This window comes from Microthrixaceae bacterium, assembly GCA_023957975.1.
GTDB lineage: Bacteria > Actinomycetota > Acidimicrobiia > Acidimicrobiales > Microtrichaceae > JAMLGM01.
The window spans coordinates 57672-173014 of sequence record JAMLGM010000005.1; the positions used below are offsets into that span (position 1 = coordinate 57672).

The 115343-nt window shown below is 67.2% G+C and carries 100 protein-coding genes, 3 tRNA genes and 1 pseudogene (2 of these 104 cut by a window edge); 45 read left to right on the top strand and 59 right to left on the bottom strand.

Annotated elements, in window-relative coordinates; all coding sequences use genetic code 11:
- Both M9952_08995 and M9952_09000 read right to left on the bottom strand, forming a co-directional pair.
- Window positions 1–278 carry the 5' portion of a hypothetical protein gene (locus M9952_08995; protein MCO5313053.1) on the bottom strand. Its footprint begins 136 nt before the window's first position, so the window shows 278 of its 414 coding nt (coding positions 1–278); its start codon is at window positions 276–278; the stop codon falls past the left edge of the window.
- 49 nt (window positions 279–327) lie between these two features.
- Window positions 328–401: transfer RNA gene (locus tag M9952_09000), tRNA-Ile, on the bottom strand.
- Window positions 402–455: 54 nt separating this feature from the next.
- Between M9952_09000 and M9952_09005 the strand changes: the two genes are divergently transcribed.
- Together M9952_09005 and M9952_09010 are read left to right on the top strand one after the other, a co-directional pair.
- Window positions 456–713: a DUF3039 domain-containing protein gene (locus M9952_09005; protein ID MCO5313054.1), complete on the top strand. Its 258-nt coding sequence runs from the start codon at window positions 456–458 to the stop codon at window positions 711–713.
- Between the two features lie 5 nt (window positions 714–718).
- On the top strand, window positions 719–1342 hold the full coding sequence (locus M9952_09010; protein MCO5313055.1) for an SGNH/GDSL hydrolase family protein: 624 nt from the start codon (window positions 719–721) through the stop codon (window positions 1340–1342).
- A 32-nt stretch (window positions 1343–1374) separates the two neighbouring features.
- Here the strand turns inward: M9952_09010 and M9952_09015 are convergent, their stop codons facing one another.
- The 5 genes from M9952_09015 to M9952_09035 all read right to left on the bottom strand — a co-directional run bounded on the left by M9952_09015 (window position 1375) and on the right by M9952_09035 (window position 8210).
- Window positions 1375–2832: a DUF2510 domain-containing protein gene (locus M9952_09015; protein MCO5313056.1), complete on the bottom strand. Its 1458-nt coding sequence runs from the start codon at window positions 2830–2832 to the stop codon at window positions 1375–1377.
- A 325-nt stretch (window positions 2833–3157) separates the two neighbouring features.
- Window positions 3158–3233, bottom strand: a tRNA-Asn gene (locus M9952_09020).
- 95 nt (window positions 3234–3328) lie between these two features.
- The gene (gene rpoD, locus M9952_09025; protein ID MCO5313057.1) at window positions 3329–4234 is read right to left on the bottom strand and encodes an RNA polymerase sigma factor RpoD; all 906 of its coding nucleotides are present in this window, start codon (window positions 4232–4234) and stop codon (window positions 3329–3331) included.
- Window positions 4235–4713: 479 nt separating this feature from the next.
- Entirely contained in the window at window positions 4714–6672 is a 1959-nt protein-coding gene (dnaG, locus tag M9952_09030; protein ID MCO5313058.1) for a DNA primase, read from the bottom strand.
- On the bottom strand, window positions 6672–8210 hold the full coding sequence (locus M9952_09035; protein ID MCO5313059.1) for a PEP-utilizing enzyme: 1539 nt from the start codon (window positions 8208–8210) through the stop codon (window positions 6672–6674). The genes dnaG and M9952_09035 overlap by 1 nt, the downstream gene beginning before the upstream one ends.
- A gap of 433 nt (window positions 8211–8643) precedes the next feature.
- On the opposite strand from M9952_09035, the gene M9952_09040 reads away from it, so the two are divergent.
- Genes M9952_09040 through M9952_09050 form a run of 3 tightly spaced genes read left to right on the top strand, consistent with a single transcriptional unit; the run spans window position 8644 to window position 20197 of the window.
- Entirely contained in the window at window positions 8644–17829 is a 9186-nt protein-coding gene (locus tag M9952_09040; GenBank protein MCO5313060.1) for a DUF1729 domain-containing protein, read from the top strand.
- Complete coding sequence (locus M9952_09045; GenBank protein MCO5313061.1) at window positions 17826–18230, top strand: holo-ACP synthase; 405 nt, start codon at window positions 17826–17828, stop codon at window positions 18228–18230. Before M9952_09040 ends, M9952_09045 begins: the two co-directional genes overlap by 4 nt.
- Window positions 18227–20197: a hypothetical protein gene (locus tag M9952_09050; GenBank protein MCO5313062.1), complete on the top strand. Its 1971-nt coding sequence runs from the start codon at window positions 18227–18229 to the stop codon at window positions 20195–20197. Before M9952_09045 ends, M9952_09050 begins: the two co-directional genes overlap by 4 nt.
- Here the strand turns inward: M9952_09050 and M9952_09055 are convergent.
- Both M9952_09055 and M9952_09060 read right to left on the bottom strand, forming a co-directional pair.
- A complete protein-coding gene (locus M9952_09055; GenBank protein ID MCO5313063.1) occupies window positions 20163–20885 on the bottom strand; it encodes a TetR family transcriptional regulator in 723 nt (240 codons plus the stop codon). The genes M9952_09050 and M9952_09055 overlap by 35 nt on opposite strands.
- A 118-nt stretch (window positions 20886–21003) precedes the next feature.
- Window positions 21004–22350 carry a glycine--tRNA ligase gene (locus M9952_09060; protein MCO5313064.1) on the bottom strand — a complete coding sequence of 449 codons (1347 nt, stop codon included), beginning with the start codon at window positions 22348–22350 and terminating at the stop codon, window positions 21004–21006.
- Window positions 22351–22508: 158 nt separating this feature from the next.
- Between M9952_09060 and M9952_09065 the strand changes: the two genes are divergently transcribed.
- Window positions 22509–23447 carry a hypothetical protein gene (locus M9952_09065; protein MCO5313065.1) on the top strand — a complete coding sequence of 313 codons (939 nt, stop codon included), beginning with the start codon at window positions 22509–22511 and terminating at the stop codon, window positions 23445–23447.
- A gap of 206 nt (window positions 23448–23653) precedes the next feature.
- Here the strand turns inward: M9952_09065 and recO are convergent, their stop codons facing one another.
- Both recO and uppS read right to left on the bottom strand, forming a co-directional pair.
- Window positions 23654–24373, bottom strand: a complete 720-nt coding sequence (gene recO / locus M9952_09070) for a DNA repair protein RecO (GenBank protein ID MCO5313066.1) — start codon at window positions 24371–24373, stop codon at window positions 23654–23656.
- 2 nt (window positions 24374–24375) lie between these two features.
- Window positions 24376–25101, bottom strand: coding sequence for a polyprenyl diphosphate synthase (gene uppS, locus M9952_09075; protein ID MCO5313067.1), 726 nt, complete (start codon window positions 25099–25101; stop codon window positions 24376–24378).
- 202 nt (window positions 25102–25303) lie between these two features.
- On the opposite strand from uppS, the gene M9952_09080 reads away from it, so the two are divergent.
- The 9 genes and pseudogenes from M9952_09080 (at window position 25304) to M9952_09120 (ending at window position 31931) form a co-directional block, all read left to right on the top strand.
- A complete protein-coding gene (locus tag M9952_09080) occupies window positions 25304–25981 on the top strand; it encodes an SCO family protein (protein MCO5313068.1) in 678 nt (225 codons plus the stop codon).
- A gap of 80 nt (window positions 25982–26061) precedes the next feature.
- Window positions 26062–26691 (top strand): copper chaperone PCu(A)C, encoded by a 630-nt coding sequence (locus M9952_09085; GenBank protein ID MCO5313069.1) that lies wholly within the window; start codon window positions 26062–26064, stop codon window positions 26689–26691.
- A gap of 68 nt (window positions 26692–26759) precedes the next feature.
- The gene (locus M9952_09090; GenBank protein ID MCO5313070.1) at window positions 26760–27077 is read left to right on the top strand and encodes a hypothetical protein; all 318 of its coding nucleotides are present in this window, start codon (window positions 26760–26762) and stop codon (window positions 27075–27077) included.
- Entirely contained in the window at window positions 27074–27625 is a 552-nt protein-coding gene (locus M9952_09095; protein MCO5313071.1) for a TlpA family protein disulfide reductase, read from the top strand. Before M9952_09090 ends, M9952_09095 begins: the two co-directional genes overlap by 4 nt.
- A gap of 8 nt (window positions 27626–27633) precedes the next feature.
- Window positions 27634–27771: pseudogene (locus tag M9952_09100) on the top strand (cytochrome c biogenesis protein CcdA).
- Entirely contained in the window at window positions 27751–28512 is a 762-nt protein-coding gene (locus tag M9952_09105; protein ID MCO5313072.1) for a cytochrome c biogenesis CcdA family protein, read from the top strand. The pseudogene M9952_09100 and the gene M9952_09105 overlap by 21 nt, the downstream one beginning before the upstream one ends.
- Before the next feature lie 445 nt (window positions 28513–28957).
- Window positions 28958–29248 (top strand): hypothetical protein, encoded by a 291-nt coding sequence (locus M9952_09110; GenBank protein MCO5313073.1) that lies wholly within the window; start codon window positions 28958–28960, stop codon window positions 29246–29248.
- A 143-nt stretch (window positions 29249–29391) separates the two neighbouring features.
- Complete coding sequence (locus M9952_09115; protein MCO5313074.1) at window positions 29392–29721, top strand: GNAT family N-acetyltransferase; 330 nt, start codon at window positions 29392–29394, stop codon at window positions 29719–29721.
- A gap of 173 nt (window positions 29722–29894) precedes the next feature.
- Window positions 29895–31931 carry an ATP-dependent DNA helicase gene (locus M9952_09120; GenBank protein MCO5313075.1) on the top strand — a complete coding sequence of 679 codons (2037 nt, stop codon included), beginning with the start codon at window positions 29895–29897 and terminating at the stop codon, window positions 31929–31931.
- 48 nt (window positions 31932–31979) lie between these two features.
- Here the strand turns inward: M9952_09120 and thpR are convergent, their stop codons facing one another.
- The gene (gene thpR, locus M9952_09125) at window positions 31980–32573 is read right to left on the bottom strand and encodes an RNA 2',3'-cyclic phosphodiesterase (protein ID MCO5313076.1); all 594 of its coding nucleotides are present in this window, start codon (window positions 32571–32573) and stop codon (window positions 31980–31982) included.
- 177 nt (window positions 32574–32750) lie between these two features.
- Between thpR and M9952_09130 the strand changes: the two genes are divergently transcribed.
- Together M9952_09130 and M9952_09135 are read left to right on the top strand one after the other, a co-directional pair.
- On the top strand, window positions 32751–34292 hold the full coding sequence (locus M9952_09130; GenBank protein MCO5313077.1) for an amidase: 1542 nt from the start codon (window positions 32751–32753) through the stop codon (window positions 34290–34292).
- Window positions 34293–34361: 69 nt separating this feature from the next.
- Window positions 34362–34931, top strand: coding sequence for a hypothetical protein (locus M9952_09135; GenBank protein MCO5313078.1), 570 nt, complete (start codon window positions 34362–34364; stop codon window positions 34929–34931).
- Between the two features lie 53 nt (window positions 34932–34984).
- Here M9952_09135 and era read toward each other — a convergent pair whose 3' ends face one another.
- From era to M9952_09155, 4 genes are read right to left on the bottom strand one after another with little or no spacing between them, the layout of a single operon-like run.
- On the bottom strand, window positions 34985–36052 hold the full coding sequence (gene era, locus M9952_09140; GenBank protein MCO5313079.1) for a GTPase Era: 1068 nt from the start codon (window positions 36050–36052) through the stop codon (window positions 34985–34987).
- Window positions 36049–37338: a hemolysin family protein gene (locus M9952_09145; GenBank protein MCO5313080.1), complete on the bottom strand. Its 1290-nt coding sequence runs from the start codon at window positions 37336–37338 to the stop codon at window positions 36049–36051. The genes era and M9952_09145 overlap by 4 nt, the downstream gene beginning before the upstream one ends.
- Entirely contained in the window at window positions 37335–37829 is a 495-nt protein-coding gene (gene ybeY, locus M9952_09150; protein ID MCO5313081.1) for an rRNA maturation RNase YbeY, read from the bottom strand. Before ybeY ends, M9952_09145 begins: the two co-directional genes overlap by 4 nt.
- The gene (locus tag M9952_09155; protein MCO5313082.1) at window positions 37829–38881 is read right to left on the bottom strand and encodes a PhoH family protein; all 1053 of its coding nucleotides are present in this window, start codon (window positions 38879–38881) and stop codon (window positions 37829–37831) included. Before M9952_09155 ends, ybeY begins: the two co-directional genes overlap by 1 nt.
- Window positions 38882–38917: 36 nt before the next feature.
- Here M9952_09155 and M9952_09160 point away from each other — a divergent pair, with 36 nt between their 5' ends.
- A complete protein-coding gene (locus tag M9952_09160; protein ID MCO5313083.1) occupies window positions 38918–39454 on the top strand; it encodes a hypothetical protein in 537 nt (178 codons plus the stop codon).
- Here M9952_09160 and M9952_09165 read toward each other — a convergent pair.
- On the bottom strand, window positions 39400–39684 hold the full coding sequence (locus M9952_09165) for a helix-turn-helix domain-containing protein (protein MCO5313084.1): 285 nt from the start codon (window positions 39682–39684) through the stop codon (window positions 39400–39402). The two genes, M9952_09160 and M9952_09165, sit on opposite strands and share 55 nt — an antisense overlap.
- Before the next feature lie 290 nt (window positions 39685–39974).
- On the opposite strand from M9952_09165, the gene M9952_09170 reads away from it, so the two are divergent.
- Entirely contained in the window at window positions 39975–40730 is a 756-nt protein-coding gene (locus tag M9952_09170; protein ID MCO5313085.1) for an SAF domain-containing protein, read from the top strand.
- Complete coding sequence (locus M9952_09175; GenBank protein MCO5313086.1) at window positions 40727–42100, top strand: hypothetical protein; 1374 nt, start codon at window positions 40727–40729, stop codon at window positions 42098–42100. Before M9952_09170 ends, M9952_09175 begins: the two co-directional genes overlap by 4 nt.
- On the opposite strand, the gene M9952_09180 is transcribed toward M9952_09175, so the two are convergent.
- Together M9952_09180 and M9952_09185 are read right to left on the bottom strand one after the other, a co-directional pair.
- Window positions 42031–42492 carry a DUF1634 domain-containing protein gene (locus M9952_09180; GenBank protein MCO5313087.1) on the bottom strand — a complete coding sequence of 154 codons (462 nt, stop codon included), beginning with the start codon at window positions 42490–42492 and terminating at the stop codon, window positions 42031–42033. The two genes, M9952_09175 and M9952_09180, sit on opposite strands and share 70 nt — an antisense overlap.
- Window positions 42489–43313: a sulfite exporter TauE/SafE family protein gene (locus M9952_09185; protein ID MCO5313088.1), complete on the bottom strand. Its 825-nt coding sequence runs from the start codon at window positions 43311–43313 to the stop codon at window positions 42489–42491. The genes M9952_09180 and M9952_09185 overlap by 4 nt, the downstream gene beginning before the upstream one ends.
- Before the next feature lie 118 nt (window positions 43314–43431).
- Between M9952_09185 and M9952_09190 the strand changes: the two genes are divergently transcribed.
- From M9952_09190 to M9952_09235, 10 genes are all read left to right on the top strand, one after another.
- A complete protein-coding gene (locus M9952_09190) occupies window positions 43432–44451 on the top strand; it encodes a CAP domain-containing protein (protein MCO5313089.1) in 1020 nt (339 codons plus the stop codon).
- 207 nt (window positions 44452–44658) lie between these two features.
- Complete coding sequence (tadA, locus tag M9952_09195; GenBank protein ID MCO5313090.1) at window positions 44659–45951, top strand: Flp pilus assembly complex ATPase component TadA; 1293 nt, start codon at window positions 44659–44661, stop codon at window positions 45949–45951.
- Window positions 45948–46829, top strand: coding sequence for a hypothetical protein (locus M9952_09200; GenBank protein ID MCO5313091.1), 882 nt, complete (start codon window positions 45948–45950; stop codon window positions 46827–46829). The genes tadA and M9952_09200 overlap by 4 nt, the downstream gene beginning before the upstream one ends.
- Window positions 46829–47737, top strand: a complete 909-nt coding sequence (locus M9952_09205; protein ID MCO5313092.1) for a type II secretion system F family protein — start codon at window positions 46829–46831, stop codon at window positions 47735–47737. The genes M9952_09200 and M9952_09205 overlap by 1 nt, the downstream gene beginning before the upstream one ends.
- A gap of 48 nt (window positions 47738–47785) precedes the next feature.
- Entirely contained in the window at window positions 47786–47974 is a 189-nt protein-coding gene (locus M9952_09210) for a DUF1461 domain-containing protein (GenBank protein ID MCO5313093.1), read from the top strand.
- Between the two features lie 32 nt (window positions 47975–48006).
- Window positions 48007–48381 carry a hypothetical protein gene (locus tag M9952_09215; protein MCO5313094.1) on the top strand — a complete coding sequence of 125 codons (375 nt, stop codon included), beginning with the start codon at window positions 48007–48009 and terminating at the stop codon, window positions 48379–48381.
- Window positions 48378–48899, top strand: a complete 522-nt coding sequence (locus M9952_09220) for a hypothetical protein (protein ID MCO5313095.1) — start codon at window positions 48378–48380, stop codon at window positions 48897–48899. The genes M9952_09215 and M9952_09220 overlap by 4 nt, the downstream gene beginning before the upstream one ends.
- The gene (locus tag M9952_09225; protein MCO5313096.1) at window positions 48896–49342 is read left to right on the top strand and encodes a hypothetical protein; all 447 of its coding nucleotides are present in this window, start codon (window positions 48896–48898) and stop codon (window positions 49340–49342) included. Before M9952_09220 ends, M9952_09225 begins: the two co-directional genes overlap by 4 nt.
- Window positions 49339–51060, top strand: coding sequence for a LysM peptidoglycan-binding domain-containing protein (locus tag M9952_09230; protein MCO5313097.1), 1722 nt, complete (start codon window positions 49339–49341; stop codon window positions 51058–51060). Before M9952_09225 ends, M9952_09230 begins: the two co-directional genes overlap by 4 nt.
- A gap of 85 nt (window positions 51061–51145) precedes the next feature.
- A complete protein-coding gene (locus M9952_09235; protein ID MCO5313098.1) occupies window positions 51146–52435 on the top strand; it encodes an acyltransferase in 1290 nt (429 codons plus the stop codon).
- Here the strand turns inward: M9952_09235 and M9952_09240 are convergent.
- The 5 genes from M9952_09240 to lepA all read right to left on the bottom strand — a co-directional run bounded on the left by M9952_09240 (window position 52349) and on the right by lepA (window position 57774).
- A complete protein-coding gene (locus M9952_09240; protein ID MCO5313099.1) occupies window positions 52349–52906 on the bottom strand; it encodes a transcriptional regulator in 558 nt (185 codons plus the stop codon). The two genes, M9952_09235 and M9952_09240, sit on opposite strands and share 87 nt — an antisense overlap.
- Window positions 52907–53044: 138 nt before the next feature.
- Window positions 53045–53809: a 16S rRNA (uracil(1498)-N(3))-methyltransferase gene (locus tag M9952_09245; protein ID MCO5313100.1), complete on the bottom strand. Its 765-nt coding sequence runs from the start codon at window positions 53807–53809 to the stop codon at window positions 53045–53047.
- Between the two features lie 6 nt (window positions 53810–53815).
- A complete protein-coding gene (dnaJ, locus tag M9952_09250; protein MCO5313101.1) occupies window positions 53816–54937 on the bottom strand; it encodes a molecular chaperone DnaJ in 1122 nt (373 codons plus the stop codon).
- A gap of 10 nt (window positions 54938–54947) precedes the next feature.
- Window positions 54948–55949 (bottom strand): heat-inducible transcriptional repressor HrcA, encoded by a 1002-nt coding sequence (gene hrcA / locus M9952_09255; protein MCO5313102.1) that lies wholly within the window; start codon window positions 55947–55949, stop codon window positions 54948–54950.
- A 37-nt stretch (window positions 55950–55986) separates the two neighbouring features.
- Entirely contained in the window at window positions 55987–57774 is a 1788-nt protein-coding gene (lepA, locus tag M9952_09260; protein MCO5313103.1) for a translation elongation factor 4, read from the bottom strand.
- 181 nt (window positions 57775–57955) lie between these two features.
- Between lepA and rpsT the strand changes: the two genes are divergently transcribed.
- Window positions 57956–58228 (top strand): 30S ribosomal protein S20, encoded by a 273-nt coding sequence (rpsT, locus tag M9952_09265; GenBank protein MCO5313104.1) that lies wholly within the window; start codon window positions 57956–57958, stop codon window positions 58226–58228.
- Window positions 58229–58321: 93 nt separating this feature from the next.
- On the opposite strand, the gene holA is transcribed toward rpsT, so the two are convergent.
- The 4 genes from holA to M9952_09285 are packed head-to-tail and all read right to left on the bottom strand — an operon-like array spanning window position 58322 to window position 62184.
- On the bottom strand, window positions 58322–59341 hold the full coding sequence (gene holA, locus M9952_09270; GenBank protein ID MCO5313105.1) for a DNA polymerase III subunit delta: 1020 nt from the start codon (window positions 59339–59341) through the stop codon (window positions 58322–58324).
- Window positions 59338–59553 (bottom strand): hypothetical protein, encoded by a 216-nt coding sequence (locus M9952_09275; protein MCO5313106.1) that lies wholly within the window; start codon window positions 59551–59553, stop codon window positions 59338–59340. Before M9952_09275 ends, holA begins: the two co-directional genes overlap by 4 nt.
- A 10-nt stretch (window positions 59554–59563) precedes the next feature.
- A complete protein-coding gene (locus tag M9952_09280; protein ID MCO5313107.1) occupies window positions 59564–61372 on the bottom strand; it encodes a ComEC/Rec2 family competence protein in 1809 nt (602 codons plus the stop codon).
- Window positions 61369–62184, bottom strand: coding sequence for a helix-hairpin-helix domain-containing protein (locus M9952_09285; GenBank protein ID MCO5313108.1), 816 nt, complete (start codon window positions 62182–62184; stop codon window positions 61369–61371). Before M9952_09285 ends, M9952_09280 begins: the two co-directional genes overlap by 4 nt.
- 226 nt (window positions 62185–62410) lie before the next feature.
- Between M9952_09285 and M9952_09290 the strand changes: the two genes are divergently transcribed.
- Window positions 62411–63592 carry an acyltransferase gene (locus tag M9952_09290; GenBank protein MCO5313109.1) on the top strand — a complete coding sequence of 394 codons (1182 nt, stop codon included), beginning with the start codon at window positions 62411–62413 and terminating at the stop codon, window positions 63590–63592.
- Between the two features lie 21 nt (window positions 63593–63613).
- Here M9952_09290 and M9952_09295 read toward each other — a convergent pair whose 3' ends face one another.
- From M9952_09295 to M9952_09305, 3 genes are all read right to left on the bottom strand, one after another.
- A complete protein-coding gene (locus tag M9952_09295) occupies window positions 63614–66466 on the bottom strand; it encodes an O-antigen ligase family protein (protein ID MCO5313110.1) in 2853 nt (950 codons plus the stop codon).
- An 81-nt stretch (window positions 66467–66547) separates the two neighbouring features.
- On the bottom strand, window positions 66548–66868 hold the full coding sequence (locus tag M9952_09300) for a DUF4157 domain-containing protein (GenBank protein MCO5313111.1): 321 nt from the start codon (window positions 66866–66868) through the stop codon (window positions 66548–66550).
- Window positions 66869–66908: 40 nt separating this feature from the next.
- Window positions 66909–67613, bottom strand: coding sequence for a tetratricopeptide repeat protein (locus tag M9952_09305; GenBank protein MCO5313112.1), 705 nt, complete (start codon window positions 67611–67613; stop codon window positions 66909–66911).
- A 99-nt stretch (window positions 67614–67712) separates the two neighbouring features.
- On the opposite strand from M9952_09305, the gene M9952_09310 reads away from it, so the two are divergent.
- Window positions 67713–68762: a phosphotransferase family protein gene (locus tag M9952_09310; GenBank protein ID MCO5313113.1), complete on the top strand. Its 1050-nt coding sequence runs from the start codon at window positions 67713–67715 to the stop codon at window positions 68760–68762.
- Between the two features lie 7 nt (window positions 68763–68769).
- Complete coding sequence (locus M9952_09315; GenBank protein ID MCO5313114.1) at window positions 68770–69633, top strand: PAC2 family protein; 864 nt, start codon at window positions 68770–68772, stop codon at window positions 69631–69633.
- Window positions 69634–69710: 77 nt separating this feature from the next.
- Here the strand turns inward: M9952_09315 and M9952_09320 are convergent, their stop codons facing one another.
- The 5 genes from M9952_09320 to leuS form a co-directional block, all read right to left on the bottom strand.
- Window positions 69711–71504, bottom strand: coding sequence for a hypothetical protein (locus tag M9952_09320; protein ID MCO5313115.1), 1794 nt, complete (start codon window positions 71502–71504; stop codon window positions 69711–69713).
- A complete protein-coding gene (locus M9952_09325) occupies window positions 71501–74551 on the bottom strand; it encodes an MFS transporter (protein ID MCO5313116.1) in 3051 nt (1016 codons plus the stop codon). The genes M9952_09320 and M9952_09325 overlap by 4 nt, the downstream gene beginning before the upstream one ends.
- Complete coding sequence (locus M9952_09330; GenBank protein ID MCO5313117.1) at window positions 74548–76644, bottom strand: ABC transporter permease; 2097 nt, start codon at window positions 76642–76644, stop codon at window positions 74548–74550. The genes M9952_09325 and M9952_09330 overlap by 4 nt, the downstream gene beginning before the upstream one ends.
- 95 nt (window positions 76645–76739) lie before the next feature.
- The gene (locus M9952_09335) at window positions 76740–78461 is read right to left on the bottom strand and encodes a fatty acyl-AMP ligase (GenBank protein MCO5313118.1); all 1722 of its coding nucleotides are present in this window, start codon (window positions 78459–78461) and stop codon (window positions 76740–76742) included.
- Between the two features lie 92 nt (window positions 78462–78553).
- Window positions 78554–81067: a leucine--tRNA ligase gene (leuS, locus tag M9952_09340; GenBank protein MCO5313119.1), complete on the bottom strand. Its 2514-nt coding sequence runs from the start codon at window positions 81065–81067 to the stop codon at window positions 78554–78556.
- 98 nt (window positions 81068–81165) lie between these two features.
- On the opposite strand from leuS, the gene M9952_09345 reads away from it, so the two are divergent.
- A tRNA-Ala gene (locus M9952_09345) sits at window positions 81166–81238 on the top strand.
- Between the two features lie 118 nt (window positions 81239–81356).
- On the opposite strand, the gene M9952_09350 is transcribed toward M9952_09345, so the two are convergent.
- The 3 genes from M9952_09350 to M9952_09360 form a co-directional block, all read right to left on the bottom strand.
- Window positions 81357–81620, bottom strand: a complete 264-nt coding sequence (locus M9952_09350) for a WXG100 family type VII secretion target (GenBank protein ID MCO5313120.1) — start codon at window positions 81618–81620, stop codon at window positions 81357–81359.
- A 124-nt stretch (window positions 81621–81744) separates the two neighbouring features.
- On the bottom strand, window positions 81745–86241 hold the full coding sequence (locus M9952_09355) for an FtsK/SpoIIIE domain-containing protein (GenBank protein MCO5313121.1): 4497 nt from the start codon (window positions 86239–86241) through the stop codon (window positions 81745–81747).
- A 3-nt stretch (window positions 86242–86244) separates the two neighbouring features.
- Window positions 86245–86982, bottom strand: coding sequence for a hypothetical protein (locus M9952_09360; protein MCO5313122.1), 738 nt, complete (start codon window positions 86980–86982; stop codon window positions 86245–86247).
- Between the two features lie 152 nt (window positions 86983–87134).
- On the opposite strand from M9952_09360, the gene M9952_09365 reads away from it, so the two are divergent.
- Window positions 87135–87857 carry an MBL fold metallo-hydrolase gene (locus M9952_09365; protein MCO5313123.1) on the top strand — a complete coding sequence of 241 codons (723 nt, stop codon included), beginning with the start codon at window positions 87135–87137 and terminating at the stop codon, window positions 87855–87857.
- 21 nt (window positions 87858–87878) lie between these two features.
- On the opposite strand, the gene M9952_09370 is transcribed toward M9952_09365, so the two are convergent.
- The 4 genes from M9952_09370 to nadD are packed head-to-tail and all read right to left on the bottom strand — an operon-like array spanning window position 87879 to window position 91089.
- A complete protein-coding gene (locus M9952_09370) occupies window positions 87879–88835 on the bottom strand; it encodes a serine/threonine protein kinase (protein MCO5313124.1) in 957 nt (318 codons plus the stop codon).
- A gap of 17 nt (window positions 88836–88852) precedes the next feature.
- Window positions 88853–89251 (bottom strand): ribosome silencing factor, encoded by a 399-nt coding sequence (gene rsfS, locus M9952_09375; GenBank protein ID MCO5313125.1) that lies wholly within the window; start codon window positions 89249–89251, stop codon window positions 88853–88855.
- Between the two features lie 12 nt (window positions 89252–89263).
- Window positions 89264–90472, bottom strand: coding sequence for a LytR C-terminal domain-containing protein (locus M9952_09380; GenBank protein ID MCO5313126.1), 1209 nt, complete (start codon window positions 90470–90472; stop codon window positions 89264–89266).
- Window positions 90469–91089 (bottom strand): nicotinate-nucleotide adenylyltransferase, encoded by a 621-nt coding sequence (nadD, locus tag M9952_09385; protein ID MCO5313127.1) that lies wholly within the window; start codon window positions 91087–91089, stop codon window positions 90469–90471. Before nadD ends, M9952_09380 begins: the two co-directional genes overlap by 4 nt.
- A 246-nt stretch (window positions 91090–91335) precedes the next feature.
- On the opposite strand from nadD, the gene M9952_09390 reads away from it, so the two are divergent.
- The 3 genes from M9952_09390 (at window position 91336) to M9952_09400 (ending at window position 94031) form a co-directional block, all read left to right on the top strand.
- Complete coding sequence (locus tag M9952_09390) at window positions 91336–92166, top strand: sigma-70 family RNA polymerase sigma factor (protein MCO5313128.1); 831 nt, start codon at window positions 91336–91338, stop codon at window positions 92164–92166.
- 76 nt (window positions 92167–92242) lie between these two features.
- Window positions 92243–93589: a 3-deoxy-7-phosphoheptulonate synthase class II gene (locus tag M9952_09395; GenBank protein ID MCO5313129.1), complete on the top strand. Its 1347-nt coding sequence runs from the start codon at window positions 92243–92245 to the stop codon at window positions 93587–93589.
- 73 nt (window positions 93590–93662) lie between these two features.
- Window positions 93663–94031: a CD225/dispanin family protein gene (locus tag M9952_09400; protein ID MCO5313130.1), complete on the top strand. Its 369-nt coding sequence runs from the start codon at window positions 93663–93665 to the stop codon at window positions 94029–94031.
- On the opposite strand, the gene M9952_09405 is transcribed toward M9952_09400, so the two are convergent.
- The gene (locus tag M9952_09405) at window positions 94015–94881 is read right to left on the bottom strand and encodes an RNA methyltransferase (protein ID MCO5313131.1); all 867 of its coding nucleotides are present in this window, start codon (window positions 94879–94881) and stop codon (window positions 94015–94017) included. The two genes, M9952_09400 and M9952_09405, sit on opposite strands and share 17 nt — an antisense overlap.
- Before the next feature lie 24 nt (window positions 94882–94905).
- Between M9952_09405 and M9952_09410 the strand changes: the two genes are divergently transcribed.
- A complete protein-coding gene (locus M9952_09410; protein MCO5313132.1) occupies window positions 94906–95358 on the top strand; it encodes a hypothetical protein in 453 nt (150 codons plus the stop codon).
- Window positions 95359–95377: 19 nt separating this feature from the next.
- Here the strand turns inward: M9952_09410 and M9952_09415 are convergent, their stop codons facing one another.
- Window positions 95378–96160, bottom strand: coding sequence for an enoyl-CoA hydratase-related protein (locus M9952_09415; GenBank protein MCO5313133.1), 783 nt, complete (start codon window positions 96158–96160; stop codon window positions 95378–95380).
- A 50-nt stretch (window positions 96161–96210) separates the two neighbouring features.
- Between M9952_09415 and menC the strand changes: the two genes are divergently transcribed.
- On the top strand, window positions 96211–97305 hold the full coding sequence (menC, locus tag M9952_09420) for an o-succinylbenzoate synthase (GenBank protein ID MCO5313134.1): 1095 nt from the start codon (window positions 96211–96213) through the stop codon (window positions 97303–97305).
- On the opposite strand, the gene M9952_09425 is transcribed toward menC, so the two are convergent.
- The 4 genes from M9952_09425 to M9952_09440 all read right to left on the bottom strand — a co-directional run bounded on the left by M9952_09425 (window position 97277) and on the right by M9952_09440 (window position 102979).
- Window positions 97277–97825, bottom strand: coding sequence for a hypothetical protein (locus M9952_09425; GenBank protein MCO5313135.1), 549 nt, complete (start codon window positions 97823–97825; stop codon window positions 97277–97279). The two genes, menC and M9952_09425, sit on opposite strands and share 29 nt — an antisense overlap.
- Before the next feature lie 155 nt (window positions 97826–97980).
- The gene (locus M9952_09430; GenBank protein ID MCO5313136.1) at window positions 97981–99978 is read right to left on the bottom strand and encodes a neutral/alkaline non-lysosomal ceramidase N-terminal domain-containing protein; all 1998 of its coding nucleotides are present in this window, start codon (window positions 99976–99978) and stop codon (window positions 97981–97983) included.
- A complete protein-coding gene (locus M9952_09435; protein MCO5313137.1) occupies window positions 99975–101576 on the bottom strand; it encodes an FGGY-family carbohydrate kinase in 1602 nt (533 codons plus the stop codon). The genes M9952_09430 and M9952_09435 overlap by 4 nt, the downstream gene beginning before the upstream one ends.
- A gap of 5 nt (window positions 101577–101581) precedes the next feature.
- Window positions 101582–102979: an aspartate aminotransferase family protein gene (locus M9952_09440; protein MCO5313138.1), complete on the bottom strand. Its 1398-nt coding sequence runs from the start codon at window positions 102977–102979 to the stop codon at window positions 101582–101584.
- 52 nt (window positions 102980–103031) lie between these two features.
- Between M9952_09440 and M9952_09445 the strand changes: the two genes are divergently transcribed.
- Window positions 103032–103616 (top strand): TetR/AcrR family transcriptional regulator, encoded by a 585-nt coding sequence (locus M9952_09445; GenBank protein ID MCO5313139.1) that lies wholly within the window; start codon window positions 103032–103034, stop codon window positions 103614–103616.
- Window positions 103613–105175, top strand: a complete 1563-nt coding sequence (locus M9952_09450) for a sulfatase-like hydrolase/transferase (GenBank protein ID MCO5313140.1) — start codon at window positions 103613–103615, stop codon at window positions 105173–105175. The genes M9952_09445 and M9952_09450 overlap by 4 nt, the downstream gene beginning before the upstream one ends.
- 39 nt (window positions 105176–105214) lie before the next feature.
- Here the strand turns inward: M9952_09450 and M9952_09455 are convergent, their stop codons facing one another.
- The 5 genes from M9952_09455 to M9952_09475 all read right to left on the bottom strand — a co-directional run bounded on the left by M9952_09455 (window position 105215) and on the right by M9952_09475 (window position 109947).
- Window positions 105215–106900 (bottom strand): HNH endonuclease, encoded by a 1686-nt coding sequence (locus M9952_09455; GenBank protein MCO5313141.1) that lies wholly within the window; start codon window positions 106898–106900, stop codon window positions 105215–105217.
- 152 nt (window positions 106901–107052) lie between these two features.
- Window positions 107053–108066: an alpha/beta hydrolase gene (locus M9952_09460; protein ID MCO5313142.1), complete on the bottom strand. Its 1014-nt coding sequence runs from the start codon at window positions 108064–108066 to the stop codon at window positions 107053–107055.
- Window positions 108067–108080: 14 nt separating this feature from the next.
- Window positions 108081–108359 carry a hypothetical protein gene (locus M9952_09465; GenBank protein MCO5313143.1) on the bottom strand — a complete coding sequence of 93 codons (279 nt, stop codon included), beginning with the start codon at window positions 108357–108359 and terminating at the stop codon, window positions 108081–108083.
- A 104-nt stretch (window positions 108360–108463) separates the two neighbouring features.
- The gene (locus tag M9952_09470; protein MCO5313144.1) at window positions 108464–108664 is read right to left on the bottom strand and encodes a cold-shock protein; all 201 of its coding nucleotides are present in this window, start codon (window positions 108662–108664) and stop codon (window positions 108464–108466) included.
- A gap of 95 nt (window positions 108665–108759) precedes the next feature.
- Window positions 108760–109947: a PLP-dependent aminotransferase family protein gene (locus tag M9952_09475; GenBank protein MCO5313145.1), complete on the bottom strand. Its 1188-nt coding sequence runs from the start codon at window positions 109945–109947 to the stop codon at window positions 108760–108762.
- Between M9952_09475 and M9952_09480 the strand changes: the two genes are divergently transcribed.
- A complete protein-coding gene (locus M9952_09480) occupies window positions 109910–110947 on the top strand; it encodes a helix-turn-helix transcriptional regulator (protein MCO5313146.1) in 1038 nt (345 codons plus the stop codon). The two genes, M9952_09475 and M9952_09480, sit on opposite strands and share 38 nt — an antisense overlap.
- On the opposite strand, the gene M9952_09485 is transcribed toward M9952_09480, so the two are convergent.
- Together M9952_09485 and M9952_09490 are read right to left on the bottom strand one after the other, a co-directional pair.
- Window positions 110925–111743: a hypothetical protein gene (locus M9952_09485; GenBank protein MCO5313147.1), complete on the bottom strand. Its 819-nt coding sequence runs from the start codon at window positions 111741–111743 to the stop codon at window positions 110925–110927. The genes M9952_09480 and M9952_09485 overlap by 23 nt on opposite strands.
- 68 nt (window positions 111744–111811) lie before the next feature.
- Window positions 111812–112507, bottom strand: coding sequence for a hypothetical protein (locus M9952_09490; GenBank protein ID MCO5313148.1), 696 nt, complete (start codon window positions 112505–112507; stop codon window positions 111812–111814).
- Between the two features lie 197 nt (window positions 112508–112704).
- On the opposite strand from M9952_09490, the gene M9952_09495 reads away from it, so the two are divergent.
- Entirely contained in the window at window positions 112705–113400 is a 696-nt protein-coding gene (locus tag M9952_09495) for a hypothetical protein (protein ID MCO5313149.1), read from the top strand.
- An 11-nt stretch (window positions 113401–113411) separates the two neighbouring features.
- On the opposite strand, the gene M9952_09500 is transcribed toward M9952_09495, so the two are convergent.
- The 3 genes in view from M9952_09500 to M9952_09510 are tightly spaced (at most 21 nt apart) and all read right to left on the bottom strand, a layout consistent with a single transcriptional unit that may run on beyond the window.
- The gene (locus M9952_09500) at window positions 113412–114179 is read right to left on the bottom strand and encodes an SDR family oxidoreductase (protein MCO5313150.1); all 768 of its coding nucleotides are present in this window, start codon (window positions 114177–114179) and stop codon (window positions 113412–113414) included.
- 21 nt (window positions 114180–114200) lie between these two features.
- Window positions 114201–114587, bottom strand: a complete 387-nt coding sequence (locus M9952_09505; GenBank protein ID MCO5313151.1) for a carboxymuconolactone decarboxylase family protein — start codon at window positions 114585–114587, stop codon at window positions 114201–114203.
- Window positions 114584–115343: the 3' portion of an NAD(P)-dependent oxidoreductase gene (locus M9952_09510; protein ID MCO5313152.1), read on the bottom strand. It continues 104 nt past the right edge of the window; only the last 760 of its 864 coding nucleotides appear in the window; its start codon lies beyond the right edge, outside the window — the gene reads right to left on this strand; it ends in the stop codon at window positions 114584–114586. The genes M9952_09505 and M9952_09510 overlap by 4 nt, the downstream gene beginning before the upstream one ends.

The window sequence follows — 115343 nt, forward strand, 5'->3', positions numbered from 1 at the left end:
AGGGCGACGAACTGCTCGACCCCCTCGTTGGCACCGACCACCCGTTCGTCCACCTCGTCGGCGTCGACGAGCCGTGGGTACCCGTCGAACAGGGGTGAGCCGTTGGGCAACGTGTCGTTCGACGCGGACGCCGCCGTGGTCGCCACCACACCGGAGTTCTCCGCCGCACTATCGCCACCGTCGCCACCGTCGTCGCCGCCGCCGCTCAGCAACAGGGCCGCCACGACGATCACCGCCGCCGCGATGACGAGTGCTACGGCGATTCTGAGTCGGGTCATGATGCGTTGTGGCTCCATTTCGTTCTGCGGTCCCTTACGACACCGTGGGTGGGGCCGGCGGGGCTCGAACCCGCGACCAAGCGATTATGAGTCGCCTGCTCTGACCAACTGAGCTACAGCCCCGCAGCACCGCACATCCTACCGGTGGGGCCTCCGGTTAGTCTGACCATCGTGACCATGCAGCCGTCCGTTCAGATCATCCCCGATGAGATCCTCGAGGAGTTTCTCGAGGAGACCCCACCGGAGGAATGTGCCCACATCGTGAAACGATCGGGATCACTCGGCGCCGGGGCGCTCATCACCGCGGCGGCCGAGTCGGGCATGGAGATCGAGGCGCTGTGTGGCTACCGGTGGGTCCCCAAGGGTCATGCCCCGGACAATCTGCCGGCGTGCAAGCGATGCGTCGAGATCTGGCAATCGCTGACGAGCCAGTAGTCGGCGTGTCGTTTCGACGCACTCTGGGTGCCGCAGTCGTCGGCGCGCTGTTGTTGATGACTCCGGCGTGTTCGTCCGGACCCGAGGGCGGACTGACGCTCCTCGGCGACTCGATCACCATGCTGATCGGCGGCGCCACCGAAGCGAAACTGGCGGGATACACCAGCACCCGCGTGAAGGCCCTCTGGGGTGCCCGGATCGACGAGCAACTCGCCGAGGCCGCCGATATCGCCAAACGCCGACCGGATCAGGTCATCGTCAACCTCGGCACCAACAACATCTTGCAGGACCGTCCCCTCGACGCGTCGATCGCCGAATACCGCCAGATCCTCGACGCGTTCAGCGATCTGCATTGTGTCGGGGTCATCACGATCAACGAGCACATCTCCCAACTCGGCGTCGACCGCTCAGCAGCAGCGATCGAGTTCAACGCAGCGTTACGGGCGTTGGCAGCCGACTACCCCAACACGACCGTCACCGAATGGTCCTCGATATTCGTGTTCCCTCAGGATCAGGTGCTGCTCGACAGCGACACCGTCCACCCGCTGCCAGACGGCGTCGAACGACTCGCAAGCACCTACGAGGCGATCGCTCGAGCATGCGAAGTGCCCGAGCCGTCCTCGGACTGAGCCCTCCGCAGTAACCCTCCGCGGTACGGCCGTCAGCCCCGTTGCTGGTCGTACTGTTCGACGTTGCGCAGCGCTTCCTCGCGTGCAGCGAACGAGCACTCGTTCACCGAGCGCTGCAGTTGTTCGTAATCGAGTCCGATCGCACGCCAGGTCTCGTCGAAGACGATGACCGACTCGGTGTACAGGCCGGGGTTGGCCTGAATGGCCGCACACGCACGGGCGGACTCGGCATCGAACGCAGCTCGCATGGCCATGGCCTCGGGCGAGGACGGATCGATGCCTGCTGGCGTCGACGGTGCTGCGCTCGACGCCGGAATGGTCTCGACCGCGCTGGGAGTGGTCGTGGGCGCCGCCTCGCTGGTCGCCACCGCGGTGGTCGGCACCGCGGTGGTGGGCGACGACTGCGAGGTCACCGTCGTACCGGCGACGTCGGTGTCAGCCCCGTCGTCGCCGCCGGTCAACAACAGGTAGGCGCCGGCACCGATGAGCACGAGTGCCAGGAGTCCGAGCAGGATCGGAAGTTTCGAGTCGCTCTTCGACGGGTCCTTCTGAACCTTCTCTTTCGGGGGCTTGGCCTTCTTGACCTTCTTGGCCTTCGATGCGTCGAGGCTGGCGGCCATGGCGATGGCTTCCGGTGAGATCTCCTCCGGAGGAACCATGTCGTCGGCCGAACGGTCGCCGGGAGTCCGCAGACCGCCGACCCCGGTGAATGTCTGCGACGGCTCCGACTGAACGTAGGTCGGTTCGTCGGTTTCGAACGTCACCGCGGAGGTGGGGCGTTCGAAATACGAAGCGTCGTCGACGAACGCCCCAGGGCCACCTGCGGAGTCCGCGGTCGGCAGCGGTGCCGGTTCGGTTCCCGGCACGGCGCCAGCGAATGCACCTGGAACCGCTCCGATCACCTCGGAACCTTGCGGCGTCTGCTCGGCTCCGAACGGCTGGCTCGCCCCGAACGGCTGCTCGGCTCCGGCCGGCTGGAACGGCTGACCGTATTCGGTCGGCTGGACCGGCTGGTTGGCCCCGAACGGCTGACCGTATTCGGTCGGCTGACCATTGTGGACCGGTTGGTCTGTTTGACGATGCGCTCCGAACAGCGGCTCGTTGCCCGCCGCTGCCGGCTCGGACGGAATCGACGCGTCGGCGGTTCCGAACCCGGCCCCGGCGCCGGCCCCGAACGCTGCCGCTGTGCCGAACGCATCCCCCGCACCCGATGCTTCGGTGTCCTCACCCGAACGCGCCCATGGGGGCGTGCCAGTCGATTCGCCCGCAGCGGCCCCGAGAATCGATGCCGCAACCGTCGCGTCGGCTGTCTCCGGCACCGTGGCTGCGGTCTCAAGGCTTGAGGTCCACGGCGTTTCGACCGCCGCTTCCGAGCCGACGGCCACGACCGACGCCTTATCGCGCACGTTTTCGGTCCAGCGCTCGCCATCCCAGTATCGATACTGGGACGACTCGATCGGGTCGTCGTACCAGCCCGGCTCTGCACTCATCGGTGTGCCTCTCCTCAAACGAATGGTGTCGCGAGGGTAGTCAGGTCCGTATCGAGTGTCACGGTCGCGAAACTGACGTCGATCACAGAACTCCCCCGGTGACGACCGCTGTCGGCCGACATGCGACCGTAGGTCAGATTCGCGACGAAGGTCAATGCCCACGGACCTCGGAACGCGACGGCACTCACGGGCTCCGACACCCGACCCGGGAGGCCACCCCGTAGGTCACCCTGTAGCAACCTCTGCCCGGTTTTCGAGCGTCAGCGCTGATGAAAAAGACGAAACCCCCGGGTGCCCTGACCGGGCCTGCTCGGGGGTTTCGGTATGGCTCCGGGGGAGGGGCTCGAACCCACGACCCACTGATTAACAGTCAGTTGCTCTGCCAGCTGAGCTACCCCGGATTGTGCTGTGCGCCGCAACACACGGATGAACACTCTAGCAGTGGCGCAACGAGTCGACGCACATCGGTTTCGCTCGGCCGGTCACCGGCGAGGACCTACTCGACGTCGAGGTAATCGCGCAGCTTCTGGCTGCGGTGCGGGTTGCGCAGCTTGGCCAGCGTCTTCGACTCGATCTGGCGGATACGTTCCCGGGTCACGCCGAACTCGCGTCCGACCTCCTCGAGCGTCTTGGCCTGACCGTCTTCGAGGCCGAATCGCAATCGCACGACCTGACGCTCACGCGGATTGAGATCGTCGAGCGCCTCGATCAGCGCCTGGCCCAGCATCTGCTTCGCAGCGGCATCGGCCGGAGCGATCGCCGAGGAGTCCTCGATGAAGTCGGCGAGAAGGCTGTCTTCCTCCTCGCCCACCGGAGAATCGAGCGACAGCGGATCCTGGCTGATGAGCAGGATGTCGCGGACCCGGGCCGGGGCGAGGCCGACCTTCGCCGCGAGCTCCTCGATGGTGGGTTCGCGTTCGAGTTCCTGCATCAACTGACGCTGGTGGCGATGCACCTTGTTCATCGATTCGACCATGTGGACCGGAATACGAATGGTGCGGGCCTGATCGGCGATCGCCCGGGTCACCGCCTGGCGGATCCACCACGTGGCATAGGTCGAGAACTTGAACCCCTTCGAGTAGTCGAATTTCTCGACCGCTCGCATCAATCCGAGGTTGCCCTCTTGAATCAGGTCGAGAATCGCGAGCCCTCGGCCGAGGTACCGCTTGGCGATCGACACGACGAGGCGCAGATTCGCCTGGGTCAGCTCCGTCTTGGCCCGCTCCCCGTCGCGAACGACGCGCTGCAACTTGCGCCGCTCGGCGAGGTCGATCTCCTCCCCCGATGCCGCGAGGTCGGCGAGGCGCGACTCGGCGAACACCCCGGCCTCGATCCGCTTGGCGAGCGCGACTTCCTCGGGGCCGGTCAACAGCTCGACCTGGCCGATCTCACGCAGATACATGCGCACCGGATCCGACGAGGTTCCCACCGGCGTCGCCGACGTCGGCAACGTGCGGGTGGCGAAACGACGTACCGGTGGTTCGACCTCGGGGTCCTCGGGCTGCGGTGTGGCGGCGGTCGTGCCGGTCGCGCCGGTCGCTTCATCGGAACCGGAGACGGCGACGTCACCCGCCTCGGGCTGCGTCTGCTTCGGCGCCGCTTCGAACAACCCCTCGAGGTTGACGTCGTGCAGATCGACGGCCTCTTCGATCCGTACGCCCATCGGGGTGAAGTAGGTGCGGATCTCCTCGACCACGTCGACGGTCAGTTCGACGCCGAGCACCGACAACACGTCGTCGATCGGCGCCACGCCCGAGGCTTTCGAGCGCTCGATGAGTGCAGCCAGGTCTGCCTCTGGAACTTCGTCGAAGAGTCCCACGCTCGATCCTTTCTGCACAGTCCATTCATCGGCAGCGACGTCCATCGCATACATCTGCGCTGTCATGACAACTCCGCGGAGTTCTCGTCAAGCCAGGCTAGCAACTCGGGAGCAAATTCCATGCTGGCTTCATCGCCACGCAGAGAGTCCAACCTGAGTTTCAACCAGGAAATCAACGGGGCGTACGCGAGTGGATCCTCCGAGGTGCGTGCCTCGGCTTCGAATCTGGAGCTGGCGCGCATGGCGGCGTCGACCAGCAACAACGACACGACATCGTCCACCGGGGCCTCGGTCTCCTCGACCGAGAGACGCGCCACGAGTCCGCTGAGTTCCGGATCGCCGCGCTCGTCGATCGCGGCGATCGCCGAGGCCAGGTCGGGGTGAACGGCGATCGACTCGTACACGGCGCGGGCGCGAACGTCACCGAACAGGACCGGACGCAGCCACTCCTCGATCTCATAACGGCGGTGGATGATCATCCTCAGCGCCTCGAGTTGTGGGCCGTCGAGCGGAGCGGAGGACCGCCGCTGCGAACCCGCGGTCGGCGCCACATTCGAGGCCGGTGCCCACCCTCCCCCATGTCCGATGCCGGCACCGTCATCGCCATAGCCATCACCACCGAAGCCATCATCGCCGAATCCGTGGTTGCCCGAGGACCCGACCCACGGCGGCGGTTCGTCTGAACCGTTCCCCGTCTCGCCTCGCCGACGCCTCCGTTGCGTTTCGACCTGCGGCTTGGGTCGTGGCCCTGCGGCGAGTTGGGTGCGCAACTGGTGCTCGGCGACCCGCGTGAACCCGGCGACCTCCATGAGGTACTGGTCGCGCAGGAACGGCGACGGGTGCTCGGCGATGACGTCGAGTGCCGCCGAGGCGGCCCGGGCACGCCCCTCGGGGGTGGCGACGTCTGCGGCGTCGAGCACGCGCTGCACGCGGAACGCGAGAAACGGTTTCGCCGTGGACACCGCGTCGGCGAGCGCCTCGGGGTTCTCGCGACTCAACTCGTCGGGATCGGCCCCCTTGGGCAGCGACAGAACATGCACCTCGATGTCGTGGGTCTGTTCCCACGCGTACACCTTCTCCGCCGCGTTCTGCCCGGCCTCATCCGCGTCGTAGGCCAAGATGATGCGTCTCGTGAACCGCTTCAGCGACCGGATGTGATCCTCGGTCAACGCGGTCCCACACGTCGCCACGGCCCTCGGGATACCGGCACGAAAGAACCCGATGACGTCGGTGTAGCCCTCGCAGATGACCGCCTCGTTCGCGTTGACGATGTCGGCCTTTGCCCAGTTGAGTCCGTACAGCGTCGCGCTCTTGTTGTAGAGCTTGGTTTCGCGCGAGTTCTGGTATTTCGGTCCGTCGGTGTCGGGCAGTTTCCGACCACCGAAGGCCACCGGACGCCCTTGGTCGTCGAAGATGGGAAACAGCACCCGGGCCCGAAAGAAGTCCTGTTGACGACTCGCCTTGTTGCGAAACCCGAGCCCGCAATCGACGAGCACGTCGTCGGGCACCTTCAGGAACCGGCACAGTTCGTCCCACGAATCCGGAGCCCACCCGACCTGGAACTGTTCGACCATCTCCCGGTCGAACCCACGGCTGCGCAGGTAGCGCCGCGCCGCTCCCGCGTCGGGGCCGGGGGCGTTGAGCCGGGCCCGGTACCACTCGACGGCGCGTTCCATGACGTCGTGTAACTGCTTTTGGCGCCGCCGTCCGGCGCCCTCGTCACGATCGGTGTAGGTGAGGACGATGCCGACCTTGGCCGCCAACCACTCGACCGCGCCGACGAAGTCGAGGTGTTCGATTTCGCGCACGAAGGTGATCACGTCGCCGGACTTCTGACATCCGAAGCAGTAGAAGAGCCCCTCGTTCTGGTTGACCGAGAACGACGGACTCTTTTCGTTGTGGAACGGACACAGGCCGGTCCAGCGCTGCCCGACGCGCCGCAGGGTCGTGTGCTGGTTGATGATCGCCACGATGTCGGCGGCGTCACGGACCTTGACGATGTCCTCGTCGGCGATACCCATCAGCGTCGACCGTCGCCTTCGATGATGCACCGGGCCGCGGCCAGCCGCGTCGCCGGAACCCGATACGGCGACACCGACAGTGTCGTAATTCCGAGCTGTGCTGCGATGGCGATGCTGGCGGGGTCGGCGGCGTGTTCACCACACATCGATAACGCGATCTCGGGGTTGGCGGCGGTCGCCGTCTGAGCGGCCAACGCCAGCAGGCGGGCGACCCCGAGGTGATCGAGGGTGGCGAATGGGTCGCGTTCCAGGATTCCCCGACGCCGGTACTCCGCAACCAGTTCGGCGGAGTCGTCGCGGCTCAGCCCGTAGGTGAGCTGGGTGAGGTCGTTGGTGCCGAAACAGATCGAGTCGACCTCGGTGGCGAACATCGCGGTGCACAGCGCCGCACGTGGCGTCTCGACCATCGCCGAAGCCGCCATGTCGATGCGTCGACCACGAACCGAACCCACCCGCTCGACCGCGGCATCGATGATCGACCGGGCCGCGGTCACCTCCTCGGGGAAGGCCACGACGCCAAGGCACAGCCTGACCCTCGGCGCCGCCGATCGGCCCGCGCTCGAAGGTTCCGCAACGTCGCACCACGCTTCGGCGGCGGCCACCGCCTGCGCCTCGAGAATCTCAGGGCGCATCAGGCCCAGCCGGATACCACGCACTCCGAGCATGGGGTTGTGCTCGGTGACTCCCCCGAACTCATGGCTGGGGGCATCGAGCAGCCGAACCGTGATCGGGCGATCCTCGACCGCGGAAAAGACGCCCCGCAACGCCGCGCGCTGGTGTTGGGCAAACTCCGCCAGCGCCTCGTGGTCTCCGGCGAGGAGCCGGGCGACGACGCCGGCCGCCTCGCCGAGAAACTGGTGCTCGGTTCGGCACAGTCCAACACCGCTCGCCCCGAGGGAGAGCGCCGTTCGCACCGCGTTCTCGTCGTCGGCGTTCGCCATGACGACAAGGCCTCCGGCGGCGACCTCATCCGCCCAGGCCAACAGCGTCTTCACCGCTGTTGGGAGCTCGCTCAGTGCCGGTCCACCTCGACCGGCTTGGGAGGCCGAGTCGTCGTCGAGGTGTCGGACCTCGCCGGTCGCCCCGTCGACGAGCCACTGCTCGCCGGCGCGGGCCTCGATCTCACCGACGCCGCACACCGCCGGGATGCCGTATTGGCGAGCGATGATGGCCGCGTGGCTTGCGAGTGAGCCTCGCCTGGTCACGATGGCCGAGGCCACGCGCATGGCCGGTTCGTCTGCAGGCGTGGTCTCGTCGACCACGAGCACCACGTCGCGGCCCGCCTCCCACGAGTCGAGCGCGGCGACCGGATCGACCGCGACGCGCCCCACCCCCACCCCGGGCGATGCGGCGACCCCGATGGCCACGACGCGCCCATCCGCCGCCGCGCCGAGGCGAGCGGCGTCGGCCCCGAACACCACGTCGTCGATCATCGCTGGACTGATCGAATTCAGTGCGGCGAGGCGCGCCGCAGGGGTTGGTTCGTCGCCGGCGCCGCCAACCGCTGCCTCGATTGCGCTCAGCGGTGTCGTGTCCACGGCGCAGATGCTACCGCCGACCTCCGACAGCGGGCAGCGGTCCGGTGCCCGGCGGCGCTGTTCTGCGCGCGGTTCTGCGCGCTGTTCCGCTGTGCCGTTCCGAGGTGACTTGCAGCGCATTGAAACATGAGTGAAGAATCACGTCTCAAAGATGACGGAATGGTCATCTTCCCTGGACCGCCCGACCTCGGAACGATCCGAAACCCACCTCATCGTCACCACCAAGGGGATTGCCGCCACATGACCACGATCGACCTTCCCGGCCTTCAACGTTCGACCTCCGTTCTCGATCAGATTCGAGACGGCGTCTCGTTCGGCCTGCTCTTCGGCGGCCAGGGCGGCGACTACCGGCCTCGAGTCGAGGCGTTGATCGGAACTCACCGAACCGAGATCGCCGCGCCCTCGCTGTGGGGTGACGCATTGGATCGCCTCGATGCTCGACTCGACACGATGTTGGCGTGGTATCCCCGCGATCCCCGATCCGCACATCTGCCCGACCCGCCTCGGCCCACCACACCCCACCACACCCCGCCTCCATCCCGAACGCTCCGATCCCGAACGAGCCCACCCCGCGCGATCCCATCCGGCACGATCCCATCCGGCACTGTCGGTGCCGGGAATCGCGTTCGCCCAACTCCTCGAACGGCGCGCCCTACGCCTGCACGGCATCGGAGGGAGCGGCCGGCACGACACCGAACCCGCCCCAAGCGTCGCGATCGGTCACAGCCAGGGACTGCTCGCCGCGGCGGCCGCCACCGGGCGACTCGACGAGGTGGACGCCCTCGCGCTCGCACACCTCATCGGAACCTCCGTCGCCCGCCACGCCGTGCGCACAGGGCTCGTCGCCAACGGTTCAGAACACACGCCGATGCTCGCCGTCAGCGGTATCACCGAGGCGCAGTGTCTCGACCTCCTCGACGAGTTCAACGCCGCCTGCAGCCCCGACTCCCCCGACCGCGTCGTGCTCGGCGTCGTCAACGGACCCGCTCGGCTGGTCCTCGTCGGACGCCCCGAGCGCCTCGCCGCCGTGCAGCGGCGACTCGCGACGCACCCGGCACTCGACGGGCCGGCCGGTCGCGCCGCCCCGCGATTCGAACCGCTCGAGGTCGCGGCGGGATTCCACCATCCCGCACTCGCGATCGCGGTCGACGAAGTCGTCGAGGCAGCCGACTCGATCGGCATCTCGCTCGCCGACTCGTCGTGTGCCGACGCCTCCGGCTGCCCTATGAACGTGCTCGGGCCAGCGTCCACCCTTCGACACCTCGTGGAGGCGATCGTCTCCACCCCGTTCTCATGGATCGACGCGCTCGCGGTTCCGGCCGACGATCAGATCCGGTGGCTGGTCGACCTCGGACCCGACTCCTCGGCGGGGCAGCTCGCACGCGCACACCTCGCAGGCACCGGGGTCGGAGTTTGCGGCGTCGTGGCGACCGGAGGGGTGTCACCGTTGCTCACCCCCGGCGCCGCTCCGAGCACCGACGGTCGATTCGCGGCCTTCGCACCGACGCTGCGGCGCCTGCCCGACGACACCCTCGCGGTCGACACCAAGCTGACCCGGCTCACCGGACAGTCGCCGTTCATCCTCGCCGGGATGACCCCCACCACCGTCGACGCAACCATCGTCGCCGCCGCCGCCAACGCCGGACACTGGGCGGAACTCGCCGGCGGCGGACAGGTCACCACCGCAATCCTCACCGAGCGCCTCCGAGAACTCGATGAACTGCTCGACGAGGGAATCGCCGTGCATTTCAACACCCTGTATCTCGACCCGTACCTGTGGGGGCTGCACTTCGGCGAGACCGGCGCCGTCGTCGAGGCGTTGCGCCGCGGCGCGCCGATTCGGGGCGTCACGGTGTCGGCCGGCATCCCCGACCTCGACGAGGCCGTCGCACTCGTCGAACGGCTCGGCGGCCTCGGGGTCGAGACCGTCACCTTCAAACCGGGCACCGTCGACGGCATCCGCCGGGTCGTCGCGATCGCCGACGCCGTGGCACCGACACCCATCGTGGCCCACGTCGAAGGGGGCCTCGCGGGTGGCCACCACAGCTGGGAACAACTCGACGAACTCCTCCTGGCCACCTACGCCGACCTGCGCCGGGCCGACAACCTCGTGGTGTGCGTCGGTGGCGGAATCGGCGCACCGGACGAGGCCGTCGCCTACCTCGACGGTTCGTGGGCCCACCGCCACGGGCGCCCGACCATGCCGCTCGACGGAATCTTGATCGGAACCGCGGCCATGGCCTGCGCCGAGGCGACGACCTCGCCGCAGGTCAAGCGGCTACTCGTCGACGCCCCGGGCACCGGGTCCTTCATCTCCACCGGTCGGGTCGCCGGAGCCGTCACGTCGGGGCGCAGCCAGCTCGGCGCCGACCTGCACGAGATCGACAACGCAGCGTCGCGCGCCGGGCGTCTGCTCGACGAGGTCGCCGGTGACGGCGAGGCCGCAATCCGTCGACGCGCCGAGATCATCGAGGCCATCGACGCGACGGCGAAGCCGTACTTCGGCGAGTTGGCCGAGATGACCTACGGGCAGGTGCTCGACCGGTTCGTGGAACTGTGCGCCATCGGCCGCGGCGGGCGTTACGAGGACGGAGCCTGGTTGGATCGGTCGTGGCGATCACGATTCCTGGAACTGCTGCATCGGGTCGAGGCCCGCCTGTGTGCCTCCGAGCGCGGCACGATCCCGACGGTGTTCGGCGACGAGCGCGACCTCGACGACCCTGGCGCCGCGCTCACGATCATCCGTGCCCACCATCGCGAGGTCGACTCGACGGTGTTGCACCCCGCAGATGTGTCGTGGTTCGTCGAACTGTGTCGGCGTCCGGGCAAGCCGGTGCCCTTCGTGCCGATCATCGACGCCGAGGTCCGGCGCTGGTGGCGATCCGATTCACTGTGGCAGGCCCACGACGACCGCTACGACGCCGACGGCGTCATCGTCATCCCCGGGCCGGCGGCGCTTCGAGCGGTGAGAGCGGTCGACGAGCCGGTTGCGGCACTGTTCAACCGCTTCGAGGCGGCGACGGTCGCCGCGCTGGTCGAGGCGGGGGTCGAGCCGGTCGACGCCGCCCAACGGCGCGAGACCCACACCGACCACCGCGACCGACGCGGCGATGATCCCATCTCACGGCTGCTCGCAGAACCCAACGTGGAATGGACCACCGCTGGCCCCGACGGACTCCGGCGCCGCCGACGGCCGAACCCGGCGCTGGCGGTCGCCCCGGCCACGGCGTGGCATCTCGACGCGTCGGGCAACGGGCACGGACCCGCTTCGGTCGCGCGCGCCCACCGAAGCGATGCCGTCCTGGTCGCCACCGGCCCGAACTCGGTGCGCCTCGACGTTCCGTTGACGGTTCACCGCGACACGATGTCCACCGCGTCGATCGAGTTCGACCTCAGCAGCGACGGCCGGTCGGCGGCCGTGGTGTCACCCCGGAGCTCAGCCGCATGGTCCGCGGCCCTGCGCTGCGCATCTGTACCTATGCATGGCCCCGATCCGACCCCCGATCAGACGAGCGCGACGGGCACCGAGTTTCTGCTCGCCACCGCGCTCGATCATGCCGCGCTGTTCGGCGCAGCCTCGCCGCTGCCCGATGCCCTCGTCGGTCCCTGCTGGTCCGCGGTCTTCGCTGCGCTCGAGCGCGAGTTCGACGTGTCGTCGGGCGGGTTCGCCGACCTGTTGCACCTCGACCACCACCTCGAGTTGCACGGCGGCTCCACGCCGACCCGCCCTGCGTTGCCCGACACCGACGGCAACCTCGACATCGACGTTCGCGTCGAGTCGAACACCGCCACGTCGGCCGGACGCGCCGTCGCGGTGCGCATCGAACTCGCCAACGCCCACGCAAAGGTCGCAACACTTCACGAGCGTTTCCTGATCCGGAGCGACATCGGTAAGGAACCGCTGGGCGCCCCGAGGGCGTTGAGGCTGGCCGACGACGCCGCCCCGACCCCTCGGCGCACGCTGGCCGACATCGAGGTGAACACCCCGCCGAACGGTATCGCCATGGCGAGCTTCACCGGTGATCACAATCCGCTCCATCTGAGCCGCGAGGTCGCCGCGGTGGCAGGCTTCACCGCGCCGATCGTTCACGGCATGTGGGTGAGCGCGGCGATGCAACAGGCGGCGCGCCGCTCGGCAGCGGGTACGCACGGTGGCACAGGCGTCGAGGTGCGCGAATGGCACGCGAACTTCGTCGCTCCGATCCCGCACGATTCGCCGGTATCGATCTCGGTCGTGCGGGTCGCACGCATCGATGGGGGCGATGTGGTCGAGGTGCAGGCGACCGTCGACGGGGACCTGGTGGCGACCGCCGCCGGGGTCCTCAGCGCGCCGCGCACCGTCTATGCCTTTCCCGGCCAGGGCATTCAGCGCGTCGCCATGGGCCTCGATGCGCTCACGCGGTCCGCAGCGGCGCGCGCCGTGTGGGAACGGGCCGATCATCACACCCGGTCGGCCCTCGGCTTTTCGATTCGGCACGTCGTGCGCGACAACCCCGTCGAACTCGTCGTCGACGGCGAACGATTCCGTCACCCCGACGGCGTGTTGTTCCTCACCCAGTTCACCCAGGTCGCGATGGCGACCCTGGCGAGCGCCCAGATCGCGGAGCTGCGCGAGGCCGGCGGTTTCGTCCCCGATGCGATCGCGTGCGGGCACTCGGTCGGCGAATACAACGCGCTGGCGGCGGTGACCGGGATCCTGGCGGTCGAAGACGTCCTTGAGGTCGTCTACCAACGCGGCCTCGCCATGCACCATCTGGTCCCACGCGATGCGGCCGGCAACTCGCGCTATCGCATGGCGGCGGTGCGCCCGTCCGAAGCCGGCCTCTCCGAATCGGAGCTCCGCGAGTTGGTCGCCGACCTCGCTCGCGACACCGACCCCGAGGAGTTCATCCAGATCGTGAACTTCAACTTGCGCGGCCGCCAGTATGCGGTGGCGGGAACGCAGGCACCGCTACGACGTCTCCACCACGAACTCGAACGCCGCCGGGCCGAACGCAACGGCAAAGGCGTCTACGTCGAGGTGCCCGGCATCGACGTGCCGTTCCACTCGGCGGTGTTGCACCACGGCGTCGCCGGGTTTCGAACCAAACTCGACGCGATCCTGCCCGACCGGATCGACCCGACCCTGCTCGTCGGGCGCTACATTCCGAACCTGGTCCCACGGTTGTTTTCGCTGAGTCGCGACTTCGTCGTCGAGGTCGCCGAGGTCGCGGAGGCCCCGGCGTTGAACTCGGTCATCGAACGCTGGGATGACTGGTCGCAGCGCCCCGAAGCACTGTGCCGGGTGCTGTTGTTGGAACTGTTGGCCTGGCAGTTCGCCAGCCCCGTGCGTTGGATCGAAACCCAGGACCTGGTGTTCGCACTCGACAGCGGCATCGAGCGCTTCGTCGAGGTCGGCCTCGAAAGCCAACCGACGATTTCCTCACTCGCCCGCCAGACCCTGTCGGGTGAGCCCGGACGGTATGCAGCGGTGACGGTGGCGAACCTCGAGGCCGACCGCGCCGAGTTGTTCGGGGAGGACACCGACCCGCCATTCGACGAACTCGCGGAAGCCGCCGACGATGGCCGGGAGCGGGCGGGCGAGGCGGGCGCCGAGGAACCTCCCTCCCCCTCGGCGCCCACCGCTCCCGCTGGTGCCACCAGTGCCGCCAGTGCCGCTGGTGCCGCCGTGGCGCCGGAGGACCTCGCGTGGACGCCGGCCGACGGTCTTCGCTTCATGTTGTCGTGGTGGACCAAGGTCCGCATCGACCAACTCGCCGACGACGACACCATCGAGTCGCTGGTCGACGGCGCGTCTTCGCGCCGAAACCAACTCCTGATGGACATCGGCAAGGAATTCGGCCTCGGCGCGATCGACGGGGCGGCCGACGCCGCGCTGTCGACGCTGATCGATGAGGTCGCCGCCCGGGCGCGCACTTACCGCGCGCCCGGGCCGGTACTGCGCCCCACGATCGACGAACAGCTCCGGCGGGTCACCGGCCCGGCGCGGTCGCGTCCACGAGCGATCGACGAACGAATCGCCAACCACTGGGGGCTGGGTGCCGGCTGGACGACGGTCGTTGCGGCAGCTGTCGCTGCGGGCACCCGTGCAGGCACCAGCGTGCGCGGGGGCGACCTGGCGACGCTGAGCCCCACCGAGCCGGCCTCGGCCGAGGATCTCGACGGCATCCTCGACGCCGCGGTCACCGCGGTGGCCCGGGCCAGCGGTGTCGAGGTCGCGCCGTTGGTCGCTCCCGGGGGTTCCGACGCGCTCGACGCAGCGACGGCGACCGCGTTGCTCGACACGATCATCGGTGCCGACGGAGTGCTCACCGAGATCGGCCGGGTCATCACGCGCCGTACGAGCGACGCACCGACCGGCGATTCGAGCTTCGAGCTTCAACAGACCCAGCGCCTCCACGACATCGCCGCGGCGGTGACCCGGGAACTCGGCGCCGGCTGGCAAGCAGCCGTGGCCCCGGCCTTCGATCCGGCCAGGACCCTGGTCATCGACGACCGCTGGGCCGGCCAACGCGAGGACCTCGCCCGCTTGGCCAACAGCGATCCCGATCCCGATCGGGATCGCACCGACCGCGAGCGGCGGTTCGCCCGCCTCGGCCGCGGCCTCGCGCCATCCGCGATCGGGCACGCCCGCTGGCACGAACGCGAGGCCCGACGCCGTGGAGACGTCGACCTGGCCGATCGCCTCGCCCGCCTCGTCGCCGAGTCGGCCGCGACCGCGGTTCGAACCGATGACCTGAGCGACGACGTGGCGTTGGTGACCGGGGCCAGCCCGGGGTCGATCGCGGCGGGGATCGTCGCCGAGTTGCTCGGCCGCGGCGCCACCGTGATTGCGACGGCATCCTCGCTCACCAGCGAGCGAATCGCGTTCTTCCGCGAGCTGTACCACGACCACGCCCACCACCGGGCCTCGCTGTGGTTGGCGCCGGCCAACCTGGCATCGTTCAGCGATGTGGACCGCCTCGTCGAATGGCTCGGCACCGACGTCGACGAGGCCACCGGAGGCGAGCCGAGAATCGTCAAACCAGCGCTGACGCCGACGTTGGTGTTCCCGTTCGCAGCACCGGCGGTACGCGGCGACCTGAGCGAGGTCGGCCCGTCCGCGGAACTCGAGATGCGGGTGTTGTTGTGGTCGGTCGAACGGCTCATCGCAGCACTGGCCGAGCCCGACTCCGGCCGGGATCCGGCGACGCGTCTGCACGTCGTGCTGCCCGGATCACCCAATCGCGGCACCTTCGGCGGTGACGGCGCCTACGGCGAGGCGAAGGCCGCACTCGATGCGCTGACCACGCGCCAGGCCCATGAACCATGGGGCGAGCGCGTCTCGATCGTGCACGCCATCATCGGCTGGGTTCGCGGCACCGGGTTGATGTCGGGCAACGACGCCCTCGTGCCACTCGTCGAGACCGAAGGGATCGGAACCTGGAGCGCCGAGGAGATCGCACGGGAACTCGTCGACCTCGGTGACCGCGACCACCGCCACGCGTCCGGCGGAGCCCTCACGGTGGATCTGTCACGGGGGCTGTGGAATTCGACGATCGACCTTGCCGACCTTGCCGCACAGGCCCGCGACCTGGCGTCCGCAGCCGATATAGCGGCCGTAGAGCCTGCAGCGCCTGACTCCCCCGTGCTCATCGACGCCCTTCCCCACCCGCCGAGCGCCCCGGCGCCCACCGGAATCGACTGGCCGGCACTGGATCTCACCCCGGCCGACACCGTCGTGATCGTCGGGTTCGGCGAGGTCGGCCCGCTCGGCTCCGCCAGGACCCGTTTCGACGTCGAGGTCACCGACTCGCTGTCCGCCGGCGCCGTCGCAGAGCTCGCCTGGATGTGCGGGCTCATCCGCTGGGAGTCCACCCCGACCCCCGGGTTCTACGACGTCGAGTCGGGCGAACTCGTCGCGGAGCATCTCATCGCCGAGCGCTACGAACAGCGGCTGCTCGACAACAGCGGGGTGCGCTTCCTCGACGACGACGGCGCCCAGGTCGACGGCACGGCTCCCCTGCTGGCCTCGGTGTTTCTCGAACGCGATCTCAGCTTCGTCGTCGAGTCCGAGGCGCAGGCCGAAGCGTTCGTCGCCGCCGATCCGGACCGCACGAGTGCCACACCGAACGCCGACGGCACCTTCACGGTCACCCGCAGCGCCGGCACCGAAATCCGGGTGCCGCGCAGAACCGTGCTTCCTCGACGGGTCGCCGCACAACTCCCCGCGGGGTTCGACCCATCGGTGTACGGAATTCCGTCCGACATGATCGAGGCGCTCGATCGCGTCGCGGTCTGGAGCCTCGTGGCGACGGTCGACGCGTTCGTCGACGCCGGAATCGAACCGGCCGAGCTGTTGAGCTGGGTTCACCCCACCGAAGTCGCCAACACCCAAGGCACCGGCATCGGCGGCATCAGCGCCATCCGACGCATGTACGTCGACTCGCTCCTCGGCGACGAGGCACCCAACGACATCCTCCAGGAGGCGCTCCCCAACGTCGTGGCCGCGCACGTCATGCAGTCCTACGTCGGCGGCTACGGGGCCATGATCCACCCGGTCGCCGCGTGTGCGACCGCCGCGGTGTCGCTCGAGGAGGCGTTCGACAAGATTCGCAGCGGTCGGGCCGCCGTCGTCGTCGCCGGCGGATTCGACGACTTCGGCCACGAGGGGCTCATCGGCTTTGCGGCCATGAACGCAACGGCGTCGAGCGACGCGATGGAGGCCGCCGGGATCGAGGCGCGCCGGATGTCGCGGGCGAATGACCGGCGCCGCGCCGGGTTCGTGGAGGGACAGGGTGGCGGCACCGTCGTGGTGGCCCGCGGCGACATCGCTTACGAACTCGGGCTCCCCGTGCGCGGTGTCATCGCGTGGGCCGGTTCGTTCTCCGACGGCATCAACACCTCGATCCCGGCGCCAGGCCTCGGCCTGATCGGCGCGGTCCGCGGCGGTGGGGCATCCCCCCTCGCCCGTGCGCTGAGGTCGTTGGGCCTCGACGCCGACGACATCGCCGTGGTGTCGAAACACGACACGTCGACCGCCGCCAACGATCCGAACGAGTCGCTGATCCACGAACGGCTGTCGAGCGCTCTGGGCCGACACGAGGACAACCCGCTGTACGTCATCAGCCAAAAGACGGTGACCGGCCACGCCAAGGGCGGCGCCGCGGCCTTCCAGACCAACGGACTCTGCCAGGTGCTGGAATCGGGGGCAATCCCGCCGAACCGCAGCCTCGATTGCGTCGACGGCGACCTCGAACGGTACGCCCGACTCGTGTGGCCGACCGAGCCGCTGCATCACCGTGGCTCTCTGCGGGCCGGCCTTCTCACCAGCCTCGGGTTCGGCCACGTCGCGGCCATCGTCGCCATCGTCCACCCCGAGGCCTTCGTCGCCACCATCGAACCCGACCGACGCGACGACTACCGGCGGCGAGCCGCCCAACGTAGCGAACGCGGCCAGCGGCGGCGGGTGGCCGCCCGGGTCGGCGGAGCGCCGCTGTACGTGCGTCCCGACCACCGTCTCGGCGACCGTCCCGCCGCCCGCCGCGACCTCGAGGCGGCGATGCTGGTCGACCCCGACGCACGCCTCGGCCCCGACGGCACCTACCGGGTCCCCACGATCGACCAGGCGGCGTCATGATCGCCGGGGTCGGGGTGGATGTCGTCGCGGTGAGCGGGTTTCGCGACCAACTCGAACTCGACGCGACGACGTTCACCGAGGTCTTCACCCCCGCCGAGCGCGACCTTCGGGCGACAGGCAGCGGTGATGCCGAGCACCTCGCGGCGCGATGGGCGGCCAAGGAGGCGTTCGTGAAGGCGTGGGCAGGGTCCCGTCATGGGCGTCCGCCGCAACTGCAGTCGGTGGAGATGCGCGACATCGAGGTGGTGTGCGACGCATGGGGTCGGCCGGCGCTCAGGCTGCATGGCGAGGTCGACGAAGAGTTCTCGCGTTCGGTTCCGGACGCCTCGGTTCACCTGTCGATCTCCCACGACGGCGACGTGGCGATCGCGTACGTCGTCATCGATCGGGTGATGCCATGACCCCGACGAACACGGTCGAAACCTCCGACATCAACCTCAAAGCGCCGATGGCCTGTCTCGTGGTGGCCATGCTCGTCGACGTCGGCCAGCGGGTGCATCAGGGCGATCCCCTGTGCATCACCGAGACCATGAAGTGCGAATCGACGCTGCTCGCCCCGGGCACCGGATGGGTGCAGTCGGTGCTCGGCGTCGGCACCACGGTCGACGCCGGCGACGACATCATCGTGATCAACCCGACGGCGCCCGGCCCGAAGCGACGCCTGTGGCATCCAAACGACGTGCAGCACCTGCTCACCGGCCGCTGCGCCCAAGGCAGCGGATCGAACGGCTCCGACCCGGACCACGGCGTCGAACTGCCGGAGGTCTCGACCGGCAAATACACCCCCATGGACCTGATCGATGGGGCCCTGGCCCCGGCCCGCGCCGTTCGCGCCGTTCGCGACGGCCGGACACGGTCAGATCAGCGCGAGGCGAGCCTCACCGTTGGGATCGTGAGCCACCAACTCCGCGGGCACCCCTCCGGACTGCGCCGGGTGTTGATCTGCGGCGACCCGAGCTCCTCGATGGGCGCCGTGGCCGAGGCGGAATGCCGCCTGGTGATCGCTGCGATCGAGTATGCGGCCTGCGAGGGGCTGAGCATCGAATGGGTCGCGATCTCCGCGGGGGCGCGCATCGCCTGGGACTCCGGAACCGAGAACATGGACTGGTGCGCTGAGGTCGCCCGTCACATCGTCGAATTCACCCAAGCGGGCGGCGCCATCAACGTTATCGTGGCGGGGGTCAACGTCGGCGCCCAGTCGTATTGGAATGCGCTGGCCACGATGCTGTGGCACTGCTCCGGCTGCCTCATCATGTTGGAGGACCAGTCGATGGTGCTGACCGGCCGGCGAGCCCTCGCGCTTTCGGGAGGGGCGCACCACGATCACGAGTTGGTGATGGGCGGGTATGCGGACGTCATGGGCCCCAACGGCGAGGCCCACCACGTCGCGTCCGACCTACCCGGCGCGTATCGGATCCTGTTCGACCACCTCGCGCTGTGCGAACCGACCGAGGAGCGCACCCCGCCGCGCAGCGACACGATCGACGACCCGGACCGGTCGATCGCGGATGCCCCCTACAGCGGCCCCGGCGGATTCACCCGACTCAGCGAGGTCCTCGACGCCGTCAACAACCCGACCAGGAAGCGGGCCTTCGCCATCCGACCGGTGATGGCGGCGCTGGCGGACCTCGACGCCGAGCGGCTCGACCGGTGGGCCGACATGGCCGGTTCGCATCCGGCGGTGGTGTGGGACACCCGCATCGGAGGGCACCCGGTGTCGCTCATCGGCATCGAAAGCCAACCCATCCACGACTCCACACTGCCCGCAGCACCGTTGCGCGCCTCGGGAACGCTGTACCCACAGGCCTCCCGCAAGGTCGCCCGCGCGCTCAACTCGGCGAGTGGACGCCGCGGCGCCGTGGTGCTGGCCAACCTCGCCGGGTTCGACGGAAGCGCCGAATCGATGCTGGGCCGACAACTCGAATACGGCGCCGAAATCGCCCGGGCGGTGGTGAATTTCCGCGGGCCGCTCGTCGTGGTCGTCATCGGCCGGTTCCATGGAGGCGCATACGTGGTGTTCAGCCGGCGCCTCAACCCGTCGGTCAGCATCCTGGCGCTCGAGGGGACCTACGTTTCGGTCATCGGCGGCGATGCCGCAGCGGGGGTCGTGTTCGCCCGAGACGTGCAACGAGCCGTCGAAACCGACGTGGCACTGGCCCAGAATCAGGGGATCTCCTACTCCTCCGAGGAGATCGACCGTGAACGGGACGAACGCGCCGTGTTCCACCGCGACCGCATCGCCCGGCGCTTCGACGCCATCCACTGCGTCGACCGAGCGGCCGAGGTCGGGTCGGTGGACGCCATCATCACCCCCGACCAGATCCGACGCTCGGTTATTGAGCGCCTCGACGCTTGGAAGTGGAGCTAGCCCTGCCGGAGGCCGGGGAAACCTCGAAAGGCTGCTTCGACGCCTCGGCCAGATACGCGAGCACGAGCCGTTTGGTCTCGCGAACCGAGGCCTGGCGCGTCTCGGGTTCGCGCACCGAGAAGTTCAGCATCGAATACACGGTGTGCACCACGACCTGAGCGATCATCGTGCGTTCCGGGCGCGGCATCTTCGGCGTGAGCGGCGCCAGGACCCGCCCGACCCGTTCGAAGAGCTGCTGTTGGTGGATCGCTGCGGCGTCGCGGGTCGCGTTCGTCGCCTGCATCGAGAGCCACACGAAGCGGCGCGACGGATCCGCGAGCCACGCATCGGCGAGATGGTCGATCACGGCGTCGAGCAACTCGGCCCAATCCGGGGTCGGGATCTGCTCGGCGAAGCGGTCGACCTCGGCCGCCACCGATTCGGTGTCGAGGCGATCGAGTTCGCACACGATCGAGAACTTGTTGGGGAAGAACTGATAGAGCGTGCCGACCGGAAGTCCGGCGTTGGCCGCGATCGCCTCACAGGTGAGGGTCTCAAAGCCGGTGTTCAACAACAGCTCACGCGCCGATTCCAAAATGCGCGCGAACCGCTCTCGGCTCCGCTGTTGCACCGGTCGACGCCGGGGCTGGAGGTCGGGCGCGATGATCGAATCGGTCGGGGTATCGCGCGCGTCGGTCTGCTCGCCCATGGGGACATGTTCGCGCGGTCACCCGACCAGCGTGCGCATCGTGCCACCCGCCCGTTCTCCGATAACCAGTGGTGGTGATCACGACCACTGGTTATCGGAGAACCGGCTCGGCGGGGGGTCAGGCCATGCGATCCTGCAGATATCGCACGACGCCGTCGATCGAGATGCGCTCCTGAGCCATCGAATCGCGCTCGCGAATCGTGACGGCGCGGTCCTCGAGGCTGTCGAAGTCGAAGGTGATGCAATACGGCGTGCCGATCTCGTCCTGGCGCGCATAGCGCTTGCCGATCGACTGGGTCTCGTCGTAGTCGCACATGAAGTGCGGTTGCAGGGCCGCGAGCAGCTCGAGTGCCGGGCCGGTGAGCTCGGGCTTCTTCGACAGCGGCAGCACCGCCGCCTTGTAGGGGGCGATTCGATGGTGGAGGCGAAGAACCGTGCGGGTCTCCCCCTTCACCTCGACCTCGTCGTACGCGGCGATCAGGAACGCGAACGCCGTGCGGGTCGCTCCGGCCGCTGGCTCGATGACGTGGGGCAGGTAGCGCTCATTTGCCGCCTGGTCGTAGTACTCGAGCTTCTCTCCGGAGTGGTTCTGGTGTTGGGTGAGGTCGTAGTCGCCGCGGTTGGCGATGCCTTCGAGCTCATCCCACCCCCAGGGGAACAGGAACTCAACGTCGGAGGTGCCGGAGCTGTAGTGGCTCAACTCGTCCGCATCGTGGGGGCGAAGCCGGATGAGCTCGCGAGGCATGCCATGGTCGAGGTACCACTGGAATCGTGTCTCGCACCAGTAGCGGTACCACTCGTCGGCCTCGGCCGGCGGGACGAAGAACTCCATCTCCATCTGTTCGAACTCGCGGGTGCGAAACACGAAGTTGCCCGGGGTGATCTCGTTGCGGAACGACTTTCCGACCTGGGCGATGCCGAACGGCGGCTTCTTGCGGGTGGAATTCACGATGTTCATGAAGTTGATGAACATCCCCTGCGCGGTCTCGGGTCGGAGGAAACAATCGGCACCGGCACCCGCAACCGGGCCGGCCTGGGTCTTGAACATCAGGTTGAAGTCGCGAGGCTCGGTGAACTTGCCGATCGCACCACAGGTCGGACACACGTTGGGGTCATCGAGCTTGTCGAGTCGATGCCGGGACTTGCAGTTGGTGCAGTCGACGAGCGGATCGGTGAAATTTGCCAGGTGCCCGGAGGCCTCCCAGACCGCCGGCGGGCTCAGGATCGCTGCGTCGAGGCCGACCACGTCGTGGCGCATCTGCACCATCGAACGCCACCAGGCGTCCTTGACGTTGCGCAGCAACAGCACGCCGATCGGGCCGTAGTCGTAAGTCGACCGGAAGCCTCCGTAGATGTCGGCCGACTGAAAGGCGATGCCCCGACGCTTCGACAGGTTGACGATCTTGTCAAAAACGGTCGGGTCGGGTTCGGGCGCGGAATCGAGTTGGCCAAGATAGTCGGACATGGTCCGCGAGGCTACCGGCCCGCTGCAGCGATCCACACCTCGACATCCCGAGTCGCGCATCTCGACGTCGACATCGCCTAACACCCCGACGAGATACGCGATTTTGTGGCGTGACTCCGGTACGGTGAGCGGCGAAAGCCACGTCGTCAGGAGCCATCGTGAGCGATCCCAACAACCCGAATTCCGAGGGATGGATTCCCCCGCCTCCCGGGATGAACCCACCGCCGCAATCCCCGCCTCCGCAGTCGCCGCCACCCGGTGGCGGCTACGTACCGCCTCCTCCGCCCGGTGGCGGGTTCACGCCTCCTCCACCGCCGCAGAGCCCCTACTCCACGCCGGCGGGCGGATTCGCACCGCCACCCCCAACCCCGGGTGGCGGCGGCGTGGGCACGATCGACATCGGCACCGTGCTCAGTTGGGCCGCCGCCAAGTACCAGCAGCACGCTCCCGTGCTCCTGGGTCTGACGGCGGTCGTCGCTGCGGCGACCCTCATCGGCAACTTCATCTCGGTGAAGCTCATCGAAAACGCCGCCGGTGGCGTGACGATTTCCGACGACGGATCGTTCAGGATTCAAAACAGCAACGGATTCTGGGGCGGCATGTTCGGTGGGATGATCCTGTCGATCGTCATCTCGATCCTGGTCGCGATTCTGATGATCGGAATCACGCGGGCTGCGCTCAAGGTCACCCGCGGGCAGGCCCCGTCGTTTGCCGACCTCACCTCCGGTGAGCATCTGGCGGAGTACATCGTCACCTCCATCGTGTTGTGGCTGCTCACCGCCGTCGGACTGGTGCTGTGCATCATTCCGGGCCTGTTCGTGATGTTCTTCATGATGATGGCCCCCATCCACGCACTCGACACCGGTGCAACCGTGGGCGACTCCATCTCGCGAAGCATCGCGATCGTCAAGGCGAACATCGTCCCGATCATCGTGTTGGTGATCCTGGCGATCATCGTCAGCATCATGAGCAGCCTCATCGGCGGAATGGCCGGCGCCATCGTCGCAGCGCTGATCCAGCTGCTGTTGACGCCGTTCACCGCGCTCGCCTCAGCGGCCGCGTATCGCCAAGGCAACGGCGAGGCCCTCGCCGCGTAGGCCCGGCACCGCCCGCGAGGCCGCACCGCCCGCGAGGCCGCACCGCCCGTACCACCCCCGATCGCTGCCCACAGTTCAACTGTGGGCACATCGGGTCACCTGCCGACCGGGTTTGCCCACAGTTGAACTGTGGGCAAACCCGCGTTCGGCAGCGAAAGCAGTCAGTGCTCGTCGAATCAGCGCTGTTCGAATCAGCGCTGTTCGAATCAGCGCTCGTCGAGGAGGTGCACCGATCGGAGCCGACGGTCGAGGTGTCGCTCCATCGCCATCGACGCGAGGTGGTCGACCTCGAAGGTCGCCGCACCGATCGGCAGCTTCAGCGCCTGCGCCAGGCGTCCCCCGAGGATCAACTGCAGAATCAGCACCGCCTGCGAGCTGACGCTGATTCCCTCGCGGTGCTCGCGACAACGCAAGCCTCCGGCGTTCAGATCCAGGCTGACCAGATCGTCGGGGCTGCCGCACTCGACACAGCCGTCGACCACGAGGCCGACGCCGTCGTTGGCCAGCAGCTTGCAGTAGAACGACGGAGTCACCAGCGGAGTATCCCAATTGGCGACGGCGCGCAGGCCACCGACGAGCAGGTCGTAGAGCGCCGAACTCTGCTCTCCCTCCTGGCTCATCTGGTCGACCGCCTCCAACATCGCCGCCACACGCCCCATCCGATCGAGGTCCTCTCGCAGCGGCGCCGGGGACTCGACCAGGTCGACCTGGCTCACGATGTCGAGGTCGCCGCGACCCTCGTAGAACTGCGCGACGACATGGCACCCGGGTTCGAGGCGACCACCGAACCTCGACCTCGTCTTTCGGACCCCTTTGGCCACAGCCCGCACCTTGCCACGCCCCTGTGTGCAGAACACCACGATTCGATCGGCCTCGCCGAGTTTGTAGGTACGCAACACGACGCCGACGTCGCGGTACAGCGCCATGGCTAGTCGTCGGTACTCAAGCCGCCGAAGCGACGTTCGCGCTGCTGGTATTCGGCGATGGAGTCATAGAGGTCCTCCCGGCGAAAGTCCGGCCACAACACGTCGGTGAACACCCACTCGCTGTAGGCCGATTCCCACATCAGATAATTCGAGGTGCGAATCTCCCCCGAGGTGCGCACCACGAGTTCCGGTTCGGGCATCTCGGGGTCGTACAGGTAGCGGCGGATGAGCTTCTCGTTCACCTTGTTCGGCGACACCCCCGAGGCGACGATGCGACGGACCGCGTCGACGATCTCGGCGCGGCCGCCGTAGTTGAAGGCAATCGTGAACGTCATCGACGAGTTGTCCTTCGTCAGCTCGATCGCCTCGTCCATTCGCTTCATCAGCCGTCGCGGGACCCGCCAGTCGCGGCGGCCGAGAAATCGGACCCGGATGCCGGCGGCGTTGAGTTCGTCGCGGCGGCTCACCAGCAACCGCTCGTTGAAGTTCATGAGGAACCGGACCTCGTCGAGCGGGCGACGCCAGTTCTCGGTCGAGAAGGCATAGACGGTCAGCCATTTGATGCCGGCGGCCTGGGCTCCCCACACCGTGTCCATCAACGCTTCTTCACCGGCTGCGTGCCCGTCGGTGCGCGGGAGTCCGCGCCGTTGCGCCCATCTCCCATTGCCGTCCATGACGACCGCCACGTGTTCGGGAATGTAGGACGCATCGAGTTCGCTCAGATCCACGACCAAACGGTATCGCCTCGCCGGCCGGTCCCCTGAACCTGCGCACACCGTTTCATACAATCCACACAACCGGGACCGCTGGGCCTCCGTGGTTCTCTGGTCCCGCCGGTCATCGGCACGGTGCAGATCTGTGACCGCCGTCACCCGTAATGGAGACCTTTGGCCCTACGAGCGTGTCAGTGGTCGTGGTTATGGTCTGCGCATGTCTCGATTTGCGCCCTCGCCCACGAAGCGCACACGTCGCTCGCCGATCACTGCAGGTTTGGCGGTGCTGGCGGCTGCCGCACTGACACTGGTTCCGGTCGCATGCGGCGACGACGCCGACACCGCGAGCGAGCCCGCCCTTGCCGGCGTGGTGCGCGACCCCGCCCTCGAGGTGGGTTCGGTTCAGTTGACGTCGAGCGACGGTTCCACCGTGTCGATGAAGGCGGACCCTGGCGAACTACTGATTGCCACGTTCGGGTACACCTTCTGTCCCGACATCTGCCCGACCACGCTCAACGACCTCAGCATCGTCGTGAACGACCTTCCCGACGATCTTTCCGACCGTGTGAGCGTCGCGTTCGTGACCGTCGACCCCGAACGCGACACCCCCGAGGTGCTCAGCTCCTATGTCGAGGCGTTCTTCACCGATCGCGGGCTCGGCCTGCACGGGGCCGACGAGGCTCAACTCGCCCAGGCGACCGAAGCGTTCGGTGTGCAGTTTCAGATCGACGACCACGAGCCAGGGTCGATCAACTACTCGGTTGCCCACACCGCGGTCACCTACGTCATCGACGAACGCGGCAGCGTCATCGTCGAATGGCCCTTCGGCACGGAGATCGACGACATGACCTCAGACCTGACGACGCTGCTGCGCTCCACCGACGCTGCGTCGTAGGTTCCGCCGACCGCTCGCCGCCGCGTTCGGTCTCCACGATTCAAAGCAACACCTTCACGACCATGACAAAAGGAGTCACCGTGAACCTCACCCCAACCCGCTCCTCAGCCATTCGCCGGTCCGCCACCGTGCTCGCAGCGTTGTCCCTGGGCGTCGCTGCGCTCAGCGGCTGCAGCAGCGACGACGACGCTACCGACACCTCCACCACCGTCGCCTCGGCGCAGGACACCACAACCACGGCCGCCACCGACGGCGAACTCACCATGACCGGCGCGTGGGCCCGCACCTCTCCGATGATGGCCTCCAACGGTGCCATCTACATGGAGATCACCAACGCGACCGATGCCGACGACGCGCTGTTGTCGGTCAGCGTCGACCCCTCGATCGCGGCGACCGCCGAACTCCACGAGACCCGGGCCGCCGGCGGCGACATGGGCGGCGGCGACATGGGCGGCGGCGACATGGGCGGCGGCGACATGGGCGGCGACATGGGCTCCTCGACCACCGCACCCATGATGGAGATGGCCGAGATCGACCGGCTCGACATCGCCGCTGGCGAGGCCGTCAGCCTTCAGCCCGGCGGATACCACATCATGTTGATGAACCTCGCAGCACCGCTCACCGAGGGCCAGGAGCTGGTCGTGACCCTCACCTTCGAAAACGCCGGTGACATCGAGGTCACCGCCGTCGTCGGTGACGGCGCCCCGTGAGCTGAGCCATGAAACCTCGGCATCGGACACTCCGAAATCGGCTCGGGATCCCCTGGGCGGTACTCGCCGTGACGATCGCATGCATCGTCACGGCGGGCGCCTGCTCAGGTACGAGGGAACCGCAGACGATCTCGATCGTCATTCCTGCCGGCACCCAGGACCGCCTCGACGCCGGTGAGAAAGTCGAGATCATGCCCTCCCGACTTGAGTTCCACGTCGGCGACACGTTGCACATCCGCAACGACGACGATGTGACCCAGTCGATCGGACCGTATCTCGTCAAAGCGGGTCAGGACTTCCGGTTGCTCTACGGCTCTCCCGGGGTGTTCGAAGGGTACTGCCCCCTCAGCGAAGGCGAGCGATACGAGATCGTGGTGAAGAAATGACGCGTCCCGCACCTGCCGACCGCCACTGGTATCGAGGACGCCACCGAGCCGCGACCCCGCTCCTCGGCATCCGCATCACGATGACGGTCCTTGCTTTGGCAGCCATCGCGACTGGCTGCGGAGGCTCGGAATCCAGCGCGTACACCGCCGCCGATCTGCGCAGCGGCGACGCGGTCTCGGTCGACGACCTCGCCGGCTCCCCGGCGCTGCTCGTGAGTTGGGCCACGTGGTGTCGTGAATGCGACGAGGAACTCGCCGGGCTCCAACAGTTCGCTGAATCCTTGGAGGCACAAGGGGTGCGCATCGTCGCGGTCAACCTCGACGCCGCCGACGTGGAGGCCGAAATCGACGAGAAGATCTCGCGCCACGACCTGTCGGTCGAACTGTGGCGGGATCGCCGCAATGAGTTCCGAGGCGCCTTCGGAGCGCTCGGTGTTCCAACCACTGTCGTGATCGACGCGAACGGCAAGGTCGTCGGAACCTTCCCGGGTGCGGTCGACTTCGACGACGAGGCCGTGCTCGAAGCGCTCGACACGGCGAGGAGCTAGGTCCCACCATGTCGACGATCCTTGCGGTCACCGAACAGGTCGGCGACGGACCACTCCTCATCGCGATGGCGATCGCCTTCGCTGCTGGGGTGCTGTCGTTTCTGTCACCGTGCGTCTTGCCGCTCGTGCCCGTCTATCTGTCCTTCACCACCGGGTTGTCCGCGGCCGACCTCGCCGGGGCGACCACGGAGGCTGCGGCGCAGACTCCGGCCATCGCCGGCGCTGAGGGCACGGCCGCCACCGATGGCGAAGCAACAGATCCCGAACCGCCGACCGCACCGTCACGTGCGGCGGTGCGACGTCGCGTGGTCATCGGCTCGCTCGGGTTCGTTCTGGGCACCGCCGTGGTGTTCGTTTCCTTCGGAGCGCTCTTCGGCAGCTTCGGCGAGGCGCTTCGCACCCACGCGCTCGGCCTGTCGCGGATCTTCGGCGTGGTCACCATCGCGTTCGGCCTCCTCATGGCCGGGGCATTCGACAAGATCGGAGCGCTGCAGCGCGACGTACGCATCCACAAGGTCCCCGGCGGCGGCCTGCTGGCCGCACCGGTTCTCGGGTTTACGTTCGCACTCGGTTGGACCCCCTGCATCGGCCCGACCCTGGGCACCGTGCTCGGCCTGTCGGCATCCACCTCCGGGGCCACCGCCGCCCGGGGCGCGGTGTTGTCGGTGGCCTATTGCATCGGCCTCGGCCTGCCGCTGCTGATCAGCGGCCTCGCGTTCACCCGTGCGATGTCGGCATTCGCCGTGATTCGCCGCCACTATCAGGCGCTGATGGTCGCCGGCGGGGTCTGCCTGATCGTGCTCGGCCTGTTGCAGGTCACCGGGGTGTGGACCACCTGGACGAACAGTCTCCAAACCCGATTCGGCGGGTGGAGCCTGCCGTTGTGAGGACACCAGCGAGGCGGGTGCCGGCAACGCGGTACTCGCCTGAGATGACGATCGGCTTGTCTTCCAAACAGCCGAACTAGTGACGCCGTGACCGACGCGGATGGCGCGACCTTCTCGACGCTCTCGAACACGGGGGATCGCAGCGCTCCTCAGCACGCGTGATCGCCGCCGCTCGGTCCCCGCGGTAGCCGTGCTGCATGGTCGGGCATGACCACTCGATGTCGCCCGGCTCCTCCGCGTCGGAAACACCGATCTCGCTGCGGACGTCCACGCCGCCGAAGCGCTCGCCGCTCACCGCTCCGCGCAGTTCGTCGCCCACTGGCTCGTCGACAATCCGGACATCGACCCGAACCCGGCCGATGTTGACGCGGACACGGGCGGCGCACTCACCCGGCTCGGCCTGCTCACCGCATCAGCCCGGTCACAATTCTCCGACCGTCTCGGCGTGGATGAGTTCACCGGCAGCGTGCTTGACGTGTCCGGCCGTACCGCGCTCCTCGCAGACGAACAGGGCAATGCACTCCCCATCCCAGCGAGCACGAGCCATGAGGGACTCACACCGGGCGCATTCGTCGCCGTCGACACCGAACGCCTCGACGGTGGCGCAGCCACGATATGGGTCCGACCCGCGTTCGTGTCCGATGACGATCCCCACGCTCTGCATCCCGGCGGCGTTCGGCTGCTGACCGACGCCGAACGGCACGCCTCCCGCGAACCGGCTGCGTCGACACGTTGATCCTGCGGCCGTTCGACAACGAGGCAGCTGACGCATAGCTGCTCACCACGTTCGCCTGCTCGACCGGCGCTCCCTACGAGGACAAGGTAGAGCACTGGATCCGCCACAACGCACGCTCATGGTTGAACGATGCGCCACGAGCGGTGTTCCAACGCCGCGCGATCGCACTGGTCGAAGACGACGACTCCACGCTCGTGGCTGTCGCGTCCTGGCAGGACATCGTGCGCATCGACCTCGACGGAATCTGGGTCGAAGAACTCGCAGTCGCGACCACCCATCAGCACAGCGGTACCGGAACCGCTGCCTACGAACTGGCCACGGACCACCTCCGCACCATCGATCGCGACGGTGACCACCTCGCCGCACTCGTCCACGTCAGCAACACGCGCAGCAAACGCCTCCTCTCGACCGTCGGTTGGCAGAAGGCAACCGACGGGGACGCCGACCACGAACTCTGGTTCGGCCGACTCTGACGGCTGCGACCCCCGAAGTCGCTCGATGAGCGGGAGCGAGACGATCGCCAGTCAGATGGCGGCGGTCGCTCCCGGCTCATCTGGCGCATCGCTTCACTCGCCCCACACAGGGTGCGCTCCCCACGCTCGACCGGCTTGCACAGCTGCCTCGGTCGCCTGCCACACTCGTGGGGGTGAATCCGGGTAGCTACAACGACGTCGCCGCAACGCTGCGCAGCGTCACCGGTCGCCTCCCCGCCCACGAAGACCGGCCCGGGCAGGTGCGCATGGCCGAGGCCGTGGCCGACGCGATCGCGGACAAGCGGCACCTCGTCGTGCAGGCGGGCACCGGCACCGGCAAATCCCTGGCCTACCTCGTCCCGGCGATCGCATCCGGAAAGCGTGTCGTGGTCGCCACGGCCACCAAGGCCCTCCAGGATCAGCTCGCCGACAAGGAATTGCCGTTTCTCGCCACCGAGTTCACCGCGCTGAGCTGGGCGGTGTTGAAAGGTCGATCGAATTACCTGTGTCGCCAACGCCTCGACGAGGCGCTCGCACCCCAGGCACAGATCGGCCTCGACGGAATCGTCGAGGCCGCCGACCGCACCCCTGGCGGGGACGTTCGTCCGGGGTCGGTTCCCCTGCGGGTCCTCAAGGAACTCGAGGCGTGGGCGGACGAGACCGCGACCGGGGATCGAGCCGACCTCGCGGAGGAGCCCAAGGCGTGGGTCTGGTCGGCGGTATCGGTGGGACCGAGGGAATGTCCGGGCGCGGCCAAGTGCCCGCGCGGCGAGGACTGTTTCGCCGAGGTGGCACGCCGGCGGGCGGCGAGCGCTGACGTCGTCGTGGTGAACACCCATCTCTATGGGCTCCACCTCGGCTCGCGGGGCATGATCCTGCCGGACCACGACGTCGTGGTCTTCGACGAGGCCCACGAGGTCGAAGACATCATGAGCGCGACGACCGGGCTCGAGGTCGGACCGGGATCGGTCACCTCGTTGGCCCGCATCGTGGGCAACCTGATCGCTGACGACGCACTGCTCGACCAACTCGATTCCGACGCGGCGCGGCTCAGCGCGTTACTGGCCCCCGAGGTCGGCTCACGGCTGCGGCGCGGACTGCCCGACGAGGTGTCCGACACGCTGGTGGCGCTGCGCGAACGGGTGACCCAGGTGACCAACACGGTGCGCAAGATCGACGATCGCGCCGGAACCGACACCGCGACCCGAAAGGAACGCGTGACGAAAGCCGCGACCGGGCTGCTCGACGACCTCGCCACCATCGTCAACCCACCCGGAGACTCGGTGTTGTGGGTCGGCGGCACCCCGGACCATCCGAAGCTCGAACTGGCACCCCTCGACATCGGGGCGACCCTCGACTCGCTGCTGTGGAACGCGACCGAATCCGGCCTCGACATCGACTTCGGCGACGCTGTCGACCCCGACGGCCACGACGGCCAGGTCGACGACGGCACCTACGGCATCCCGGATACCGTCATTTTGACCTCCGCCACCATCCCCGACGGGCTTGCCGAACGCCTCGCCATCCCACCGGACACCGTCGAGGTGATCGACGTCGGGACCCCGTTCGACTTCGAGAACCACGCGGTGCTGTACTGCGCCGCACATCTCCCCGACCCCCGGTCGCAACACTACGGCGCCGCCGTCGCCGAGGAACTCGTCCGACTCATCAACGCTGCCGGCGGCCGAACCCTGGCGTTGTTCACCAGCTATCGAGCGATGAACGAAGCCGCCGACGCGGTCGCCGAAAAGGTTTCCTTGCCGATTCTGCGTCAGGGCGACCGACCGAAGCCGGCGCTCGTGGAGGCCTTCAGCGAGGATGCCGAGTCGTGCCTGTTCGCCACGATGGGCTTCTGGGCTGGCATCGACGTTCCCGGCGACTCGCTGCGCCTCGTCGCGATCGACAAGATCCCGTTCCCTCGCCCCGACGAGCCGTTGTTGCAGGCACGCCGCGAACGCGCCGCAGCCGCGGGATTCTCCACGATCGATCTCCCCCGCGCCGCGACGATGCTCGCTCAGGGCGCCGGCCGACTCATCCGAACCGCCACCGACCGCGGCGTCGTCGCGGTGCTCGACCCGCGCCTCGCCACCAAGAAGTCGTATCGCTGGCAACTCATCTCCGCCCTACCTCCGATGCATCGCACCAAGGAATTCGATGAGGTGCGCGACTTTCTCGCATCGTTGGCCGGATCGGCGCCCGACGCGAGCTGATCCGACGCGAGCTGATCCAGCGCGGGCTGACCCCAGCGCCCCGCTGCCTCACTCGCCGAGGTGTAACAGCGCCCGGTCCTCGTATCGAGGGGTACGCGCCGGACCGTCACCGAGATGAGACTCGATCAGGGTCACCCACTCGACGTCGAACCACCTCGACTCATAGGTGTCGAGCGACTGCACGATACGTCCCGCCGCACGCCGGCGCCGAGACCTCGCCACCGTGACGTGCGGGACAAAGCGCGTCCCGTCGGGCATGGCACCCGCAGCATTGGCGATGCCGCGAAGCGCCGTCGACCACTCGCCGAGCACGACCGCGGCCTCCGCGTCGACCCCCATCCATAAGGTGGATGCCTCCGCCGGATTCGCGAACGCGCCGCACCCCTCGAGGCGCATGCGCAACGGCGCGTGACGCCTAGCCCAGGCATCGGCCAGGTCGACCAGTTCCCCGAAACGAGCATCCGGCACCGATTCCATGAACGCCAACGTGAGGTGCCAGTTGTCGGGTCGAATCCAACGCCAGGGTGGGCGCCGATCCCGCTGCAGCGGTGCCGCGTCGGTGGCATCGCGACGGGGGTCGACGAACTCGTCGAGGTCCTCGACGACGTCATCGGGCAGCTGCACGGCGAAGAACCCACGCATCGCCTCATCGTGACACACCCCGCTGCCAACGCCGCCGCGCATCCAACACCAGCGCCGCCGCACGTCCCGCCGCACATCCCGCCGCACATCGCTGCCACCATCGCTGCCACCCTCGGGATCGGCATCGCGGGCGGGCCAGTTCGATCCGGGAACCGTCGCGGTGCAACACTTTGCGCCATGACCGATTCGCCGTGGAAAGGGGATGCGTCGAGCCTCGTCGACGCGTTCCGCAAAGGGGAACATTCGCCGCGAGAAGAAATGGAGGCCACCCTCGCCGCCATCGAACGCAGCGAACTCAACGCATTCAGCCACATCGATGCCGAAGCGGCGCTCGCGGCCGCCGATTCCGCCGACGTGTGGAAGCCCTTCGGTGGCGTGCCGTTCGCCATCAAGGAGCTCGATCAGGTCGCCGGGTGGCCCGACACCGAAGCCTCGTTGGTGTTCAAAGGGCGCCGAGCGACCGAGACCTCCCCCTACGTCGAGCGATCGATCAACGACGGCGGGTTCGCTCCGGTCGGGTTGACCACGGCGAGCGAATTTGGCGGGTTGAACGTCAGCGTCACCAAGATCAACGGCATCACCCGCAACCCGTGGAAGCCGTCTCAGACCGTCGGTGGCTCATCGGCAGGTAGCGCGGCGGCGGTTTCCGGTGGGCTCATCACCATGGCCTCGGGCGGCGACGGCGGCGGGTCAATCCGCATTCCCGCCGGATACACCGGTCTGCTGGGAATGAAGGGAACCTTCGGACGCATTCCGCGCGGCCCCGCGGCACCGTCACGGCCCAACACCGTCGTTCACGGCGCGATGGTTCGCTCGGTCCGTGACATCGCCCGTTTCTACGACGTCACGTGCGGTCAACACCCGTGGGACCCGCTGTCGCTGCCCAATCCCGGCGACTGGGAGGCGAACCTCGACACCTACGACCTGCGCGGCCGCAAGGTGGCGGTGATCCCCGATCTCGGTTCGGTCACCCTCGACACCGGCGTGGATGGCCGGATTCGCGAACACGCCGACGCGCTCATCGCCGCCGCGGGCCTGGTGAAGGTCGACCTCGACCTCGACCTGCACAACATCACCGCCGAGTGGGCGATCGGCAACCTGTCAACGCTGCTGGCCGAACTCGACGATCGTTGGCCGGCGTGCGCCCCACTCTTGACCGACGCCATCGCCGACGGCCTCCGGATCGCGACGTCGTTCTACAACCTCAACACCGCCGCGGTGGCCGAACAAAAGCGCCTGCAACTGCAACGTCAGATGGCCGACGCGTTCGAACAGGTCGACTTCATCATCGCCGCGACCAACCCAGGGCCCGCCTTCCCCGCCGAGTGGGAGACGTCAAACCCCCTGCCGGAGGCGCTCACGAGGATCCGCTCCGGAGCCGTCGGACGGGGCGCTCAACGAGCATTGTTCGGCGGCATCCGCGCAGCCACCGGCGTGGCCCCCAGAACCCCCCTCCGCATCCTCGCCCAGGCCGCCGAGCGCGCCCCGGAGATGTTCGAGATGGGCGGGCTGACCATTCCGTCGAACATCTACGGCAACCCTGCGGTGTCGATTCCCGCCGGCACCGTCGATGGGCTTCCCATCGGGTTGCAGGTGCTCGCCCGACACCATCAAGACGCCCTGTTGTTGGACCTCGCGCGGTGCGCCGAGCGTCACCTGCCGTGGCCCCTCGTCGCTCCCACGGCGACATCGGCCACCGAGGTGTCCGCCGGCGCCTAAACCCACGGCCCGGTTCGTCGCCCCCCGGTTCACCGCCGTAGACTGCTGGGGTCCCTGGAGGCTCTTTCCATGTCATCCGATTTGGCCGAATCCACCGTTTCGATCGACCCCACCATCTTCCAGATCGACCCCGCCCGCTTGACCCAGGCGGCCAAGACGATCGACGCTGACGCCCAGCCCGACGAGGCTGCTTGCCCCGTCCCGCGCGCACTGGCCAAAGCGATGGGAGCAAGCGCGTGCCCGTTCCCGGTCGGGGGCGCTACCACAGAACCCGTGCGGCGGTCGGCTGCCGACACCGCGATGCGCAGGCTGTTGCGAGTCCACGACCGGCCGGCCCAGGTCAGCGAGCGGGCCGCGGTCGCCGCCTTCCAGAAGTCGATGCTGATCTCGGCGGCTCGCTGCACCCTCACCTACGTGGTGTTCCCGGTGCTGTTGCCCATGGTCAGCTTCGCTCGTGGCCTCGGCCCCGTCATCGGAATTCTGATCGGAACGTTCGCGCTGTGCTGTGACGTGTTGACAGTTCGCCGGTTCTTCGCCATCGACCACAAGTGGCGCTGGTATTTCACCGCCGTGGCCACCGCCGTGATGACCCTGTTGACCGTGTTGCTCGTCGAGGATCTGATCAACCTCATGAGTTGAAGGCCTCGGGTCCGGTCTCGGTAGCCGACCCGGTCTCAGTAGGCGACCCGGTCTCAGTAGCCGAGTCGGTCGAGCGCCTTGGGCCGACGTTGCCAGTCCTTGTCGACCTTGACGTGCAGTTCCAGATAGGTGCCCTCGGGCATCTCACGGCGGGCGTCGATCCCAACCTGTTTGAGCACCGCGCCCTTCTTGCCGATGACGATCCCCTTCTGAGACTCCCGTTCGACGAGGATCTCCACCCGGACCCGCGGCCAGTCCCATTCGGTCACCCGACACGCAATCGAGTGGGGCAACTCGTCTCGGGTGACCGCCAGCAACTTCTCGCGTACCAACTCCGCAACCCAGAACGCCTCTTCGACGTCGGTGACCATGTCGGTCGGATACCAGCGCGGGCCCTCGGGTAGACGACTCACGAGGTGATCGACCAGGGCGTCCACCCCCTCGCCGGTGACGGCTGATACAGGAAAGTACTCCGAGCGTTCGAAGTCGCTCGCCCGAAGCAGTTGCTCGACCACCTGATCCTTTGAGGCCAGGTCGCACTTGTTCACCACGACGATCGCGTCCGGCGGAACGCGTTCGGCCACCCAGGCGTCGCCACGACCGACCCGGGCCGTCGCATCGACGAGCAGGCACACGACATCGACGGCCTTGGCTCCGGCCGCATCGATTGCCGCGTCGTTGAGCCGTTCGCCCATCAACGTGCGCGGCTTGTGAATGCCGGGGGTGTCGACGAAGACGATCTGGGCATCTGGCCGGTTGAGCACCCCTCGGATCTGGTGGCGGGTCGTCTGGGGCTTGTCCGACACGATCGACACCTTCCGACCGAGAATGCGATTCAGCAGGGTGGATTTTCCGACGTTCGGCCGTCCCACGAAACTGACGAACCCGGACCGGAATCCCTCCGGCACTTCGTCGATCCCCTCATCCGAACCAGCCGACCCAGACGCGTCCGACGATGACGACGACCGCGAGGAGGACGACCCCAACGAGGCGAAGAACTCCTCGACGGAGTAGGTGCGACCCTCCTCACCGGGATCGATCAGGTAATCATCGTCAAATTGCGAGTCGTCGACGTCGTCCTCGTCGTCGAGGGGGTCGTCGAACATCGGTGGCTGACTCACGACTCCTCCACGACTTCTTCGGCGGCTTCGTACGGTTCGATCATGACCCGCTCGACCCGGCGCCCGTCCATCCCCTCGACGGTCAGGCGGTATCCGTCGACCTCGATCGAGTCACCCACATCGGGCACCCGCCCCAGTTCCGAGAACACCAATCCACCGACCGAGTCCCAGTCCCCCTCGGGAAGCGAAATATCGAATCGGTCGTTGATGTCGTCGACGTTGCTCGAGGCATCGTGCACGACCACCGCGCCGGAACTCAGTTGTTCGGCCCAGTCCACCTCGGTGTCGAATTCGTCGGTGATCTCGCCGACGAGTTCCTCGAGCAGGTCTTCGAGGGTAATCAGGCCGGCGGTCCCGCCGTACTCGTCGATCACGACCGCGATATGGGTCTTGCGCGCCTGCATCTCGCGAAGCAACTCCGCCACACGCTTGGTTTCGGGCACGAAGTAGGCCTCCCGCACGAACGCCTCGACCGGATCGGCGCCGTGGTGGTCCCGCTCGGCGCGCATGATGTCCTTCGAGTACACGATGCCGATGATCTCATCGACGTTCTCGCGGTAAACCGGAAACCGGCTGAGCCCGTTGAGAATGGCGATCTCGACGCAGTCGGCGACCCGGTATTCGGCCTCGAAGGTGACCATGTCGGTGCGCGGCACCATGATCTCTCGCGCCACGGTGTCGCCGAAATCGATGATCGACTCGATCAGGTCGCGTTCCTCCTCCTCGATCACCGCGGCCTCAGCCGCCTCGCCCATCAACGCGATGATCTCCTCCTCGGTGACGAACGGACCCTGTTCGAGGCCTTTGCCCGGCAGGATCAGGTTCGTGACCCAGATCAACACGTTGGCGATGTGGCGAAACACCCGGCTCAACAAGATGACCAACGGTGCGGTCAACAGCGCCGCGCGGTCGGTGTGTTGCAGCGCCCAGGTCTTCGGCGCGGCCTCGGCGATGATGAACACGACCAACACGTTGATGACCGTGGCGACGGCGACACCCCACGGGCCGAACACGTTCGAGGCGACGATACCGGTCAGTGCCGCCTGCACCGTCTGGCAGCCGAGGGCCACCAGGTAGACGGCGTTGAGGCTGCGTTCGAAGTTGTTGATGACATAGAGCACCTTGTCGGCGCGCTTGTTGCCCTCCGCCTGCAACGCCATCGCCCGGGTCTTGGAGATACGTGTCACCGCGGTCTCCGCAACCGCGATGGCGACGCTCAGGGAGATGAGCAGAACGATGGCGACCGTCATCAACATGTCGGTCGAGGTGAATTCAACGGCGATCATGACTCCTGCCAAGGGTCGCGGGAAAGAGGTGTCCACAACTGGTTCATCAGTCGGCGTTCGCTCGCCCACATCAGCGCGCGCTCGTCGGGTTCTGCATGGTCGTGGCCCAACAGATGCAACGTCGCGTGGATCAACAACAATGCGATCTCATCGTCGAGCGAACCTGCGTGGTCCGCCGCGTTGCGTTCGGCGACGTCCCAACACAGTGCGATGTCGCCGACGAGACGGACCTCGTCGGCTTCGAGCATCGTCGGGTCATCGTCGATCGGAAACGACAACACATCGGTGGCGCCATCCACACCCATGTGATCGGCGTTGAGTTGGGCGATCGTCGGCTCGTCGACGAACACCACGTTGGTTTCGGCCGGAGCGCGCACTCCCTCGCCGCCTTGCGCTCGGCGAACGAGATCGGCCCAGCGGTCGGTGTCGACCCCTCGTTCGGTCTCGTCGATGACCACGACGACGAGGTCGTGCAAAGAGTCGTCCTCCATCAGCGTTTACGGCGCCCGTCACCGGCGGGCTCACCCGCGGCGGCATTGCGTTCGTAGGCATTCACGATCTGGGCGACGATGCGGTGCCGCACGACGTCTCGGCTCGTCAGTCGGACAAAGGTCAGGTCGTCGATGTCGGAGAGGATCTGCTCGATGCCGTCGAGGCCGCTGCGTCCGCCCTGCACGTCGACCTGGGTGACGTCGCCGGTGATGACCGCCTTGCTCCCATAGCCGATTCGCGTCAGGAACATCTTCATCTGCTCCGGCGTGGTGTTCTGCGCCTCGTCGAGGATGATGAAACTGCGGTTGAGGGTGCGGCCGCGCATGAACGCCAACGGTGCGACCTCCACGACGCCACGCTCGAGCATCTTGGCTGCACCTTCAGCCCCGACCATGTCGTAGAAGGCGTCGTAGAGCGGGCGAAGGTACGGGTCGACCTTCGCCATGAGGTCGCCGGGAAGAAACCCGAGGCGCTCGCCGGCCTCAACCGCGGGACGCGTCAACACGATGCGTTCGATCTGCTTGCGTTGAAGCGCCTGCACCGCCATGGCGACGGCCAGCCAACTCTTGCCGGTTCCCGCAGGGCCGATCCCGAAGGTGATGATGTTGTCGGCGATCGCATCGATGTAGCGGCGTTGCCCCGCGGTCTTGGGGCGGACACTGCCCCCGCGTGCGAGCCGCACCACCTCGGTGCCCAACACCTTCGACGGCAATTCGTCGGCGCGGACCATGTCGATCGTACGATGCACCAGGTCGCCGTCGAGTCGCTGCCCGCCCTCGACGAACATGATCAGCTCGTCAAAAACCCGGGCCGCGGAACCCGCATGGGGTCCGGACAGGCGAATCTCGTTGCCGCGGGCCACCATCGTGGTGTCGCCGAACTGTGCGCCGACGGCATCGAGCCACTGATCACGTTCGCCCAGCAACAAGGCCATGAGATGGTTCGCCGACACGTGCACCACCGCCTGTTCGACGGGATTGGTGCCGGCGGTTCCGTCCGCGTCCGGATCCGTGGTGTCGAACCGTTCGGTCGCGTCTTCGGTTTTCATCATCTTCAGTCACCAACGCTTTCGTCCGAAAGTGTAGTGATGTCCACCACAGGCGCTGAAGGCGATTCAGAGCGACGTGTCATCGACGCGGCCCGCGAGCGCCGTTCGGCGCGTATCGAACGCGATGAGGCGGCCGCCGAGACGAGTTTTTGCGGACTGCTTTCGGCGCTGGTCGAGCGACGCGAGCGCGTGACCCTCCTCACCGATGTCGGAGACACGGTGGCGCTCGCCCTCGTCGCACTCGGCAGCGACGGCGTGGTCGGGCGTCGCGACGACACTGCCCTCGTGCTGTTGCACGCCGACGCGATTCTCGCCATCACCAGCGAAGCTGCGAGGGTGCATGCGTCGAACACCGCGCCGACGAACGACTCGGGCCCGCCGTGGAGCGAACTCGTCGCAACGTCGCTCGCTGCGGGCATGAACGCGACCGTTCGCCGAGGCGCGGTGACGATTGCCGGCGAGGTGGAAAGCGTGGGACGAGACGTGGTCACACTCGTTCGTTCCGACGGCCGAACCCGGTGCTATGTCAGCGTCGCCTCGTTGACCGAGGTGGTCTCGGACTCGCCGGCGTCATAGCTCTCGTCGCCTCCAGCGCTGCTGGTATCGGTCTCGAGGGTCCCAGGGGCGATGCGACAGTTGTCGATGAACTGCTCGACCTCGGACTCCTTCAGTCGAATCACGCGACCGAACCGGTACGCGGGCAATTGCCCCTCATCGATGAAGCGATACAACGTGCGCGGCGTAACGCCGAGTCGACGAGCAGTCTCGGCGGTATTGAGCCATACGATCCCATTGGACGAAGCCATGGGACGAACCTACCGCAACCGTCGCGTCAGGTGGGGAACCCCCCGAGCACCCGCCGAGCACCCATCGAGCACCCATCGAGCAGCCGGGTTCTGTAGGTAATTTCTGCGGTCCAGGCCGCAGAAATTACCTACAAAACGCCCGTAGTGGGGCGTGACCGGGTCGGCCAACCCAGCGCCCGACATGGGTCATCCGACCCAGAACCCCCGGGGAAATTCTGCATTCATGGACCGCATCTCGTCGCGTTCGATGTCGCTACCCGACCGCCGGAGTCGGGGTGCGAAGGGTCGACATGGCTTCAACGATTCTCAACCCACGCTCGAAGACGCCGGGTCGCTCCCGCGCCGAATCGGGCCGGACACCTGCGGGCGAACCCCTCGACGACCCGGTGTCGATCACCCGACGGCTACGCCGAAGCGCCGGTTTGCCGTCGGGGCGGGCATTGGCCGGCGCCCTCATGGTCACCGTGGCGGTGCTCGGGGTGGTCGCCGCCTATCGCGATGCCACCACGACCGCCACGACGGAGTGGATCGTCGTCGGACGATCCGTCGCCGCCGGCACCATCATCAGCGCCGAGGACCTCGCCTACGCCCCGGCGGACCTCAACGACGCCACCGCCCGACGCTCCTTCACCAACCCCGACGACGTCATCGGCCAGGAGGCGCTCATCACGCTCGAACGAGGCGACCTGGTTCTGGCGAGCGCGATCAGCGAACCGCTCGGCACCGATGCCAACACCGGACGAGCGATCGGCCTCACCCTCGATGCCGCTCGGGCCCTCGGAGGGAACCTGTCGGTCGGCGACCGGATCGACATCTATGCCCTCGGCAGTTCCGGCAGCGACGCCGAGGTGCTCGAGCGCAATGCCCGGATCACCGCGGTCCGCGGAACCACCGGCGAGTCGATCGGAAATTCGGCGAGTGTCGGCTTCACGGTTGCGGTCTCCGATGAGGCGGCCGCGCTTCGCATCGTGACCGCAGAAAGCACCGTCGGGCTGACGGTGGTCAAAGGCTCACCCCACCCGGCCGACCCGGAGTCCGCACGATGAGGGTCGAACGGTACGCCGTCGTCGGACTCGCGCGGGTTCGCTCCCCGTGGTTCGGCGAGGTCGCCTCGTGGGCGAACGCCGGGGTGCTGCCGATCGACTTCATCAAGTGCGTCAGCACCGCAGAGCTTCGGGCTCGGCTTCATGATGCACGCGGGGTCTCGGCAATTCTGGTCGAGGCCGGAGTTGCAGGATTCGATCGCGATCTCATCGACGAGGCACGCACCTTGGGGGTGGCCTCCATCGTGGTCGGGGCGGCATCGGAGCTCGGCCACGAAACCGACTGGGCACGCCTCGGCGCAGCGGCGGTACTGCCGGACCGATTCGACGAAGCCACATTGATCGACACCCTGTCGAACGTGGCCGAGCCGATCAGTTCCGCCCCCGCGGTCGTCGTCGACAGCGAGTCGCTCGACGACCGCGACCAAGACGCTTCGTCTCCGGGTTCACTGATCGCCGTCATCGGCTCGGCCGGGTCGGGCACTTCGACCACCGCGATGGCACTGGCTCAGGGCCTCGCCCGCCAGACGGCGAACGCCTCGGAGGGCCGACTGGGATCGGTCGTGTTGGCCGACCTCGTGCGCCGCGGGCACCTCGCCATGTACCACGACGCGAAAGACGTCGTGCCCGGGTTCCAGGAACTCGTCGAGTCCCATCGCAATGCCTCGCCAACACCGAGCGAAGTCGCCGAGCACCTCTTCGATGTCGACGACCGCGGCTATGCGTTGCTGCTGGGGTTACGCCGCACCAGAGATTGGACCGCGCTTCGACCCAAGGCGGTCGAAGCGTCCATCGAGTCACTGCGATCGAATTTCGACCACGTCGTGGCCGACCTCGACGCTGAACTCGACGGCGAAGCCGAGACCGGTTCGGTCGATGTCGAGGAACGCAACGCCGCGAGCAGGCTCGTGGTTCGCGACGCCTCGCTGATCGTGATCACCACCGATACCTCGCTCAAGAGCGTGCACGAGTTCCTGCATCTGCTGCGCGACCTGGCCGATCACGGAGTTTGCGCGAGCCGCATCCTTCCGGTGGTGACCCGCGCCCCGCGATCGCCGCGCCAACGCGCCGAATGCACCAGAACCCTGTCGACCCTCGGCGGGCTGCCCGGCGACCTGTCCCCCGTCTTCGTCCCGGCCCACCGCCACCTCGAGGCCATCCACGCCAACGGATCGCCGCTGCCACAAGCCGTGTGCTCGCCACTCGTGGGTGCGGTGCGCGCCGCGCTCTGCATGGGCACCGCGACCGCACGGACATCCCGCACCGTAGACCCACCGGGATCTGACGACTCGGCGAAGACCGCTCAGCCGGTAACCCCGAGGGCACACGACAGCGCCAACAACGCGACGACCGCACTCGTCAGCACGAGGTAGATCCGATCGCCCATCCGGGCGAAACCGACCAGCGAGACCACGACGCGCACGAGCGGCGTGGCCACCAACAGGCACAGCCCCAGCGTCATGATGCCGACCGCGCCCCCACTTCTGAGCGACTCCCAGGCGGCATCGAGTCGATGCGATGCTGCGAGGTTCGGGTCGATCAGTCGGTCGAGCGCGCCACGATCGCCGGACAACGACCCGTCGACGAAGCCGACCACCACCCCGATCGTCATCACCGTCAGCGAGGCCACCACGCCGAGGCGAAGCACCTTGGAAATGACCACTTCGAGCCCGCCGGAGGCGTCGCCTGGATCGCTGGAATCGCTGGGTGCGCCGTCGTCGGCTGCTTCCAGCGAGCGATCGGCGCTCATATCTTGGCCGCTCATATCTTGGCCGCCATCTGCACTGCGGTCAGCACCATCACCACGACGAAGAGCCTCCGTAACACGCCGTCGTGCACCCGGGGCATGAGCCGGGCTCCAAGGTTCGCGCCGCCGAGCACCCCGATCGCCACCGGCGCTGCGACGACCGGATTGACGTCGCCGCGCAACAGGTAGATCAGCGCGGCCGCGGTGCCGGTGACCCCGATCATGAGGTTCGAGGTCGCGGTCGACACTTTGATCGGCAGGCGCATCGCCAGATCCATCGCCGGCACCTTGAACACCCCGCCGCCGATACCCAACATGCCCGATGCGACCCCCGCGAAGTACATGATGGCGAACCCGACCGCGGGCCGACTCACCCGGTAGGGGTGCTCGCGTCCGGTGCGGGCGTCGGGGTAGCTGCCGTGCAGTTCGAGGCGATCCGCGAGCGCGCTCGGCGGTCCTGCAGAGGCGTCGTGGCGTCGCCGCATCATCGTCGCGGCCGCGATCAACAACACGGCGGCGAAGAAGCCGTTGAGCAGCGACGGGTTGGCGATCCCCACGAGCAGCGCACCGCAGATACCGCCACACACCGTCGACACTTCCAGAAACATCGCCACCCGCAGATTGCTCATTCGGTCGCGGGTGTAGGCCACCGCGGAGCCAGATGAGGTGGCGATCACCGCGATCATCGACGCCGCGATGGCGACCTTGATGTCGACTCCCAACAGCAGGGTCAGCCCGGGCACCACGACGATGCCCCCGCCGAGCCCCACCAGCGAGCCGACCAGACCGCCGAGCGCGGACAAGGCGAGCGCGCAGAGCACGAACACGAGCGGGTTCACGGCTGCCCACCCTACCCACCGTCCATCGGGGTCTCCTCGTCGACCGTGTGTGGGCACCGCCCGCAAAATCCGATGCCGCCGCTAGCATCCAAGGAGTCCGACCCTATGAGGGGGAAGCATGCGATTCCGGAACCTTGCGGTCACGGCCAGCCTTGCGCTTTTCGCTATCGGGTGCACCCCCGATAGCGGCAGCGGTTCCACGGTGACGACAACCTCGACCGCCACGGCCACCTCGACAACGTCCACGACCACCACCTCGACCACGAGCTCAACGACGACCACCACGATTCCGTCGACGGGGACGATCAATCGCCAAGACCGGGCCTCGGTGCAGAGCGCGTACGTCAACCGATTGTTGCCGGCGCTCGCGGCACCCAGCGGCTGGACGGGCAACGTCGCAACCTGCAACGCCGGAACCACCACGACAGCACATCAGACGGCGACCCTCGCGACGGTCAACTTCTTCCGCGAGTTTGTCGGCCTGACTCCGGTGACCTTCAACAGCACCTACTCGACAAAGGCCCAGCAGGCCGCACTCATGATGCAGGCCAACAACTCGCTCAGCCACACCCCGCCCTCGACGTGGACCTGTTACAGCGCGGATGGCGCCGCGGCCGCTGGCAGCTCCAACATCGCGCTCGGCACAACAAATGGCCCCGAAGCCATCCGCCTCTACATCGCCGACCCGGGGACGAACAACACCGCAGCGGGTCACCGCCGCTGGATCCTCGACCCGACGCGAGTGACGATGGGTTCGGGCACGACCGGCAACGCCAACGCCCTGTGGGTGTTCGGCACAACCCAAGCGTTGCCGTCGACGCCCGCTGTCGTCGCATGGCCCGCCGACGGGTTCTTCCCGGTCGAACTCGAGCCGCAGGGCCGGTGGTCGTTGTCGATCCCGAACGCCAACTTCAGCTCCGCCACCATCACCGTCACCGACAACCTCGGCACGAACTACTCGATCACGAAGCACGCCGTCACGAACGGGTACGGCCAAAACACGGTGGTGTGGCAGATGAATGGCCTCACCTACGGCAACGGTCAGGGCGACCGCACCTTCACCGTGACGGTCAGCGGTATCACCGGCTGGACATCGACGAGCTACAGCTACTCCGTGAAGATGTTCGACGCCGTCTGACCGATCCCCTCGGAGCGCGGCTCGACGCGAGAACGGCGTGAGCGCCCCAGGCGCCGCACCCGCCCGCGCGGCCAACCGGATAACCCCTTGAATCACTCGAATCCCGGGTGCGGTTCTCGTGCGCCTTAACAGGTGATTTCACCCAGTCAGGTGAGCAAAGTCACCTGATTAAAACCCAAAGAGGCTCGCTTCGTTCACATTGCCCCCATGACCTCGTCGCGAACGACGCTCACCTCACCGGTGCTCCTCATCGAACGGTCCGTGCAGGACCGCGCCAAGACCGTCGCCCTCGAACTCGACGGCCCCGACGGCGACCGCGCGCTGCGGGCCCTCATCGACGACGAGGTCGCTCGCTGGCAAGACGACCACAAGCGCGGCCTGCGTCCCTTCGCCCTCACCGACCCCGCCACCATCGCCGAACGCGCCTACCGCAACATCGCCGCCTACGGGCCGCTCACCACGCTCCTCGATGACGACGACGTCTGGGAGATCATGATCAACTCGCCGTCGGAGATCTTCGTCAAGCGCCACACCGGCACGAGCGGGTACCACGACGAGTCCTTCGAGGACGACGACCACGTCGTACGCACCCTCACCAAGATCCTCGACGACGCCTCCACCAGCCACCGCAAGCTCGACCCCACCGAAGGCCTCCAGGACGCTCAACTCGACACCGGCGCACGGCTCCACATCGTGCATGGCGACCTCGCCCGAGGCGGCCACCTCGTGGTCAACATCCGCAAGTTCACCGGCGTCGCGTTCCGCAGCCTCGATGAACTCGTCGACCGCGACATGCTCACCCCCGAGGTCGCACGCTTCCTGCGGGCGTGCGTTCACGCCAAGGCGTCGATCGTGTTCGCCGGCGCACCCGGGTCGGGCAAGACGACCATGTTGTCGTGCTGTGCAGCCGAACTCGACCCCACGCTGCGCGTGGTCATGGCCGAGGAGGTCTTCGAAACCGACGTTCCCGTCGCGAACCTGGCCTCACTGCAGACCCGCGCCGCACGGGCAGACCGCCCCGAGATCGACCTGCGGAAGCTCGTCGCTGGGTTCCTGCGCATGGCCCCCGACATCGCCATCGTCGGCGAAGTTCGAGACAAAGAAGCGCTCCCGCTTCTGCTCACACTGTCGAGCGGGGTGAAGGGATACACCACGATTCACGCCGGATCGGCCAGACAGGCGCTGACCAGGCTCCGCTTCATCTGCCAACTCGCCGATTCCGCCTCACAACTTCCGATCTCGGCGCTCAACACGCTGGTCTCCGAAGCGATTGACGTGGTCGTTCACTGCGAGCGCGGCCCGCAGGGTCCACGGGTCACCGGCGTCGTCGCCGTCGAGGACCTCGTCGCCGGGGTCGAGTCCGCACAGTTCACCACCACCGAGATCTACACCCGGCGGACGCTGAAGGACCGTCTCGAGCCGACCGGGGCGATTCCGTCGCGACTCGCTGAGCTCTTCGAGCGGGCCGGGCTCTGCATCACCGAGGAGTTGGGGTCGTGATCTGGGCACTGGCGGCGACTGCCGGCTACGGCGCCTATCTCCTCTACACCGCCTACGCGTTTCGCTGGAGCGGCCTGCGTCTTACCCCCTCGAGCGGGCGACTCGGCCCGACCCTGACCGAGCGACTTCGGCAGTGGATGCGACAGGCGGGCATCGAAGACGTCGAACCGCGCGAGTTCGTCGCGGTGACCGTCGCACTCGCTGCAGTCGGAGCCGTGAGCGGGTTCCTGTTGTTCGGCGGGGTCCTGGCTCCCCTCGCTGTCGGAGCGTTCGTCGGCTCGTCCCCCGTCGCCTCCTACCGCGTGCGACGGGCGAATCGTCGTGCCACCGCCAACGATGCGTGGCCGCAGCTGATCGAGGAGATCCGCGTCTTGACCGGGGCCGCGGGGCGATCGATCCCACAGGCGCTCCTCGAGGTCGGACGTCGCGGCCCCGAGGAACTGCGCTCCGCCTTCGATGCCGCCCACCGCGAATGGGTCATCACCACCGATTTCGAACGCACCGTCGCGGTATTGAAGGAACGTCTCGCCGACCCCACCGCCGATGCAACCTGTGAGACCCTGCTCGTCGCTCACCAGATCGGCGGCGGCGACCTCGACCGACGGCTCGCGGAACTCGCAGAGGACCGTCGGGTCGACAACCTCGGCCGCAAGGACGCCCGAGCCAAGCAGGCCGGTGTCCGCTTCGCCAGGCGCTTCGTCATCGCGGTACCGATCGGGATGGCGGTCGCCGGGATGTCGCTCGGTGACGGACGTGCCTCGTATCAGTCCGCTTCGGGACAGATCATGGTCGCCCTCGGACTCTCGCTGGTGGCGCTGTGCTGGGTGTGGTCCGGCGCGATGCTCAAATTGCCCGACACCGACCGGGTCTTCGACTGATGCCGGCCTGGTACCCACTCCTGGCATTGCCGTTCGCGGTCGGGCTTTCGTTGATGCTCAGCGAGATGCGTTGGTTCCGCACGCCGCCAATTGTCGAGCGGCTGCGTCCCTACGCTCCGCCGGGAACCGGTGAACAGCATCGACGAGGATGGCTCAACGCGGCATCGCTTCGCGACGTCATCGGCCCGCTCGTCACCACGTTCGGAAACCGGGTCTCGACCCTGCTCGGGGTCAACGACGACCTGTCGGTTCGTCTGCAACGCGCCGAAGTCCACCTCGAGGTCACCGAGTTCCGGCTCAAGCAGGCCACCTACGCGCTGGCGTCGATGGTGGCCGCCGCCGGTATCGGTGCGATGGCATCGATGGGTCCGTCCTTCGCGATCGCCGCGACGGTGTGTGCGCCGGTCCTGACCTTTCTCATCCTGGAACAGCGGGTCACCACCGCGTCGCAGCGCTGGCAGGAGGCGATCACCCTCGAGCTTCCGGTCGTCATCGAACAACTCGGCATGTTGTTGTCGGCGGGCTACTCGATCGGGGCGGCCATCAATCGCCTCGGGCGTCGCGGCCGTGGCCGCAGCGCCGCCGAACTCGCCAAGGTCAGCGCCCGTATCCGCCAGGGCATCCCCGAGATCGACGCACTTCGCGAGTGGGCCGCCTACACCGATCTCGCCGCCGTCGAGCGCCTCGTCGGCGTCCTGGCGCTCAATTGGGAGGCAAGCGATCTCGGCGCGCTGATCTCCGCCGAGGCGCGGTCGGTTCGCCGCGAGGTTCAACGTCAACAGGTCGAACTCATCGAGCGGCGGTCCCAGCAGGTCTGGGTGCCCGTCACCGTGGCGACCCTCGTTCCCGGAGTGATCTTCATGGCCGTCCCGTTCATCGACGCCATGGGAAAGCTGACCGGGCGATGACCGCAACAACAACCGGTGCCACGCACCACTCCTGGAGGGAGAACCACCATGACCAACGAACAACCCACCCCGACCAAGCGTCACCGTCGAAGCGAACGGGGCGAGGGTGTTATCTCCACCGCTATAGCTGTCTTGATCGTTGCCTTCCTCGGTGTCGGAATGTGGGCCGGGTTCAACCGGATTTTCACCGACGCCGTCGACACGACGGAACAGCAGGTGCGCTCGCTCGGCGACTGAACACGACCGGCGACGATCGCGGGTCGGGGACGTTGAGTACGTGTTTCGGGGTCGGCGTGTTCCTCGTGTTGTTGACCTTCGCGAGCCATGTGTTGTTGAACCTGTGGACCCTCAGCACCCTCGACGCGGTCGCCCACGACGCGGCGACCGACGTGGCCACCTCCGGCACCGATGCCGAACACCTGGCCGCGGTCGAGACCGAGGCGATTCGACGGGCGCGCGAGGCACTCGGTTCGTGGGGCGAACACGCCGAGATCCGTGTCGCGGCATCTTCGATCGACGATCCCGTCGTCGTCACCGTGTCGGGCCCGTCGCTCAGCCTGTTGCCCGAACCGGTCGCGGCGGCGTTGGGGCTCCATCACCTCGAGCGCACCGCCACCGTGCAACGCGAACTGGTGGAGCGATGACACGAGCACCCCAACGAGCACCCCAACGAACCCGGCGAACACCGCAGACCTCGCTACTCCGGCGAATCCTGCCGCGAAGCGACGAGCGCGGCTATGCGGGCGGGGTCGAAACCGTCCCGTTCGGCATTCTGGTGTTCGTCGCCGGAACCATGCTGATGGTCAACCTCTGGGCGGTCGTCGATGCCCACGTCACACTCGACGCCGCGGCTCGCGACTATCTGCGTGCCTACACCGGCGCAGTCGACCGCGACGGGGCGCTCGATGCCGGCACCGAAGCACTCCGACGATCGATCGGCGAGCGGTGGACCGACATCGAAGTCTCCGCACCGCCGGAACCCTTCGGCCCCTGCCGACCGGCGACCGTTCGGATCGAGGTCACCATCGACTCGGTTCGGCTGCCGTTTGTCGGAACGATCGGCTCCCACACCATCTCCAGCACCCAATCGGAGTTGGTCCAGCCCTATCGGGGTGCGGTCGACGAGCACCCCGGACTGCCCCCGACGGTGTGTGACCAATGAGCGATCGAAACCCCGCAGCCCACCACTCCGAACGCGGCACCACCCTGTTGCTGTTTCCGGTCGCGGTGCTCGTGGTGATGGTCCTCGGCGCCATCGCCGTCGACATGTCGGCGATGCACTTCGCACGCCGCGCTGCCCTTCGCGCTGCCGGCACCGCCGCCGACGACGCAGCCGCGATGATCGACGTCGAGCGATTCACCACCGACGGAACCCTCGTGCTCGACGAGGCCCGGGCGGCCTCGGTCGCCGCTGCGTCACTTCAGCTCGCACACCTTCCTGGCGAAGTGATCGGTCAACCGACCATCTCGGTCGACGGCATCGCTCGCAGCGTCACGGTCACCATCACCGTTCAACTCGACCGGCTCTTGTCCCCCGCCGTTGGCGGCTCAAGTGGGGACCTCATCACCGTTTCGGCCATCGGACACCTGGATCGTCAACCATGACCATCGATCATTCATCACACGACCTCGACCTGCACCCCACCACGACCCCGCCCCGCCTGGTCTCGCTGGAGGTCAGCGACGAGGCAGACGCGGCAAACGGCGCTGTCCTGGGACTCGCGGACGAGGATTCGCAGTTTCCCGATCGTGCGATGCGCCGAATGTCGCGGCGCCTGCGACTCAGCGAGGTTCACGACCTCGAACCCTGCACCGCCATCACCTACGAACGTCGCGACGGAGTCCTGCTCGTCCGCAAGAGCGCCTCGGAGCCGGACGCACAACGGCGCCTCGAACACGAACTCGACGTCCTCTCGCAACTGCAGATTCCCGCGGTCGTTTCGCTCGCCGACCCCACCCAGGTCCAGCAACTCGATGATTCCTCCAACCCTGCCGCGCTGGTCACCGCGTTCGCCGGACGCACGACGCTGGCGCAGCTCGTGCCCGATCGAGCAGCGACCGTGTCGAAAGTCGGCGCCGCACTCCTCATCTCGTTGACGGAACTGCATCGCCACGGCTGGTCGCATGGCTCGGTGAGCGCCGATCACGCCATCATGGGTGCCGGCACCGTCGTGTTGTGTTCGCTGGGCAACGCCCGACGCAGCGACGGTCGGCTCGGAGCGATCGATGACGACGCCCGCAATGCGGCAGCGGTTCTGGAGTCGCTCGCGGGGTCGCTTCCCCCCGCTGCGGATCGAGCGGAGCGAGCAGCACGGCGCGCCCTTCGTTCGACGATCCAACGGATTCAACGCGACGGCTCCGCCGCGCTGCTCGACGCATCGCAACGGCTGACCGATGCCGCTCAACAGAGCGCCTTGTCTCACACTTCGAGTGGTCGAACATCCGGCCAAACTCCGACGACCGCCAACTCGACGGCCGGCCGCCGCCTCTCCACGCCCGCGGCGGCCGTTCCATCGCGAATCAGGGCACTCACGCTCAGCGTCGGCACCCTCGCCGGGTTCGTCGCCGTGATCCTCGGACTGCGATGGCTGGGCGGCCCGCTTCAGTGGCCCGCGGCCGACCCGCTCACCGGGGCGATCGACCCGATCACGCTGGTGCTCACCGCTGGCCGCGTCGCCGGAGTCCTCGCCGCGATCTACGGCATCGTGCTGAGCGCTGCGACGGCGATCGCGGTGCTCACCGGTCGCGCCGAGGTCGCCGCGGCCGCGGCACGGCTCGCCTCACCAAGGGTGCGCACGGCCATGCTGGTGCTGGTCGGGGTTGGGACGGTCGCGAGTGCCATCAGCGGTCCGATCGCCACACCACCCACGTCGTCGGTGGCGTCGAGCGCGCCCGCTCGGGTTGCGCCGGTGGCCGCCGCCGAACCGACCACCGCCGCTCCTACCACCGCGACCCCAACGACCGCGACCCCAACGACTGCCGCGCCCACCACCGCCGCACCCACCTCTCAGGTCGATTCCACGCCGGCACAAGCGGCTCCGGACGCCGACGCCGACAACTCCGCCGCCGCCAACGCCGCCGACGTCATCGACGACGACGGCCGCTGGACCGTGGCCCGCGGCGATCACCTCTGGGGAATCAGTGCTCAGATCGTGACCGATCACCTCGGCGGCCCGGCAACCGACGCCGACATCGGCCGCTACTGGAGCCACCTCGTCGACGCCAACCGTTCCAACCTCGTCGACCCCGACAACCCCGACCTCCTCCACGTCGGCCAAGTCCTCCGCGTCCCTTCAGCCGCCGACGTGTTCCAGACACCCTGAAGGCGATTGAGTATCGACGGGTTCACGCCACCCGCTACCCTCAACGAGACCACCACGGGGGACGTGCCGGAGCGACAGGAACCAGATGGCGATACAGACGGTTGTTTCCGGGCGCATACGCAACCCGGCGCTCACCGGCGTTCGAGGCATGGCCGCATTCGTCATTTTCTTGCACCATGCGTTCGGATACGTGCTTGAGCCACGTTCAAGCCTCGACACCGCGATCGCCGGGCTCGCCGCCCCCGGGTTCGCAGCACTCGACTGGTTCTTCGTGCTGTCGGGGCTCTTCATTGGCCAGATCCTCCTCACCGACGGCACCTCCCCCGAGGCACTGAAGCACTACATGTCTCGCCGAGTGCTCCGAATCGTTCCGCTGTACTGGCTGGTACTCGCCGTCGTCGTCATCGTGTTCCCGCTCGCGGTGCGTGCGTTCGGAGTCGACGGCGAGTGGAAGGAGCTCGCGGACGGGTACCGAACGTTGTGGGCCCCCTACGCCACCTTTGCAAACAACATCGTGTTGGACGCCGGCTCCACCGCCGCGGAGTTCTCACTGTCGCATTTCTGGACGGTCTCGCTGGAACTGCAGTTCTACCTCCTCGCCCCGATCGTCGTGATTCTCGCTCGCCGGCGAGTTGTTCACGTCGCCTTCGGGTTGGCGCTTGCGATCATGGCATTTCGCCTGGGGGCCGCGGTGCTCGGCACTCCCCACGACGCGATGTATCGCCAACCGTGGTTCCATTCCGACTCCCTGTTCCTGGGGATGTGCATGGGCGCGTGCCAGATCTCCGGCACGAGCGTGCCGTGGAGCCGAATCCCACGAAAGCTGCTCATCGCAACGGTCCCGCTCAACCTCGTCATCGCAATGGCACTCGCCTCGTACCGGCCGGACTCCGGCTACGCAACGCCGTTCAGCCTGACCGCAACGAGTGTGGCCGGGGTCCTGGTCATCGAGAACGTGCTTCGTCCCGAACCAACTCGGCTGCACCGTGCGTTGAAACGTCCATTCTGGATGTGGTCGGGCGACCGCAGCTACCCGTTCTACCTCCTGCACGTACCGGTGTTGGTCGCCGTCAACCTCGCGCTCGGCGAGGTCCTCGTGATCGGCGCCGGCGATACCTCGGTGAGGCTGCCACACACGGTGCTCGTCGCAGCGGTCACGTTCGCGGTGACGATGGGGTTGTCACACGTCCTCCACGTCGCGTTGGAACGTCCACTGCTGAGATGGGCATCGTCGCGGTTCCGGATTCAGAAACGATCGACCACCAGCGCCAGCTCCCCGCTGGGCCGCTCACCCCTCGAAGGTCAGGCCGAGGGCATCGAGCCGCTGTGCGGCCTGATCCTGTCCGACCCCGAGAATCGCGGCGATCGCCCGTAGATCGTCACGGCGAATCGTCAAGACCCTGCCGTTGAAGTCGTCGCGCTGCACCTGGATCATGCTCACATATCGCCGCAGCGTCTCCCCCTCGGCCGAGTCGATCCCCTCGAGACGGCGCAGGTCGAGCTGTGTCGAACGAGATTCCTGACCGCTTCGAGTGGCCTCGTCACGAGACTCGTCCTCGGCGCTGTAGCCGGTCGAGTCCTCGCGGGGAAGCAGCTGATCGACCGGTACCCCGTAGTAGCGGGCGAGTCGAAACAGGCGCGGCACCGAGATCGCACGCTCGCCGCGTTCGTACGCACCGAGCACCGATGCCTTGAACTCCGCACCGGTCGACGCCTCGACCTCCTGCAGCGAGAGGCGCTTCTGCTTGCGGATCGCACGCAAGCGCGCTCCGACCTCGCGGCCGAACTCCAAACGGACCTCGTCGTCCTCGTCGTCCTCGTAGCCCACGTTCTGCCCCGTTCCCACGAGGCGCTGGACCTCGCATCACCTTTGCGACATCGACGTCACCCTGGATCGCCGGCGATCACCGTCAAGACGTTCGAAACCCGGAAACTTAGGGCATCGCGCACGCTGCGACAACACGCAGCGTGGCCAAACCCTCGCTCAGAGCGCCGAGGAGCGCAGCGCCGCCAACAGGGCGCCGGCGGTGATCGCCGCCGTCTCGGCCCGCAGGATGTGGTCGCCGAGTCCCATGACCGTCGCCCCCAACGAACGTTCACGCTCCGACCACCCGCCCTCCGGGCCGACCGCCACCACCACCGGCGTCGATCCGGCCGCCTGCTGCCAGGCCGCGGAGGCGACGACGCCGCCGGAGTCGCAGCGAATCGTGCCCGGGTAGTCGCGCAACAGGTCGTCGAAGCTTCGCACCGCCGCGATCTCGGGAAGGTGGGTGCGACGACACTGCATCGCGGCCTCTCGGGCGATGCGCTCGAATCGCCGGATCTGCTTCGCCGCCCGCTCCCCCTTCCATTTGACGACCCCGTGGTCGCAGTCGAGCGGGAGGATCAGATCCACCCCCAACTCGGTGAGCTTCTGCACGATCAGTTCGGGACGGTCCCCTTTGATCAGGGCGAATGCCACGGCGATCGCCGGTGACCGACGCGGCGATCGATACACCACCCCGGCGCCCGTTGGCTCGGGACCGAATGTGGCGCGCCGCCAACGTCCGGCACCGTCGCACACCACGATCGGGGACCCGTCGGGCACCCGCAACACGCGCGAGACGTGGTGGTAATCATCCGGGTCGCACACGGGATGGTCGATGGACTCGACGAACAGCATCGGCCCGTCGCGATGGGTCGGAGACGCCGCAGAGGTGCCGGCCGATGCGGTCGTGCCCTGCTGGGAACCAGGACCCTGAGCGTCCATCTCCCGCTACTTGAACGCGCTCTTGATGCGCGAGAACAACCCGCCTTCGGGCCGCCTGACCTCTTCGCCGCGAAGCTCGGCCAACTGCTCGAGCAACGACACCTCGGCGTCGGAGAGTTCGGTCGGGGTGTCGACCTGCACGGTCACCAACAGGTCGCCGCGGCCGCGCTCGCCGAGACGGGGAACGCCGCGACCCCTCAGCCGAAAGACCTTGCCGCTCTGGGTTCCGGGCGGAACGACCAGGCTCTCCACCCCATCGAGGGTCTCGTAGTCCAGGTGATGCCCGAGCGCCGCCTGGGTCATGGTCACGTGCAGGTCCTCCAGCAGGCTGGAGCCTTCGCGCTGGAACCGTTCGTGGGGGGTGACCCGGACCCGTACGTACAGGTCTCCCGCGGGTCCACCGCGGGGTCCCACCGCTCCGCGGCCGTTGAGTCGAAGTGTCGTCCCGTTGTCGACACCCTCCGGGATGTCGACGGTGTAGGTCTCATCTGACACCGTGCGTCCGTCCCCACCGCAGGTGCCACACGGGTTGTCGATCGTCTCGCCCATCCCACCGCAGCGCGTACAGACGTTTTCCGAGATGATCTGACCGAGGATCGTGTTGCGCACGCCACGCACCACCCCGGTTCCGGAGCAGTCGGGACACGTCGTCGGCGAGGAGCCCTCCGCGGCACCCGAACCATCGCAGTCGCCACAACGTACCGCCGTGCGAACCGTCAGCTCGTGAGCGCCGCCGAACACGGCGTCGACGAAGTCGAGGGTCATCACCGCCTCGACTTCGGGTCCGCGCGGCGGCCCCGACGGCCCTCGGGAACGTCCGCCGCCAAACGGTGAGCCTCCGCCGAAGAACGCGTCGAAGATGTCCCCGACGCCTCCGAACGGATCGCCGCCAGGACCGCCCATTCCACCCATCGCGCTGTCGCCGAACCGGTCGTAGTGGGCGCGTTTGTCGGGATCGCTCAGCACCTCGTATGCGAGCGCGATCTCCTTGAAGCGGGCTTCGGCCGCAACGTCGCCCTGGTTCGCGTCGGGGTGATGCTCCCGAGCGAGGCGTCGATAGGCCTTCTTGATCTCCTCGGCCGTGGCCGTGCGCGCCACGCCAAGGGTCTCGTAATGATCTGCACTCACGGGTGTCTCGTTACTCCCCTTCGGTCAGCAGGTGACCGAGTCGGTTGCTGACGACCGCCACGGCGGCCAGCGTCTCCTGGTAGTTCATGCGCGTCGGGCCGAGCACGCCGATGGCCCCGGCGTTCTCGCCGCCGACCTGGAACGGGGCCACCACCAGCGAGCACTCCGCCAACGGAGCGACCCCGGTTTCGGAGCCGATCGCCACCGTCAGACCGCGATCCAGCACGTCGCGGATCAAGGTCACGACCGACATTTGCTGATCGAGCAGCGACAGCACTTCTCGCAGCGTGTCGGACGCGTCGAAGGCTGCGGCGATGTTCGACGCTCCGTCGATGTGCAGGGTTCGGCCCGACTCGGTGGCCGCCAGGCGAATCGCCTCGCTGGCCTCGGCCGCCAGTGCGGCGAGCGACTCGGGGACGGCGAGATCCAGAGTCGACACGTCGGTGACGGGCCGGTCGAGCAATGCCCGGCCGAGCAGACGGCCCACCTCGTCCAAGTCGTCGGCGGTCACCGGAGTCGATCGCTCGACGAGGTGTTTGAGCACCGTGCCGGCGGACAACACCACCAGGGTCAGATACGACCGCTCGCTGAGGGCGACGAGTTGCACCGAGCGCACCTTGCGGGTCTCGGCGACCTCGCCGATCACCATCGCCGTGGTCGAGGTCAGCCGACTCAGCAGTCGTGAGGTCGACTGCAACATGGCCTCGAGCTCGCCGTGCACGTGGGCGAAGAACCCGCTGACGGTTCGGGTTTGTTCGGGTCCGAGTCGGGCGGGACCCATCTCGTCGACGAAAAACCGGTAGCCCTTCTCGGTGGGAATGCGCCCGGCGCTGGTGTGTGGCTGAACCAGGTAGCCCTCGCGTTCGAGCACCGTCATCTCGCTGCGCACGGTGGCGGCAGACACTCCGATGGCCGCCGCCTCGACCACATGGCCCGAGCCCACCGGCTGGGCGGTCTCGATGTAGGTCTGGACGACGGCTCGGAGGATGGCGGACTTGCGATCGTCGAGCATGATTGGCACTCAGTCTACGCGAGTGCCAATGAGATGCTCAGTCATCGAGTCTCAACGCGGTGATGAACGCATCGGAGGGCAACTCGACCCGCCCGATGTTCTTCATCCGCTTCTTGCCTTCCTTCTGCTTGGCCAACACCTTCTTCTTGCGGCTGATGTCGCCGCCGTACAGCTTGGCGGTCACGTCCTTGCGGTAGGCCTTGACCGTCTGACGCGAGATGAACCGTCCGCCGATCGCGGCCTGGATCGGTACGTCGAATTGCTGGCGGGGAATGATCTCCTTCAGCTTCTCGCACATCTTCTTGCCGTAGTCGTACGCCTTGTCCTTGTGCACGATCTGACAGAACGCGTCGACCTGTTCGCCGTTCAACAAGATGTCGACACGAACGAGTTGTCCGGCCTGATACCCCGCAGGTTCGTAGTCGAGCGAGGCGTAGCCCTGGGTGCGGCTCTTGAGCTGATCGAAAAAGTCGATGACCACCTCCGCGAGCGGGATCGAGTACTGCAACTCGACTCGTTCAGGGCTGATGTACTCCATCTTCTTCATCACCCCACGGCGCTTCTGGCACAGGTCCATCAACGTGCCGACATAGTCGGTGGGTGTGAGGATGGAACACGCGAAGATCGGCTCGGCGATCTCGCGGAACTCGCCCGGGCTGGGCAGATCCGACGGGTTGTCGACCACGACCTCGTCGCCGGTGTTCATGACGATCCGGTATTCGACCGACGGTGCGGTGGCGATCAGGTTGAGGCCGAACTCGCGCTCGAGGCGCTCTCGCACGATCTCCATGTGCAACAGCCCGAGGTAGCCGACCCGGAACCCGAAACCGAGCGCACCCGACACCTCGGGCTCATAGGAGAACGAGCTGTCGTTGAGACGCAGCTTCTCAAGCGCGTCGCGCAGGTCGTCGAACGCGTCACCGTCGACCGGATAAAGCCCGCAGAACACCATCGGTTTGGGCTCCATGTATCCCGGCAGCGGCTCGAGCGCCGGGCGCGAGAACTCGGTGATCGTCTCACCCGAACGCGCCTCGCCGACGTCCTTGATGCCGGCGATGAGATAGCCGACCTCGCCCGGCCCGAGCGCCGGCACCGGCGTGTTTTCGGGTCTTCGGCCTCCGACCTCGATCGCTTCGTGGGTCGAACCGGACTGCATGAATTTCAGCCGCGTCCCGGTGCGGAGAAACCCGTTCACGACCCGCACCGAGCTGACCACGCCCCGGTAGGTGTCGAAGTGACTGTCGAAGATCAGCGCCTGCAGCGGCTCGTCGGGATTGCCGACCGGCGCCGGAATCCGTTCGATCACCGCGTCGAGCAGCTCCGCCACCCCCTCCCCCGTCTTCGCGGAGATGCGCAGAATCTCGTCCGCCGGGATGCCGAGGGTCTGTTCGAGCTCGCTTGCGTACCGGTCGGGATCGGCAGCGGGAAGGTCGATCTTGTTGAGGCAGGCCACGATCTCGAGATCGTTCTCGAGCGCCAGGTAACAGTTGGCGAGGGTCTGCGCCTCGATGCCCTGCGACGCGTCGACCACCAGGATCACGCCCTCGCACGCCGCAAGCGATCGCGACACCTCATAGCCGAAATCGACGTGGCCGGGGGTGTCGATCAGGTGGATGACGTGGTCGTCGTAATCGAGCTTGACCGATTGCAGCTTGATGGTGATGCCACGCTCGCGTTCGAGGTCCATCGAGTCGAGGTACTGCGCACGCATGTCGCGTGGATCGACGGCACCGCAGATCTCCAGAATCCGGTCGGCGAGGGTGGATTTCCCATGATCGATGTGGGCGATGATCGAGAGGTTGCGGATTCGGGAGAGGTCGGTCACAGCGGTACTTTCACGAACCGCCCTCCAGCGGGCGGTCCTTCGAAGCTACCAAGAACCTGCGGCCGGGCCGCACGCCAACGTGACGAGCCCTAGCGTTGGCCGATATGCTCTTTCAGTCCTGTGCAGCCGCTCTCGCGCGCACACCCGACGTTCGTTCATTCCCGAGACTGCAAGGTTCACCGTGGCCAACATCAAGAGCCAGATCAAGCGCAACAAGCAAAACGAGAAGGCCCGCCTGCGCAACAAGGCCGTCCGCTCCAATCTGAAGACCCGCGTCAAGAACGCCGAGGCCGCTGCCGCTGCCGGTGCGGAAGAGACCGAGGCAACGCTGCGCACCGCGATCTCCACGATCGATCGCGCCGCCACCAAGGGCGTCATTCACAAGAACGCTGCGGCCCGCAAGAAGTCCCGCCTGGTCAAGCGCATCGCCGTGCTTCAGGCCGCCGAGGGCTGATCTCCGACCAGCGACCCTCAACCAGCGTTTTGTAGGTACTTTCTGTTGCTGGAGCCGCAGGAAGTACCTACAAAACCGGTTGAGACGGGCGGGTTAACGGCGACCGCGCGCGGTACCCGAACCTCGAGACAGCTGCGCCAGGCGGGCGACCAGCACTTCCATCGTCGCCTCCGGGGTGAGTGCGCTACGGCCGCGTAGATCGACATCTGCGCTGGCGAGCAAGACGATAGCGCGGCTGACGCGTGCACTTCCCAGGCTGCGAGCCTGGTTCATTGCTTTCTTGGCCGGGAAGGTCGAGCCCTTCATCCCGAGCAGGTCGGCTGCATCTTTCTCACTTCGCACGGCCGCACCGTCGAGCTTGAGCATGCGCTGGAAATGCGCCTGAAGCGATGCCATGAGTTGTAGCGGGTGGCGCTGGCCTGCGTGCATCATGCGCCTCACCTTGTTCACCGCACCACCGACATCGCCCGAGTCGATGGCATCGGTGAGTTCCCACGGTGGAACCGATCCCGCTTCACCGACAAACGGCTCGACGTCGCGGGGTTCGAGTTTCGCCCCGTCGGGGAAGGTCGACTCGAGAAGCCGCAGGAGCGCTCCGAGCCGCGACACGTCCTCGCCGAGCCGTTCGATCACCACCTGCTTCGCGGCCGGGGTCAGGCTCACCGACGCCGCCGCCATCCGCTCGTCGAGCCAACTCTGGCGGCCCTTGGCGGTTTGCGCGACCCCCGTGTCGACGACGCGCCCCCCACACGCCTTGACCGCATCGCTCAGCTTCTTCGGAACCGAATGGGCGTGCGCCCCCGACGCCAACGGCTTGTCCCACACGACCAGCAGTTGCGAGGTCGGGTTGGGATCGGACGCATAGGCGACGAGCGGGCCGAGCGCCTCGACGTTGAACCGGCTGGCGTGGCGCATGACGATGACGCGATCGCCGAACATCGATACCGCCGTGGCGGCCATCACCGCATCGGCGACGTCATAGTCGTCACCGCTGAACAGGTCGACCACCTCGTCGGCGTCGCGATCGCCGACGAGTGCCTTGAGCGTCGCCTGCGCCGCCTCGCCGAGGAGCACCGCGTCGGAGCCCTTCAACACGATGATCGGTTCGCTCATCGGCCGACGGCTCCGGCATCATCGGCTCCAGCATCATCGGCCGAGCGCCGTGCGGCGACCAGGGCGTCGTAGGTCACCTCGACCCGGGCCAGCGACCGCTGACTCAATCGGTCGGCCGCGGCCACCGCTGCACCGCGATCGCCGTCGAGTCGGGCCACGACCACCTCGGCGACGGCCACCCCCAAGCGCTGTTCCTGTGATGGCACCGTCATCGATGCAACGTTAGCCGCCGGGATCGGGGGCGAATCCGAGCGTTCCGTCATCGCTCAACACCACGGTTCTGCCACCGATGACGAACCCGTCCGGAGGCAGCGCCAACGAATCACGGACCGTGTCCGGGTCCTGCGCGAACACCACGCCCACGGTCGTCACCTGCCGAAGCGCCCACACCGCCCCCGCAGAGACCTTGCCGCCGCCGACGACGATGACGGCCTCGAGGACCGGGCGGCGCATGCCGGCGAGGAGATCGAGCGCGGCGCCGTCGCGAACCGGCCCGTCGAACACCATGACGTTCGTGCGCCCCACACTCCACAAGGTCGCGGATCCGACCGCGGAGCGAATCTGCGGTTGCGGGGCACGGACCTCACCGACGACAAGGTCGACGATCACCACCGCGACGAGCCACCAGGCAACCAGACGCGCCGTCGACAGCCGCACATGGAGGGTTCGTAACCAGGGCCACACGCACAACGCGGACATGGCGAGTGTCCCGATCACCCCGAGCTTCGGCAGCCTCGACCAGGCGCCGATGGCCGCACTCGCCTCGAGCCCCCAGATCAACCCCCGCGACACGATGGCGGCGAGCGTATCGACGGGACGACCCAACAGACCGGCGATCGGCCCGCTGACCGATCCCCAGACCATCAGCGCACCACCCAACGGGACCGCCACCAGATTCACCAGCGGGCTCAGCAGACCGACCGGCCCGAAGGTCGACACGATCATCGGGGCGGTGCCGGCCTGCGCCGCCAACGAAACCCCGAGCGCCGAAGCGAACCAACGAGGACCCACCAGTACCTCGATGAGCGGCCGCGACAACGTGAGCAACGCGAGACTGGCCCCCACCGAGAGCCGAAACCCGAGCGACCAGACCAGCAGCGGGTCGGCCAGCACCAACGCGATCACGGCGACGCACAACACCCGAAGCCCGCTCGCGTAGCGCCCCTGCCAGCTCACCAACGCTCCGAGACCCACCATGACCGTTGCCCGCAGCACCGACGGTTCCGCACGGGTGAGCACCGCGAACCAGCCGATCAGCGCCAGCACCGACACGAACCGAGCGTGCCGCGCCAGGCGTTCGAGCAGCGGCATCGCCAGCGCCACCAACAGCACCACGTTCTGCCCCGACACCGCCATCAGGTGAGCCGTGCCGGCGGTCCGAAACCGATACTGCTGCACCGCCGTCTGCCCCCGGTCGTCACCGAAGACCACGCCGAGAAACAAGGCTCGCTCGTCGGCTGCCAACGGACGCTGCCCGGCGGCAACCAACGCCTGGAGCCCATTGGCCGAACGCCACAGCCACCACCCGGAATCGACCCGCTCCAACGTGCGAAGGTGGAGTTGACCGGCGAAGTGCCGGCTCTTGAGCCACCCGGTCGGCCCGTCGATCGCAGCAGCGGTGCCTCGGACGCGGACGCGTTGTCCCATCCGGGCATCGGCGATCGTGGGTGCCAGTTCGCCCGGGATGATCGCGCGATACCGGCGAGCGTCGAGGCGCATCTCCACGACGCTGGAACCGAACCGCTGCTGGGGGTCGGAGACCAACGTCGCGACCCCCGACACCTCATGGGAGGTGTCGATGATCGACACGCCGGCCTCCGCTCGGGCGGCCAGAAAGCTTGCGCTGATGGCGAACGCCGCAATCGCCACGGCGGCGACGAATCGCACCCCGGCGTCGCTTCGCGGCCGCGAAGCCGAGGCGACGCAGGCCCCCACGACGGCCATCATCACCACCGCGAACGGCACGGCAACGGCGTACCGTGCGCCGAGAACCACCGCCGCGGCCGCGACGAAGAGCTGACGCTCGCTCACGTCGCGACGAGGTCGAGCAGCGCCGAGAGCTTCGCCGGGCCGATTCCCCGGACGTCGTCGAGCGCATCGGGGGAGGAGAACGGGCCGTGCTTGTCGCGATGGGCCACGATCGCCTCCGCCGTGCTCGGTCCGACCCCCGGCAGTTGCTGGAGCTCCTCGACGGAGGCGGTGTTGATGTTGATGAGGCCACCGTCGCCCCCGGAGGCCGAGCCGGCGCCATTTCGGGCAGCGCCGCTCCCGTCGAGGGCCGAGGCGTTCGCCGGTGGAGTCTCACCGACCGCTGGCACTCGAACCCGCACCCCGTCCGCCAGGACTTCCGCCAGATTGATGGCGTCGAGGTCGGCGACGGCGGCCGGTCCGCCCGCGGCAGCGATGGCGTCACCGACCCGCGAACCGGGCGACAACGTGACGAGGCCCGGCTCGAGCACCGCACCGGCGACATGCACCACCCACTCGCCCGCCCCCGCAGCGCCTTGCCCAGCGATGCCAGCCTCCGCTCCAGCTGCGCCACCAGCACCCGCGCCACCAGCACCCTCACCAACCGCGACCGAGGACGCGTCCGACGGCGCCCGTTCGCCACCGACATCGGGCACGGAGGCTTGAGGCAATGTGGCGACCCCCACCGATTGCGGCGGACGCGCCACGATCGCCACGACGGTCGCAACCCCCACCACCACGGCGACCGCGACGGCGACAAGCCGAACCGACGCTGAGGGGGCGCGGTCGGCCGACGGCGTGGCCCAACGGGCGCGGACGCGTTCAGAAAATCGCTGAGGACGCAAAATATCGTCGAGCGAATCGGTCGGATCCATGGCTCGTCCTTTGGAACTCACACCAATATGCGGGGCCCCGGTGCTCGCCGACGGGTCGTCGCGTTGGCACTGGCCGAGCCGGCGCCGACACGCCGGTACCCCGCACCGTAGTACGCCGCAGCCCACCAGGGGCAGCGATCCTCGCCAACACCGGGATCGAGCACGGGTCCTCTACACTTCGCCGAACGAAGTCGGGAGCACGACCGACGAATGAGAGGATGCATCGGTGGTCGTTTCGAATACGGCGCAAGTTCACGACGACGGCGCTGCGCTCCCCCGAATCACCTCACTCGACGGGGTCCGAGGCGTCGCCATCTTGTTGACCCTCGTGTTTCACAGTTTCGACAGCCGGCTGTCCTGGGCCGTGTTCGGCGAGCGCGGGGTCGACCTGTTCTTCGTGTTGTCGGGCTTCCTGATCACCGGGATCCTCATCGAAACCCGGGATCACCCGCGGTATTTCCGCAATTTCATCGCGCGTCGCGCGGTACGGATCTTCCCGCTGTACTACCTGTTTTTGGTGCTCATGCTCTTCGTAGCACCAGTGATCGTGAATCACCTACCGTCGTTCGTCACGGTGCCCGAGGAGTTCTTCGAGCTCCAGAACGGACCGGACGGACTGTGGACCGTGTGGGTCTACCTACAGAACTTCGTGCTCGGCCGCGGCCCACACCAGCTTCCGGGCCTCGGCCACCTGTGGTCCCTCGCCGTCGAGGAGCAGTTCTACCTGTTCTGGCCCGTCGTGATGTATTTCGTTCCCGCACCATCACGGCTGCGATGGTTCTGCATCGGGATCCTCGGCTCGATGACCTTGCGAACCGCCCTGCTGTGGGGCGGGGTGATCAACACCTACGGCGCCCGCGAATACACGTTCAACCGGCTCGACACCCTGCTCATCGGAGCGTGTGGTGCGCTGTACCTGCGCGACCCCAAGGCCCGGGAGTTCATCGGCACGATTCTCGGTTGGGTGGCCCGCCCGATCGTCATGGCCCCGATCCTGCTGATCGGGCTCATGCCCATCTGGACCGTGTCGGACGTGTTTCCGAACTTCGCGTACGGGCCGGGGCTCACGCTGCTCGCGTTGGTCTTTCTCCTGTACGTCGTTCGGGCGGCACAGGGCCAACTCGGGCCGCGGGTTGAACGGGCGACGAATTGGCCGTTCAACCTGGTGCTCGGCAAGTACAGCTACGCCATGTATCTGTTCCACTTCCCGATCGCCCACACCATGCAGTCGACGATGTCGAAACTCGGCGACCGGCTCGGACCCATCGGTCAACTCGTCGGAAGTGCCGTCAGTTTCGGGGTGACCCTCGGGGCGTCGCTCCTCATCGCCCGGATTACCTGGGTGCTCTGGGAGGAGCCGTGGCTCCGGTTCAAGAAGCGCTTCGCCTATCGGCCCATCGAGACCTGACCGGGCAGACCGCTCGCCGGGCTACTGATCGACGAGCAGCAGGCCCACGCGATCGTCGGCCGCGGCGACCAGCGAGTCGATCGTCAAGATGGCGTCATCGATCGGGGTCCACCCGTCGAGCACCGTCATCAACACGGCGTCGCAGTGCACGAGGGTGGGTTCCACGGTGACGGGACCCGGGACGCTGGGAAGGCTGACGATGACCAGCGCGTCCTCGGCGAGTTGGTCGACGAGTTCCGCAATTGTCGTCGACAACATCGAGACCTCATCGGAGGACACGCCGCGCCCTCCCACCGGCACCAGCGAAACCGGCGCGGCCGCAGACGCCACGAGCCGGGCGAACGATCGCGGCAACATCCGGCGTGCGATCGGCCGGGTCACCGAAGCCAGGTCCACCCCACCGCGGGCCACATCGACGATGCCCTGAGCACGACGGGCCCCCAGTTGACGGCTCAGGTTCGCGGAGGTTGCGTCGAGGTCCACGATCACGATGGGTCGACTCGACAGGTTCGACAACCCCAACGCACACCACAACGCCACCCGGCTCCGGAGCCCGTCGATGCCGGTCGAGGCAAACCCGACGATTCGCGGGTCGACCGGACAGGCGGAATCGATGAGATCGGCGGCGGTTCGATAATGCTCCTCGATATGGCGTTCACGGGCCAGCAACGGACGCGGCACCGCCGCCACCATCGTGAGCCCGAGTTGCCGCTCGAGGTCCTCGTCGGACCGGACGCGTTGGCGGGAATGCGCCGCGAGCGCCCAGACGAACACCAGCAGCGCCGCCAACGCCGCTCCGGTCAGCGCGTGGGTGACCACACGGGGCGTCGTCACCGTTTCCACCGGGGTGCGGTAGGGAACGAGATACAACGGCCCGTCGTAATCGGCCGGAAGATCTCGTGACAGCCTCAGGGTCCACACGTCGGTGATCACCACCGACCCCGACCGTGCGGCCTCGACGACCGCGTCCAACGAGGACACCAACACCGAACCGATGCGCCTCGTGGTCTGCTCATCCTTCGTGGTCGCCGTGATCGCGACGTTGGCTCCGAAGTTCGGGCGCGTGGGCACGACGGCCTGTGCGATCTCGTCGACGGTCAGGTCGACCCCGGATTGGCGAAGCACCTCGGCGTAATAGACCGAACTGCGTGTGAGGTTCAGCACGAACTGAATCCCGTCGTTGCTCGCGGTCAGCGGCTCCCCAGGCTGCGCATTCGCAAAGTCGGCGACGATCACCCGGGCCCGGCTGCTGTAGGTCGGCGAACCGAACATCGCCGTGATTCCGCCGGCCAACACGGCGCCGGCCACCACCGCGCCCACCATCACCCACCGCAGGGGGTAACGCAGCCGCAGGTCCATCGGGGCGGCGAATGCCCGCTCGCCGGCGTAGGGACGTTCGATCCCGGAATGCCGAGGCGAGACAAGGTTGCGCAGCGACCCCAGCCCGCTGTGGGACCGAACCCGGTCGACGCGGTCGGTGCTACGAGCGCGCACGTAGACCGCTCCGGCAACGCCGACGACCATCCACTGGAACTTCACGTTGTAGGTCGACCCGAAGGCCGCCGTCAGCGACAGCACGACCTGAGCCCCGATCAGGATCCACGCCCAATCCGCCCACTGGGTCTTGCGCATGTCCCACAGGTTCCGCACCACCGACGCGATCACGCCGAGGTAGAGCGCCAACCCGATGAAACCGAGATCGAGGATGATGGTCAGGTAGGTGTTGTGCGCTTCCAGGCCACCCGCCTGCCGGTTACGCAGCTGATTCGTGACGTCGAGCGAACCACCCGGCGCGGTCAACAACATGTCGAGCATGCGCGTTCGGAACGCGCTGATCGAATGGCCGTTGATCGGACGCTGTTGAATCGAGTGAATCGCCGCGTTCCACAGGTCGATTCGCCCGGCACCCGCATCGCCCAGGAATCCCCCGATCGAGTACCGGTCGGGGTTCCACCAGGCGGCCAACAGCCAGCCGACGATGACCAACGCCCCGCCACCGAACATCGACCGGACGCGCTGGCGTTTCGGCAGACCGGGCAAGGTGAGTGCCAGATACAACATCATGGCGACCATCGCGACCATGCCGGCTCGCGAACCGGTCGTGACCAGCGCCACGGAGAACAAGAACGCGGCCACCAGGTAGCCGAGGCGTGCACGCCGGCTTTGCGCGCGACGCGAAAACAGAAACGCTACGGCGACGGCGAGAATCAGCAGGCGCGCGTAGTGATTGGCGTTGCCCGAGAATCCGACGATCCGGTTCTCGAGGCCGTATTCCTCCTGGACCTCCTCGACCTTGTTGTAAAAGAAGTACGAGATGATCGCGATCGGAACTCCGCTCCACACCCACGCCTTCATGCTGCGGGCGAAGTGGGCCTCATCCTCGACGAACGCCAACAGGATGATCGCGTAGATGAACCCGAGCGTGAGTTCGGAGATGCCGACGAGCCACGTTCCCGTCTCCGCCGCCCAGAACCCGCTGGCGAAGGCCCAGATGAAGAACGCCGCCGGCCACGCCCACGCGCGCGGCGCGAGCATCGGTGGGCGCCACGGCGAGGACATGATGCGCGCGGCCAGCACCACCACGGTCAACCCGGCGACGAGACGGCCGGTTCGAAGCGGACCGACTCCGACCGAGTCGAACCACATGGTGATGATCGAGATCTCCACCACGATCGCCGGGCGGCTGAACACGAGCGCGAACCCGGCGACGACGACGAGGGCGCCACCGACGATGATCAGCGCAAAGGTGTTGGTGCTGAGCGCCGCGATGGCGCCGATCCCGGCGAGTGCAGCGACGATTTCGACGGCGACGCCGTAGGCTTTCGGGACATCGCGATCGCCGACCGGCGCCGGAAGTCGCAATGGAAATGCCATTTCTCCCCTACCCGCCCTCTGCGGTGCCGTTGAGCCTGCGATGTGACCTGACCACGTTAGCGGTCGCGGTGGTTGAAACGGTCATCGTGGGCCGGTCGACGACATGCGTTGCGCTCCCCATTCCGCCTCGATTTCAAGCGGAATGCGGCGGTACGCGTCCCAATGGCCATAGCCGCGCCACCGACCCCGCAAATACGCGCCGAGGTACCGCACCGCGAAACGGACGACGCCGTGTTCCTGCCACTGGCGCACGTGGATGAGTTCGTGACGCAACAGATGTTCGTTGCCGGAACCGCGGGGCCGCATCAGGATGTGCCGACCGAAGGTGATGGCGGTTGCGCCGCGCGGTACCGGCGCTCCGAGCCACACCGTGTACCCCTCGCCCGATTCGCGTCGAATCACTTGAGGCTCCGAGTCGAGATCGCGTTGCCGCCGATGGCCATCAGTACAGCCGCGCCGTCAGCTTTCGGCGGAAATCGCCCACCCGTTCGTCGTCGCCGAGCAGTTCCAACAGGTCGATGTAACGCTGCCGGGCAGCATCGTCGGTCTTGACGCGGTCGAGCAACTGAGCGAGTTCCAATTCGACATCGATACCGGCCGCGTCGATCTGCCCCGTTCGAATCTGCGCCCGAATTCGACGAACCTCCGCATCCTCGGGAATTGCCGCCAACAGCGCCTCGGCCTCTTCACCCCGACCCCCGATCACCAGCAGTTCCGCCAACGCGACCACGACGCGCTCATTCGTCGGTTCGAGTTCGAGCGCCGCTCGCAGCGAGGCTTCGTCGCCGATCGAGTAGAGCCGCTCCACCTCGTTCTGCTCGGCGGTGGGCACCAACTTGGCCACGAACTCGCGCACGAACGCTTCGGACTGGGCGCCGAGGAACGAATCGACGATCTGTTGCTGGTCCATCGCGAACACCGCGGGGATCGACTTCACCTGGAACGCGTTGGCGACCTGTGGATTCGCGTCGACGTCGACCTTGGCGAATTCCACCGCGCCGTCGGTCTCCGCGATCACCGCCTCAAGGATGGGCCCGAGCGTCTTGCACGGCTGACACCATGAAGCCCACAGGTCGACCACCACGGGAACCTGCATCGAGCGTGCGAGCACGAGGTCGGAAAACGTTGCATCGGTCACCTCAACCATGGGGTCATCGTAGCGATCGGTCCGAGCCCCTTCGGCCGCGCCCTGGGCGAGACAGCACTAGGTTGTGACGACCACGAATCGGCCATGAAAGGGACTTCGGTGACGAACGAGACGGCCCCCAGCGGCATCCACATCGACCGGGTCACCGAGTGGATGAGCGCTCGGATTCCACAGCTCGCGGCACCGCTGCAGTTCTCCCTCATCACCGGTGGCCTGTCCAACCTCACCTACTCCGTCGCCGACCGTGACGGCCGCCGCTGGGTGCTGCGACGGCCACCGCTCGGCCAGGTGCTCGCCACCGCGCACGACATGGGCAGAGAGTTCCGCATCATGAACGCGCTGCAATCCAGCGCGGTTCCGGTGCCGAGTCTGGTGGGGTTCGAATCCGACCCGTCGGTCAACGACGCCCCGTTCTACGTGATGGACTTCGTCGACGGAACGGTCGTGCGAGACGCCGAGGTCGCCCAACGGCTCGGAACCGTCGAACGACGGCGGGCCTCGGAGTCTCTGGTCGATGTGCTCGCGGCCATCCACGAGGTCGACGTCGAGGCGGTCGGGCTCGGCGATCTCGGCCGCCACGACGGCTATCTCGAACGACAACTCAAGCGCTGGTATCAGCAATACCAGGGGTCGAAGGAACAGAACCCGGCCGTCGACCTGCCGATCGTCGATCAGGTACACGACCTGTTGGCGGCGCGCATTCCGCCGCAGCAGGGCACCTCGATCGTGCATGGCGACTACCGGCTCGACAACTGCATGATCGGCGCCGATGGTTCGGTCGTCGCCGTGCTCGACTGGGAGATCTGCACGCTCGGAGATCCGCTCGCCGACCTCGGACTGCTGTGTGTGTACTGGACCGACCCCGGTTCGACGCCAGCGCTTCCCCAGGCGTCGCCGACCGCGCTCGACGGGTTCATGACCACCGCCGAGGTGTGCCGGCGATACGCGGAGGTGTCGGGTCGAGACCTGAGCCACATCGACACCTACATCGCGTTCGGATACTGGAAGCTCACCTGCATCATGGCCGGGGTGTGGTCGCGGTACGCGGCGGGTGCTCTGGGCGAAACCGATCAGCATCAGGCCGACGGGTTCGCGAACATGGTGACAAGCCTTGCGGCGCTCACCGCAGAGGCTGCCGAGAAAGTGTGATCCCCTCATGACCGAACTCGTCGAACTCCATTCCCACCCGCAGCTGTCCAACCCGACGCTCATCGTCGCGCTCGAAGGGTGGATCGATGCCGGCAACGCCGCTGCCGCGGCGATGACCTCCATCCTCGACAACACCGACACCGAACTCGTCGCCACCTTCGATTCCGACGAATTGCTCGACCAGCGGGCGCGACGCCCGATCATGTCGATCGTCGACGGGCACATGAACGAACTGACCTGGCCGGCCACCGAGTTGCGAGCTGGCATCGACGAGTCGGGCAACCACGTCTTGTTGTTGATCGGGGCCGAACCCGATCACCGCTGGGGCGCGTTCTGCCAGGAGGTCGTGTCGCTGGCCCTCGATCTCGAGGTTCAGCAGATCATCGGCCTCGGTGCCTACCCCGCCCCGGTTCCCCACACCCGCACGACGATGTTGTCGTTGACGTCGCCGTCCTCATCGATCGTCGAGGCCCACCACGGTTTCGTCAGCGGAACGGTCGAGGTTCCGGCAGGCGTCCAGGCCGCCATCGAGATGCACGCCCACGATGCCGGAATTTCCGCCCTGGCGTTGTGGGCCCAGGTGCCGCATTACATCAGTGCGATGACCTACTCGGCCGGTTCGCTGGCACTGATCGAGGGCCTCGCCCGGGTCGGCGGCCTCACGTTTCCGACGGCGGAACTCGCCATCGAGGCCGCGTCGACCCGCGAGCGGCTCGACGAACTCGTCGCAGGGAACCCCCAGCACGAGGCGATGCTGCGCCAGCTTGAGGAGGCGGCCGATTCGATGCCGCTGACCAACCAACTCGGCCCCCTCCCCTCCGGCGACGAAATCGCCGACGAATTTGAACGCTTCCTGCGGGAGCAGGGATAACAAAACTGCCTGCGGGAGCAGGGCTAACAAAACTGCCTGCGGGAGCAGGGATAACAAAACTGCCTGCGGGAGCAGGGCTAGCGGAGCGGTTCGTAGTCGGGCATCTCGGTTCCGGCGGGCGCCCGGTCATAGCTCATCACGGTGCCTGCAGGATCGAACAGCGCCGAGCGCCCCGGGCTCCATTGCCCCGGCAGGGTACGAGCGCCACCGTCGACATAACGCCAATGTCCTTTGGCCTCGCGCCCCAACTCGTTCACCTCGGTGGCGTTCGGGTCCCACCACATCTCCACCATGTCGTCGAGCGCTGAGTAGTCGGTGACGGTGAAGAATCCACGGTCGCCGAACGACACCTGGGGGTTCACCGGAGAGCTGTCGTAGACCCGACCGGAGAACAGCACGTCCTCGAAGGCCTGCGGCTCGACGTCGGGTCCGATGCCTTGAATTGCCCCGAACAGCACCTGCAGCGGACCGGTGATGAGCGCAACCGACTGCGACGGGGCGGGTTCGCCGAAGAACCACTCGTACAAGAACGCCGCACCGGCGGTACCCGGCCGGACCGGCACGAACAGTGGGCTCACGCCGAATGCATGTGCCCACTGGGTCTGGTCGTAGGTCTGGGAGAACAGCGACGTGTCGACAAGGCTGGAGGCACCCAGAATCCACTCCGGGAAGTACTCCTGTTGGGTGGCGATCTGGGTGAGCGCCTGCGGGGCGAGCGGATCGCCGCTGAAGATCACCGAGGTGACCCCCGCCTCCTTGAGCGCGGTGATGATGTCCTTGCCGGTCGCGGCCAGATCCGTGGGCGACTCATAGGTTTGAATCGTCGCCAACTCGACCCCTCCGGCCCGAAGGGTGTCGACGAAGTAGGCCTCGAGTTGCGACGACGACTCGCTCGAATCGACGCGGACGAGACCGAAGACGCGATCGCGTCGGTGCAGTGCCTCGTCGCCGGCGAATTCTGCGGGTCTGCCGGCGACGCGTTTGATGAGGTATTCGGCCACCATGTCGAGGGCCTGGGTGGCATTTGGCATCACGTCCCAGACGTACGGGGCGCGTTCCACATACCACTCGGCCGGCTGCAGCGGCGTGCACGAGATACAGATCACCTTGTTGCGAGCCAGCGTGTCGGCGAAGGCGTTGGTCAGATTCGGACCACCGATGACGGCGAATGGTGCGAGATCACGGGCGATCGTCTCGGCGTCGGCCATCGCCGCGGCCGAGTCGCTGATCGGCCCGGTGGCCTCATAACGCTGCAACGTCACCGTGCGCCCGTAAGTTTCGTAGTACCGCCCGAAGATCTCGGCGTACCCCTCGAAGCTGGCGAAATTCTGATCGGGCGAGTCGTTCACCCCAACCTGCGCGTAGACGTAGTTGAGTACCGGGTCGTCGGCCTGGGGCGTGTAAATCACCACCTTGATCTCATCGGCGGTGACCCCGGAGGTCGTCGGTCCGCCGTTGTCCCCGTCGAACGGTTTGAAACACTCCTGCTGAGGCCACAACGGCAACTTGAGCCTGCCGATATCGGTGTCGCAGCGATCCCCCCAGTCGATGTCGTCGGCCCGTCCTTCGGCCTCGGCGACCGAGTACATGTCGACCCCCTCGCGAAGCGACACCGGTTCAGCCTCGTGCGTCGTCGAAGAACCGGTCGTCGACGACGCAGGGGTCGACGTCTCGTCCTCGGAACCCGACGTGACGACAATGGCCACCAGCACCGCGACCAACAACAGGGCGACCCCCCAGATCGGCCCGAACTTGCGCAGGGGGTTGGCCGGCGGCGGTGCGCTCGGCCGCAGCGCCGCCGCAGCGGGCGTCGGGTCGGGCATCGGGGCGGACGTCGGCTCGGAGGCAGCGCCCTCGGGCGGTTCAGTCATGGGGTGTTCCCTTCATCAAACGATGCTCCTCGGTGCGTCGACGACGCGACGACCCCGGAGCGGGCGATCGCCGCTGGGGACGAGCCGAGGTAGGAGGTGACGACGCGTTCGTCCGCGAGCACCACCGCCGGGTCGCCCGACGCGATCACCGCGCCGGATTCGAGGGCCACGAGGCGGTCGGCGATCGAGGCCAGCAGCACCATGTCGTGTTCGACCACGACGATGGCGCACCCCAACTCGTCGCGCAGCCGGCGAACGAGCGGGCCGAGGGCCTCCGATTCACGCTGAGCGATCCCGCTGGAGGGTTCGTCCAGCAGCAACACCGCCGGCGAGTGGGCCACCGCGCAGGCCAGGTCGACGACCCGCCTCGAACCGGTCGAGAGTTCGCCGATGAATCGATGCCGCAACGACCCGAGGTCGAACAGCTCGATCAACTCGTCCACCCGCGCCGCCACCGCCTTCTCCGAGTCGTACAGCGCAGGGGTCCGCATCATGGCACTGATCGGATCGGTGACCGCCACCCAACGTTCGAGGGACACCGCGATGGTCTCGGCCACGGTGAGCGTGCGAAACAGCGCCGCGTCCTGGAACGAACGTCCGAGCCCGGCACGCGCCCGTTCGTGAGGTGGAACCCGGGTGACGTCCCAGTCGCCCAACATGACCCGTCCACCGTCGGCGTTGAGGTACCCGCAGATCAGATCGAACAGGGTGGTCTTACCCGCTCCGTTCGCCCCGATCACCCCGACGATCTCGCGTTCATTCACGGTGAGATTCACCGCGTCGACGGCGCGGACGCCGCCGAAGGACACCGACAGATCCATCGTTTCGAGCACCGGTGGAGCGAGGGGATGGCGGAGATGGTGGCCGGCGGTTTGATGCACGACAGGGTGTGTCGCAGTCCGGCTGGTCGCGGCGTTGGCCGCCTTGCCGAGGAACACCGAACGCAACAGGTCGGGACGCTCGAGCAGCTCGGCGGTCGGACCCGAGAAGTGGATCTCGCCCTTCTCCATGAAGAACGCCGTGTCCGCGAGGGTGAGTGCAACGTTGACCGATTGCTCGACGAGGATGATCGTCGTTCCCTCCGCAGCCACCTGACGAACGAGCTTCGCCAACTGCTCCACCACCACCGGGGCGAGGCCGAGCGACAGCTCGTCGATCATCAACAGCTTCGGGGCCCCGATCAGGTTCATCGCCAACGCGAGCATCTGCTGTTGGCCACCCGACAAGTCGCCTGCCGGCGACTCCAGCCTGTTCGCCAGCGAGGGAAACGCTGCCAGCGCCTGATCGATCGCGGCCCGTGTCGCGACGCGGTCGCGCCGGTGCAGCCAGGCCGCGGCGCGCAGGTTCTCCGCAACGGTCAACGGGGCAAACACCCCATGTCCGCCCGGCATCTGGCCCACACCGAACGTGGCGATCTCATGGGGTGGAGCGTGGGTGATGTCGCGGCCATCGAAGATGACCGCGCCGTAGTCGGCCTCGGCGATGCCCGAGATCGCCTTGAGCAATGTCGACTTGCCGGCACCGTTGGTTCCCAACAACGCCACCACGTCTCCCTCATCGACGCCGAAGGAGACGTCGAACAGGATCTGCACGTTGTCGTAGGACACGTTGAGATGATCGACGACCAGCAGCTTGGAACGCCCTTCGCGCCGTTCGATCAGGGCGCGACTTCGGGCGGCGCTCGAGTTCCACACGTCCGCGATGTCGCGGTTGATGGAGGTGGCGACGCTCGAGATCATGACCCCGCCAACCACCAGGATCGGGGTGATCACCAGCATTCCCCAGCGGATCCCGACGTTGTCGGACAGCCATCCGATCAGCGGCACAAAGGCGAGTCCCGGAATCGCCCAGTACGACGCAACGGAAAACCCGACCGACCGTGCCCTCGCAGGAATCGCCAACGACAACGCCGACAGCACGCCCGGCAGCAGAATCGCCAGACACGAGGTCAAGCCGATGTTCGCGATGATCGTGACGACGATGTTGGGCGACCAGGCGAACAACGCGGCCCAGGCCCCGCTCACGAACGCGACCTTGCGCAGGAACCGGAAAATCAGGGCGGGGTCGCGCATGACGAGGCGCACGCCGACCCGGCCACCGATCGCGAGCCCGATGAGCTGCATCGGTTCGACGAGCGCGGCGACGACTCCTCGTTGCAGGTCGTCGTAGCCGTAGACCCGTTCGTAGAGCAGCCCGGCGAGTGAGACGAACCCGATGATCGACACGGCGAGAAACGGGATGGCATACCAGATCCGCCGCAGTGACTCGATCTTCCACACCGTGCGCCACGCCTCACCGAAACTGGCGTCGGGTTCCTCGGTGGCGATCGCCTCCGCACTCTCCCCCGCCGCAGCCCGCTCGTGCGCACCGCGGATCGGCTCCCGCAGGCGCAGCGCCAACACGACGAACAGCGCTGTCGGAAGGGCGAACACGAAGAACGGAACCCGCCAGCTGAAGTAGTGGGCCAACACCCCGGCGGTGAGTGGCCCGACGAATTGGCCGACCGCGTTGGCCGCACGGTGAAACGAAAACACCGCCGGGCGTCGCTCGATCGCGAAGTAATCCGACAGCAGGGCCGAATGCGTCGGGTCGACCACCGCCCGGCCGATGCCAGCACCCGATCGGATCAGCACCAGCGCCCACACCGTCGTGGCCATCCCGGTGGCGAACGAGAACACCCCCCAGGCGATCCCGCCGGCGATGGCGAGACGAACCCGACTGCCGCGATCGGCCAGGATGGCGATCGGCAACTGCAACAGCAGCGCTCCCAGCGTCGTCAATGCCACGAGCGACAAGATGCCGGTGTCGGACATGTTGAAGTGGTCGCGAATCGTCGGCAACAAGATGCCGAACCCCGTGCGGTCGAGTTCGTCCACCGCATTGAGTCCGAACAACACGACGAGTGCGAACGCCGGGCCGTCGCCGGCGACCTGTCGCAGCGACTCGACCGGGTGACGCAGCGTCGCCCACCAACGCCTCGGGCTGAACATCCCTTCGACGTAGGGGGCCATCGCCTCGCGGCTGGAGCGAAGTGCAGCGGCGCTCACGCGATCACCCCTTCGGGTGCGACGAAGACCGACTCCGGCGCCTCGTGGTGGAACCCGTCGGGCCACTCGGCTCGCGACAGGCGCGACGGGGTCGGATCATCGCTCGGTTCGACGCGATCGCGCTCGTCGACCGGCCTGCCGATCAGCGCCGCGATGAGCTGGTTGCGGGCACGCGTCCACACCCCGACGAGGCCGTCGGGCACCATCAACAGCACCATCAGCACCCCCGCCGACGACGCAAGCATCTGCCAGTTGCCGGGCAGCACCCATTGGGCGCCGCGCAGGTAGACCGCGCCCAGCACCGCTCCGAGCGGACTCGCCAGGCCGCCGACCACCGCCGCGACGAACACCGCCACCCCGGCGTTGACGTCGAACAGGTCCGCTCGAAACGCCCCCTGTTGCAGCGTCAACAGCGATCCGCCGACCGCGGCCAACGCCCCCGAGATCCCGAACGCGGCCAGCTTGGCCGCCACCACACCCGTCCCAAAGGACATCGCGGCGCGTTCGTTGTCGCGCTGGGCGATGAGCACGCGACCGAATCTGCTCGCCCGCAGCCCCCGAACCGCCAACCCCGCCGCCACCGCCACGGCCACTGCCAGGTAGTAGAGCCGCGCCGGCGAGTCGATCGACCACCGCCCGGCCAACGCGGGTCGCGAGAACCCTGCGGTGGGGATCCACTCGCCGATCCCGTTCGAAAACACCGCCCCCGATGCCGCCACGGCCAGCGCAAGGGTCACGACCGCGAGATGCAGTCCGCGCAGCCGCAGCGCCGGCACCCCGATCACCACCGCCACCGCCGCTCCGCACACCGCCGCCAACACCATCGCGACCACCGGGTCGAGGCTGCGATCCACGATGGCCCAGGCGCTGACTGCGGCGCCGATTCCGGCGAAGGTCATCTGCCCGAGCGACACCTGTCCGGCCCACCCGGACAACACGACCATCGACAGCCCGATGATGGCGAAGATCACGACCGCCGAGGCCTTGAGCGTGCCTGCGGTCCCCATCATCGACGGCACGGCGAGCACCAGCATCGCCACCACGACGCCGATTCCCCACCGCAGTGCCCGAACCCGGCGGTCCGCAGCGATACGGCCACGGAGTCGATGCGGCTCGGCACCGATGCTCAACGCGGAGGGTCCGGCACCGGCGCGGCCTTCGCTACGGCGTTGCATCAACAGGGCGATGACCACCACCGCCAACAGCACCGGTCCCACCCAGGCGCCGTCGCCGGATCGTTCCATGCCGGTCTGCAAGATGCCGAGGGCGATCGAACTCGCGGCAATCGCTCCGAGGTTCACCATGTTGCCCAGCACCATGGCGGCCAGCGCTCGAAGCAGGATCGTCCAGCTCATGACACCGCCCGGAGGTAATCCGGTGATTCCGGCCTGCAGGAACACGGCGAGAAACGACATCGCTGCTGCGCCGGCCCACACCTCGGTCTGCAATCGCAACACGGCGATACCCAGCATCGATGCCCGCTGATGGTTCGCCGCGCTCGCCCGCAGCGCGACGCCGGTATTGGTGAACCTCAGCATTGCCCACAACGCCACCATCACCGTCGGGGCGACCACCGCCGCGATGAGGTCGTTGGCGTCGAAAACCACCGCCCCGAGTTGCCAGCGCACATCAAACGGAGCGTCATAGGTGCGAATCTTCGGTGCCAGGTTCCAGATCATCGGGAAGCTGACCGACGCAAACAACAACAGCTGGGCGACCCCGATCGTCGCGACCGTTCCCAGCAGCGGGGGCGCGGCGAAGAAGCGTCGCACGAAGAGAAACTCCACCACGGTCCCCACCACGAGCGCGACGAACAGGCCTCCGACCAGCGACATCCAGTAGGTGAATCCCCAGACCTCCATGACGACGATCGCCATCGTCGCCGGCAGCGCGCCGAGTTCGGCCTGGGCGAAACTCACGGTGTTGTTCGCCCGGAAGATCACCGCCATACCCAACGCGATCATGGCGCCGAGACCACCCATGATCGCCCCCGAAACGGCCATTCCCGCCGACATCGGCCACAGGAACACCTGCAGCACAACGATGCCCAACGCAGGAACATAGGGACGCAACGCCGTCCAGGTTCTCTCCATCTCGCACCCCTCCGATCCAACCTCCCCCCGAAGGTGTGCACGGATCGTGTCGGGCACTGTACCGGTTCGGCCCGGCCACGCGGCGCTTTGTGCGACTACCCGAGGCGTTCGAGCGTGCCGTCTCGATACTCGTGTCGGCACTGCGAACGCTGAAGCTTGCCCGAGGAGGTCTTGGCGATCGTGCCTGGCTTGACCAGTACGACCTCCCGTGGCGGCACCCCGACCTCGGCGACCACCGCTCGCGAAACGGCCTTGGCCAGGCCGACAGTATCGTCGGTGCGAGCCTCGGCAACCACGACGATGTGCTGTGACGAGTTCGAGTCGTCGACCCCGAAGGCGATCGCGTTGCCGGTCCGTATGCCCTCGACCCCGCCCACGGCGGCCTCGATGTCTTGGGGGTAGATGTTGCGGCCGCCGACGATGATGACGTCCTTGATCCGACCGCAGACGACCAGTTCGCCGTCGGCGACGTAGGCGAGATCGCCCGTGTGCAGCCAGTCGCCGTCGAAGAGTTCCGCGGTCGCCTCGGGATTTTCGTAGTACCCCGGGGTCAGCGAGGTGCCCGCGAGTTGCAGCTCGCCGACCCGGCGCTCGTCGAGTTCCTCACCGGTGTCGACATCGACGATGCGCATGCGCATGCCGCGCACCGGGGTGCCGAGACGAGCGAGCTCGCGGGTCGCCACCTCGCCGCCGAGCACCGCCGGCACCGCCCGACGGTCGGTTTCGAGCGCGTCCGCCTCCACGACATCGGTGCGCAGGCCCGTGAACGGGTGCGGAAACGTTGCGGCGATGCACACCTCCGCCATCCCGAAGGCGGGAAAGGCCGCGTTCGGATCGAGGCCGAACACCGCGGCCGCGTCGAGAAACCCGCGATAGGTCGGGGCGTCGATCGGCTCGGCTCCGGACAGCAGAAAGCGGATGCGCGACAGGTCGAGGCCCTCGGCGCGTTTGAGCGACCGGGTGGCGAGCGCGTACGCGAAGTTCGGCCCGGCGGTGATCGTGCCGCGAAAGTCGTGCATCCACCGCAGCCACCGCGCCGGCTTGGACAAGAAATCCTGGGGGGCGGCATGGACGAGTTCGGTGCCCGTGGTCATCGGGATCGTGCACAGCCCGATCAGACCCATGTCGTGGTAGAGCGGCAACCAGGACACCACGATGTCGTCGAGGGTGAACCGCGCCCGTTCGGCCGCAGCGTCCATGTTGGCGCACAGCTGCCGGTGGGTGATCATCACCCCCTTCGGCTCCGAGGTCGATCCGCTGGTGAACTGCAACAGTGCGAGGGCATCGGGGTCGGGTGTCGGGGGCTTCCAGTCGGCGGCGCTCAACCCGGTCGGCGCGGCCCGCAGATCGTCGTAGCCGACGAAGGCCGGGTCGCCCTCCTGCGGTTCGAGGAAGGCCGCCAGTTGGGGGTCGAGCACCACCAACGACACCTTCGCGAACTCGATGCGGGCACGGGTCTGAGCGATGAACCCCTCGACGCTCGCCATGCGCATCGGCAACGGCAACATCACCAACACTCCCCCCGCCAGCCACACCGCCTGGATGGTGACGAGGAGGTCGCGGGTCGTCGGCCCCATGATGGCGACGTGGGTTCCCTCGCTCACGCCGCGGGCCTGCAGTGCGGCCGCAAACTCCTTGGCGGTCTCGTGCAACTCGGCCCACGATGTCGTCACGTGGGTGTCGCCGTCGATGACGGTGATGTTCTTCCCCTTGGTCGCAGCGACCTCAAGTCGCTCGGCGACGGTAAGGATTTTCGGGTCGAACGGAACATCGCTCCGAAACGGCGTCGTCGATTCGGGCGCCTCGGTCACGAACACGGGTACCTCCGCGGTGTTGTTGCATCTGGCCGTTGCGGCCGACCTCACAACTCACCCCGGCGGGTCGGCTCCGGCGACCCACGGTAGTGCGCTCACAGCACGATGTTGACCAACTTCGGCGGTCGGGCGATGACCTTGCGGGGCTCCGCCCCACCGACGAGTTCGGCGACCTTGGCGGTACCAAGCGCCGCAGCGACGGCATCAGCCTCGGTGATATCGGGGGCGACCTCGAGGCGCTCGCGCACCTTGCCGTTGATCTGCACGACCATCGTCACGGTATCCGCCACCAGCTTCGACTCTTCGAAGGTGGGCCAGGACTCCCGGTGGATGTGAACGTTGCCGCTGCTGATCCCGGCCTCGACGCGCCGCTTCCACAGCTCCGCGGTGACGTGCGGGGTGGCCGGAGCCATGAGCAACAGCAGCGTGTCGATCGAGCGTTGCAGCACCTCACCGTTGGCACCCGTTTCGGACTGCACGTAGCGGTACAGGTCGTTGGTGAAGGCCATGAACTTCGCCACCGCGGTGTTGTAGCTCCAACGGTCGAAATCCGAGGTGACCTCGCTGATGACCACGTTGCGGGCGCGTTCGATCGCCTGGTCCGCTGCGGTCGGTTCTCCCGAGCGAACCTCGCCGATCACGTCGTTTCCGGGCACGGAGAGTCGCCACACGCGACCCAGGAAACGCAGCGCACCGTCGATCGAGACGTCCTCCCAGTCGACGTCGTCCTGTGGCGGCTTGAGTCCGAGTTGTGCGAGGCGCAGCGCGTCGGCCCCCTGGTTGTCGATGATCTCCTCGGGGGCGACGAGGTTGCCCTTGGACTTCGACATCTTGGATCCGGCGAGGCGGATCATTCCCTGGGTGAACAGGCGTTTGAACGGCTCGCGCAGGTCCGCCGGCACCAGGCCCAGGTCCGACAGCGCCTTGGTGAAAAAGCGCGCATACATGAGGTGCAGCACCGCGTGTTCGGCGCCCCCGATGTACTGATCGACCGGCAACCACTTGGCGATCACCTCGGGGCTCATCGGCGCGGCGTCGTTCTGGAAGTCGGCGAAACGTAGGTAGTACCACGACGAGTCGACGAAGGTGTCCATCGTGTCGGTCTCGCGTCGGGCCGGCCCCCCACAACTCGGACAGCTCGTGTTCAGGAAGCCTTCGTGGAAGGTCAGCGGAGACTGGCCGTTCGGTCGGAACTCCACGTCGTCGGGGGCCAACACCGGCAACTGCTGCGCAGGCACGGGCTGCAGGCCGCAATCGTCGCAGTAGACCATCGGGATGGGGCACCCCCAGAACCGCTGGCGGCTCAACAGCCAGTCGCGCAACCGGAAGGTGACCTTGGCGTCGCCGATTCCCTCGGAGCGCAGGAACTCGATCGCCTTGGCCTTTGCTTCGTCGACGCTGAGCCCGTTCAGCCACTCCGAGTTGATGACCTCCCCGTCACCCGCGTAGGCCTCACCCTCGAAATCGGCGGGCGGCTGAACGGTCGCGATGATGTCGAGTCCGTAGGCCTTGGCGAAGTCGTGGTCGCGCTGGTCGCCGCCGGGAACCGCCATGATGGCGCCCGTGCCGTAGGTGCCGAGCACGTAATCGGCGAGATAAACCGGCACCGCGTTGCCGTTGAACGGGTTCTTCGCGAACGCTCCGGTGAAGCACCCCCGCTTGGACAGGTCGCGTTCGGTGGAGAGACGGTCGATCTCGCTCGTCAGCTTCACCTGGGCGCGGAACGCCTCGACCTCGTCGCGCCGGTCGTCGGTGACGATGGTCTCCACGAGTGGGTGTTCGGGCGCCAGCACACAGAACGTCATCCCGAAGCTGGTGTCGGGTCGGGTCGTGAACACCCGGAACTGAGCACCGGTGTCATTGCCATCCGCATCGACCACCTGCAGGTCGAACTCGGCCCCTTCGGAACGACCGATCCAGTTGCGCTGCTGGGTGATGACGCGCTGTGGCCAGTCGACCTGATCGAGGTCGTCGAGCAATTGCTGTGCGTAGTCGGTGATCTTGAAGAACCACTGTTCAAGGTCGCGGCGTTCGACCACCGCTCCCGAACGCTCAGCGGTGCCGTCGGGCAACACCTGCTCGTTGGCCAGCACGGTCTGGTCGACCGGATCCCAGTTCACCGGGGCCATCTTGCGGTAGACGAGGCCGGCTTCGTACATCTTCAAGAAGATGGTCTGGGTCCAGCGGATGTAGTCGGGGTCGTGGCTCTTGACCTCGCGGCGCCAGTCGTAGCCGCCACCGATCCGCAACAGCGAGCTGCGCAGCTCCTCGATGTTGTTGTCGGTGAAGGTGCGCGGGTGGATCCCGCTCTTGATGGCCGCGTTCTCGGCCGGCAGTCCGAAGGAGTCGAATCCCATCGGCGACAACACGGCATAGCCCTGCATCGTGCGGTACCGATTGATGAGGTCGCCGAAGGTGTAGTTGCGGACGTGGCCCATATGCGCCGCGCCCGACGGGTACGGATACATGCACAACACGTAGTAGTGCGGCCGCGGGTCGTCGTTGTCGACCTCATAGGTTCGGTCATCTCGCCAGAACTGCTGCCAACGGGGTTCGATCTCGGTGGGGCGATAGGCCGTCTCCGCGGCGGACTCGTGCGAATTCGACATGTTGGCCAGCGTAGTTTCGAGGAGCGACCCGCCGCGAAACGTCCGGGTATCGTTTCGCAACCCCGGCCACGGTCTTGATATATTGTCCAGCGCCTCGCGGGGCTGTAGCTCAATTGGGAGAGCGCTTCCATGGCATGGAAGAGGTAGTCGGTTCGATCCCGATCAGCTCCACACACCGAAACCCCCGAAATCTCGGGGGTTTCGTGCTTTTTAGCCACTGGTCGGGGTTCTGAGTTTCGGTGGCCATAGCCACCGAAACCCCTACAGAACCCGGGACGGGGCCCGTGGGTCAGCTCGCGGAGGTGGTGCGCTGCTGATCGGCATTCGACTTAAGCACCGTGGCGTTGTTCGCCAACGACTCCTGCACCGCGTTCAGTGCCGTGGTCACCGCCGCCCAGTTGCTCTTGAACCGCTCGGCGTCGGTGCCGATCCACGTCACGCCGTCGACGAGACCGCGCAGCTCGCCGGCGATCGCGGCGACGTCGTCGGCCTTGCGGGTCAGGGTGTTGGAAAGCTGTTCGAGTTGCTCGACGTCTGCGCCGATGATGGCCATGGTGGGCTCCTTGTCTCTGGCCGACCCCGTCGGTCGGCGCTGTGAGAACCGTAGGAACCGGCGTGCGGCCTGCCTATGGGGGACGTCCCCCCTGCGCGCCGCGGCTAGGTCCGTACCGCGGCGGCTACCAGGGCATCGCGATCTGCACGAGACTCGCCTCGCCGTCGCGCACCAGCTCCGCTCGACCCGGCACGGCGTAGCGACCGAACCGACCGAGTCGCACCCCGGCGACGTCGCCATCGAGCTCGCTCTCGGGGCGAACCAGCACGCAGTGACGCTCCCGACGGATTCTGGTGACCAACGGAGCGAACGCGCTGCGGGCCGCGACCGAATCGCAGGCGACGACGAAGCGCACCGACGACCGGCGCAGATCACCGACGATCCCATCGAGGGCTCGGGCCGCGGCGTCGCACAGTTCGTGTGCGTCGTCGACCACCACGACCACCGCGTCGGTCGTGTCGATCAACGTCGGGCCGAGCGCGGCGATCGCCTCGATGTCGTCGCCAGCCACGACGACGTCGAGATCCTGGGCTCGGAGGGCCCCGTCGGGTTCCCCACGTCCGGCGACGACGATGACCCTCACGGGGTCCGACGCCGTGTGGCAACCCGCGTGCTTGGCGCTGTGCACGATCGTGGCGAGGGCGGTGGTCTTGCCCGAACGCACCGGGCCGGCCACCAACAGGTTTGTCGCCTGCAGGTCCACGGTTGCGGCCTTCAACGTCGCGTCAGCGATCCCGATCGGCCACGACCACGGCGCTGCCATCGGGTCGACCTCCAGATCCGACAGCGCGCAGTGTTGGGCGAGCCGGCCAACCGCCGGATGCGCGTCGCCGCGAAGTCCGTGGCGGTCGACCAGCTCGAGAAACTGCGCGTCGCCGCACCGGCGCGGCACCTGAACGGTTGCCCCTTCGAACCAGCCGAGCGGTCCTGCAGCCCGGTGAACGACGCCGGCCCCGGGACTCACCAGCGCGTACTCGGCGTCGTCAGCCATCGCGAACACGAACCTCGCCCCGAGCGCGCCGAACAATTCGTAGGGCATCGAGCGGCGCCGATCGCAGGTCAGCACCACCGTGACCCCAGCGGCCCGCCCATCCACCATCAACGCGTCGAGCGACTGAACGAACCGTTGGCCGTGGCGCCCCATCGACGCGAGCACCGCCCCGAGGTGATGCACGACGATCACCCGGTGTGCGGCCGACCCCGATCGATCCGTGCCACCGCGGCGCGCCAGAAGCTCGCCCAGGAGCCGTTCGATGCGTTCGGTGTCGGTGGCATCGATGACCGACCCGACGTTCGCGAGATGTTCGACCCGCCCCAACGCCGCCCCTCCGTCGACGACATCGAACCGCACCGCCCCGTTCGCGTCCCCATGGCCCGCGCTGAGCACCAGTGCCTCCACCAGGGCACCGAGGGAGCCCATGTCCGCCCCGAACGCTCCCAACGACGTGCCGTCGAGGGCGAACGTCGCAACCCGCTGTCGCTGATGGTCGGGCTCGTCGGCGATCCCCAGCCGAACTGCGGGCGCTGCCGATACGTCGACATCCGGTCGCCCATCGACCGAGTCCTCCGCATCCGCGACGTCGTGTGCGCCCAGCAGGGATTCGAGCGTCAAAGTCGGTTCGACGGGCTCGAGCCACGGACGCCTCGGCGCGTCGAACCCCCCTCGAATGGCGGCTGAACGAACGGTGTCGACCGCCGACACCAACGCATCTGGCCCCGTCGAGTGCACCGCCAACGCTGCGCCGTGCGGCCCCACCGAGGCGGCCGGAGCCAACTCGACGGGGTCAAGCCGATCACCGCAGGCGCTGTCGACGAGGGCGACCGACGCCGCCTGGAACAACACCACTGCCCCTTGCCCGGCCCGCATGACCGCCCGTCCGGGGGTCGACCGCGGGATCGTCGCCGCAGCCGCAATCCCGATCACGTTCTCACTCTCGTGGGGATCGGCCATGCGAAGCGCAATCCGAAGATTCACGTTCGCTCGCAGGTGCTCGGTGACCACCCCGGCGGGACGTTGTGTCGCCAACAGCAGGTGGATCCCGAGCGATCGACCTCGACGCCCGATGTCGACCATGGCGTCGACGAACCCGTCGATCTCCGCCGCGATCGACGCGAATTCATCGATGACGATCACCAACCGCGCCAAGGCGTCGATCCCCGGGCGCTGTCGGTAGCCTGCCAGGTCAGATGCTCCATGAGCCGCCAGCAGTCGTTCGCGGCGGCGGATCTCCGCGGCCAGCGAGCGCAGCACCCGATCGGCGAGGTGGCCATCCAGGTCGGTCACCATCCCGACGCAGTGCGGCAACGCCGTGCAGTCGGCGAACGCGGCACCACCCTTGAAGTCGATGAACAACATCGACAGGTCCTCAGGCGACACGCTCGCCGCGAGACCGACGACGATCGACTGCAGCAGCTGGCTCTTTCCCGAACCGGTCGTTCCTGCGATCAACCCGTGGGGCCCGTCGCGTTCGAGGTCGAACCACACCACCTCCTCTCCCCGCCGACCGATCGGGGTGCGGAGGCGACCGCCGCAGGTGCGCCATCGCTCAGCGACGGCGTCGGTGGATCCGAAGACCGCCGTGTCGAACACCTCATCGAGCCCCACGGCGCGCGGCAACGCACCCGCAGAGGTCGCTGCCGGGAGTGCCTCGACGAGCGGGGCCAGCGCCCGCGCCCAGCGCGCTGCCCGGCGCGGGCTCACCGTGTCGAGCCGCACCGCGATCTGTTGGGCGCCTTCGACCACGTTGACGACCCCGAAGGCCGCCTCGCTGTCGGCCGCCTCGCTGTCGGCCGCCTCGCAGACTACGACGACCTCGCTTGCGCCCGGTGCGTCGCCGCGCCGCTCCCCGATCCACACGATCCGACACACCCCGCTGGCCGCCACCCGCAGCAGTCGTGCAAGATCCGACGCGCCGAGGGCGTCGGCATCGACGACGACCAGCCGCTCGACCTCATCGGTGGCCCCCGGGACACCGGCGGCGGCGAGTTCCTCGAGTTCGGCGAGCAGCGCCTCGCGTTCGTCCGCCACCGCCAGGATCGAACCGGCCCACCAGGTCGACGGCGCGTTCGAGCGCAGCCACGTGAGCCATCGCCATCTCGTCGCCCGTGGCTGCGTGGTCAGTACCGCCGTCGACAGTCGGCTCGGCGGCAACCGGGTGGCGCTCTGCAACACCATCGACGTGGCCAACGCCGTCGTCGTTGCGTCGTCGCCCACCACGGCGACGGCCCGACATCGCTGCATCTCCACCGTCACCGGGGCGTCGAGGTGATACTCGTAGCGTCGGCGAAACGACCCGTAGCGTCCGCGCAGTTCCTCGGCCGTCTCGGCGAAGCGTAGGTCGGCCGGCAACTCCACGTTCAGCAGGGTCGGCACGGTTCCGGTTCCGATCCGGCACGGCGCCGCTGCGTCGTCGGCGGCGCCATCCCACAACTCGCTCGTGCGACGCACCGCCCGGACCTCGAGCGCCGCCGTCGACGGGAACCGCTGCTCGAGCAGCGCCGCTTCGCGGACGAGTGCGTCGTCGGCCGCTTGCGTGGCCGCCTCGAAGGATCGCTCGAATCGTTCCATGCGCTCACGGCGCTCGCGGCGGGCCGACCGTCGAGACTCCACCCACCCGCCGAACAGCATCAGCGGGCTCATCAAGAAGAAGACTCCCGACATCACCAGATAGGTTCCGCCGCCCGACACGGCCCGCATCACCAGGATCATCACCAGGCCGACGACCAGCGGGGTCAACGCCGAGACCCACGCGAGGCGCGGCTGTGGGACCGGGGTGGGTGGGGGCGGAGCCGCGATCGCGACCTCGGCCAGCGGTTCGAGCATCCTCGGAGGCCGATTGATCACCACCGGCGCACCGAACCGGCCATCGGGTTCGGCCGCGGTTCCGCCGGCGGTGCCCGGCGACGGCGCTCGCCCATCGCCGAAAACCGGCACCACCGTGACCTCGACCTCGCCGAGACGCAACGATGAGCCGGGGTCGACCCGAGTCTGTGTCGATGCATCCACCCGATCACCCACACCGACCCCGACGTAGGTCCCGTGGGTCGAGCGGTCGTCACGAATCGACACGTCGTCGTCGATCACCAGGGTCGCGTGACGGCGAGACACCGTCGGGTCGCTGAGAACGATCTCGTTGCAGGTTCGATCGCGGCCGATCCGGTAGGTCCCGCGGCCGAGCGTGTCCGGGCACCGGAGGTCGCCTCTGGACGGGTGGCCGAGGAACCAGTGGCTCGGAGACGCTGATCTCCGGTCGGCCTCAGCCTCGACAGGCCGCAATTCCTCCTCGGCAGCGTCGCTCCACAGCAGTTGCACCGGGTCGCCATGGGCGAGCGCAAGGTTCCAGAGCCGCGACTCCGGCACCAGCGTCTCGGAGGCCGATCCGGTACCGACGACCGCACCCTGCCAGCGGATCGGATGGCCATCCGACGAGACGGCGGCGACGAGATCGAGACGTTCGACCGCCCGGCACCAGTCGAGCACCGTCGCCGACGCATCGATCTCGACACGGAAGGCGCCCAGGTTCACGATCGCGGCATCGCCGGTCGACCCGCGTTGCGAGACGCTCAACTCGACGACGGCGGCGCGGCGTTGAGTCGCCACCACCACGTTGTGCTCCGTCACCGGCTACCGGAACGAGTCCGGCGTGGCGTCCAACACCTCGAGGTCATCGACCGTGACCGTTCCGGTCATCAAGGCAACCTCGGCGAGATGGCGACGGGCATTGCGTTGTTCCGAACCGATCGAGGATCCCCCCGGTCCGCGCAACTTGAGATCGAGGCGACCACGGCAATAGTCGAGGCGCCGTTCGACGGTCTTTCCGGTGATGCGCCGCTGCTCGTCTCCCTGAGCGTTGAGCCGCCGGGCGATCTCGAGGTCGGTGGCGACCTCGAGCGTGCCGGGCTGGCGCAGCCGAGGCTCACAGAGCGCCACGAGCGCCCGGAACGCTCCCGAGGTTCGCTCGATGGACGTCGGTGTCACCGTTCCCGGGTCTCCGTCGCCCACGAACGACGGGGGGCGCGGATCATTCTCCGGATTTTGACCGCGGAACTCGGCCGAGAACCCCACGGTGGAAGCTCCCACCACTACTTCAACACGAGCGCGCTTCCAAGGCACGTGCAAGGAATTGCCCGGCTCAAGCACGTCGAGGCCGAACCGCTCGGCGCTGACGATACGCAACAAGAGCCACCGGCCGTCGTTGCGCAGATCCCAGCCCGACTCGCTCACGGTGATCGTGCCCGCTCTGCGATGGAGCCGGTCGTCGTCGCCGATGACGTAGTCGACGCCCGCGCCGCCACGACCGAACGTGCGCACATCGCCTGGGTGGAGCCGGTGGACGGCTCGATCGAGGGTGATCTCCAACATCTGACCTCCGAAGAACCCGGGCAGCGAAGCACGGGTGGGCCACGACGCCAATGGGGGATATCCCCCATGCGGACTTCCCCCCGCATCCGCGACGCGGATGTGGAAGCATCGCCATATCGGGAGCGTCGCGTTCCGGCCTCCCCGGGGAGGCGATGACCTTGGAAACCCAAATCGAAGAGATCGCCGATGGCATCTTCAGGATCTCGACCTTTGTCGAGATGGCCGGGATGCGATTCAACCAGTACCTCATCGATGCCGAGGAGCCGTTGTTGTTCCACACCGGGCAACGAGCGCTGTTTCCGCTCGTGTCCAAAGCGTTCGCCCGAGTGAAGCCCGTCGACTCGCTGCGCTGGGTGAGTTGGGGTCACCTGGAATCCGACGAGAGCGGGGCCATGAACGAGTGGCTGGCCGCCTCGCCACAGGCAACGGTCGCCGTCGGGTTCCTCGCGGCGGTCCTGTCGGTCAACGACCTCGCAGACCGGCCGCCGCGGCTCCTCGGCGACGACGAGGTGATCGACCTCGGTGGCAAACGCGTGCGATTCCTGCCGACGCCGCATGTCCCCCACGGTTGGGACGCCGGCGTCATGTTCGAAGAAACGACCGGAACGCTCCTGTGCGGAGACCTGTTCACCCAACATGGCGACACGGAGGCGATCGACCACGGCGACCTGATCGGGCCCGCAGCGGCGGCCGAGGATGCGTTCGGATCCACCGCATTGACCCCGAACACGGCGCCGACCATCGCCGCGCTGGCGGAACTCGAACCCAACACCCTCGCGCTGATGCACGGCCCCGCGTGGCACGGCGACGGTGCCACCGCGCTGCGCGACCTGGCAAACTTCTACGCCGAGCGACTCGCCGCAAGCACCGGTTAGCTCACCGCTCCCCACCGGCCCTCAGCGAAGCGCCAACCAAAGCACGAACAGCCCGACGGCAACTCCTGCGGCCCAGATCGCCCAGGTCATCGCCGTCGTCGTGGTCGAGCCGTCAACTAGGACCGACGACTCCGGTTCAACCGGCCCATCACGGCCACCATCGACTCCATCGAGCCCATCGAGCGCGGTCACCACGTCCCCGGCGCTCGCCCACCGATCGAGCGGGTCCTTCGCCAGGCACCGGTCGATGACGGCCACGAGGCCGGCGGGAACGTCGCTGCGCATCAACGCCGCAGACGGCTCGCTCATCACCCGGTGTGCCAACCCGGCAACCCCACCGTCGTCCCGCGCCCCGCCGAACGGCGGCTCACCGTGCAACAGCGTGAACAACGTCGAACCGAGCGACCAGATGTCGGCGGCGGGACTGCCGGAATCCGAACCGGTGAACCGTTCGGGTGCCGCATGCGGCGGCGTGAGCGACCCGACGGTCTCGGTCGACGCCTCCACATCGATCAACAGCGCAATATCGAAGTCGGCGAGCCGCACCTCAAGATCCGACCCCATTCCCTCGCCCAACAAGACGTTGCCGGGTTTCACGTCGCGATGGGCCACACCGAGGCGGTGCATCCCCTCGAGCGCGGCGCCGACCACCCGGCCGATTCGCACGACCTCCACCACCGAGAACGGGCCCTCGCGCTGCAGCCGCGCCGCTGCCGATTCGTGCATCCGCTCGAGGACCAGACAGGTCGCGCCCTGCGCGGTCTCGACCACTTCGAGCACCTCGATGACCCCCGGCACCTCACCGATCGCGACCAGCGCCGCCAGTTCGCGTTCGCCCCGGCGCACCCGGTGGTCGAGCACCTTCAACGCCACCCGGCGCCCGTCGCCAACCCGGGCCGCGTCATACACCGTCGCCGAGCCGCCACGGCCGAGCACCTCGCCAACCAGGTAGCCGTCGATCTGCACCGCCGCGCTCAACCTCGCCTCAGCGTCGGCTACGCGGGGTCGCCGAGCCCGATCGGTGCCGGTTGCCAGTCGACCCTGGCCGCATCACCGAAGAGGCGCTCGAGGCGGTAGAAATCGCGCTCGTCGGTATGGAACACGTGAACGACGATGTCGCCGTAGTCGGCGAGAATCCACCGGCCGGTATCGCGTCCCTCCACCGAATTCGGACGCCGATCGAATTCGAGGGCCAACACGTCCTCGATCTCCTGGGCGACCGCGGCGACCTGTCGAGGGTTGGTGGCCGACGCGATCACGAGATACTCATAGATCGACACGATCGGTCCGACCTCGAGAACCACGATGTCGCTCGCAACCTTGTTGTCAGCCGCCCGGGCCGCCGCGACCGCCATCGATCGGATCGGATCTGCGGTTGGATCTTCAAGGGTCATGGGTTCACACACTCACAATGCGAGATCGGCACCGAGTTCAATGTCGATGTCCGTGGCGTCGGAGACCTCCTCCACGCGAGTGGCCTCGGCACCGAGAAACTCGGCGATCCGTTCGGCCACCGGCGCAAACGCCTCGTCTGAATATAGGACGGTTGTGGCGTCGGCATCGAACGCTGCGGCGTTGCCGACCGTGGCGATCTCCGCGCCGAGCGCAGCAACCTGCGACGCCACCCGCGAAGCGGCATCGGTGTCGGTGGTGCCGTTGAGGATCCGCGCCCGCGGGCGTTGTCCCGCAAACGCGCTCGCCGGGAACGGCACCAGCCCCGACAACTCGTCGATGATGGCGAGCCCGTTCGGACGGTAGAGATAGGAGCCTTCGAACGCGACCGGGTCGACCGGCAGCGACACGAACGAATGGTCGGCCATCGACCAGCGGATCAGGAACGCTCCCAGATCCCGCGGGTCCTCGCCGGTGTCTTCGAGGCCGAGATCGGACAGCGCCGCACCCAACGCTTCGAGCGTCGCCTTCACCCGCAGCCCACGATCCTCCGGGGCCTCGCCCGCGCCGCGAACCGTCACGAAGTCCGCCACCTCGCTCGCCGACAACTCGAGCTCACCGCTTCGGTAGCGCACGGTGGTCTCCGAGCCGTCGCTCACGCTCACGCTGCTCGGGTTTCGCACCGTCACCGGCGCGAGGATGGCGGCGATCGACTCGATGTCCTCGACGGTCGCCTCGGTGACGTCGCTGATGCGGAAGCCGAGCACCGATTCCATCGCCTCCGCCACCGCCGCGGTGCCGCCGGTGCCGTCGGTGCCGCCGTCCCCTTCGGCCGGGTCATTCGCATGAATCTGAGCGAGCGTGCGTTCCTCGCCATCGTCTCCGGCCACCAGGAGGTCGCCGAGGGTCCACACCACCGATGCCGAACCATCGTCGGTGGGTTCGGGAAACAACAGGGTCGAGTCGAGCTGTCCGTCGGCTCCGATGAGCACGACCAGGCTGACCCGGGTCTCGTTCACCACGGCGAGAAACCCCGGCGCCTGAGGGTCGGTGATGACCTCCGCCGAGGTGCCACCGATCACATTGCGAGCCGCATCCACGCCGTACCACGCCAGCCCGGCGAATCCGCCGACCGCCAACAGCGTGATGACAAGAAACACCGAACTCAGCACGCGGCGACGGCGCGGAGCGGGCCGCGGCGCGACGGAGACAGCGTCGGTCATGACTGCGTACCGCTCATACCCAAACCATAGAGGCCACGGGAGCGGATCAGTTGGACGACCGCCCCCGGGATGAGATGCGCGTAGGGAATGCCCTCGGCGACCCGACGGCGGATCTCGGTACTCGAGATTTCGATCTGCGGAACATCGACCACCGTGCAACGCCATCGAGGATCCAGCACCGGGGTCGGCGCGCCGGGTCGGCCGACGACGGTCAACTCGACGAGTCCTCGAAGGTCATCGACGCGATGCCATGACTCGAGCCGCGATGCCGCATCGGCGCCGAGCACCAACGACACCTCAACCTCGGGGCGAGCCCTGCGCATCGCCTCGACGGTGTCGATCGTGTAGGTCGCTCCCCCGCGCCGAACCTCCTCGTGGCCGGCCCGCAACCCGCAATAGCGATCGGTGTCCTCGGCGATCGCCGCAGCGACGAGGTCGAGCCGGTCCGCCGCCGGGGTCACCGAACGTTGGGGCGACTTCTGCCAAGGGTCATTGGCCACCATCAGGATCACCTCATCGAATCCGCCGCGGAAGCCAACCTCCGTGGCGACGATCAGGTGGCCGAGGTGCGGAGGATCGAATGTCCCGCCGAACACGGCGACTCGCTGGGTGGTCACCGCACGATCGTAGAGCGATCGACCCGGCCACACCGCCAGCGCGCCAAAGCGCTCCTCAGGAGGAGTCGACGAGAAATTCACCACAGCTGTTCGTCGAACGCCTCAACCTCTGGGCCACATTGCCGATAGGTACCTGAGGCGATTCGTCGCTTCGACATTCAGCGTAGGGGTGAAACAGCGAGTTTCCACCCCTGCGATCGGAAAATTTCCGGTCGCAACACGTGCGTGGAAGCACGAGGTGACGACATGAGCGATTCCGTCGGTATCTATCTGAACCAAATCGGCACGGTTCCCCTCCTCACGGCGGCGGAGGAGATCGAGCTCTCGAAGGCCATCGAGGCCGGAGCGGACGCCCGTGCCCGCAAGGAGGCCGGCGAACGCAGTGCGGAGATCAACCGCAAGATCGCCGCGGCGGCCGCAGCAAAGGACCGCTTCATTCGGGCGAACCTTCGCCTCGTCGTGAGCGTGGCGCGACGCTACCCGCTGCCGCCGAGCATGGAACTGCTCGACCTCGTCCAGGAGGGCAACCTCGGCCTGGAGCATGCCGTCGACAAGTTCGACTGGCGCAAGGGGTTCAAGTTCTCCACCTATGCCACGTTCTGGATTCGCCAGTCGATCGGCCGGGCCCTCGACCAGAAGGCCAGCCTGATCCGCCTGCCAGGCGACCGTTCGGCCGGGCTGCGCGCCGCACTTCGTCAGGTGTCGGGCGACGTCGATGAGCTCAGTCTCGAACACGTGACCCTCCATCGCCTGTCGACCCCCACCAGCCTCGACCAGAAGGTCGGACCCGACGACTCCCACGAACTCGTCGATCTGCTGGCCGACGCAACACCCAACCCCGAGGACGCCTACCTCCTCCAGGTGGACGCCGAGTTCATCGACCGGATTCTGTCGCACCTCGACGAGCGGTCGCGGCTCGCCGTCGAGCAGCGTTTCGGCCTCATCGACGGCCAGCGTCGCTCCTACCGCGAGGTCGGCGACGAGATCGGGGTGACGGCGGAGGCCGCTCGTCGACTCGTCAAGCGTGCGGTCAACACGGTGCGCGAGTCCGCCCTCGCCACCACCGACGCCGCGTAGCACCCGCACCCCGCCGGTAGCGGCAGGCGGAAACTCGATTGGGTGAGGGCCGCGCCGGACGCGAGACTGTTGGTCTATGGCCGAAACCTGGACCCCATCGAGTTGGCGTTCCCACCATGCCGATCAACAACCAGTCTGGCCCGATCAGGGCCAGGCCGATTCGGTGCTCGAGACGCTCGGGACCTATCCCCCACTGGTGTTTGCCGGCGAAAGCCGATCGCTGCTGACCGACCTGGGTCGGGTCGCCAACGGCGAGGCGTTCCTCCTCCAGGCCGGCGACTGTGCCGAATCCTTCGATGCGTTCAACGCCGTGTCGATTCGCGAGCGGCTCAAGTTAATCCTCCAGATGGCGGTGGTGTTGACCTATTCGGCCGGTGTTCCGGTGGTGAAGGTCGGCCGCATCGCCGGGCAGTTCGCCAAGCCGCGCTCGTCACCGGTCGAACTCGTCGACGGGGTCGAGTTGCCGTCGTTTCGGGGCCACATCGTCAATGCGGCGGAACCGACCGCGGCCGCACGCATTCCCGATCCCAACCGCCTCATCGAGGCCTACCATCGCTCCGCCGCCACCTTGAACCTGCTGCGGGCATTCACCAAAGGCGGCTTTGCCGACCTCGCCCGGGTTCACGCCTGGAACCAGGAGTTCGTTGCCTCCAGCCCCGAGGGGGCGCGCTACGAAGCGATCGCGGCCGACATCGACCGGGCGCTGCGGTTCATGAAGGCGTGCGGGCTCGACTCGAGCGACCTCGTGCAACTCCACGACGTCGACTTCTACACCAGCCATGAGGCGCTCGTGTTGGGCTACGAAGAGGCGCTCACCCGCGAAGACAGCCTCACCGGCGAGTACTACGACTGTTCCGCCCACATGGTCTGGATCGGCGAACGCACCCGCGGCCTCGACGACGCCCACGTCGAGTTCTTCCGCGGCATCAAGAATCCGGTCGGCTGCAAGATCGGGCCGACAACCTCGCCGCAGGACGCCGTCGCGTTGGCTTCAGCGCTCAACCCCGACCGCTTCCCCGGTCGCCTGACCCTCATCACCCGCATGGGGGCCGACAAGATCGCGGAAGTTCTACCCCCCATCCTCGAAGCGGTCCGTGACAGCGGGGTCCCGGTGGTGTGGGCGTGCGACCCGATGCACGGCAACACCTTCACCTCCAACGGCGGCCGCAAGACCCGACATTTCGACGCGATCCTCGCCGAGATCCGGGGGTTCTTCGAGGTTCACCGTGCGGTGGGCACCTGGGCGGGCGGCGTCCACGTGGAACTCACCAGCGATGACGTCACCGAATGTATGGGCGGGGCCGAGGCGATCGGCGACGACGACCTCCACCTGCGCTACGAGACGATCTGCGACCCACGCCTGAACGGTCGCCAATCCCTCGATCTGGCCTTCGAGGTTTCAGAACTGCTCCGCCGCGGTTAACCGGTCGGCGGGCTACGCTGCGACCTACCCGATCCGACCCTGACCGATCCGCTACTGAGATTGCGAGGCACCCATGGCCGACCAGTTCCCACCTCCACCGGGAGACCAGGGATGGGTGCCTCCCCCGCCGAACTACGGCGGGTATCCGCCTCCGGGCCCGCCGTTCGCGACGCAGCCGAGTGGGATGAAGCCCGATGCCTACCTCGTTCAGTCGATCCTCGTGGCGCTGTTTTGTTGCCAACCGCTCGGCATCGTTGCGATCGTGTTCTCGGTCATGTCCGGCAGCGCGTGGAACCGTGGGGACGTGGCCGGGGCGAACGATCACGCAGCGAACGCCCGCAAGTTCGTCAAGTGGTCGCTCATTTCCGGGTTGGTCGTCGTCGTCCTCTACCTCCTCATCGCTGTCATCGCCGTGCTGGGGTCATCTAGCACGCCCGGGTGATGGCGTAACACGCGATGGCCGCGGCGGCTCCGACGTTGAGTGAGTCGACGCGCCCCGACAGCGGAATGACGACGCGGTGGTCGCACGCAGACATCGTCGCGTCGCTCAACCCCGGGCCTTCGCTCCCCAACAACAGCGCCACCTTCTCCTCGGCGCCGAAGCGCAGCGAATCGATGGGCACGGCGTCGGGCGCCGGGGTGAGCGCGCACGTCACGAAACCCGCGGCGTGCACCATGTCGAGGCCCTCGGGGAATCTGCGGACCCGCGCGTAGGGGAAGTCGAAAACCTCCCCCATCGCCACCCGCGACGCGCGCCGGTACAGCGGGTCGACGCTGGCCTCATCGAGCACCATGGCGTCGAGGCCGAGGCCGACCGCGCTGCGCACGATCACCCCGAGGTTGATGGGGTTGACGACCCGCTCCAACACCAACAGCCGTCGCGCCCCGCCCACGACCTGTTCCGCGCTCGGCAGGTCGCGCCGCGCGAACACGCCGAGACACCCCCGATGCACCCCCAGCCCGGTGATGCGTTCGAGGACCTGAGGTCCGGCACCGAGCACCTCGCCGCCGCCCTCCACCACCGCTTCTGCGATGGGCTCGGGAAGCGGCTGCGAACGCGTGGCGTCGACCAGCAGGGTGATGAGCCGATAGCCGGCGCGCACGGCCCGCTCGACCACCGGATCGCCCTCGGCCACAAAGACCGCCTCCTGCGGATCATCGCTCGCGGCGGTCGCCCGCGCCCGTAGGCGCAGGTCGCGATCTCGCAGCCCCATGAACGACGCCACCCGTTCGTCGCTTGGATCCTGCACGATCGCATCGAGGCGAACTCGGGGGGTCGACTCCGCTGTCATCTCGCTGATCGTAGGCTGGCCACGATGCCGCGAACGCCACCGACGACCACCACGATCGACCGCGCCGAGGAGTTGGTCGCCATCTTCGAGGAACTCCAGTCAACCGGTTCCGGCTGGCTCAACATCGTCCCCGAACTCCCCGAGGGCACCGAAGTCCCGGCGACACCGAACTCGCTCGCGATCTTTTCCCGGCGAGGCCCGGTGGTCCCCCTCGCCACCTGGACCACGACCGAGCCGACCGAATTGGGGCTCCTCCACGGCACCTCCCAGCGCGCGAGGTTCGCGCTCGCCGACACCGTCGCCGCCATCCCCGACGGCTGGCGGGTCCTGGCCGACCACCCGCGCAAGGGCCTCGTCGTCGTGCCCGGTGCCGGACTCGGACATCGCGTCGTGGCCCGATGGCTACTCGACGCGCTCACGGTGCTGTGCCTGCCCCCGCACACGGGACGCTTCGTCGTCGCCCGCTACCCGGGCTGAGTTGCGCGGGGCCTGGCCCTCACCACCCAGGTGCCAGGTTGGTGAAGTCGGCGGGACGCTTCTCGGCGAACGCCGCCAACGCTTCCATGTTTGCCGGGCCGCCCATGAGTCTGACGAACTGTGCGTCTTCACGGTCTCGGGCGGCGCGGGTCTCCTCGGCTCGGCCGGCGGTCATCGTGGCCTTCACCGCCTGCAGCGAACTGATCGGCATCGCCGCGAGCCGCCGGGCGTGATCCATCGTCACCTCCAACAGGTCTTCCGGCGAGGTGATCTTCCACACGAGGCCGAGTTCCTTCGCCTCCGGGGCGAGGATCCATTCCGAGCTCAACAGCACCCAGGCCGCGTTCTGATGCCCCATCAGGCGTGGGAACAGCAGCGAGGACGCCGCCTCGGGAGCGACCCCGAGCGAAGTGAAGGGGCACTTCAGCTTGGCGTCGGTCGACATGAACGCCAGGTCCGCGAACCCGATGATCGTCGTGCCGATTCCCAGGCCCAGCCCGTTGATCGCCAGCAACAACGGCTTCGGAAAGCCGATGAGTTGATCGACGCAACCCGGAAACCCGTGTGCACCCTCGACGAAATCAGGGTTGGCGATCCGTTCGCCCATCTCCAACAGGTCCTGCCCCGCCGAAAACGCTCGGCCGGACCCCGTGATGACGACGACGGCCACCGAATCATCGTTCGCCGCATCGATGAGTGCCTCGGCCAGCGCGTCGTACAGCGCCTCGTTGAAGGAATTGAGGGCGTCGGGGCGATCGAGGGTGAGCAGACGGACACGAGCATCGTCCAAAATCGTCAACATGGAACCTGTTCTAGTTCGTTTCGCGGCAAAGGTGCGCTAAACCCGTGGGAATGCGTATCTCGACGGTGGAACTCATCCCGCTTCGACTCCCGCTTCTTCGGCCGTGGCACACGATCGGCGGACTCATGACCGAACGTGAGGTGCTGATGGTGCGCGTCCGCACCGACGGTGCCGACGGCTGGGGCGAATGCTCGGCCTTCGCCACCCCGTTCTACACACCGGAGTTCATCGCGTCGGCCCACATCGTCCTTCGCGACCGCCTTGCGCCGCTGCTGACCGCTGCGGAATCGGTGACCTCCGAAGGTCTCGGCGCCTTGTTCGCCCCCGTCGCCGGCCACCGCATGGCCAAGTCCGCGCTCGAAATGGCGGTGCTCGACGCCGAGCTGCGCACCGCCGGCGAGTCCTTCGCCGAATTCCTCGGCAGCGAGGTCGAGTCGGTGAACGCCGGGGTCTCGATCGGCTTCGCCGAGTCCCCCTCCGACCTGGTCGACACCGTCGCCGAATTCGCCGCCAACGGGTACCGCCGGGTCAAGCTCAAGGTTGCGCCGGGCCGCGACCTCGACCACATCGAGGCGGTGCGCGAACAGTTCCCCGCCATGTCCCTGCAGATCGACGCCAACGGAGCATATGTGCGCGCCGACGTCGAACACCTCGCGAAGTTCGACGGGTTCGGCCTCACGCTCATCGAACAACCACTCGCTTCGGACGACCTCGTCGGCCACGCCGCCGTCGCCAAACGACTGCACACGTCGATCTGCCTCGACGAATCGCTCGTGTCGTTGCGGTCGGTGGAAACCGCCCTCGCCGTCGGAGCGTGCGACGTCGTGAACCTCAAGCCCTCACGCGTCGGCGGCTACCACGAGGCGTTGCGCATCCACGACTGGTGTTTCGAGCGCGGCGTCGGCATGTGGGTCGGCGGCATGTTGGAAACCGGACTCGCACGGGCCGCGAACATCGCGCTGGCCTCGCTTCCCGGATTCACGCTCACCGGCGACCTGTCGGGCAGCGACCGCTTCTATGCCGACGACATCATCACCGAGCCGCTCACGGTGACCAATGGTGCACTCGCAGTCCCCCAGGGTCACGGTTTCGGCGTCGACATCGACCTCGACGCCATCAAGCGTTTCCGGCTGTCGTCGAGCTGAGCCGTTCGGCGAGGTGTTCGACGACATCGGTTCCCAGCCAGTCCTCGAACTCCTCGCGTTGGCGAAGCAACACCGGGGTCACCTCCCCGTACGCTGCGGGGTCCTCGGTGCAGATCCACGCCACGGCGTCGGCCTCGTCGCCGGTTGAGGAGAAGTCGACGCGACGCTTGCGCCGCAGAATCGACACCTCGACCGACGACCCGGGTTCGGTCACCCGGTCGAGTTGAAACGGCACCTGCCAACACACCAACGGCCTCCACTCATGCGGTGCATCTTCGTAGTCGAGCGCACCGAGATGAAGGGCACATCCTGCGCCGCCGGCGAACCCCGCCCGGTTCAAGAAGATGCATGCGCCATCGATCACCCGCGTCGCCGATCGCTCAGCCCCGTCGACCGGCGCCGCAAAGACGCCGTCCCGTTCGGCCTGTTCGGCGAACTGGAATCGGTCGGGGTCGATCAGCGCGGCGTGGGCCGCCACGTTCATGGCGTCGTCCTCGTCGACAATTTGCGCCCCGAGCACGCAACACCCCTGGGTGTGGGTGGGGTCGGCTTCGTCGCCGATGCCGCGGCACCACGACCCCCACCCGCAACTCCATCCCGACCCGAGCGCGCCGAGATCGACGCGCCACCGTTCGCCCCGCTCCGAGACGAACTCGTGCCATCGCTCCTCGGGAATCAGTTGAATCCCTCGGTGCTCAACAGGACCGAGCCGTCGGCATCGACGATCACGAAGCGGTGCAACCGGTCGTCGCCGAAGGCCGGGTCGTACCAACGCGCCGCGTAACGGTGAGCCCCGTCGAACAGCCCCAGGTGTCGAACCTCCATCTCGGTACCACCGTCGTCCACACGTCGACCGTCGTGACGAGCGGGCGCCCACGTGTCGCCGCCGTCGCGGGACACCTCGACGCGAACGATCGTCGAATGCCAACACAACGCACCTGGTTCGGCGTCGCTCCAGATGACCTCCCAGGCCCCGTCGATCCGGTCGGTGTAGTCGTGAAATTGCGGCTCCACGACCACCTGGGGAGATCGCTGAACCGTCGTCGGATCGATCAGATATCGGTGCACCCGAAGGTTCCACGATCGCGTCGGCGGTGTCCGTTGCACCGCGACGTCACCTCCCGCGGCGAGGGCCGAGGCAAGATCCGCGGCGCAGGCCGCAAGAAATCGCTCGGTGTTGGGTCCGTACAGGGTGTGGCCGCCCTCATAGAACTGCCGTGAGTATTCCTCGGCGGTTGCGACATAGCCGCAGTACTCGTTCGCCACCGACGACACCACGACGTCGTCGATCAGGCCCTCATCCGGCCCGGCGACGGCGTCGAGCACCGCAGCGGTGATACGGCGCCCCGACTCGACCGTGACCTCGAAGGGCAACCCGACCACCGCGGTCGAATCGATGCGCAGCACCTGCACGGGAATCGATCGTGGGAATGCCTTGAGCGGCAACACCAGCGGCTGCAATCGACCGCCGATGACGTGTTTGGCTCCTTGCGGACCGTTCTTCAGGAACCGTCGCGGCATGCCCGCTCGAAACAGCGGAAGCCGGTGGATCACCGGCGTGAGGTTCTCCATCGCCCCCGCCGCCAGCGCTGCGCCCACCGCCGGTCGGTTCGGAAGCTGGGCGACGGTGCCGTTGGCCCGCCGCCTGGCTCCCCCGACGAGCGACACCTCCTCGAAGGCACACCCCAACTCGACCGATTCGCTCAACCGATCGCCGAGCGAGTCGTAGAGCTCCGCGGCCTTGTGCCCGATCGCCCGGCCCACCCGCTTGGTGTCGCGATAGCCCGCACTGTTGGGATACAGCGCTGGCGCGACATCGGCGTGAGTTCCCTCGATGGCCCCGACGACACCGCCGGCACCGCGGCTGGATTCGATGTGGTGGGCCAATTCGTCGACGAGGTAGGCCCACACATCCGCGTTGTACTCGCGGGAATGCTGGGAGATGCCGGTGCCGTGCACGCTGAAGATGACCGAGGCGCCGATCGGGGTGGAATCTGCGGCGTCATCGACGCGCAGCAGGCGAAGCTGCGGATTGATCGCCGCGAACTTGCGTTGTGGCTCCTGGCGCTTGTCTCGCACTGTCGCGTTGGTGACGTGTGGGTCGAGCGACCGGTTCCGCGTGGCTCCCCACACGTCGATCGAGCCGAACCCAACCTTTGCCGGCCGCCGCGTCTGGGTGGCCTCGATGACCGCCGATGCAATGCGCTCGACGAGAAACGCACTCCAGGCCGGATCGAAGCCGCTGCGGTTGGACGCGAAACGGTTGTAGAAGTCCGTTCCGTTGAACTGCCCGGCCCCGGCGTGGGTGTGCGTTGCGCCGATCATGAGCCCGGCGAGGGGCACGTCGCACTGCGCCGAGATGGCATCGGCCACCAGGTACTGCAGCACCGAGGATCCACCGAGCAGATCGCAGTGCACGATCGCGAGCGATGATCTCCCGGCCCGCAGGTGCACGACCCGGGCGCGGAGGCGGGACCGGAATCCCTCGCCGTCGTGGGCGTTGGAGCTGTAACCGGCCTTGGGCATGCCTGGCGGCGGGGTGATGTCGACGCTCGCGGCCCCGGCGAGCACCCCGTCGACGTGGTCGAGGCGGACCGGTGCCGCCGGCTTCACCTCGAACGACGCCCGGCCCGACCGCAGATGCGCCACGGAGTCGAGGGCAGACCCGCTCACGATTTAGCCGCCGATTTAGCCGCCGATTTGGCCGCCGATTTGGCCGCCGAGTTCATGCGGCGGAAGAACGACTTCTGTCGCTTGTAGAGGCCCTTGAACTCCTTGTAGTGGCGGTCGTAGATCGCCGTATGGAGTGCGTTGGGGCGATAGGTCGCCTTGATCGACACCAGGTCGCGCACCTCGTCGGGACGAACCTCGCCCATCGCCATCGCCGCGCTCAGCGCTGCGCCTCGGATACCGCAATAGAGCGGGTCGGCAACCTGTTCGATCGTGCGGCCCATCACGTCCGCGTGGATCTGACACCACAGGTCCGACTGCGCCCCTCCACCGATCACACGGATGTTGTCGAGGGTTCGCCCGGCGAACTTCTCGACGGCGTCGTGCAACCATCGGTCGTTGATCGCGACGCCCTCCATCACCGCGCGGATGAGGTCGGAGCGGGTGTTGAGGAGGCCGAGGTTGGCAAAACCCGCACGGGCGTTGGCGTCGGCGATCGGCGATCGTTCGCCCTTCAGCCACGGTGTGAAGATCACCCCGTTGGCGCCCGCCGGCGACTCGCCCGCAAGGTCGTTCATCTCCTCGAAATCGAGCGTGCCGCCGAGGATCCCACGCAACCACGCAAAGCACGCTCCGGAGGTCTCGTGGTTGTTGATGATGAGGTAGTTCTCCTCGTCGATGCCGGGCACGGTCGCGACCATGTTGAACAGGTCGGTCTTCTTCTTCGGCACGGGTGCGCTGATCCATCCGGTCGTGCTCACCGCCATATGGGTCTCATAGAGCCCGATGGCCCCCGAGCCGATCGCCGCGGTGTGCACGTCCGGGGCACCGGTCACCACCGCGACGTCGGCGCCGATGCCCAACTCGGCGGCGACCGACGGCTGCACGTTGGCGATGACGGTGCCGAACGGCTGAAGGGGTGGCAGCTTCTCGCGCCCGCCGCCCGTCAGCGCCAACAGCGTGTCGTCGTAGCGGTAGTTCTTCGGATCGCGGGTGTCGAGCATCCACGTACCGACCATCGACGCCGGGCTCGCAGCGGCGATGCCCGTGAAACGCATCGACAGGTAGTCGACGGGTTCCATCAGCCAGCGCGCGGCCCGGTACCGCTCGGGTTCGCAGCGCTGCAGATACAGGCGATGCCCGATGGGATCGGCGCCATCGAGGCTGGGGGCGCCACCGGATCGCCGGATGAACTCGGCGATCGCCCTCGGCGCGTAGCCGCTGACCGGGCCTCCAACCGCCTCGCGTGCGAGGCGGCCGCCCCGATTGTCCATCCACATCATCACCGGGGAGGTCGGCAGTCCCTCGGCATCGACGCACACGGTCGACGCCCACTGTCCGGTGATCGAGACCGCCGCGACCTGATCGCGGCGGATGACCCCGGCATCGAGAGCGCCCTTGGCCGCATCGATGATCGTTCGCCACCACGTCTCGGCGTCCTGGGATGCCAATCCGTCCGCGCCGAACTCGGTCTCGGCAACGTAGTGCTCCTCGAAGGCAACGCTGCCAAGCAGCGACACGAACCCGACCTTGGGCCCCCCGGTGCCGAGGTCGACGGTGAGGACGAAACGCTCGGCACGGGGGTCAGACGCAGCGGCCATCGACCTCAGCCCTTCGGAACGTCGTAGAACGCATCGAGTGCGCCGGCGAGGATGTCCTCGACCACCGCGACGCCCTCGGGGCCGGTTCCGGACAGGCCGTAGAGCGCACCCGAATCGGGCTCTCCCTCCTTGCCCTTCGCCTCGTCCACCGATGCTCGGAGGTCCTCGAGGAACTGTTCAATCAGGCCCGGTGCGGTGTTGGGCCGGGTGACGCAGAAGTGGATGGCGTCGGGCTTTTGCAGGCCGTTCATGCGCCAACCGCGGGCGGCCAGAGCATCGTTGACGTGGTAGATGTTCAGATCCGGATCCGCCGAGGCGAACGCCACAAGGAAGTAGGGCTTGCCGAGAATCTGCAACTCGGGGATGGCCTCGATGCCGGCGATCAGCTTGTCGGCGGCTTCGAAGATCCCCTTGGCGATCTCGACATAGCCCTCGCGGCCCAGGTTCAACATGGCCGCCCAGGTCGCGGCGATGACTCCGCCCGAGCGGCTACCGGCCATTCCCGGGGAGATGTAGATGCCGCCCGGCCAGCCGCCGACGGTGAAGTACTGGTGCTTGCGCAGTTCCTTCGAGGAATACATCAACACGCTGGTGCCCTTGAGCGCGTAGCCGTACTTGTGGGTGTCGGCCGACATCGAGGTGACTCCGGGAACCCGGAAATCGAACGGGGGAACCTCGACCCCGCAGTCCTTCGCCCACGCCAGGATGAACCCGCCGAGACAGCCGTCGACGTGAAAGCCGATACCCTTTTCGAGTGCGAGTGCACCGAGTTCGGTGATCGGGTCGATGACCCCGTGCGGGTAGGTGCCGGCAGAGGCCGCGATGGCCACGGTGTTGGGGGTGATGTGGTCGCGAACCCAGGCGACGTCGACCTGATAGTTCTCGTCGACCGGGGCCTTGATGACCTTCACACCGAAGTAGTACGCACCCTTATCGAGGGCGACGTGCGCGGTTTCGGGCCAGATCATCTCGGGTTCGGTGATGCCGCGCTCCCGTCCGGCCTCGCGGTAGGTGTAGACCGCGGTCATCAACGATTCCGAACCGCCCGAGGTGATGACACCGCAGGCATCCTCAGCGTGGCCGCCCCCGAACATGTCGAGCGCCATCGCGACGATCTCGCCTTCCATCTTCGTGGCGCTCGGGTACATGTCGCGCTGAATGACGTTCGCGTGCGCGAAGGCCTCGAACGCCTCGGTGAGGAAGTGATAGTGGTCGTGGCCTCCGTGATAGAGCGATCCCGAGACCTGGCCCCGGTCGCCCTTGGCGTCCTCCTCTTGGGCCATGGCGCCGAGTTGTTCGAGGATCGTGGCGCGATCGACTCCGTGTGCGGGCAGCACGGCGTGGGTCTCGAAACGAGTCCGGTACGGGTAGATCGAATTCAGGAAGTCGTCGGCGTCACTCATGACCTCAAGCTATTTCGCTTCACTCTGTGAAGTCAACGGGTAAGCTGCGTGGATGAACCAGCGCGACGCACAGAAGCTGGAGACCCGCCGACAACTCTCGGCGGCCGCCATCGAGCTGTTTGCGGAACGCGGCTACGACGACACCCGGGTCGACGACATCGCCGCTCGGGTCGGGGTGAGTTCGCGCACGTTCTTCCACCACTTCCCCACCAAGGAATTCGCGGTGTTTCCCGACCACAACGAACGCGTCGAGGCCCTCACCGCGCTGCTCGCCGTCACCCCGCCGGATCGAGATCCGTTCGACATCGTGTTCGAACAGGTCCGTTTCGGGTTGACCTCGACGATCTCATCGCCCATGCGCACCGAACGCTACCGCCTCATCTCCCGGGTCGACGCGCTCCGCGAACGCGACGCTCTCAACGACCTCGACTACGAGGCGGCACTGAGCGAGTACCTCGTCCGAGCCTGGAGCGGATCCGGCGACGCCACACTGATTGCGTTCCGGGCCCGGCTGGTCGCCGGCAGCGCCATGGCCATCGCCCGGGCGGCGCTCACGGCCTGGATTGGAGACCCCAGCTTCGACCCGATCGCCGAGACCGCCGCCGCGCTCGAGTCGCTCCGGGGGGCCCGACCATGAGCCGCGCCGGCCACGTGTTGTTCATCACCGTCGATCAGTGGCGGGGGGATTCGCTGGGATGCGTCGGGCATCCGATGGTGCGCACGCCGAACCTCGACGCGCTTGCAGCCCAGGGGGTGTTGTTCGCCAACCACTTCGCCAACATCGCCCCGTGCGCTCCGAGCCGAGCGTCGCTCTACACCGGCCTGTACGCCCACCATCACCGAGTCATCGTCAACGGCACCCCGCTGGATGACCGTCACCAAACCGTGGCGAAGCTGGCACGGGCCGCGGGGTATTCGCCCACGTTGTTCGGCTACACCGACTCCGCCGTCGACCCACGAACCGTCGCCCCCGACGACCCGAGGCTGTACAACTACGAGGGCATTTTGCCCGGGTTCGACGTGGGGATGAACGACCCCGACTATTACGGGCGGCGGCACTGGGCGGCGTGGGTGAGAGACCACGGAATCGACCTTCCCGACGACCCCGATCAGCACTACGCACCGATCCCCGACTACGCCGGAGCGGAGAACCACGGCGAGACGTGGGCACCCACCCGGTTCCCAAAGGAGCTCACCGAGACCGCGTTCATGATCGAATGCGTGACCGATTGGCTCGACCAACGCAGCGACCAGGATCTTGCTGCAGATCCGTTTTTCATCCACCTGTCGCTCATCCGGCCTCACCCGCCGTATCGCAACCCCGAGGGATACCACGACCTCTACGACGCCGACGACGTCCCGGCGTTTAGCGGTTTCGCTTCGCGCGAGGAGGAGCTGGCGTTCCACCCGCTGCCGGGGGTGGCGATCGGCCTCGACGGGGTCGGCGCCGCACACGACGAACTCGATCGTCGACAACAGCGCTCCACGTATCACGCGATGCAAACCGAGGTCGACGACCAACTCGGCCGTCTCTTCGCCCACCTTCGCGACCGCGGGCTGTGGGACGACACCCTCGTCGTGCTGACCAGCGATCACGGGGAGATGGGCGGCGACCACCACCTCCTTCAGAAGCTCGGGTACTGGGACGAGTCGTACCATGTTCCGCTGATCGTGCGCGACCCCCGGCCAAGCGCCGACGCCAGCCGCGGCCGACACTTCGACGAGTTCACCGAGTCGGTCGACGTGTTGCCGACGATCCTCGACTGGATTGGGGTTTCCATTCCCGACACGGTGGACGGCCGGAGCCTCGCCCCGTTCGTCGCCGACGGGGCAGCCCCCGACCGATGGCGCGACGAGGTCTTCTGGGAATGGCATTTCTCCGACCCGGAACATCGCTGGGTCGAGTCGCTCTTTGGAATCCCCTCGGAGTGGTGTTCGCTCACCGTCGTGCGCACTCGCCACCACAAACTGGTGCAGTTCGCCGCGCCCGAGGAACTGTTGCCATCGATCCTCATCGACCTCGAGGCCGACCCCGACCACACCGTGAACCACTACCGCGACCCGGGCGCACGCGACGCGCTCATCGACTGCCTCGAACGCGTCGGACGTTGGCGGATGCGAAGCGCCGATCGCACGCTGAGTGGGCACTTCCTCAGCGCCACCTCCGGACACGTCCACCGGATCGACCCTCGTTGAGTTCATCGGTTGAGGTCATGGTTGAGGTCATGGTTGAGGTCATGGCTGGGGTGGTTGTTTGTGGCGGGGGGTGTTGGTGATGGTGGTGTTGTCGGGTCGGGTGGCTTGGAGTGGTTGGTTGGGGTTGCCGGTGATGGTGGCGTGGCCGGTGTGGTGTCGGGTGTGGTGGTAGCGGCATAGGTGGGTGAGGTTGTTGGGGTCGGTGGTTCCGCCGTTGCTGTGGTGGGTGAGGTGGTGCAGGTCGGAGCCGATGGTGGGGCGTTCGCATCCGGGGAAGCGGCAGCCGCGGTCGCGGTGGGCTAGGACGCGTCGCAAGATGTCGGGGGCGAGGCGGCGGGTGTGTCCGTAGGACAGGGGTGTGCCGTTGCGGGTGAAGGTGGGGGTGATGTCTGCGTTGGCGAGCAGGGCCCAGAGGGTTTGGTCGGTGATGTCGAGGTTGGTTTCGGTGTGGGTGGGTCCGGAGATGTCGGGTTGGCCGTGGCGTTGGGTGAACAGTGCGGTGAGGCCTTCGTGGACGCGGTTGAGTTTGTCGAGGTCGATGTGGAGGTAGGTGCCGACGCGGCCGGGTTTGGTGGCGCCTGCTGCGGTGATGAGGGCGTCGCGTAGGGCGTTGGCTCTGCGTTGGGCCATGGTGGGCCCGCGTTCAGGCTCGGCAGGTTCCGCCGGCTCGGGTTCGGGTTCGGGCTCGGCGGGGTCAGGCTCCGCCGGCTCAGGTTCGGGTTCAGGTCCGGGTTCAGGTCCGGGCTCACCGGGTTCGGCGGGGTCAGGCTCCGCCGGTTCAGGTCCGGGTTCAGGTCCGGGCTCACCGGGCTCGGCGGGCTCCGGTTCGGTGGGTGGGCTGGCGCCTGTGGGTGCGCTGTCGCTGCCGCTGTCGCTGTCGTTGTCGCTGCCGCTGTCGGTTTCGTTGGTTTCGTTGGTGGGGGTGTGGGTTTGGCGGTTGATGAGGTCGTGGAGGATGGTGGCGAGGAGTGCGCCGTCGTCGGGGGTGAGGTTGCCGTGGAGGTGCCAGCGTCCGTTGAATGTTTTGGACAGGGTGATGTGGGATGGTTCGGTGTTGGGGTCGCTGGGGCCGTCTTGGTCGAGGCGGTCGCGGACGTTGTCGCAGAATTGTTCGAATCGGTTGATGCTGGTGTGGGTGGCGGTGTCGATGAGGAGTTGTTCGACGTTGCGGATGGCTTCGATGGCGTCGAGGGTTTGTTGGTGGGTGTAGCGGGTGGGGATGATTTTGGAGATGGCGTCGAGGTGGCCGAGGGTGATGGTGCCGTTGTTGTAGGCGGTGGCGATTTGTTCGAATCGTTCGGTGGTCAAGGTGGCGCGTAGGAGCCGGTTGGCGTCGCGGCGGGCGATGCCGTGGTGTAGTGCGAGCCAGTGGCCCATGGTGGGGATGCGGTCGTGGAGGTGAACGTTTTCGTGTTGAGCGATTTTGACGGTGGCGACGTGGAGGCGTTGGGCGAGGTGGTTGAGGCGGGCTGCGGTGAGGGACAGTTCGCGGGCGATGTGTTCGCGTTGACCACCGCTTGACCCGTTGAACGGTGTTGTGTCGCCTGGGGTGGTGTTGAGGGTCTCGATGCCGGTTTGGACGTGGTCGAGGAGTTGTTCGAGTTGTGTGGCGAGGGTGTTGCCGGTGGTGGTTGCGGTGTCGAGCAGACCCCAACCGTCACCGCCGCGTTCACCGCCGCTGTCACCGTTGTTGGTGTGTTGGGATGCCCTGTCGTGCTCGAACATGTGTTCATGGTATCGAACGACAGTTCGGTTTGCAAGACGAAACCCCACGAATCCAGAACAAATGTTCTGCACCTCCGAGCACACCCCCGCGCACACCTCGGAGCGCGCTCACGCCAACGCGACGCAGCCACCCACAACCCATCCGGGCTCGGTCAGTGCGTCGAAGCTCGTGTCACGAGATAATCCAGCGCAGCGACGAGTTCGTACGGAGCCTCCTGCATGATCTGATGCCCGACGCCGTCGAGTTCGACGAGTCGGGAGCCGCGCACCAGGTTCGCGATCTGCCGGCTGTGGCCCGGAGGCAGGAGTCGGTCGTACTGTCCGGCCAGCACCGTCGTCGGAATCGCCGCCGACGACAGCGCCGCGGTGGCGTCGTGACGCAACAGCACCGGCGCTGCGGCGACGCTCGTCGACGCTGGAAATTCGGCGATCATCCGGCGAACCGACGAGACCATCCGAGCGGTGGCCCCGGGCCCGAACGCCATGGCGACCAACCCTGCGTTGAGGTCGTTGTCGGTCCAGGGATTCGACGGGCGGGGCTTGCGCAGGCCGCTGAGCAGCGCACCGCCGGGTAGCCCGAACAGCGTTCTGGGGCTGCCCTTGGTCGCGAGGCCCTCCGCCAGCGTCGCTGCGGTGGCGACGAACATGAGCGCCCCGACGCGCTCCGCCAGCGTCTCCGGCTGCCGCGAGAGAAACCCGCCGACGGTACACCCGCCGAGGGAATGCCCGACGAGCACGGCGTCGCGGACGTCGAGTTCGTCGAGGACCATCGCCAGATCTCGACACAACGTCTCCATCGTGAACCCGTCGGATCCGAGTTCCGACTCGCCGTGCCCGGGCATGTCCCAGGCGATGACGCGATAGCGGTCGCTCAACAGGTTCATGACCGGCGACCACACCCACCATTGCAGCGTCACGCCGTGAAGCAACACCACCGGTCGGCCGGTGCCGGCTTCGGCGACGTGCACGACGCCGCCATCAGCGGTGCGAAGGTGATGGTGAACAATCGAGGTGGGCTCGTGCGCCAGAGCATCGAGTTCGGGGTTGTGACGCCGACGTACCCGATGCCCGACGATCGCTACCGATGACAGCGCCGCCAGACCGATCCCGCCCAGTCCGAGTGCGCTACGGGATACCAAACGAACGACTCGCGATGCGAACCCCACGATCGTGGCGCCGTTCAGTCGACGGGGAGACGGGCGAAGAGTTCGAGCTTCAGTTCCTCGAATTCCTCGAAATCGATCTCGTCGTTTTCAAACTGGCGATGGATCTTCTCGATCGCCTCGAGGAGCTCCTCGGCCGAGAGCTCCTTGTCCTCATCACCGAGGATGGTTTCGATGTCTCGCTCTTCTTCAGCGGCCGCCGCGTTCGCTGCGCGGCGCTCCCGCTTGGCTTCCTGCTTCGCCTTCTTGGCTCGATCTCGCTGCAGTTTGCCGAAACTTGTTCGTTGTACGCCCATGATGGGGACCTTCTTGTTCTCGAACGGGTCGATCGAATCGACCCGCTATGCATGGCAATGCCGCCGACTTGCGTCGGCGGCATCTGCACACGGCTCCGTGACTCTTAAAGAACGCGAACGTTCTGAGCTTCTTCGCCCTTGCGGCCGGGAGCGGTGTCGAATTCGACCTCCTGGCCTGGCTCGAGGGTCTTAAAACCAGACCCCTGGATGTTGGAGTAGTGGACGAAGATGTCGTCCGCGTTTTCACGGGAGATAAAACCGAAGCCCTTCTCTTGGTTGAAGAACTTCACCGTGCCAGTTGCCAACGTATTCTCTTTTCGTAATGCGACCCCCGATGCGAGGGCTTCAGACAGTGTAGGCGCCCGAGGCCCGTCGCGCCCCTCACCTGAGCGGTCCGTCGTCACAACATCGGTTGGGCCGCCCTCACCAGCCGCCGAACCGCCGTGCGGAGTTCCTCGGATTTCAACGTCGCGAAGCACAGCCGCATGGCGTGGGAACGGCCACTGCGGCTGCCGAACGCCTCCCCCGGCACGAACGCAACCCCCAGTTCGATCGATCGGCGAAACAGTTCCATCGTGTCGATCTTTGACCGGTTGAACCTCACCCACAGGAACATCCCACCGTCGGGTTGATCGACATCGACTGCATCGCCGAAGCCGCCAAGAACCGCATCGAGCAGCACCGAACAGCGGCGTTGGTAGGTCTCCCGCGCCGTGGCCAGGTGCGCGTCCATCCAGTCGGCGTCGCCCAGCAACTCGGCCACGAGGCGTTGGTCGAGCGAACTCGTCTGGAGGTCGGTCGCCTGCTTCAGCGTCACCACCGAGCGCCGAATCTCCTCGGGGGCGCGCAACCACCCGACCCGAAGACCCGGAGCGAGAATCTTGGAGGCCGATCCCAGCGACACGACGCAATCGTTTCGTCCGTCATCGGCTGAGGTCGCGGCGATCTCTTCGAGCCCGACAGGACTCGTCCCGCTCCAACGCAATTCGCCGTAGGGGTTGTCGTCGAGGATGACGAAGCGGTAGCGACGAGCGAGGTCGACCAGCGCACGCCGGCGTTCGGGGCTCAACGTTGCACCGGACGGATTGGCGAACTCGGACACGACCGACACGAGCCGTGGGCGCAGACCGGCGCTCAGAGCATCGGCCAGCCGACCGATGTCGAGGCCCCAGCGGTCGCCCTCGATGGCCTCGACGCGTGCCCCCTGCGCGCGAAACGCCTGCAACGAACCCAGGTAGGTCGGCGACTCGACCACCACAACGTCGCCGGCTTCCAGGAGGCAACGCGACACCAGGTCGATCCCCTGTTGCGAGCCCGTGGTCACGATCACCTCGCCTCCGCTCACCCCAAGCCGCTCCCCCAACACATCGCGAAGCTCGGCCGCGCCCTCGGTGGCGCCGTACTGCAACGCGTTCAGCGCCGCGGACCCCCCGGCGAGCACCCGCCTCGCTGCTCGATCAACCGCTTCGACCGGAATGAGGTCGTCTCCGGGCAGGCCCCCCGCCAACGACAGCACCCCCGGCGAACAGCTCGACGCCAGCAGGTCACGGATGAACGACGAACGCAGCGAGGCCACCCGTGGCGCCATCAGCGAAGGCGAAGGTGAGCGTGGAGGTAAGGGCGAGCATCGGGTCAGCGTGGTCATGGCTGAATCAGACCAGGAGTCCGGCGCCTCGAACAGTGAGCGTCGATCCTGTGATGTCCACCACCACCCTCGGCGCAGTATCGGCGCGGGTCGGCGCGGTTCGATGTGGTTCGATGTGGTCGTGACTTCGGATTTCGAACTCGGCGACTACCTGCGTTCGTTGCGCGAATCGACCCAGCCGTCGACGGTCGGGCTCGGCCACCGGGGCCGCCGCCGTACCCCTGGCCTACGACGCGAGGAGGTGGCGATGCTCGCCGGCGTTTCGGTGAGTTGGTACACCTGGCTCGAACAAGGACGCCCGATCAAGGCATCGGTCGAGGTGCTCGACGCGCTCGCCCGCGTGTTCGGACTCGACGGCGCCCAACGCGATCATCTCGTCGAGTTGGCCGGGCACCGGACCCGACCCACCGGCTCTCCGATCGGGGTCGACGTGCCGGACTGGGCGCAGCGGCTCCTCGACTCGATCGACCCGATCCCCGCCTACCTGCTCGGACCGACGTGGGAGTACCTGGGTTGGAACCGCGCCCAAGCGGAGCTGTTCCCGCCGATCACCACGCTCGCGGAGAATGAACGGAACCTGGTGTGGGTCTTGTTCGCGCTCCCCGAGGTGCGCGACCTCATCGTGGGGTGGGAACACGAGGCGCGTCGTTCCCTGGCGCAGTTCCGCGCGGATATCGCACCGTGGCGCGACGACCCGGCGGTCCACGACCTCGTCGAACGACTCCGTCGCGTGAGCCCGGAATTCGACGAGTGGTGGGACCGACACGACGTCGCCGGATTCGAAACCAGGATCCGACGGTTCAACCACCCAACCCTCGGAGTGCTCGGCGTCGAGTACCAACAGCTCATTCCCGCGGGACGAAGCGACCTCCGGGTGGTCATGCAATTGCCGATCGCCGACGCGTCGCTCGACTCCGGAGTCAGCGATCCTCCGACCGGGTGACCCCGGCCATCCACCGTTCGACCCAACCGGTGCCCGCCACCCGAGTTGTCGCCGAACCGACCGCATACGGCACCTGCACCCGGCGGACATGGTCGGGCAGCAATTCGATCGCCCCCGAGACGTCGACCCACCACATCGCCCAGCGGGCGGTCACGTCGATCGTCAGTTCGCGGCGGGGTCCGGCGAACCGATGGGTGCACGGCTTGATGTCCTGTGTCTCGGCGAACCAACCGGGGGCCTCGCACACGAAGGTCGTCGACTCGACGGCGAAGGTCGTATCGACGAGGGCGGCGTACACGGTCACGGTCTCGACGCCGATGGAGGCCTGAGCACTCACGATCATCGGACCCGACAGGTCGAGGCGCGTGAGCACCCCGGGCAGGGTCGACTCCGGCGGCATGAACTGGATGGCCGGATCGGGAACGTCGACGGTCGCCAACGAAAGCTGGGTTCCGCCCGGGGCGCGCAGCGGCACGAGACGCGGACCCGAAACGATGGCGTTGCTGCGGATGTCTCGACAGATCTGCCACACCAGGGTCCCCGGAAGGACCGTGTTGCGATTCAGGCGCGGGCCTCGTGGGCCTTTGGGGTTGCTCGGATTCAATTCGAGCACCTCATAGATGTCGCACCGGGTCGAGTATCGGCGGTTCGATTTCGTGGGAGCGCGACGTTTCGAGATCCCGACCGCTGCCCCGCTGTCGGTTGAGGCGCCGCCGGTGGTCGTGTCGGCCGACGCCTGTTCGGCGGGGAACCCTGCGATGGTCGCGGCGGCGCCGACCACGAGTGCGACCGCCACAAGCGCGACCAAACCAACACGCGTCCGCCCCGAGGTGCGCGACGACGGGCGCCTGCCGAGTCGCCGAATCACGGCCACGCGCAATCGTTCACCGGCGAGGTGCCGTCCGCCGAGTCGAGGTAGGTGTCGTCCCACCTCCAGCCGTCGGGCGTCGACACCATCACGGCCACCTCGCGCGACGCCGCGGCGTTGCCCGGCCACACGACCGCGTCATCAGCGCCGTACATGGCGAGCCCGGCGAACTGGCAGGCCTCGATTTCCACCACCCCGGGTTCCACCTCGATCACCGACTCAACCCGTCGCCACGAGGCGCGTCGTTCCTCGGTCCTGACCGCGCCGGCTTCGCGCCACCGCTCGATCTCGTCCACCCAGGCCGCCGCCAGTTCCTCGGTCATCTTCCCGCTCGCGTTCACCGCCGACGGATCGAGGGCCGCGAGCGCGTCGAGCGCTTCCTGCCAGGCCAACCCATTGGCGGCCACGACGAAGACGTGCTCCGGCGCGACCTCAGCCTCGCGCGCTGGCAGGGTCACCGTCGTATCGTCGCCGGGCGCCGTGTCATCGAGCGCGGCGTCGTCGACCGGTGGGGTCGCGGTCGCTTCGGGGGCGTCGGTCGACGTGGGACGGTCGGCGGCATCCGACCCAGCCACAGGAACGAGTCCATCGGCATCGCCGTTGCGGGCCGAGGGTTCGCCGCCGCAGCCGGACACCAGGAATACCGCCGCCAGGAATACCGCAGCCCAGGCGATCGCCAACCGCTTTGGCATGGTGCGGCCACCGGGACGCGAGGCGGGGCGAGATCCGCTGCACAACAACACGCTGGTTGACGCTACGGATCGAAGTGCACGCGACCCATAGGTGTCCGGGACCAGTGGCGATGGGTCGATCCCCCATCGCTGGTCCGGGGTTGCCGGTCGTCGAACAGCGCAGCAGCAGCCTGATCCGCCGGTAGCCTGACGCCACGATGAGGACCCTCGTTTTGTCTCCACATTTCGATGACGCCCCGCTCAGTCTCGGCCAGTCGATGCTGGATGGCCGCCTCGCGGGTGAGCGCGTCACCGTCGGCGTCGTCTTCTCGCACTCGAACTGGACCCGGTGGTTTCACCCGACACGGCGGCGCTGGCCACTCGCCACCGCGATCCGACTCAGCGAGGAGTCGTTGGCCTCGATTCGTCTGCGCTACCGGCTCCGCCTCGGTGGATTCGAGGAGACGGTGCTTCGATCCGGAGATCTGAGCCCGTCCACCTACCTGGTCCGCGATCCTCAGATCGGCGACGACCCGATCGTCGACGCGGTCGAACGAGTCGTGCGGGATTGGGCCCAGGGGGCACAACGCATCATCGCCCCGCTCGGGGTCGGCGACCACCGAGATCATCAGATCGTCACCGAGGCAGCCCGCCGATTGCTGGTCGACGGGCTGCCGGTGGAGTTCTACGAGGACCGGCCCTATGTGACCTGGGCGGTCCACGGCGAGGCCGAGCGAATCGCAGCACTCGTCGACGAACGCCTGGAACGGATTGCGGTGTCGGGGCCGATCTCGGAGACGAAGCACCGGCGCCTCTTCTACCCCAGCCAGTTCACCGAGGAATTCAGGGGCGCGTTTGCCGCCGACGAATCTGGTGCCGACGGCGAGTTCGTCTGGGCGCTTCCGAACGCCTGAGTCCGCCGAGATCAGATGCGCTTGGACTGACCGCCGTCTACGGCGATGATCTGGCCGGTGATCCAACTCGCCTTGTCGCTGAGGAGAAACACGAGTGCGTTCGCCATGTCGAGGGGCGTTCCCGGGCGTTTGATCATCACGTCGGTCAACAAGATGTCGAAGTTCTCCTCGCCACCGGTGAGGATCTGGGTCGCGGCGGTGTTCGTCGGGCCGGGGGCGATGGCGTTGACGCGGATGCCGAGCGATGCCATCTCCGCCGCCAGGTTGATGGTGATCGAGTTGAGCGCGGCCTTGGCGACCCCGTAGAAACCCGAGGCCATCCACGCCGCGGTCGAGGTCTGGTTGACCACTGCGGCACCTTCGTTCTTGCGCATCTCGCGCCAGCAGGCACGCGTCGCATACACGGCGCCGTTCATGTTCACGTCCATGAACTTGCGGTAGTAGTCGAGGTCGATGCGCAACAGGCCGTTGATCTCCATGCCGTGGTAGATCGCCGCATTGTTGACCAGGTGGTCGATTCGGCCGAACTCGGCCACCGCGGCCTCGGCCATGGCGACGCAGGACTCGGGGTCGGAGACATCGACCTTGACGCCGAGCGCCCGGCCGCCGTCGGCGACGATGTCGGCCGCGACCCTGTTGGCGTTCTCCTCGTTCAGATCGGCGACCACCACCGCCGCACCCTCGCGGGCGAGCGCGTGGGCGTACTCCTCGCCGATGCCTTGGCCGGCGCCGGTGACGATCGAGACCTTGCCGTCGAACTGTTTGGATTCGGATTGCATCGTGGATGTCCCCCGTTGGGATCAGGAAGCCTGTTGCTTCTTTTCGAACTGATGGATGGCCTTTTCGGCCTGGGTGTTGATTCGCCCGCCGCGGGGCCACCCGGCGTAGTGGCACGCGAGGATCACGATCTCGCGCAGCTCCTCGGTGCTGAAGTCGCCGCTGGACAGCGCCGCGGGAAACTGGATATCCAGCACATCCTCTTGGCCCGAACCGATGAGCAGGCCGATGAGCAACAGACGCCGCGCCCGATCGTCGAGGCCCGGACGATTCCAGATCTCACCGAAGAGGTGATCGACGGTGTAGGAGAAAAAGTCGCCGGTGCCGTCGGTCATCTCCCAGCCGTACACCTCCCCCATGCGCTGGAGGTTCGCGCTGCGTTCGGGGGATGGTTCTACGTGATCGGTCATTGGTTTCGTCCTGTGTTGAGCGGTGAGGAGGCCACGCCGAGAGCGAAGGCCAGTTGGTCGAGTCCGAGGCGGGCGATCGGTACGTCGACGCCGAGTTCGTCGGCGAGTTCGATCGCCTGGCTCAGGTCCTTACCTCCGAGCGACAAGACGTTCTCCATCACGCCGTACCACCAGTCGTCGGGGTCGATCTGGGCGGTGGTGTTTCGCACCTGGATCGCCCCGGGGCCGCCGGTGACCTGGTCGGAATGGCGCACGATCCGACCGAGTTCCTCGATGTCGATCCCGGCGGCCTCGGCGAGGCGGCTCGCCTCGAGCGCCGACGCGTAGCTCACGAAGTGCATCATGTTGCGCGCCAACTTGGTGCGGGTTCCCGCACCGACGGGTCCGAGATGGCTGATCATGGAACCCATCAGTTCGAGGACCGGACGGGCGACCTCGAGGGCCTCGTCGGTGCCGCCGACCATGATCGCGAGGCGGCCGTCGCCGGCGCCCATCGCCCCACCCGAGATCGGCGCGTCGACGACGTACACCCCCTTGGCAGCGGCAATTTCGGCGAGGTCTTCGGCGGTGGTGGCCCGAATCGTCGAGTGGATGACGTAGGCCTGTCCCGGCCGGGCGACCTCCAACAGTCCACCGACGACCTCGCGCACCTGAGCGTCGTCGCGCACGCAGATGCAGATGACCTCCGCCGCCTCGCCGAGCGCCGCGAGCGAGTCGGCGACGGTCGCACCGGCCTCCGCGAACGGAGCGGTGGCT

Bases quoted from the DNA above. Each gene is read 5' to 3' on its own strand.
- M9952_09005 (MCO5313054.1), top strand. From the start codon at position 456: ATGCAGCCGTCCGTTCAGATCATCCCCGATGAGATCCTCGAGGAGTTT.
- M9952_09015 (MCO5313056.1), bottom strand. From the start codon at position 2,832: ATGAGTGCAGAGCCGGGCTGGTACGACGACCCGATCGAGTCGTCCCAG.
- rpoD (MCO5313057.1), bottom strand. From the start codon at position 4,234: ATGTATCTGCGTGAGATCGGCCAGGTCGAGCTGTTGACCGGCCCCGAG.
- dnaG (MCO5313058.1), bottom strand. From the start codon at position 6,672: ATGGGTATCGCCGACGAGGACATCGTCAAGGTCCGTGACGCCGCCGAC.
- M9952_09040 (MCO5313060.1), top strand. From the start codon at position 8,644: ATGCTCGACTCGACACGATGTTGGCGTGGTATCCCCGCGATCCCCGAT.
- M9952_09045 (MCO5313061.1), top strand. From the start codon at position 17,826: ATGATCGCCGGGGTCGGGGTGGATGTCGTCGCGGTGAGCGGGTTTCGC.
- M9952_09050 (MCO5313062.1), top strand. From the start codon at position 18,227: ATGACCCCGACGAACACGGTCGAAACCTCCGACATCAACCTCAAAGCG.
- M9952_09055 (MCO5313063.1), bottom strand. From the start codon at position 20,885: ATGGGCGAGCAGACCGACGCGCGCGATACCCCGACCGATTCGATCATC.
- M9952_09060 (MCO5313064.1), bottom strand. From the start codon at position 22,350: ATGTCCGACTATCTTGGCCAACTCGATTCCGCGCCCGAACCCGACCCG.
- recO (MCO5313066.1), bottom strand. From the start codon at position 24,373: ATGGCGCTGTACCGCGACGTCGGCGTCGTGTTGCGTACCTACAAACTC.
- M9952_09080 (MCO5313068.1), top strand. From the start codon at position 25,304: ATGTCTCGATTTGCGCCCTCGCCCACGAAGCGCACACGTCGCTCGCCG.
- M9952_09095 (MCO5313071.1), top strand. From the start codon at position 27,074: ATGACGCGTCCCGCACCTGCCGACCGCCACTGGTATCGAGGACGCCAC.
- thpR (MCO5313076.1), bottom strand. From the start codon at position 32,573: ATGCGTGGGTTCTTCGCCGTGCAGCTGCCCGATGACGTCGTCGAGGAC.
- M9952_09130 (MCO5313077.1), top strand. From the start codon at position 32,751: ATGACCGATTCGCCGTGGAAAGGGGATGCGTCGAGCCTCGTCGACGCG.
- M9952_09135 (MCO5313078.1), top strand. From the start codon at position 34,362: ATGTCATCCGATTTGGCCGAATCCACCGTTTCGATCGACCCCACCATC.
- M9952_09145 (MCO5313080.1), bottom strand. From the start codon at position 37,338: ATGATCGCCGTTGAATTCACCTCGACCGACATGTTGATGACGGTCGCC.
- ybeY (MCO5313081.1), bottom strand. From the start codon at position 37,829: ATGGAGGACGACTCTTTGCACGACCTCGTCGTCGTGGTCATCGACGAG.
- M9952_09155 (MCO5313082.1), bottom strand. From the start codon at position 38,881: ATGATGAAAACCGAAGACGCGACCGAACGGTTCGACACCACGGATCCG.
- M9952_09160 (MCO5313083.1), top strand. From the start codon at position 38,918: ATGTCCACCACAGGCGCTGAAGGCGATTCAGAGCGACGTGTCATCGAC.
- M9952_09165 (MCO5313084.1), bottom strand. From the start codon at position 39,684: ATGGCTTCGTCCAATGGGATCGTATGGCTCAATACCGCCGAGACTGCT.
- M9952_09170 (MCO5313085.1), top strand. From the start codon at position 39,975: ATGGCTTCAACGATTCTCAACCCACGCTCGAAGACGCCGGGTCGCTCC.
- M9952_09175 (MCO5313086.1), top strand. From the start codon at position 40,727: ATGAGGGTCGAACGGTACGCCGTCGTCGGACTCGCGCGGGTTCGCTCC.
- M9952_09180 (MCO5313087.1), bottom strand. From the start codon at position 42,492: ATGAGCGGCCAAGATATGAGCGCCGATCGCTCGCTGGAAGCAGCCGAC.
- M9952_09190 (MCO5313089.1), top strand. From the start codon at position 43,432: ATGCGATTCCGGAACCTTGCGGTCACGGCCAGCCTTGCGCTTTTCGCT.
- tadA (MCO5313090.1), top strand. From the start codon at position 44,659: ATGACCTCGTCGCGAACGACGCTCACCTCACCGGTGCTCCTCATCGAA.
- M9952_09205 (MCO5313092.1), top strand. From the start codon at position 46,829: ATGCCGGCCTGGTACCCACTCCTGGCATTGCCGTTCGCGGTCGGGCTT.
- M9952_09210 (MCO5313093.1), top strand. From the start codon at position 47,786: ATGACCAACGAACAACCCACCCCGACCAAGCGTCACCGTCGAAGCGAA.
- M9952_09220 (MCO5313095.1), top strand. From the start codon at position 48,378: ATGACACGAGCACCCCAACGAGCACCCCAACGAACCCGGCGAACACCG.
- M9952_09225 (MCO5313096.1), top strand. From the start codon at position 48,896: ATGAGCGATCGAAACCCCGCAGCCCACCACTCCGAACGCGGCACCACC.
- M9952_09230 (MCO5313097.1), top strand. From the start codon at position 49,339: ATGACCATCGATCATTCATCACACGACCTCGACCTGCACCCCACCACG.
- M9952_09235 (MCO5313098.1), top strand. From the start codon at position 51,146: ATGGCGATACAGACGGTTGTTTCCGGGCGCATACGCAACCCGGCGCTC.
- M9952_09245 (MCO5313100.1), bottom strand. From the start codon at position 53,809: ATGGACGCTCAGGGTCCTGGTTCCCAGCAGGGCACGACCGCATCGGCC.
- hrcA (MCO5313102.1), bottom strand. From the start codon at position 55,949: ATGCTCGACGATCGCAAGTCCGCCATCCTCCGAGCCGTCGTCCAGACC.
- holA (MCO5313105.1), bottom strand. From the start codon at position 59,341: ATGAGCGAACCGATCATCGTGTTGAAGGGCTCCGACGCGGTGCTCCTC.
- M9952_09275 (MCO5313106.1), bottom strand. From the start codon at position 59,553: ATGACGGTGCCATCACAGGAACAGCGCTTGGGGGTGGCCGTCGCCGAG.
- M9952_09285 (MCO5313108.1), bottom strand. From the start codon at position 62,184: ATGGATCCGACCGATTCGCTCGACGATATTTTGCGTCCTCAGCGATTT.
- M9952_09295 (MCO5313110.1), bottom strand. From the start codon at position 66,466: ATGGCATTTCCATTGCGACTTCCGGCGCCGGTCGGCGATCGCGATGTC.
- M9952_09305 (MCO5313112.1), bottom strand. From the start codon at position 67,613: ATGGTTGAGGTGACCGATGCAACGTTTTCCGACCTCGTGCTCGCACGC.
- M9952_09315 (MCO5313114.1), top strand. From the start codon at position 68,770: ATGACCGAACTCGTCGAACTCCATTCCCACCCGCAGCTGTCCAACCCG.
- M9952_09320 (MCO5313115.1), bottom strand. From the start codon at position 71,504: ATGACTGAACCGCCCGAGGGCGCTGCCTCCGAGCCGACGTCCGCCCCG.
- M9952_09330 (MCO5313117.1), bottom strand. From the start codon at position 76,644: ATGGAGAGAACCTGGACGGCGTTGCGTCCCTATGTTCCTGCGTTGGGC.
- leuS (MCO5313119.1), bottom strand. From the start codon at position 81,067: ATGTCGAATTCGCACGAGTCCGCCGCGGAGACGGCCTATCGCCCCACC.
- M9952_09350 (MCO5313120.1), bottom strand. From the start codon at position 81,620: ATGGCCATCATCGGCGCAGACGTCGAGCAACTCGAACAGCTTTCCAAC.
- M9952_09360 (MCO5313122.1), bottom strand. From the start codon at position 86,982: ATGTTGGAGATCACCCTCGATCGAGCCGTCCACCGGCTCCACCCAGGC.
- M9952_09365 (MCO5313123.1), top strand. From the start codon at position 87,135: ATGACCTTGGAAACCCAAATCGAAGAGATCGCCGATGGCATCTTCAGG.
- rsfS (MCO5313125.1), bottom strand. From the start codon at position 89,251: ATGACCCTTGAAGATCCAACCGCAGATCCGATCCGATCGATGGCGGTC.
- M9952_09380 (MCO5313126.1), bottom strand. From the start codon at position 90,472: ATGACCGACGCTGTCTCCGTCGCGCCGCGGCCCGCTCCGCGCCGTCGC.
- M9952_09390 (MCO5313128.1), top strand. From the start codon at position 91,336: ATGAGCGATTCCGTCGGTATCTATCTGAACCAAATCGGCACGGTTCCC.
- M9952_09395 (MCO5313129.1), top strand. From the start codon at position 92,243: ATGGCCGAAACCTGGACCCCATCGAGTTGGCGTTCCCACCATGCCGAT.
- M9952_09400 (MCO5313130.1), top strand. From the start codon at position 93,663: ATGGCCGACCAGTTCCCACCTCCACCGGGAGACCAGGGATGGGTGCCT.
- M9952_09405 (MCO5313131.1), bottom strand. From the start codon at position 94,881: ATGACAGCGGAGTCGACCCCCCGAGTTCGCCTCGATGCGATCGTGCAG.
- M9952_09410 (MCO5313132.1), top strand. From the start codon at position 94,906: ATGCCGCGAACGCCACCGACGACCACCACGATCGACCGCGCCGAGGAG.
- M9952_09415 (MCO5313133.1), bottom strand. From the start codon at position 96,160: ATGTTGACGATTTTGGACGATGCTCGTGTCCGTCTGCTCACCCTCGAT.
- menC (MCO5313134.1), top strand. From the start codon at position 96,211: ATGCGTATCTCGACGGTGGAACTCATCCCGCTTCGACTCCCGCTTCTT.
- M9952_09435 (MCO5313137.1), bottom strand. From the start codon at position 101,576: ATGGCCGCTGCGTCTGACCCCCGTGCCGAGCGTTTCGTCCTCACCGTC.
- M9952_09440 (MCO5313138.1), bottom strand. From the start codon at position 102,979: ATGAGTGACGCCGACGACTTCCTGAATTCGATCTACCCGTACCGGACT.
- M9952_09445 (MCO5313139.1), top strand. From the start codon at position 103,032: ATGAACCAGCGCGACGCACAGAAGCTGGAGACCCGCCGACAACTCTCG.
- M9952_09450 (MCO5313140.1), top strand. From the start codon at position 103,613: ATGAGCCGCGCCGGCCACGTGTTGTTCATCACCGTCGATCAGTGGCGG.
- M9952_09455 (MCO5313141.1), bottom strand. From the start codon at position 106,900: ATGTTCGAGCACGACAGGGCATCCCAACACACCAACAACGGTGACAGC.
- M9952_09465 (MCO5313143.1), bottom strand. From the start codon at position 108,359: ATGGGCGTACAACGAACAAGTTTCGGCAAACTGCAGCGAGATCGAGCC.
- M9952_09480 (MCO5313146.1), top strand. From the start codon at position 109,910: ATGAACGACGAACGCAGCGAGGCCACCCGTGGCGCCATCAGCGAAGGC.
- M9952_09475 (MCO5313145.1), bottom strand. From the start codon at position 109,947: ATGGCGCCACGGGTGGCCTCGCTGCGTTCGTCGTTCATCCGTGACCTG.
- M9952_09490 (MCO5313148.1), bottom strand. From the start codon at position 112,507: ATGCCAAAGCGGTTGGCGATCGCCTGGGCTGCGGTATTCCTGGCGGCG.
- M9952_09495 (MCO5313149.1), top strand. From the start codon at position 112,705: ATGAGGACCCTCGTTTTGTCTCCACATTTCGATGACGCCCCGCTCAGT.
- M9952_09500 (MCO5313150.1), bottom strand. From the start codon at position 114,179: ATGCAATCCGAATCCAAACAGTTCGACGGCAAGGTCTCGATCGTCACC.
- M9952_09505 (MCO5313151.1), bottom strand. From the start codon at position 114,587: ATGACCGATCACGTAGAACCATCCCCCGAACGCAGCGCGAACCTCCAG.